Raw genomic sequence first — 112870 nt, forward strand, 5'->3', positions numbered from 1 at the left:
CACCGGCGTGATGCCGGAGGTCGGCACCGTGCAGGACTTCGAGGAGTTCCTGGTCCAGGCGCACGCGCGCGGCATCCGGGTGATCGTCGACTTCGTCATGAACCACACCTCGGACCAGCACCCCTGGTTCAAGGCGTCGCGGGAGGACCCGACCGGCCCGTTCGGCGACTTCTACGTCTGGTCCGACACCGACGACAAGTACGCCGACGCGCGCATCATCTTCGTCGACACCGAGCAGTCGAACTGGACCTGGGACCCGGTCCGCGGCCAGTACTTCTGGCACCGGTTCTACTCCAACCAGCCGGACCTGAACTTCGAGAACCCCGCCGTCGGCGACGCGATCGTCGACGCGCTGAAGTTCTGGCTGGACCGCGGCGTGGACGGTTTCCGGCTGGACGCGGTCCCGTACCTGTTCGAGACCGACGGCACCAACTGCGAGAACCTCCCCCGGACCCACGAGTTCCTGAAGCGGATCCGCAAGGAGGTGGACGCGAACTACGAGGACCGCGTCCTGCTCTGCGAGGCGAACCAGTGGCCCGCCGACGTGGTCGAGTACTTCGGCGACCGCGACTCCGGCGGCGACGAGTGCCAGATGGCGTTCCACTTCCCGGTGATGCCGCGCATCTTCATGGGTGTACGGCGGGAGTCGCGGTTCCCGATCTCGGAGATCCTGGCCCAGACGCCGGAGATCCCGGACACCTGCCAATGGGGCATCTTCCTGCGCAACCACGACGAGCTCACGCTCGAGATGGTGACCGACGAGGACCGCGACTACATGTGGTCGGAGTACGCGCAGGACCCGCGGATGAAGGCGAACATCGGCATCCGCCGCCGGCTCGCACCGCTGCTGGACAACGACACCAACAAGATGGAGTTGTTCACCGCGCTGCTGCTGAGCCTGCCCGGCTCCCCGATCCTGTACTACGGCGACGAGATCGGCATGGGCGACAACATCTGGCTGGGCGACCGCGACGGCGTTCGGACGCCGATGCAGTGGTCCCCCGACCGCAACGCCTCGTTCTCCACCGCGACACCCGGCAAGCTGGGCCTGCCGGTGATCATGGACCCGGTCTACGGCTTCCAGGCGGTGAACGTCGAGGCCGAGATGGAGAACGCCTCGTCGCTGCTGCACTGGACCCGGCGGATGATCCAGACCCGTAAGCAGCATCCCTGTTTCGGGATGGGTACTTTTACGGATCTGGGCGGTTCCAACCCGAGCGTGCTGTCCTACGTTCGCGAGTTCGGCGACGACATCGTGCTGTGCGTGAACAACCTGTCCCGGTTCCCGCAGCCGATCGAGCTGGACCTGCGGCAGTGGCAAGGAGTGGAGCCGATCGAGTTGCTGGGCGGTGTGCACTTCCCGACGATCGGGGAGTTGCCCTACCTTCTGACGCTGGGCGCCCACGGTTTCTACTGGTTCCGGCTGGCGAAGCCGGCTGACCACGAGGAGAGCATGTAGTGAATTCGCATCTGGACCAGGTCCAGTCCTTCTGCGCGAGCCAGCGGTGGTTCGGGGAGAAGGGACACGACGTCCGCGTCGAAGCGATGGCCACCTCGGTGTGGCTGTCGGACGAGGGCGCCTGGCCGGCGGTCCGGATCGGGTTCGTCTACTGTGCGGGTCCGCCTGGGGTGGAGATCCCGATCCGGGTGTACCAGCTCCCGCTCAGCTACCACCGCGCGCCGGTCGACAACCTCGGCCATGCGCTGATCGGTGAGTGGGCGGAGCCGGATCTCGGCGACGCCGACGTCTGGGTGTACGACGCCTTGCACGACAAGGGAGCAACGCCGTACTGGCTGGACGGGCTGACGCACGGACGGCAGCTGGACGGGCTGGAGTTCCATCCCGTCCAGGCTCCGGACCGGACCATCGAAGTACCGGAGGACGCGCAGTCGCTGGTCCTCACCGTCGAGCAGAGCAACACGTCGCTGGTGTTCGGCGACGTCGCGCTGCTGAAGGTGTTCCGCCGGCTCGAGCCCGGGTCCAATCCGGGGGTCGAGATCGAGTCGGCGCTCACCGAGTCCGGGTCCGAGCTGGTCCCGGAGGTGCTGGGGTCTGCGCGCGGCAGGTGGCCGCGCGCCGGCGGCGGCACCGACAGCGGTGAGCTGGCGATGATGACCGCGTTCCAGAAGAGCGCGACCGACGGCTGGTCGTTCGCGACCTCGTCGGTGCGCGACCTGTACGCCGAGGCCGACCTGCACGCCGAGGAGGTCGGCGGTGACTTCGCCGCCGAGTCGCACCGGCTCGGCGCGAGCACCGCGCAGGTGCACTCCGAGCTGGCGAAGGCGCTCGGCACCGACATCTGGGAGCCGGCCAAGCTGGTCGAGCACGCGAACGCGATGCGTCGCCGGCTCGACATCGCGGCGTCCGCGATCCCGGAGCTCGCGCCGTACGCCGACGGTCTGGCGCACGCGTTCGACGCGCTGGCGACGTACGACCAGCCGGTCACGGTGCAGCGGATCCACGGCGACTTCCATCTCGGCCAGGTACTGCGGACGATCGACGGCTGGAAGCTGATCGACTTCGAGGGCGAGCCGGCCAAGTCCCTGATCGAGCGGCGCGCGCTGGACACCCCGGTGAAGGACATCGCCGGGATGCTGCGCTCGTTCGACTACGCGGCCCGGTCGCTGCTGCAGGACCACGAGGGCGACCAGCAGATCGCGTACCGCGCGGCCGAGTGGGCGACGCGCAACCAGCAGGCCTTCTGCGACGGGTACGCCGAGGTGGCGGGCGCGGATCCGCGGGAGCAGACCGTGCTGCTGAACTCGTTCCTCGCCGACAAGGTGATCTACGAGGTGCTGTACGAGGCCCGGAACCGGCCGACCTGGCTGCGGATCCCGCTGTCCGCAGCGGCGCAGCTGGCCGAACAGTAGTACCCCAAATCTCTGCCAAGTAATCCCACTCCGGCTGAGAATTACAGAGCGTGGGTGGCCGACCACTGTAATACTTGCGGGTATGCCTCCCGAGCCGCTGCTAGAGGTCCGTGTTCTCGGCCCTCTGGCGGTCGGGCTCGACGGCATCCCGCTCTCGGTCGACCGCCCGCTGGAACGGGCCTTGCTGGTCCGGCTCGCACTGGCCGGCGGCATGGCTGTCCCGGACAACCGGCTCGCGGCCGACCTCTGGGGTGACGTCGACCTGGCCCGACCGACCGAGCGGCTCCGAGTGCTCGCGTCCCGGCTCCGCGGCGCGATCGATCAGCCTGATCTGCTCACCCGCGTCAACGGCGGGTACGCGCTGGCGGCCCGCGTCACCGACCTCACCGAGGCCCGGGCCGCAGTCGAGCAGATGCACGCAGCCGTCCGCTCCGGCGACCACCAGCGCGTCCGTACGGCGGCACGCGACGCGCTGTCCCACTGGCGCGGCCCGTCACTCGCCGACCTCCGCACAGTCCCGTACGCCGTAGCCGAAGGCGAGCAGCTCGACGCGTGGCGCCTGACCCTCCAGGTCGAGCTCCTGGACGCCGAGCTGGCCCTGGGCCACGCAGCCGAAGCCGCCCGCGAGCTGGAGGCGCTGGCAACCGAAAACCCTTTACATGAACGCCTCTGGTGCCTGCTGGCCCTGGCCCTCTATCGCACCGGCCGCCAAGCAGACGCCCTGTCCCGCCTGTCCAAACTACGCACTCGCCTAGCCGACGAACTAGGCGTAGACCCAGCCCCCGACACCGCGGCCATGGAGCTACGTCTACTCCGCCAAGACCCCACCCTCCTCCTCAAACCTCCCGCAGTCCCGACTCCCCCACCGGTCGAGCTGCCAGCTGCTCTCACCAGCTTTGTCGGACGTGGCGAGGAGCTCGCCGCGCTTCGCCGACGGCTACAGGAGCCCGGGCTGGTCACGCTGACGGGCGGGCCTGGGAGTGGGAAGTCTCGGCTGGCCGTGGAAGCCGCGCGCGGGGTGGGGCGGGCCGTACGGCTGGTCGAGTTGGCGCCGTTGCAGCGCGAGAGCGCCGTACTGGAAGCGATTGCGGGTGATGACGCCGGCGGGAGCGATCCGATTGCTGCAGCTGCGGCAAACCTGGACGGGTCCGTGCTGGTGCTCGACAACGCGGAGCACGTGATCGAGCAGACTGCAGAGATCGTCGCCGCGCTCGTCCGGCAAGCGCCCGCCCTGACCGTCCTCGTCACCTCGCAGCGACCACTGCAGCTGGCAGCCGAGGAAGTCCGGCCGATGCACCCGCTGGACGCCCTCGACGCGGCCAGGTTGTTCACCGAGCGCTGCGCCGCCGACGCCCACGGAGCCGACCCGGAGAAGATCGCCGCGATCTGTACGGCGGTCGACCGCTACCCGCTCGGCATCGAACTGGCCGCCGGTCTCACCCGCACCCTGACCGTCCCGCAGCTGGCACAGCGACTGGCCGACCGGATGCGCCTACTCGTCGCCGGCTCCCGCGACGCGCAAGTCAGACACACCAGCCTCGTCGCCGCCCTCGACTGGAGCCACCAACTCCTGGGCGACCGAGAGCGCGCCGTACTGCGCCGCATAGCCGTGTTCGCCGGCGGCTTCACGCTGGAGGCCGCCGAACAGATCGCCGACGACCCGCGCGACGTAGCGCCGGCCCTCACCGAGCTGGCGGACCGGTCGCTCCTCACAGTCGAGGCGATCAACGGCCGCCGCTTCCGCCTCCTGGAGACCGTCCGCGACTACGCCCTGGCAAAACTCGACGAAGCCGGCGAAACCGACCCGACCCGGGCCGCACAGCTCGACTGGGCCCTCACCTTCGTCGAGACCGCCGGTGGCGACGACGATTTCGCATCGGCCGAGTCCATCACCGAAGTCTTCGCCGAGTGGCCGAACCTGCTGGACATCCTCGACCGCGCCCCCAACACCGACCGCGCGGTAAAGGGCCTCCGACTAGCACTCGCCCTCCACACCCCGTGGCTCATCCGAGGCTGGTACGCCGAAGCCGCCCGCCACTTCGGCGCCCTGGCCGACGCTCCGAACGCGACCACAGCCGAGCGAGTCACCGCCCTGAGCAACCACGGCTTCGTCCTCACCATGCGCGGCCGCTTCGACCAAGCTGCAGCATCCCTGACCGAAGCCGAAGTACTGGCCAGGACCCAGGACGACGACACGCTCACCCTGACAGCGCTCTACTACCGCAGCATCGTCGAGATCGAGCGCGGCCACCTCCTGGACGCGTTCACTCCGCTGCTGGCCGGTCAAGCTCTTGCCCGCACCTCACCGCAGCACGAACGCCGGCTCTCGGCCTGCACCGACGCGCTGGGCACCCTCTACGTCTACACCGGCCAGCCCGCCAAGGCCCTCGAGTGCTACGAGACCTGCATCGTCGCGGACCGCGAGTACGGCGACGAGCACGGCCTGTCCCGGGGCCTCAGCAATCTCGCCGGCGCACTCGTAAGTCTCGACCGGTACGACGAGGCACTGAAGGCAGCCGCCGAATCCGACCACTACGCACGCCGCCTCGACGACCGCCAGATCCTCCCGCTCAACGAGGTGATCCGCGGCGTGGTCGCGATCGCCCGCGGTGACCTCGACGCCGCCGAGAAGTACCTGCGTGCCGCGGTCGAGTACGCCGTCGCCGACGACAGCGGCGTCACCCACGCCTACATCGACCTGGCCGATCTCCTCGTCCTGCAAGGCGAAGTCGACGAAGCCGCCGCCCTCCTCGACGCTGTCTTCGCCGAAACCCCCGACCACAGCACGTCCTGGCTGGCCGCCCGCGCCGTGGCCACCGCTCTCGCACTGGCCCAGGGCGACCGCGAACAAGCCACCACCCTGCTGGCCGAAACCACCTCAGCCCACACCAGAACCGGCTTCGCCTGGCCCCGCTACACCACCCGCCTCAACACCGTACGGGCCGCGTTAGGGCAATAGCTCGAATGCTTCGGTGTGCAGCGGTCGGACGACGCTGAAATGTCTACGATCCAGGGTCGCGACCTGCTTGATGTCGAGACGTTCAGCCGCCGTCACGACGGACGCATCTGCAGTACCCAACGGCAGGTCACGATAGACGGAAGTGAGCTCCGCGATCCGTAGCCAATCTCGCGGCACCACCGGCTCCGCGACCAGGTTGCCGTTCGCGAGGTCGCCGAGGAAGCGCACCTCGGGCACTGGTCCGAGCCGACTCGCCAGCAGGTAGGTGACTTCCGTGATCACGAGCATCGGCACCAGCAACGGACCTGGGTGCGTCGCCAGAAGCTCGAGGCATTCCTCATGATGCCTGTCGTCCGCATCGACGTAGGCGTAGAGCGGACCGGCATCCACGATCAGTGCGATCTGTCGACCTCCGCGGCGAGGATCTCTTCGATCCGCTCCGACACATCAGCGCGACCGCTACGCCCAGCCCCGGCCGCCAACAGCCGACGTCGCCGTCCGCGACCGGCGGCCAGGTGTGTCTCGACCGCTTCCCGAGTCAGCTCTGAGATAGTCATCCCGCGACGCGCGGCCTCGTGCCGCAACTGGGCGTCGAGCTCGTCCGGCAGTTTGACCGTGGTTCTCCTCATGGTATGCCAGCATACCACCTTGTGTACGTCGGGACTCGGCGGGTACGGGGTGCAGTGAAGACGGAGTTGATCGGGCAGGATGGGATTCATGGGAGAGCGCGAAGCTTTTGAGGAGCCTGTGGTGGCGGTCGAGGAGCCTGTGGTGACAGCGGTTCGGGTCGATCGGACCGAGCTGGAGAGACTCGTTGCCGGCACGTACCACGATCCTCACCAGGTGCTCGGCCCGCACCTCGGCGAGCACGGTGTGACCGTGCGCGCGCTGCGGCCGTTCGCGAAGAGCGTGACCGTGCTGTACGGCGATCACCTCGGCGACCACCGGCTCGACCTGCGGCACGAGCACGACGGGATCTGGGTCGGCGTCCTCGACGTCGACAAGGTCCCGGACTACCGCCTCGAGGTGACCTACACCGACGGTCCCGCGACCGTGGTCGACGACCCGTACCGCTATCTCCCGTCGCTCGGCGAGGTCGACCTGCACCTGATCGGCGAGGGCCGGCACGAGCAGCTGTGGACCGTGCTCGGCGCCCACGTCCGCCGCTACGACGGCCCGACCGGGACCGTCACCGGTACGTCGTTCGCCGTCTGGGCCCCGAACGCGCAGGGGATCCGGCTGACCGCGGACTTCAACTTCTGGGACGGCCGCGCCCATCCGATGCGCTCACTCGGTTCGTCCGGCGTCTGGGAGCTGTTCGTGCCCGGCGTCGGCGCGGGGACGCGGTACAAGTTCGACATCTGCGGCCGCGACGGTGTCTGGCGGCAGAAGGCCGACCCGATGGCCAACCTGGCCGAGACTCCCCCGGCGAACGCGTCGGTCGTCACCGAGTCGTCGTACGAGTGGAGCGACGCCGCGTGGCTCGAGCGGCGCGCGCAGGCGGAGGCGTACGCCGAGCCGATGAGCGTGTACGAAGTACACCTCGGTTCGTGGCGCAAGGGCCGCAGCTACGCGCAACTGGCCGACGAACTCGTTGCCTACGTCAACGACATGGGGTTCACCCATGTCGAGCTGATGCCGGTGATGGAGCACCCGTTCGGCGGATCGTGGGGCTACCAGGTCACGTCGTACTTCGCCCCGACCTCGCGTTTCGGCGACCCGGACGACTTCCGGCTGCTCGTCGACAAGCTGCACCAGGCCGGGATCGGCGTCATCGTCGACTGGGTGCCCGCACACTTCCCGAAGGACGCCTGGGCCCTGGCCCGCTTCGACGGTACGCCGCTGTACGAGCACCCGGATCCGCGCCGCGGCGAGCAGCCGGACTGGGGCACGCTGGTCTTCGACTTCGGCCGGCCCCAGGTGCGGAACTTCCTGGTGGCGAACGCGATCTACTGGGCCGAGGAGTTCCACATCGACGGTCTGCGCGTGGACGCGGTCGCCTCGATGCTCTACCTGGACTACTCCCGCCAGGACGGCCAGTGGGTCCCGAACCAGTACGGCGGCCGCGAGAACCTCGAAGCCGTGTCGTTCCTGCAGGAGATGAACGCGACCCTCTACAAGCGGGTCCCGGGCGTCATCACCGTGGCCGAGGAGTCGACGTCCTGGCCGGGTGTCACCCGGGCAACGCATCTCGGCGGGCTCGGGTTCGGCTTCAAGTGGAACATGGGCTGGATGAACGACTCGCTCCGCTACCTGGAGCACGAGCCGATCCACCGGCAGTACCACCACCACGAGCTGACCTTCTCGATGATGTACGCGTACTCCGAGAACTTCGTCCTCCCGCTCTCCCACGACGAGGTCGTGCACGGCAAGGGATCGCTGCTGCGCAAGATGCCCGGCGACCGCTGGCAGCAGCTGGCCAACCTGCGTGCGTACCTGGCGATGATGTGGGCGCATCCGGGCAAGCAGCTGCTGTTCATGGGCTGCGAGTTCGGCCAGGAGTCGGAGTGGTCGGAGAAGGGCGAGCTGGACTGGTGGCTGCTGGACCACAGCGACCACCAGGGCCTGCAGCAGCTGGTCCGCGATCTCAACCGGGTCTACAAGGACACTCCGGCGTTCTGGCGGACCGACCACGACGCCGAGAAGTTCAGCTGGATCGATGCGAACGACGCCAGCAACAACATCTTCTCCTTCGTCCGGTACGGCGACGAGGGCGAGCCAACTGTGGCGTGTATCGCGAACTTCTCCGCGATCCCGCACCACGGCTACCGCCTCGGTCTCCCGTACGCCGGCCGCTGGGAGGAGGTCGTCAACACCGACGCCAACACGTACGGCGGTTCCGGGGTCGGCAACTTCGGCGCGGTCGAGGCCGACGGACCGGAGTGGCACGGGATGACGACCAGCACCGAGCTGTCCGTCCCACCCCTGGCAACGGTGTACCTACGCTTCACGGGGTAGCGTTCACGGCGTGACCGCCGTAGATCCGCTGTCCGATGGTGACCTGACACTGCACCCTTCGCCGCCGAACGGGCAGGTGACGACGTTCACCGTCGAGCACATCCGGCCGGACGACACGGGTGAGCCGGGCGACGTCCTGGGGACCGTCGAGGTGCGGCGGACCACACCGGGCGTTGCCCTGGTGGTCTGGTCGCTCGACGGCGGCCCCGGACCGGCGCAGCAGGCGCTCCGGCTCGTGACGGAGTACGCGTTCGCTGAGCTCGGGCTGGACCGGCTGCAGGTTGAGGTTGACCCCGAGCTGCACTCGTCGGCGCGGGTCGCGATCCGGTCCGGTTTCCGGCGCGAGGGGGTACTGCGTGGCGCCGCACTCGTGGACGGTGAGCGCCGTGACATCGCGATCTACGGCATGCGCGTCGACGACCCTCGGCCGGACACAGTGACCGGCTGGACCGCACTGATGGACTCGACGCTGCCGAAGAAGCGCGTGATCGCCCACGTCGTCGTACGCGACACGGCAGGCCGGGTCCTGCTGTGCCAGGTCAGCTACAAGAAGGACCTGGAGCTGCCCGGCGGTGTGGTCGAGCCCGACGAGGACCCGGCGACCGGTGCGTCCCGCGAGATGCAGGAGGAGATGGGTACGGCGCTGCCGCTGCTCGGCGTACTGGCCATCGACTGGCTGCCGCGCTGGGAGGGCTGGGGCGACGCCGTCGAGATCCTGTACGACGGGGGCGTGCACGACCCGTCGCTGATCGACGAGCTCCAGCCGGACGGGTTCGAGATCCGGGGACTGTCGTGGCACGCGCCCGAGGAGCTGGCGGGCCTGGTCTCACCGCTGAACGCCCGCCGCCTCCCGATGCTCCTGGCCGCGCCGGATCAGCTGCACAACCTACGAGCCGGCGTACCGATCACTTCGTGAGCTGGTTGACACACCAGAGGTAGTGCCCGTCACCGGCGTTCTCGTCGTAGATGGTCGCGGTGATGATCGCGTACGCCTGCCGGTACAGCCGCATCCGCTCCCGGTCGTGCCCGAGCCCCGCAAACCGGTCCAGCAACAGGTCGTCGAGCCGCCGTGCGTCCGGCCCGTACATATCGAAGAACCCAGCCGCCAGCGACGCCTCGAACGTGGTGTCCCCGGCAGTCGACAGGAACCCCCAGTCCAGCACCGCCGCAACCTCTGAGCCGTGCATCAGCACATTGGGCGGACAGACGTCCCCATGGACGACGCTCAGCTCGACCTCAGGCAGGGCGCTGAGCTCCTCGATCACTGTGTCCAGCAGCGCGGGGAAGTCGGGCACGTCCCGTTCGAGATGAACCTTCGAGGCTGCGGCACGACGGCGTACGACAGCCGCGAGACTCTCGCCCCAGGACCGGCCCCAGAACGGCTCGCCTATCACCGGGAGCGCGCGGCTCGCCGGACCCGGGCGCGCAGTACGGAGTGCCTCGACAACCAGGACGAACGCATCCAGCGCCTGCGACTCGGGCAACCCCGCCTGATGCAGCGGCAGGCCGGTCAGCTTGTCCTCGACGCTGACCGCGAGCCCGTTCTCCCCGGCGCTCACCTCGCGGATCCGCGGCGTACGAAACGGCAGCTCCGGCAGCTCGTCGAGGAACGCCTTCAGCGGCAGCACATCCTCCGGCCGCCGGTCGAACCAGACCTTCCGCACGGACCCGTCCCCGAGGTCGTAGACCGCGCCTTCCATTCCCTGGCCGATGAGCTCCACCGGCCCGACCCTAGCGGACGAACCGGATGGTCAGGGGGTAGCGGTACTCCTGGCCGCTCGATGCCGCGATCGTCGCCAGCACGATGAACACGACCGCCGCGACCGCGCCGATCACGATCAGCGGCACGATGATCAGCACCCCGAGACCGAACGTGATCAGCACCAGCACCACCGCGATCGCGGTGTAGATCAGCAGCGAGATCTGGAAGTTCAGCGACTCGACCGCGTTCTTGCGGACGAACTCGGACCGGCCGCGGAACAACAGCCAGATGATCAGCGGACACAGGAACCCCATCGCTAACCAGGCCGCGACGAACACCCCCACATGGGCGAGCATCGCCCAGGTGCGTTCTTCCGAGGCCGACAACGCCGGCCCTGAGCCCGAAGTGCTCATGCTCCCAGTGAAGCACGCCGATTCCTTTCTGCACCCGTGCCGGTCAGTACCGATAACGACCAGCAACCGAAAGGATTCACGATGGCGAGCAAGGAGTCCGAAGCGGTACGTCGGCACTGGATCAGGTCGCGTGTGTCCGCCGAGCGGGACACCCCCGACGGCGACCAGGAGCTGGGCGACCACCGCTGGGCCGAGCTCACAACTGAGCCCTCGGACGTGGACTACCTGTCCGTCGACGGCCGGCAGGCGATCTGGATCGTCCCGCACCACGCCGCCACCGACCGGGTCCTGCTGTGCTTCCACGGCGGCGGCTACATCGGCGGATCGCGCTACTCACACCGGAAGATGTTCGCTCACCTGGCCAAGGCGGTCGGCGCCCGGGCGCTCGTCTTCGACTACCCGCTGGCGCCCGAGCACACGCATCCCGCTCAGCTCGACCACGCCGTCGACACCTACCGCTGGCTGCTGGACCAGGGCATCTCCCCCGAACACATCCTGTTCGCCGGCGATTCGGTCGGAGGCGGGATGGCCGTCACCACGCAGCTCTGCGCCCGCTCGATCGGCCTGCCGCTGCCGGCCGGCGCGCTGCCGTTCTCCCCGGCCGTCGACTTCGCGGCGACCGGAGCGTCGTACGACACCAACCGGAATCGGGACGAGTTCTTCCACCGCGACCTGGTCCGCGGACTCGCCTACCTGTTCCTCGGACCGGACGGCTCACCGCAGGATCCGTTCGTGAACCCGCTGTACGGCGACCTGACCGGGCTCGGACCGATCTACATCCAGGTCGGCGGCGACGAGGTACTGCTGGACGACGCTCGCACGTTGGCCGAGGGAGCGGAGAAGGCCGGGGTCGACGTACGGCTCGATGTCTTCCCGGAGATGCAGCACACGTTCCAGATGGCGGCCGGTCGCGCGCCGGAAGCCGACGATGCCATCCAGCGGATGGCACGCTGGGCACGACCGGTGCTGGGCCTGTGACGACAGAAGAGGTAGTGGTGAGCGATTTCGACAGCCGGACCGAGCCGTTCCGCAAGGAGCTCCTCGCGCACTGCTACCGCATGCTCGCGTCGATCCACGAGGCCGAGGACGCGGTCCAGGAGACGTACCTGCGGGCGTGGCGGGCGTGGTCCGGGTTCGAGGAGCGCTCGTCGGTGCGGGTCTGGCTGTACCGGATCGCGACCAACGTCTGCCTAACCGCCCTCGAACAGCGCGGCCGTCGCGCGCTGCCGTCCGGGCTGGCGGCTCCGGCTACGGACCTGTCCCCCGGCGTACCTCCCGAAGACCCGTCCGTGCTCTTCGTAGAGCCGATCGCGGAGTCGTTGGTACATGACCCGGCGACAATCGTCACCACGCGCGAGAGCCTGCGGCTGGCGCTCATCGCGGCGCTGCAGTACCTGCCGGCCAAGCAGCGCGCCGTACTGATCCTGCGCGAGGTCCTGGCGTTCCCTGCGGCCGAGGTCGCGACGATGCTGGACACGTCCGTCGCGGCAGTGAAGAGCACGCTGCAACGAGCGCGCGCCCGCCTGGACGAGAATCCGACCGAGCCTGTGGTCGAGCCGGACGACCCCAAGGCCCAGGCTCTGCTGGCCGATTACATCAGCGGCTTCGAGAACGCCGACATGGCCGCGCTGGAGCGGGCGTTGCGCGCGGACGCAGCGATCGAGATGGTCGGTACGACGGCGTGGTTCAACGGCCGCGTGATGTGCCTGCAGCTGCTGGCCTCGGCGGTCGGCGAGCCGGGCGACTGGCGGATGCTGCCGATCGTCGCGAACGGTCAGCCCGCGGTCGGCGCCTACTTCAAGGGCGAGGCGTACGGCATCGCCGTACTCACCCCGACGGCCACCGGGCTCACCGGCATCCACGTCTTCAGCACGCCCAGCCTCGTCCCGTACTTCGGACTGCCGCTCACACCGCCTGCACCGTAAGGAGCGCGCGCCGACTCGTACTCACCAAAGCCAACGCCAGTACGACGAGTCCCGTCGCGATGATCGGCCACCAGACCAGATGCGCGGCGTCGACGAACGCCTCCGGATCGGTCGTCGCCTTGGCACCGACGATCGATCCGGCGATCGCGACCCCGAGCGACGTACCGGTCTGCCGGCCGACCGACGCAAGCGACGCCGCGAGACCGGTCATCGACGCGGGCATCCCGGACACCGCCGAGTTCGCGATCGGCGGGTTGATCGTGCCCAGGAACACGCCGAAGAGCAGGAAGATCGCGAGGATGACGGGCAGCGGGGTGTCGATGCCGATCGTCATCGACGCGGCGGCGCCGAGCGTGAGCGCCGTACTCGCGACGACCAGCGGCAAGCGCGGGCCCAGCGAACCGACCACGCGGCCGGTGAGCGGCGACAGCACGCAGATCAGCAGACCGACTGGCAGCAGGGACAGGCCGGCGTCGAGCGCTGACAGGTTGCGGACGCTCTGCAGGTAGAGGGTCGTGACGAACAGGAACGCCCCGAAGCCGCTGTAGGCGAACAGCGCGATCAGTACAGCGGAGCTGAACGGCACACTGCGGAACAGGCGAAGCTCGAGCAGCGGCTCCTCGCGCCGCCGTTCGTACCCGATCAGGGCGACCGCCGACACGGCCGCGACCACCAGCAGCCCGACGATGAACGGCGAACCCCAACCGTGCTTCTCGGACTCGATGATCGCCGACACGACGCCGCCGAGAACCAGGATCACCAGGAGCTGGCCGACCGGGTCGAACCGGCGGCCGTGGGCGGCCCGCGACTCGGGCACGAACAGGCTGGTGAAGACCACCGCGAGTACGACGATCGGCAGGTTCACCCAGAAGATCGACCGCCAGCCGAGGCCGTCGACGAGCGCACCGCCGAGGATCGGCCCGAGCACGAGCGACAGGCCGGCCGTCGCGCCGAAGATCCCGATCGCCCGCGCCCGCTCGGCCCGGTCGGGGAACACGGTCACGACGATCGCCATCGCGACCGGGTTGAGCATCGTCCCGCCGACCGCCTGCACCGCACGCGCGGCGATCAGCCAGCCGATCCCGGGCGCCAGGCTGCACAGCAGCGAACCGACCCCGAACACGATCAGCCCGAGCCGGAACATCCGGCGGCGACCGAACCGGTCGGCGGTCGAGCCGGCCAGCAACAGGAAGCTCGCGAGCACGAGCGTGTAGGCGTCGACGGTCCACTGCAGTCCGGCCGTCGAGGCGCCGAGCCCGTCCCGGATCGCGGGCAGGGCGACGTTGACGATCGAGATGTCCATCACCGAGATCAGCAGGCTGGCGCAGCAGATCACCAGCACGGCGTACCTGCGGGCACTGGTGAGACCAGTCTCGTGGGGCGTTGTGAGGCTCATAGGACCACGTTAGGATTTAGAGCGTGCTCGAAGTCAATGAACGCGGGATCAGTATTGCCGAAGCCGCCGAACGCACCGGCGTCAGCGTCCACACCCTGCGGTACTACGAGCGCGCCGGCCTGGTCGTCACCACCGTCGACCGCACCGCCGGCGGGCGCCGTCGGTACCGCAAGATCGACCTGGACTGGATCAAGATCTGCACCAGGTTCCGCGCCACCGGGATGCCGATCCGGACCATCCGGGCGTACGCCGAGCTCGTCCTGGCCGGGCGCGGCAACGAGAAGGACCGGCTCGAGCTGCTCGAGGCGCACCGCTCCGACGTACTCACCCAGCTCGCCGAGCTGCAGGAGAGTCTGGAGCTGATCGACCACAAGATCGACGTGTACCGCGGCCGGATGGAAGCCGGCGACGCCGATCAGCTCTGGGCGCCACGGGCCTGACTCCGCGCCTGGCTGGGCGCCTGAAGTCGCGCGGTCAGGAAGCGGCGCTCGGTCTCGTTGGCGGTGAGCTCGATCGCCTGCCGGTAGGCCTCGGCGGCCTCCTCCGTCCGGCCGAGCCGGGTCAGGACGTCGGCGCGGGTCGCGGGCAGATAGGCGTACGTCGCCAGCGCGGATTCCTTGCCCAAGACATCCAATTCGCCGAGCACCGCCTCCAGATCTGCGCCGGGGACGAGGCTGTGCGCGGCCGCCCGGTTGAGCGCGACGATCGGCGTCGGCCAGCTCACCATCATCGCGTCGTACATCCGGACCACCTGACCCCAGTTCGTCCTCGCCCACGACGGCGCGGTCACGTGCAGTCCGGCAACAGCTGCTTGCAACGCGAACCGGCCGTGGCCGCGCTCCAAGGCCACCGTGGCTCGCGAAACCCCCTCTGCAAGCAGCTGCGCGTCCCACCGGGAACGGTCCTGATCAGCGAGCAGCACCAGCTCGCCGTCAGCGCTCACTCGCGCGTCACCGCGCGCCTCGGTCATCAGCAGCAACCCGAGCAACGCCTGCGGTTCCGGCTCGTCCGGCATCAGCCGCTCGAGCATCCGTGCCAGCTCGATCGCGCGGCCGGTGAGATCGGTCCGCGTCAGCGCCGGCCCCGCCGCGACGTGCCCGGCCGTGTAGACCAGATGGACGACGGTCAGCACGACATCCAGCCGCTTGGGCAGTTCGTGATCCGGCGGGATCCGGTACGGGATGGCCGCCGCCGCGATCTTCTTCTTCGCCCGCGTGATCCGAGCGGCGGCGGTCGCCTCGCTGATCAACAGGACCGCGGCCACCTCCCGGGTCGTGAGTCCGCAGATCAGCCGCAGCGTCAGCGCGACCTGCGATTCGCGCGCGAGTGCCGGGTGGCAGCAGGTGAACACCAGCCGGAGCGGATCCGTCGGCTGCTCGACCTCGCCGGGCTCCTCCACCAGCAGCGGGAGCTTCCGCCGCAGATTCGTCTCCCGCCGCAGCCGGTCCAGGGCGAGGCGCCGCGCGACGGTGGTCAGCCAGCCGCCCGGGTTCACCGGGATGCCGTCCGGCCAGGTCCGCAACGCCTGCACGAACGCGTCCTGCGTGCAGTCCTCGGCCAGGTCGAGGTCCCGCGTCAGGCGCACGACCGACGCGAGCACGGTGGACCAGCTCTCACGATGAGCCCGGTCCACCACCCGGGTGACCTCTACCGCCTCAGTCATCACTCTCCCCCGCTCCGGGTACGCCGGCGGGACGGATCGCCGACGTACCCGGTGGTGGCATGTCAGCCCTGCGGCCCGGAGCCTGCCGAGGTGTCCATCACCGGACGCACCTCGACGTTGCCGGACGGGCAGATCTTGGCCAGCTCCAGCGCCTGGTCGAGATCGCGGGCGTCGATGACGTAGTAGCCGCCGAGCGCCTCCTTGGTCTCGATGAACGGGCCGTCGGTGACCAGCGGCTCGGCGCCCTCGCGCTGCTTCACGGTGCTCGCCGTCGTCGACCGCTCGAGCGCCTCCCCGCCGAGGATCCGCGCCCCGGCCTTCTCCACCGCCTCCGCGAAGGCCCCGTGCAGCTTCATCGCCTGCTGCCAGTCATCAGGCGTGACGTTGTCGTACCACTCTTCGCTGTCGTACAGCAGGAACATGTACTGCGCCATCTCAGGCTCTCCCTCGTGTAGGGCTTGTACTGAACATCTTGCTGACGATCGCCGCCACACGGAATCGACAACACCCGGGAAGAATCTTCATTACTGTTGAGTACTGTGACTTCGACGGAGCATCTTGACGTGCTGATCGTCGGCGCGGGCCTGTCCGGGATCGGCGCGGCGTACCGGCTCCAGACCCGCTGCCCGGACCGGACGTACGCCGTCCTCGAGGCCCGCGAGAGCCTCGGCGGCACGTGGGACCTGTTCCGGTATCCGGGGGTGCGGTCGGACTCGGACATGTTCACGCTCGGGTTCCCGTTCCACCCCTGGAAGGCCGCGAAGGCGATCGCGGACGGGCCGGCGATCCTCGACTACCTGCACGAGACTGCGTCGACGTACGGGATCGACAAGCACATCCGCTTCGGCCAGCGCGTCGTGCGCGCCTCGTGGTCGTCCGCCGACGCGCTGTGGACGGTCGAGACCGGCTCCGGCCAGGCCTACACCTGCTCGTTCCTGTACGTGTGCAGCGGGTACTACGACTACGACTCGGGCTATGTTGTCGACTTCCCCGGGCAGAGTTCGTTCGAGGGCCGGATCGTGCACCCGCAGCACTGGCCGGCCGACCTGGACTACACCGGGCAGCGAGTGGTCGTTGTGGGTAGCGGCGCCACCGCCGTGACGCTCGTGCCCGCCATGGCCGGTACGGCGGAGCACGTGACGATGCTGCAGCGCACGCCGAGCTACGTCGCCTCCCGGCCTGCCCGCGACGCGTTGTCGGACCGGCTCCGCGCCGTACTGCCGGAGAACCTCGCGCACCGGCTGATCCGCGGGAAGAACGTTGCCGTGAGCACCGCGCTGTACAGCGCGTTCCGGAAGTGGCCGGCGCATGCGGCGTGGTTGCTGAACGCCGGGGTGGCGCGGGAGTTGCCGGAGTCGATCCCGGTCGATCCGCATTTCACCCCGCAGTACAAGCCGTGGGACCAGCGGTTGTGTCTGGTGCCGGACGCCGACCTGTTCAAGGCGTTGCGGAACGGGTCGGCCTCTGTGGTGACCGACGAGATCTCGCGGTTCACTCCGGGCGGTCTGCTGCTCCGGTCGGGTCGTGAGGTGGAGGCGGATCTCGTGGTGACCGCGACGGGTCTGCGGATGGTTGCGCTGGGCAACATCCAGGTGACGGTCGACGGGCGGTCCGTGGCGCCGCACGACACCTTTGTCTACAAGGGGATGATGCTCAGCGGCGTACCGAACCTTGCCTGGTGCATCGGGTATACCAACAACTCGTGGACGCTGCGGTCCGACCTGACCTCGCAGTACGTCTGCCGGCTGCTCAACCACCTGACCGCGACCGGCACCCGGATCTGCCTCCCCGAGGTCGACCCGGCCGAATACGACGCTCCACCTCGGCCGGTGGTCGACCTGTCCTCGGGCTACATCCGGCGCGCGGCCGCGATCCTTCCGCGCCAGGGCAGTCAGGGGCCCTGGCGCCTCCGGCAGAACTATCCACGCGACCTGGTGACGCTGCGCTTCGGGCCCGTCGAGGACGGCGTCATGCAGTTCGTCGCCTAGTTGCCGTTGCCTAGTCGACGGGCGCGGGCGGTTGGGGGCCGACGTACGTGGCGATCGGGCGGATGATCTTCGGGTCCTCGGACTGTTCGAGGATGTTGGCGGACCAGCCGATGATCCGGCTGACGGCGAACGTCGGCGTGAACATCGCGCGCGGGATGCCGCACAGCTCCATCACGACCCCGGCGTAGAACTCGACGTTCGCGTAGAGGTTGCGGCCCGGCTTCAGCTCGGCGAGGACGTCGACGATGCGCTGCTCGACCGTCGTGGCGAAGTCGACCAGGTCGCCGCCGATGCCGCGGGCGATGTCGCGGAGCATCAGCGAACGCGGGTCCTCGGTCCGGTAGACCGCGTGGCCGAACCCCATGATCCGGTCGCCGGCGGACACCTTCGCGCGGACCCAGGCATCGATGCGGTCCGGCGTACCGATCTCGTCGAGGCTGGCGAGGGCACGATCCGGGGCGCCGCCGTGCAGCGGTCCGGAGAACGCGCCGATCGCTCCGGCAACGGCTGAGACCACGTCAGCGCCGGTGGAGGCGATCACCCGCGCGGTGAACGTAGAGGCGTTGAAGCCGTGGTCGAGCGTCGAGACGAGGTAGTGCTCGATCGCGGTCGCATGTACTGCGTTCGGCTCGGCGCCGGTGACCAGGTAGAGCCAGTTGGCTGCGGCCGAGAGGTCGGCGCGTGGCTGGAGCGGCTGCTGACCTTCGCGGAGGCGATACAGGGCGGCGAGGATGGTCGGGGTGACCGCGCAGACGAGCATCGCGTCGGCCTTCCGACGGGCCGGGTCGGCGTCCCAGAGCGGCGGAAGACCACGCACCGCCGCCAGGAGCGACAGGGCGGTGCGGAGGCCGGCGAGCGGGTTGAACTTCGCACCGGCGGCCGCGATCGCGGGGAGGACCGCGCTGACCTCGTCGGGCAGGACGCGCAGCGGTGCCAACTCGGCGATGAACCGGTCGCGCTCGGCGTCGGTCGGCAGGCGGCCCTCGAACATCAGGTACCAGACGTCTTCGAGCGTCTTCGACTTGGCGAGATCGATCGCCGAGTACTGGCGGTAGTGGTAGAACCCTTCGTCACCACGGACGTCGCCGAGGGTCGTCTCGGTGACGACGACGTTGCGCAGGCCGGGCGGAACATTGATCACTGTTGACATATCTTCAGAGTTGACAGCTAATCAACTATTGTCAATATTGATCCAGTCAATGTGAATCGGGATCGATCGCTGGAGGAGCGGGGATGACGGCCGAAGGTGACGAGAATTACCTGACCACCGCGGAGGTCGCACGCCGGCTGCAGGTCAAACCGGAGACGATCTACGCGTACGTCAGCCGAGGCCTTCTCACCAGCACCCGAGCCCGGGGCCGCCGCGGCAGCCTCTTCTCAGCCACCGAGGTAGAACGCCTGGCCAGCCGATCCGTCGACCACTCCGGCGTCGTCGAACGCATCGAATCCCAACTGACCCTCCTCAAGGACGACGAGCTCTACTACCGCGGTCACTCCGCCCGATTCCTCGCCACCAACTGGACAGTCGAACAAGTAGCCACCCTCCTGTGGATCGGCCAAACCCCTCAACCGTCCACGGTGGGGGCGGTGGGGGCGGCGGCTCGGACCCGGGCAGTGTTTGGGGTGGAGCGGGAGGGGGTGCAGCTTGCTCGGGCTGCGATGGAGGTGGCGCCGGAGGGGGCTCGGTTGACGGATCGGCTGCGGGTGGCGGTGGCTGTGCTGGGGGCTGCTGATCCGTTGCGGTTCGACCTGTCCGCACCGTCGGTGACTGCCGCTGCCGGGCGACTGATCGGGACCCTGGTGAGCGCGCTGCCTGGCGACTACGTGGACCCAGCCGCGACTCTCGGCGCCCGCCTATGGCCGAAGCTCTCCGACCAAGCACCCCGCCCCGAGGTGCTCGACGCCGCGCTGATCCTGCTGGCCGATCACGGGCTCGCCGTCTCGACGGTCGCCGCCCGCGTCGCCGCCAGCGCCCGCGCCAACCTGTACGCCGTCATCTCCGCCGGGCTCGGCGCCCTCGACGGCCAGTACCACGGCGCCGCACCGACCCTTGCATACGAGTTCCTCCGACGCGCACGGCAGGATCCGCTCAAGGCCTTGTCGGACCGGTTGCGTTCGGGCGAACCGATCCCCGGCTTCGGCCACCGGATCTACCAGCAGCGCGACCCGCGCGCCGACGTACTCCTCCGACTGCTCGGCGATCACCCGATCGTCGGCACGGTCGCCGCGATCGCCGAGCGCACCCCGACGTTCCCGAACAGCGACCTGGCCATCGCCGCGATCATGCACGCGTACGACTTCCGCCCGGACGCCGGTGACGCGCTGTTCGCGCTCGCCCGGATGATCGGCTGGACCGCGCACGCCCTGGAGGAGTACGCGGCCCCGGCCCTCCGCTTCCGCGCGATGGGCATCTACACCGGTCAGACCACCTGACTACTTCGCGCCCACCTTGATCAACATCGCCGCACCAGGAGCCAGCGGGACCTGGACCGGCCCGACCCGCTGGGACGCGTACTTCTGCATCGCCGGCTGGAACACCCCGACCGACCCGACCGTCTGCTCGTTCACCGCGACAACGGCCCGGGCCCGCGCACTGTGCGAACGGTTGGCAACCAGCACCCACCGATCACCCGACGCCGCATCCCGCGACCGGAAGGTGCCGACGACAACCGAATCCCCGGAGACCGCCGAAACCAGGTTCGTAGGCGTGAAACCGACGGCCCCGTTGGGCAACGGAGTCTCGTTCGCATGGACGACGGACTCCGACACCAACGGCTTCAGCTCGCGCCCGACCTGGTGCAACCACGTCGTGTTGATCTGCTTCGCGGCGTCGTACCGCGGTGTCCGTTTGCCGTCGACCGTGATCAACGCCGGCCCGAACCCCTCGCCGCGAGCGGCCTCCGGCGTCCAGTAGGTGAAGTACTGGATGCCCTTCGCGCCGTACGCAAGACTGATGTTGACCTGCCACAGCAGCTCCGCCGCGGTCGGTTCGCGATGGTTGTTGTAGGCAAGCGTCTGGATGAACACCCAGGCCGGGATGTCGCCGTGCAGCGCGGCGTCGCGGACGATGGCCCAGTTGTGGAAGTAGTTCGCGTCCTCGCGCCCCTCCGACAGCAGCGGATAGCGGTCGAACGAGATCAGCGACGGCTGCACCACGTCGACGAAGTTGCGATAGTACGTCGCATCGTCGGACGGCAGCAGGTTGATGTACGGCAGCAACTGCGGCGCCAGCTCACGCGAGATCGAGAGCGCTTTCGCCAAGGTGGCGAACCAGCCCGCGCCCGGTTCGTCGTAGAAGTTGAAGCCGGCCAGCGACGAGTACGGCCCGTACGCGTCGCGGGCGCGGATGTAGAGCGCACTCGCCTCGGCCGGGGTCACGCTGAGGAAGTCGGTGGTGGTGTCGGAGATCGAGAACCAGCGGGACATGTTGCGGATCTGGATGTCGTCCGAGATCAGCATCTTCAGGCCGGCGTCGCGGGCCAGGCCGAGCTGGTACTGGAAGATGTTGCCGTCTCCCGCGTAGTTGCCGGAGATGATGAAGTCGAAGCCGGCGTTCTTGATCTCCGCGAACCGTTGCGCGGTGCTCGCGTACGGATGCGGCGGCCAGAACAACCCGATCGGGAAGTCCGGCCCACCCGTCAACGGCAGCGTGTCCGGCGACGGCACGGCGGCCGGAGCAGTCGTCGCGCCGGTGGTCGAGGCGGCTGCGGTGGTTGTCGAAGCGGCGGTAGCGGCTGCCGCGGTCAAGGCGGTAGCGCCGGCGCCTAGGAGCAGGCTGCGGCGGCTGGGGCCGAGGATCTGGTGCGGACTCTGCATGGTTCTCCTTCGGAAGGCGGTCGAACGGAGCTTGCGGCAGAAGGCTTCTCAGGACATCTCAGGACTTCTGGCGGTGATCCGCGACGGCGTCGGCGGTCGCGTCGAAGGCCTGCTCGGCTTGTGGATAGTCGCGTTGGGCGACGCCGAGGTACAACGCGTCGAGCACGATCATCTGGGCGTGCCGGCCGGCCAGTCCCCCGGTCCGGAACGTGACGTCGCGGGCGGCGGTGACCAGCACGATGTCCGCCACCCGCGCCAGCGGCGACCGCGGATAGTTGGTGATGGCAACAGTCGTCGCCCCTTGCCGCCCGGCCCGGGTCACGGGTTCGAGAACCTCGAGCGTCTCGCCACTGTGCGAGATCCCGACCGCGACATCGCCGCTTGCGAGCAGAGCCGAGCTCGCCAGTGCAGTGTGTACGTCGCTCCACGTACTCGCGACCCGCCCGATCCGGTGCAGCCGCAACCGCAGGTCCTCGGCCACCGCGGCCGACCCCGCCACGGCGTACAGGTCGATCCGCCGGGCATCCGCGATCGCGCGAACAGCCCGGCCGAGCGCGTCGACGTCCAGCGACGCGACAGTGTCTTCAAGCGCCCGCGTGTCCGCGCGCAGCAACGTCCGGAGTACGTCGTCCAACGAGTCGTCCGGTCCGACCTCCGAACCGGTCCCGCGTTCCCAGCTGAGACTGGTCCGACCACTCTCGGCGGCGAGCGTGAGCCGCAGCTCGGCGTACCCGGACAGGCCGAGCGCCAGACAGAAGCGCGTGACGCTCGGCAGCGACGTACCGCAGCGGGCGGCCAGCTGGCCGATCGTCGATCCCGCGACCGCCGCCGGATCCCGCAGTACCTCGGCGGCGATCCGGGCCTGCGCCGGACTCAACGCCGGCAGCAGGCCGTGGATCCGCGCCTCGAGACTCGGCGGCGGTGACGCGACTGCACTCATGTGAAGAATTCTCAGAGCACTTCAGCACCAATTACAAGAATTCACACTGACCGATTCCGGCCAAGGTCCTCAGTACGCCGCCATCCGCCGGATAGTGAACTGGTCGGACCAGCCGCCGGCGATCAGCACATCGATCCGCCCGCTCAGCACATACGTCCCGTACGGCGTGATCGCGGCCGTCGTCGGACCGGAGACCGGCCACGGCTCGACCGACCGCACCTGGGCGGTCCGGTAGTTGTCACGGCTGCTCAGCACGGTCGCCTGCTCGACACCAGCCGCACCGAGCTTGTTCGTGATCGCGATCAGCCGGCCGTCCCGGGCGAGCGCCAAGCCGTCTCCCCCGACCAGTGCACTGGTCAGACCAGTCGTACTGAGTTCACCCCGCAGCGAGATCCGGAACAAGGTGCCCACGTCGTACCGGACCACCAGCAGATAGCCGCCCGGGTGCCAGACGATGCCGTTGGCCCCGATCGTGTCGCTCCGCAGCCGCTCGTCGCGGACGAGAACCGACGCCGCACCGCGAGGCGTGATCCGGTAGATCGCGTCACCCGCCGGGTCGGTGACGTAGGCGTTGCCCACGGCATCGATCGCCAGGTCGTTCACGCCGTGTCGACCGCCGGCCGGGTTCAGCTGCGGCGTGTTCAGATCGACCTTCCGCTCGAGCCGGCCGGTCCGCAGGTTGTAGATCGCGACCCCGGACTGCTTGTAGAGCGTCGCGTCCGACGACCGCTCGCCGTTGCCGATATCGGCGTACGTGACCAGCACCCGGTTGCGCACGGCATCGACATGCAGCCCGAACGTCGACACCCCGGGCGCGACCCCGAACGGATGCGGTACGCCGTCCCGGCCGACCACCGAGATCCGCCCGGTGGCCAGCGACCCGACCAGGAACGCCTGCCGGGTCGGATCCCAGGCGATCCCCTCCGGATACCTGTCAGCCGTCCGGCCGTCGAGCTGGACGGGAATCCCGTGCGAAGCAACGGCCGGCACGGGGACCGCGGCCGGCGACGCCGTCAAGGCGAGCAACGCCGCGACCAGCACTCGGAACTTCATCAAGAACCCTCCTCAAGATGGATACGAACACGGAGATTAATCAGAGCTCTGATAGTCGTCAATGCATATATCACCGACGCCGTTCGTAGGATGGTCCGCATGCGGATGTCCTTCGACGAGCGGCTCGGCAGTCACTTCAAGCGGGTCGAGCAGGAGTTGCAGGCGGCGAAGTCAGCGGCGGTGAAACCGGCCGGACTCACGGTTCCGCAGTACGCCGCTCTGTTCGTGCTGGACGAGCAGCCGGGGATCTCGGCCGCCGAGCTGGCCCGGCGCTGCGCCGTCACCCCGCAGACGATGACGACGATCCTGCGCAACCTGGAGGCCGGCGGCCTGATCGAGCGCACGCCGCACCCGCTGCACAAGCACGTGATCGAGACCCGTCCGACGCCGGCCGGACGCAAGGCTCTCGATCAGGCGGACAAGCGCGCCACCGCCGTCGAACGGCGGCTCGCGGCGGCTTTCAGCGAGGAGGAGGCGGAGACGCTCCGCACCCTCCTCGCCCGGGTCTCGGAGACCCTGACAACAGATCCGATCCTGAAGGGTTAGAACAGGGCGGACATCAGCCGGCGCCGGGCCTTGACCACCCGGTCGTCGTCGGCGCCGACCACCTCGAACAACTCCAGCAGGTGCAGCCGGACGGTGTTCCGCTCGTCGCCCGAGGTCGCCTGGACCGTGCTGATCAAGCGCGCGAAGGCGTCGTCGACGTGCCCGCCCATCAGATCGACATCGGCGACCAGCAGCTGCGCCTCGACGTCGGCCGGGTTGTCGGCGGCCCGCGTCCGTACGTCGGCCGGCACGTCCTGGGTCCGCTTCACCAGTTGCACCCGCGCCAGCCCGGACTTCGCCTCGGCGTCGGCCGGCGTCTCCTTCAGCAGCTCCTCGTACGCCGCGATCGCGCCGTCCAGATCGCCTGCGGCGACAGCGTTCTCCGCATTCTCGTACCGCGGGTTCGGCGGCGGCTCCTCAGCCGAGTCGGCGTCACCAGCAGGCGGCCCGACCGGCTCGGCGCGACCGGTGATGCCGTTCGCCACCGCCACCGTCAGCAGCTGGTCGAGGTACTGCCGGACCTCGGGCTCGCCCAGAGCGCCCTGGAACAACGGGACCGGCTGACCGCGCAGGATCGCGATCACCACGGGCACCGACTGGACGCCGAACGCCTGCGCCACCTGTGGGTTCGCGTCGACGTCGATCCGGGCCAGCAGGAACTTCCCGTCGTACTCGGTCGACAGCTGGGCCAGCACCGCGCCGAGGGCGTTGGAGCCCTGGGAGCGGGGCGACCACAGCTCGACCACGACCGGCGCCTGCAGGGAGCGCTCGATCACGTCGGCCTGGAAGTTCGCCTCGGTCACGTTCAGCACATAGGCGCCGGCGGCGGCACCGGCCGCACCAGCCGGGGCGCCGGGACCGCCCGGCGCTGCACCGGCCGGCTTGCGCAGGCCCGAGAGATCGATCGCCCCGGGACGGGAGAAGTTGGACTGGCTCACCACTGTCCTCGCATTCCGTGCGCACATACCCGATCTACGTTCACAGGTCCATCCTCTACGACGATGCCGAACTCTGCTGAGCCCGGGTCGCCATCAACAACCGTGCCAGCCCGCTGCGGGTCCCCGCCACCGCCAGCCGGTCCCCCGCCCGCAGCTCCCGCTCGACCGCCGGCACCCGCTCAACAGCCGGCGCCCGACCCGCCGCCGGCGCCCGCCCTGCCGACCTGGCCTCCCGCTCGGACGCCGCAGTACGACCACCGGCACGGGGCTCGGGGCCGGTCGGGCTCCAGTCCCAGGCTTCGCCCAGGTCCTGCCTCGCCAGCACTCGCAGTCCCCCGGCCTCGTCCAGCTGCCCCATCCGCTTCCCGACCGCGATCGACCCGGGCTCGACGGTGACCTCGGTCAGCAGCAGAACACGACGACCCGCCGGGACCGTCACCTGACTGCGCCGGTTCGCGACCGCTGCGGCCACGGCAGGCGCGACCAGCATGGACACCGACCGGCTGTGGCCGAGTCCGAGCCGCCGCTCGACCCGCTGCGCCAGGTCGTGGTCGAACATCCGCATCGTGATCCAGGCATCCGGATTGAGATCCCGCGCCATGATCGCGCATTCCAGGTTGGTGATGTCTCCGTCGGTGATGGCCAGCACCGACTGGCACCGCTGGACGCCGGCCAACCGCAGCGTCTCCTCGTTGCTGCTGTCCCCGACCACGACCGGGATCTTCAAGCGGTGCGCCGTCTGTACGCCGGGCGCCTCGTCGTCCTGGTCGACCCCCACCACCGCGACGCCCCGCTCGGTGAGGATCTCGAGCACCCGCGACCCGACCGTACCGAGCCCGCACACCACGACGTGATTGCGCGGCCGCCCGCGGACACCGCCGATCAGCCGCGACAACCGCGCACCGATCAGCGAGTCGACCACGACCGCGGTCAGCAGCGCCATCAACACGATCCCGGTCAGCTGCACCAGCACCGCGCTGACCTTCACCCACGGCTGCGCGTCGTTGAATTTGTCGTCGTCGATCCCGGCCGAGGTGACCACCCCGGCCGCGAGGTACAACGCCCGCCACCACTCGATCCCGCCGAAGTAGTGGATGACGCCCGTACCGGCCACGATCAGGAACGCCATCACCGCGGCGATCTTCCGCACCCGGCTGTCGAGGATGTCGCGGAGCGCCATGAACCAGCCGGCCGGGCGGACATCTCGACTCCCCCACAGCGCCCGTACGCCGGTCCCCAGCACGATGTCTCCGTCAGGGTCGGAGCTCGACAACGGCAGCAGCGTCGGCGTCGCGGACGAGGTCGTGTCCGCGAGCACTGTCAGATGCGGCTCCCGGATCAGGTCGGCCTGCCCGGCCACCAGCCGTCGGCCGCCGAGGTCGAGCCAGGTCAGCTCGTCGTCCTCCAGCGCGTCGGAGACGAACGCGGGCGCCGCGAGCGACGGCCCGTTGATCACCACGCAGTCCCCGAGCAGCCGGTTCATGTGCTTGCCCAGCCGCGGATTCACCATCTGTACGACGATCCGCAGCTCCGGATCCATGTCGCGCGCGGTCAGCGCCGTGTGCACGTTGTGGACGTCATTGTTGTCCAGCAACACCAGAGCGCGCGCTGTGGACGGCGCCCCGTCGTCGGCGGCGTCCACCCCGGCGCGCCGCAGCAGCGACTCGCTGATCACCCGGGCGCCCATCACGTTGGCGCCGAGCTCTTTGATCCGGTCGTAGTGACGCGAGTCCGGGTTCACGATCGCGGTCACCCGCTCACCCGAGCTCACCAGTTCCGTTGTCACTCGCAACATCGTGCGGTCCGACCCGCAGACCACCACGCGACGCCCGTCGGCCGGCCCGATCGCACTGGCCGTCGCGGCCGTCAGATCGGGCTGCGGCTGTTCCTCAGAATCGGGCGGGCTCTCGGTACTCGCCCCACTGTTCCCGAAGAACGTGACAGATTTCCCCCATCGTGGCCTCCGCACGCACTGCCTCCAGCATGGGCTCGATCAGGTTGCCAGTGCCGCTGGCCGCCTCCACCAGAGCCGTTAGCGTACGCCGTACCAGGTCCTCGTCACGGTGCGCCTTGCGCTCCGCGAGCACTCGGCACTGCTCGATCTCGACCTCGTGCGAGACCCGGAGGATCTCCAGGTCGCCGGACACGGTGTCGGTCAGCGTGTTCACGCCGACGATCTTCTTCTCGCCCTTCTCGAGCTTCTGCTGGTACTCGAACGCGGCGTCGGCGATCTCGGCCATGAACCAGCCGTCCTCGATCCCGCGCAGGATCCCGCCGGTCATCGTCTCGTCCGGGCTCATCTCCTTGATCCGGGCGAAGATCTGCTCGGCCTCGGCCTCGATCGCGTCGGTCAGCGCCTCGACGTACCAGGAGCCGCCGAGCGGGTCGGCCACGTTCGTGACCCCGACCTCTTCCATCAGCACCGACTGCGTGCGCAGGGCGATCTCGGCGGACTCCGCAGTCGGCAGCGCGAGTGTCTCGTCGAGCGCGTTGGTGTGCAGCGAGTTGGTCCCGCCGAGCACCGCGGCGAGCGCCTCGACGGCCGTCCGTACGACGTTGTTGACCGGCTGCTGCGCGGTCAGGGACACACCGGCGGTCTGGGTGTGGAAGCGCAGCGACTGGGCCTTCTCGGTCTTCGCGCCATACACGTCGCGCAGCCAGCGGGCCCAGATCCGGCGGGCCGCGCGGAACTTCGCGATCTCCTCGAAGAAGTCCAGGTGGCTGTCGAAGAAGAACGACAGGCCCGGCGCGAACACGTCGACGTCGAGGCCGCGCGACAGCCCGAGCTCGACGTACCCGAACCCGTCGGCGAGCGTGTACGCGAGCTCCTGCGCGGCGGTCGAGCCGGCCTCACGGATGTGGTACCCGGAGACGCTGAGCGGCTTGTACGCCGGGATCGTGGTCGCGCAGTACTCCATCAGGTCGCCGATCAGGCGCAGATGCGGCTCCGGCGGGAACAGCCACTCCTTCTGCGCGATGTACTCCTTGAAGATGTCGGTCTGCAGCGTCCCGTTGAGCTTGGTGATGTCCGCACCCTGCCGCTCGGCGGAGACGAGGTACATGCAGAAGGCCGGCACGGCCGGACCGGAGATCGTCATCGAGGTGGTGACGTCCTGCAGCGGGATGTCCTTGAACAGCCGGTCCATGTCCGCGGCCGAGTCGATCGCGACGCCGCAGTGCCCGACCTCGCCCAGCGACTTCGGGTCGTCGGAATCACGACCCATCAGCGTCGGCATGTCGAACGCGACCGACAGGCCGCCGCCACCGCCGTTCAGGATCATCCGGTACCGCTCGTTGGTCTGCTCGGCGTTGCCGAAGCCGGCGAACTGGCGGATCGTCCAGGTCCGGCCGCGGTAGCCGGTCGGATACAGCCCGCGGGTGAACGGGAACTCCCCCGGCCAGCCGATCCGCTCCATCCGCGGGTCCTCGACCCCCTCGGGCGGCCCGTAGACAGGCTCGACCTGGGTGCCGGAGAGCGTGGTGAAATCCGCCTCCCGCTTGCGCGCGGCGTCGTACCGCTGCTGCCACCGGCTCCGGCCGGCCGCGATCTGCTCGGCATCCATCAGTGAGACCTCCTAGGAAACTGGTCCCAAAATACTAGGACGTCCAACTATTTCCAACCGCGCGAAGGCTGCCAGTTCTGGTAACTGGGGGTCAGAAGTCGCCGGCGTTGTGGCGGAGCGGCTCGAGGACGGTCCAGAGCATCTTCAGCTGCTCGTCGGTGAGCCCGGAGACGGCGAAGTCGGCGGCGACCAGATCCGCGGTGGCGCGCTCGACCAGGTCCCGGCCCTCGGGGGTGATCTCGCACAGGATCGCGCGCCCGTCGTCCGGGTGCGGCGTCCGTGTCACCAGCCCGGCCGCCTCCAGCCGGCGCACGATCGAGGTCACCGAGGTCGGGTGGACCTGCAGCCGCTCGCCCATCTTGCCCAGCGGCAGCGAACCGCGCCGCGAGAACGTGAGCAGCACCAGCGCCTCGAACCGCGCGAACGTCAGCCCGTGCTTGCGGAGGATGTCGTCAAGCTCGTTGATCACGATCTGCTGCGCGCGCATCAGCGACGTGACGGCACGCATCTGCTCGACCGCGCCCCATCGCCGCCCCCACTGCCGCGACGCTTCGTCGATCGGGTCGAACGGCAACGCCCTCTTCCTCGCCATGGGCCGAAGATTAGCCCGACACTAGGCAGACCATGTCGAAACTCAGAGATTCGGACTTCCCCGCCCTCGGAACCGATACCCCCGCCGAGCAACTGATCAGCATCCGCTTCCGCTGGTACGCCACCCAGGCGCGCCGCGCCCGAATCTGGTACCGGGCGCTGGGCACCGTCCAGCTCATCGCCGCCCTGGTGATCGCCGTCTCGGTCGCGATCAACGCCCCCACCTGGCTGGCTCCGTCGCTGGGTGGCGTCATCGCCTTGGCCGAAGGAATCCGGACCCTGTTCGGCTTCAAGGATTCCTATCCCACCTACACCCGGACTGCGCAGGAACTACGCAACGAGGCCTGGCTCTACGCCCAGCGGGCCGGTCGCTACGCGGATGCCGATGAGCCGGTCAAGTTGCTGGCGCAGCGGGTGGTCGAGATCAGCCATTCCGAGACCGAGGACTGGGAGGCCGCCCTGAAGGCGCGGAGCCTCTGAAACTGTCCCCGGAATCTGGAAAGGTTCGGGCATGAGATTTCTCGAGCATGTCCGGGCCGAGAGTGCGCGGCTGGGTGAGGTGGCACGGATGGGGCTCGACGCGCCCGTGCCCAGCTGTCCGGGGTGGACCGTCGACGACGTGGTCCGCCATGTGGCGATGGTCTACGCGCACAAGGTCGAGGTGCTGAAGCTCGGCGCCCGCCCAGACCCGTGGCCGCCGGACTTCTCCGGCCGCGAGACCCTCGAGTGGTACGACGAGGCCCGCGCGGCGATCCTCGGCGCGCTGGAGGCAGCCGGGACCACGACGCAGACGTGGACGTTCAACCCGCGCGACACGACCTCCGCGTTCTGGCACCGGCGGATGGCGCACGAGAGCCTCATCCACCGGATCGACCTCGAGCAGGCCCACGACGTCGTCACACCGATCGACCCGGAGCTGGCGCTCGACGGCATCGACGAGCTGCTGTACCCGAACCTCGCCGGCCCCTGGTGGGAGGAGGGCGACACGGAGTATCCGATCGATGCGACGCTGCGGATCACCGCGACCGGCCGGTCCTGGACGATCACGGCCGACGCGACGAGCATCGACGTACAGCAGGGTGCGGAGGGCGACGCCGCGGCGGAGATCTTCGGCGACCCGACGCCGATCAACCTGTGGCTCTGGGGCCGGGTCGGCGAGGACGCCATCCAGACCGTCGGTGACCCGAATGTCATCCGGGCCTTCCGCGGCAGGATCTCGGAAGCCACGCAGTAGCCACGCAACAAACTGTCCTCTGCGGGTCTGCCTGTTCGTTCCTTTGACAAGAGACCACAGTGGTCTCAGCGAGAAGGAGGACTCCGATGGCGCAGTACCTTGCTTTGACCTACACCGCGGACGTGGACTGGTGGGCGCCCGAGCAGGCCGAGGAGCTGGCCGAGTACCGGAAGTTCGGCGTCGAGTTCGCCGAGCAGGTCAAGGCCAGCGCCGTGCTGCACCCGACCGCGACGGCGACGGTCGTCCGGGTGGAGGGCGCGCGCGGCGGCCCGGTGATCACCACCGACGGCCCGTACGCCGAGACCAAGGAAGCGCTGACCGGCTACTACCTGATCGAGGCCGAGGACCTCGAGGAGGCAGTCAGGATCGCGGCCGAGATCCCGGCTGCCTGGGGCGGCGCCGTCGAGGTACGTCCGGTGATCGTCGCCAGATGAGTCAGCGGGCCGACTTGAACGAGCGGTTCGGCGCTGTTGCCGACACGATCCGGATCGAGGGGACGCGGATCCTCGCCACCCTGATCCGGACGGTCGGCGACGTGCAGCTCGCCGAGGACGCCGTCCAGGAGGCCGCGCTGGCGGCTCTCGGCGCGTGGCCCGTCACCGGCGTACCGCCTGAGCCGCGCGCCTGGCTGACCGTGACCGCCCGGCGCAAGGCGATCGACATCATCCGCCGCGAACGCGCCCGCGCCGACAAGGAACGAGCCGGCGCCGAGCTGCAGGACCTCGGTCGCCGCGATCTCGACGCCCTGGATCCGGAGGGCGCACTCGACCCCGACGAGGTCGTCCAGGACGATCTCCTGCGGCTCATCTTCACCTGCTGCCATCCGTCGCTCTCACCGCCGACCCGGGTCGCGCTCGCCCTGCGGACGCTGTGTGGGCTCTCTCCCGCGCAGATCGCCGACGTGCTGCTGACCACCGAGGTCGCGACGACCAAGCGGCTGGTCCGGGCACGTCAGAAGATCGCCGCCGCTCGCATCCCGTACCGGGTCCCGCCCGAGGCCGAGCTCCCCGACCGGCTGCCTGCGGTCTGCGCGGTCATCCACAGCCTCTACACCGCGGGCCACGCTCCATCCGAGGGCGAGGCGGCGTACGACGTGGACGTCTGCGCGGAGGCGATGCGCCTGGCCGAGCTCCTGCACACCCTGCTGCCCGACCAGCCCACTCCGACCGCCGTCCTGGCGCTCCTGCTCCTGACCGAGGCCCGCCGACCGGCCCGTGTCGACGAGGCCGGCGAGGTAGTGACCCTCGATCTCCAGGACCGGACGCGCTGGGACCAGAGCCTGATCGCCCGCGGCGTCGTACTCCTGAACGAGTCGCTGGAGCGCTCCGACCGGCAGGCCGACGCATACCAACTCCAGGCCGCGATCGCCGCCGAGCACGCCCGCGTTCGGAGCTACATCGCCACGGACTGGCGCGAGATCGTCCGCCTGTACGACCTGCTGGTCGAGGTCTCCCCCAGCACCGCCGCCGAGCTGGCCAGGGTCGTCGCCATCGCCGAAACCGGCGACGTCGACGCGGCGCTCGAACTCCTGGAAGGCATCCCCCACAGCTCACGCCGGCACGCGATCCGCGGCGAACTCCTCGCCCGCCAGAACCGGTACGACGAAGCCGTCAAGGAACTGGACGAAGCCCTCGCCGCCGCATCGGCGAACGACCCCGAGCGCGCCCACCGCATACGCCGCCGAAACCACTTCCAGCACCTCGCCGCTACGGAACCGCGCGGCCGGCGGGACTAGTCGTCGTCCGACCAGTTGCCGCGTTCGCTGTTGAAGATCGACTTGGTCGCGGAGGGGGAGGACGAAGGGCGGGCCTGCGGTGCGGTGGTCGTGATCACCGGAGCAGTGGTGGTGACCTCCTGCGCGGAGTCCATCCCGATGGGACCGGTGCCGTCGTCGTCGGAGTCCTCGTCGCCCTGCAGTACGTCGACACTCGCCGACGCGCGCAGTCCGGTGCGCTGGATGACGCGCTGGATGGTCAGATCGCGGTCGTCGGGCCGGCTGACCCACCTGATCTCACGGAAGCCCTGGTCCTGCGCGGCCGACTCGAAGACGAAGTGGCCGTAGCCCAACATCCGGCCGATGATCGGCTTCTTCAGGGTGATGTCGAGGACCCGGGCGATCGGGGTGGTCGCGACGGTCTGGGAGAAGACGCCGCGGATTCGCATCACCCGCATGTTCGTGACTACGAAGCGGTCCCGATGGTGGGTGAGGAACTGCCAGAAGGCATGCGTCAGCAGCACCAGCACGATCGCCAGCAGCACCGGCTGCAGACCGATCGTTGTGGCGGCCATCGTCAGCAGCAACGCGGCCGCCAGCGCAACCTCGAGCATCGGCACCGAGTACACCACCCAGTGCTGGCGAACCTCGTCGATGACGACCTCGCCCTCGTCGGAGATCAGGTGGCGCCGGACCTTCGGGTCGAAGATCCGGAAGACGCCTATTCCGGCCATCCACTCACTCCCCTGGCGCGCTGTTGTCTGACCCCGTACAGCCAAGTGTCCCGCACGATCGCTCGCAACGGGACACTCCGACGGCAGATCAGCTGAACAGCGCGGTCAGGAAGGTGATGACGCTCCCGAACGCGTCGCCGACGGCCGAGAACGCACCTCCCACCGCGTTGGCGGCGTTCGCCGGCTGAGTGAACAGATAGAAGCCGGCAAAGGCGATGAGCGACCAGATCAACAGCTTCTTCGGCATGTCGCCACTCCTCGTTCCTAACCACTCGGTCGACTGTGTTGGAATTTGTATCACGGACCGTCACCAATTGTCACTGACTGAACACAGCCCACCGCACATGCTCACCAGCTACAAGTTCTATTCTGTAACGGATTCGGGGGCAAGGTAGCTACCGGCGCGCCGCCCTGAGACGCCGGCCCGCCCGGGCAGCGGAAATCCTGCGGCATTTGCCCGAATTCGGCACAACATCTGATGAACGGAAAGCAAAGACACATTGTGACACTGCGTGGTCGTCTGTTCCAGCTCACCCGATCACGAGACCGATATCACAAAGCCGCGATCAACTCGTCCGCCGCAGAATACGGGTCCGTGCCGCCGTCCGCGACCTTGGCCGCCAGGACGTCGAGCCGTGCGTCGCCGTGCAGGTGCGCGAACCGCGCCCGCAGCGCCGTCGTCGCGATCGCCTCGATCTCGTCCCGCGCCCGGGACTGCCGGCGCTCGGTGAGGACGCCGTTCCCGCGCATCCAGGTCAGCCGGTCCTCGATCGCCTGCACCACCTCGACGACGCCTTCATTGCGGGAGGCAACCGTCTTCAGGATCGGCGGCGTCCAGGCACCCTCGGCCCGCTCGGCCAGGGCCAGCATCGACCGCAGGTCCCGCGTCACCGACTGGACCCCGTCACGGTCGGCCTTGTTCACCACGTAGATGTGACCGACCTCGAGGATCCCGGCCTTGGCCGCCTGGATGCCGTCGCCCATCCCCGGCGCCAGCAGCACCAGCGTCGTGTCCGCCATCCCGGCGATCTCGACCTCGGACTGCCCGACCCCGACCGTCTCCACCAGCACCACGTCGAACCCGGCCGCGTCCAGCACCCGCAGCGCCTGCGGCGTCGACCACGACAGCCCGCCGAGATGCCCGCGCGACGCCATCGACCGGATGAACACGCCGCTGTCGGTCGCGTGATCCTGCATCCGCACCCGGTCCCCCAGCAGCGCGCCGCCGGAGAACGGCGACGACGGATCGACCGCGAGTACGCCGACCCGCTTGCCCGTCTCGCGGTACGCCGAGACCAGCGCCGATGTCGACGTGGACTTGCCGACGCCCGGCGAGCCCGTGATGCCGACGATGTGCGCGTGGCCGGCGTGCGGCGCCAGCGCGGCCATCACCTCGCGCAGCAGCGGGGACTCGTCCTCGACCAGCGAGATCAGCCGAGCGACCGCCCGCGAATCCCCTCCGCGGGCGCGCTCGACCAACTCGCCGACCGGCGGCGTACGTCGTGGCATCAGGTGGGTGTCAGCTCTCTGTCAGCTCTTGGCCGTCTCTGGGTCAGCTCCGGGCCGGCACCCGGACGATCAGCGCGTCGCCCTGACCGCCGCCACCGCAGAGCGCGGCCGCGCCGACGCCGCCGCCGCGGCGGTTCAGCTCCAGCGCCAGGTGCAGGACGAGGCGGGCGCCGGACATCCCGATCGGGTGGCCGAGCGCGATCGCGCCGCCGTTCACGTTGACCTTGTCCTCGCCGACGTTCAGCTCGCGTGCGGACGCGATGCCGACCGCGGCGAACGCCTCGTTGATCTCGATCAGGTCGAGGTCCGCGGGCTCGATGCCCTCCTTCTTGCAGGCCTTGGCGATCGCGTTGGCGGGCTGGCTCTGCAGCGTCGAGTCCGGCCCGGCGACCGAGCCGTGCGCGCCGATCTCGGCGATCCAGCTCAGCCCGAGCTCCTCGGCCTTCGCCTTGCTCATCACGACGACAGCGCAGCCGCCGTCGGAGATCTGCGACGCCGAGCCGGCCGTGATCGTGCCGTCCTTGCCGAAGGCCGGCCGGAGCTTGGCCAGCACCTCGACCGAGGTGTCGCCGCGAACGCCTTCGTCGGCGTCGACCACCAGCGGGTCACCCTTGCGCTGCGGGACCTCGACCGGCACGACCTCGTCGGCGAACACGCCGTTCTTCCAGGCCTCCGCGGCGCGCTGGTGCGAGCGGGCGCTGAACGCGTCCTGCTCCTCGCGGGTCAGCTTCTCGACCGCGTTGTTCTGCTGGTCGGTCAGCGCGCCCATGGCCTGATCGGTGAACGCGTCCCACAACCCGTCGTACGCCATCGAGTCGACCAGCGGCACGTCGCCGTACTTGAAGCCCTCGCGGGACTTCGGCAGCAGGTGCGGCGCGTTCGTCATCGACTCCATGCCGCCGGCGACGACGATCTCGTACTCGCCGGCGCGGATCAGCTGGTCGGCGAGCGCGATCGCGTTCAGCCCGGACAGGCAGACTTTGTTGATCGTGATGGCCGGGACGTCCATACCGATGCCGCCCTTGACCGCGGCCTGGCGGGCGGTGATCTGACCGCCGCCGGCCTGCAGCACCTGGCCCATGATCACGTACTCGACCTGGTCCGGCGCGACGCCGGCCTTGTCCAGCGCGCCCTTGATCGCGAAGCCGCCGAGCTCGGCGCCGGTGAAGCCTTTGAGTCCGCCCAGCAGCCGCCCGATCGGGGTCCGCGCGCCGGCGACGATAACGGTGGTGTTCCGCGTGTCAGACATATCGTCACGATACCTGCGGCGGCACTGGTACGCCGCTGCCCGGACGCGTCAGACGGGTCACACGGCACCGACGTGGTCGTGTGTCGGCTGGGCCACTTTCGATGGCCTCTGCGACCGGGTTTGCGCCACCCTGGCGGGATGGATCAGCTGTTCGACGCGATCGACCATGTCGGCATCGCGGTCGCCGACTTCGACGAGGCCGTGCGGTACTACGCGGACGTGTTCGGCATGACGGTGGCGCACGAGGAGATCAACGAGGAACAGGGCGTCCGCGAGGCGATGCTGTCGGTCGGCGACTCGGGTTCGTCGATCCAGCTGCTGGCGCCGTTGTCGGACGCGTCGCCGATCGCGAAGTTCCTCGACCAGCGCGGCCCCGGCATCCAGCAACTCGCCTACCGCGTCACCAACCTCGACGCGGTCTCCGAAGTACTCCGCGCCCGCGGCGCCCGCCTCCTGTACGACGAACCCCGCCGCGGCACCGCCGGCTCCCGAGTCAACTTCATCCACCCGAAGTCCGCCGGCGGCGTCCTCATCGAACTGGTCGAGCCGGCCTGACAGCAGTCCGGGGTTTCCGGACTTCCGGCGTACGCGCAGAGCGACTCGGATCAGTCAGCGGCCGCGGTAGGCGGCTGCGTCGGTACGGCGTTCTCCGGGACGCTCGCGGCCGGTAAGGCGATCTGCAACGGGAACTACCTGGTGCGGATGCAGACCAACGGGGACCTGGTTCTGCGGGTGATCTCGACGGGTACGGCGTGCTGGACCAGCGGGACCGCGGTCGCGCCCGGCGGTGACACTTCGGCGACCTTCCACGGCGGTCCGGTCGGGGCGCCGTTCGTCACCATCGACAGCGTCTCGCAGGGCCGTCTGAAGCAGATCAACGGCGCCCACACCTATCTCCACCTGGGGACGAACGCCAACGTGAACACCCGCGGCGAGTTCTGGATCGGCTACAAGAAGATCGCCTTCTGCAAGTAGGAGCCGGATGGCTCTCAGTGTTACGGGTCGCCGACAGGGTGTGACGGCGCGCGCTGAGAGCCTGCCCGGTTGGGCCGGGCGGATTACTCTGTTCAGGTGCTGAAGGACAGCGCCACCGACTCCTTGCACGGTGCGCCGGCCGGGTTCAAGCACGACGCTTTCGTCCACGGAACGGACGAAGAGTTCGTGCTGCGCGCGGCTGCGTTCGTACGCGAGGGGCTGGCGGCGGGGGAAAAGATCGTGGCCGTGCTACCACCGGCGCGGACCGCCGTACTGCGTGCCGCCCTGGACTCGCAGTACTCCGAGGTGACCGTCGTCGACGCGACCGTTGCCGGGGGCAACCCTGCGCGACTGATCCCGTTCTGGCGCGGCATTCTCGAGCAGCAGCCCGGCCGCCCGGTGCGCGGTCTCGGCGAGGCCGCGTACCCGGGCCGCAGCGCCGCGGAGTACGACGAGGTCCTGCTGCACGAGGCGTTGAGCGACATCGCTTTCGCGGCGGACCGTTCGTTCCGGCTCTGCTGCGCGTACGACGCGTCGGTCGGCATCGACCCGACCGCGACCCACTCGGGCCATTCCGGCACAGAAGCCCTTGCGGACAAGGCGTTCCGGACACCGTTGAGCGACGTACCGGATCGTGCCGAGCGGTGGGAGTTCGGTCCGGACGAGCTCGGCCAGGTGCGGCAATGGGTCGGCGGGCAGGCCTCGTCGCACGGAGTGTCGCGGGACCGGCTCGAGGACCTTTCGCTGGCGTTGCACGAGATCTGCACGAACAGCATCCGGTTCGGCGGCGGCCGCGGCACGCTGGCGGTGTGGATCGCGGACCGGGCCTTGATCTGCGACGTGACCGACCGCGGCCGGATCGACGACCTGCTCGTCGGGCGCGTGCTGCCGCCGCTCGACGGACTCGGCGGGCGGGGTGTCTGGCTGGCGAACCAGCTCTGCGACCTGGTCCAGCTGCGATCCGGCGACGACTTCACCCAGGTCCGGTTGGCCACCCGGCTGCGCTAACCGACGGGTAAGACCACTGACAACGGTGGACTGATGAAGTGACGGTGGTCTCAACCGTCGCTCGCTGTGTTACAGGGCACAGCCAGGCGTGCATACTCAGCGGTAAGTTCCGCTCACCTGGCCCCGCTCCCGGAGGTAGACGTGAAGCAGATCCTCGAAGCGATTCTGTCCGGTGACACCGCTGCCGTCGGGGGGCTCGACGTACCCGACCACTACCGCGGGATCACGGTCCACGCCGACGAGGCGGGCATGTTCGAGGGTCTGGAGAGCAAGGAGAAGGATCCGCGCAAGAGCCTGCACCTGGACGACGTACCGACGCCGGAGCTCGGGCCGGGTGAGGCGCTGGTCGCGGTGATGGCGAGCGCGATCAACTACAACACCGTGTGGACCTCGATCTTCGAGCCGGTGTCGACGTTCTCGTTCCTGAAGCGGTACGGGAAGCTGTCGCCGCTGACCGCCCGTCACGACCTGCCGTACCACGTGGTCGGCTCCGACCTGGCCGGCGTCGTACTGCGGACCGGGCCTGGCGTGAACGCGTGGAAGCCGGGCGACGAGGTGGTCGCGCACTGCCTGTCGGTCGAGCTGGAGTCGCCGGACGGGCACAACGACACGATGCTCGACTCCGAGCAACGGATCTGGGGATTCGAGACGAACTTCGGCGGTCTCGCCGAGCTCGCGCTGGTCAAGTCGAACCAGCTGATGCCGAAGCCGGCCCACCTCACCTGGGAGGAGGCTGCGTCGCCGGGGCTGGTGAACAGCACGGCGTACCGGCAGTTGGTGTCGGCCAACGGCGCCAACATGAAGCAGGGCGACGTCGTACTGATCTGGGGCGCGTCCGGCGGGCTCGGTTCGTATGCGACGCAGTTCGCGCTGAACGGCGGAGCGATCCCGGTCTGCGTGGTGTCGTCGCCGGAGAAGGCGGAGATCTGCCGCGCGATGGGGGCGTCGCTGATCATCGACCGGTCGGCCGAGGGGTACAAGTTCTGGTCGGATCCGGTGACGCAGGACCAGAAGGAATGGAAGCGGTTCGGGGCGCGGATCCGCGAGCTGACCGGCGGGGACGACCCGGACATCGTGTTCGAGCACCCTGGCCGGGAGACGTTCGGGGCGTCGGTGTTCGTCGCGCGCAAGGGCGGGACGATCGTGACGTGCGCGTCGACATCGGGATTCATGCACGAGTACGACAACCGGTACCTGTGGATGAACCTGAAGCGAATCATCGGCTCGCATTTCGCGAATTACCGCGAGGCCTGGGAGGCGAACCGGCTGATCGCCCGCGGGATGGTGCATCCGACGGTCAGCAAGGTCTACGCGCTCGAGGAGACCGCGCAGGCGGCGTACGACGTGCACCGCAACCTGCACCAGGGCAAGGTCGGCGTCCTCACCCTCGCTCCTTCCGAAGGCCTCGGCGTCCGTGATCCGGAGTTGCGGGAGCGGCACCTGGCTGGAATTAATCGCTTCCGTAACAGGTAGGGCGGGTCTCCCGCCCTAGGTTGTCCACAGGGCTCGATTGGCTGGTTTCGGGTGGGTTCTGACAGGCTTATGGTGGGGGATTCACGCTGAGCCGCCAGAAGGGAATCTCGGGAGATGCCTGACGAGTCGAGCCTGCCGTTCTTCGACCGCACGGCGACCGCGGCCGGGGGCTTCCCGGTCAGCCGTCGTGGGTACGACAAACAGGCGGTGGACGACTATGTCCGCGCGCTGGAGATGCAACTCGTCCAGGCGCGAAACCGCGCCGACGAGCTCCAGCAGAGTGTCGCGCCGATGCAGCACCAGCTCGAAGAGACGCGCCGCCAGCTGGAGGCCAGCGCCAACCCGTCGTACGCCGGGCTCGGCGACCGGGCCGCGCAGATCCTCCGGCTCGCGCAGGACCAGGCGTCCGAGGCGCTCGAGGAGTCCAAGCGCGAGGCCGAGGAGCTGCGGGCGAACGCCGCCAAGGAGGCTTCCGCGGCCCGGGCGACCGGAGACCGCGAGGCCGAGGACATCCGCACCGTCGCGCTCAACGAGGCCGACAGCATGCGACGGACGGCGGAGGGCGACGCGGCGGAGGTCCGGCGGACGGCCGAGACCGAGGCTGCCGAGGTGCTGGACGCCGCCCGCCGGAAGGCGGAGACGCTGCAGCTGACCGCGGAGTCGCAGGCGAGCACGCTGAAGAACGGCGCGCTGCATGAGGCGGAGAAGATCCGCACCGCGATCCAGCGCGAGTCGGCGGCGCTGCGGGCCCGGCTGGCGGACGAGCGCGAACAGCAGGCCAAGGAGCTCGCCGACAAGCACCAGCAGATCGCGGCCGACACCGACAGCCTCACCACCCAGATGAAGGAGGCCGCCGAGGCGTCCGAGCGCCGGGTGGCCGAGGCGACCGAGCAGGCCCGCAAGATCCGCTCCGAGGCCGAGGAGTCGGCCGAGCGGACCCTGTCCCGCGCCCGCCGCGAGGCCGAGCAGCTGCTCACCACCGCGCGGACCCGCGCCGAGGCCGAGCTGGCGAACGCGGCCGACGAGGCGGAGCGGTCCCGGACCGTCGTCGCCCGCGAGACCGAGCGGCTCGCGAAGCGCCGCGACGGCATCCTCACCCAGATCGCCGGGCTCAACGAGATCGCCAGCAACATCGCACGGCAGGCGGCCGAGCTCGACTCCGAGACCGCGGCACCGGCGTACGTCAACCCTTTCGCCCGTCCGAACACCGGCCCCACCACTGGTGGAGCCGGCACCACCGGTAGCGCGGACGACCTGCTGGCGAGCCCGTTCAGCCCGGCCCCGGGTTCGGCGACCGGCAGCCCCTTCGCGGCCACCGAGCCGTCGGACGCCTCGTACACCCCCAGCGCACCGGACCTGGGCGATGGCCCGTACAGCTCCGGCGCGAAGGACTCGTCCGGCGCCACGTCGACCGCGGGCGCTCAGGAGTCGGCGGGCAGCCCGTTCGCGGCTGGCACGTCGACGTCGGCGGACCGGACGGCAGAGGACGCGGCCGACGGTGCGGCAGACCGTGCGGACAGTGGTGCGGAAGATGGTGTGGCGGACGCCGCGGCGTATGCCGCCGCGGACGCCTGGCTCGACGAGGCGGCGCGGGACGGATCGGCCGGATCGACGAGCGACGACAACCCGTTCCCGGGCGCGACGCCCGCGGCCGGCGGGTACGCGGGTGCGTCGGCGGGCGACGACGAGGACGGACCGTTTACCGGATCCAGCCCATTCGTCGGGATCGGTGCCGGGGACGCGCGCGTCGACGAGACCCGCATCGACACCGCGCTGCGCGTCGACCCGAAGGACGCGTCGGACCTGGCCGACAAGACGAGCAAGACCGCCGGCGGTCCGGCCGACTCGCCTGCTTCTTCGTCCAACGGCTCCGCGGTTGCTGCGGCGTCCGACGAGAACGACGACGAGCCGAAGGATTCGACCAAGGTGGACGAGTTCCGGCTCGATGACCTCGCCGGCGGGGACACTCGTGGCCAGACGCGGCCGGCCGCCTCGGTGAAGTCCTCCGGGGGTACGTCGTCCGCCGACGACGACACGACCGATGCGGCCACCTCGAGCGCGCGATCCCCGAAGGACAAGATGTGACGCCAGCCGGCGACGACACCTCCACAGCGACCGACCCGGACCTCGCGGAAGCCACTCGGGAAGCGAAGTCCGCCGCCGCCCAGGCCGAGGCCGCCGCCGAGAAGGCCGACGACTCGGCCGACGAGGCGGAAGCCGCTGCTGGACAAGCCGCCGGCTCTGCACGCGCCGCCGACACCTCCGCCGACCAGGCTGACTCGTCAGCCGACCAGGCACAGGAGTCCGCCGACAGAGCCGACTCGTCAGCCAACAAGGCCGACTCCTCCGCCGACGAAGCAGAGGAGTCAGCCGACAAGGCTGATTCTTCGGCCGACAAGGCCGGCTCGTCTGCCGGCAAGGCGGAGGAGTCGGCCGACAAGGCGGAGGAGTCGGCCGGGGAAGCTGACGATGCTGCCGACAAAGCCGCGGCGTCCGCGCAGGAGGCGGAGGACGCCGACGGCGACATCGCCGACGAGCTGCTGATCGAGGAGCGGCACCCGTCCGTCGGGATGGGCGTCCCCGGTCCGCCGCTGCGGCGCGGCAACCCGTTCACGTTCGGGTTCTTCGCGGCGCTCGGCGTACTCGTCGCCTGGGGTCTGTGGAACGCGGCCGGCCAGGCCCGTTCGGTGCTGATCCTGCTGCTGGTCTCGATGTTCATCGCCGTCGGCCTGAACCCGCTGGTCGAGTGGTTCATGCGCCGCGGCCTGAAGCGCGGCCTGTCCGTCGGCGTGGTGTTCCTGCTGATGATCCTCGCGGTCGTCGGCGTCGGGTTCGCGATCGTGCCGGTAGTCACGGATCAGATCGACAGCCTGATCAAGAACGCGCCGGGCTACCTCGACCTGCTGCAGAAGTCGAAGACGCTCAACCAGCTGGACGACAAGTACCACTTCATCCAGAAGGCCCAGGACTACATCCAGGACCCGGCGCTGGCGCAGCGCGCGTTCGGCGGCATCCTCGGTGTCGGCAAGGTGGTCGCGAACGCGCTGTTCAACACGTTCACGATCCTGGTCCTGACCCTGTACTTCCTCGCGTCGCTGCCGTCGGTCAAGCGCGCGGCGTACAGCCTGGTCCCCCGCACCCGACGTCCCCGCGTCTCGATCCTCGGCGACGAGGTCCTCGGCCGCGTCGGCGGCTACGTCAGCGGCCAGTTCCTGGTCGCGTTGTGCGCCGGCGTCTCGATGTTCATCTTCCTGGAGATCATCGGCCTGCGCGACTACGCCGTGGCGCTGGCGATCGTGGTGATGTTCTGCGACTTCATCCCGATGGTCGGCGGCCTGATCGGCGTCGTCGTAGTCGCCCTCATCGGCTTCACCGGCGGCCTCTGGACCGGCCTCGGCTGCCTGATCTACGGCATCATCTACCAGCAGTTCGAGAACTACTTCGTAGCCCCCCGCATCATGCGCCGCGCCGTAGACATCCCCGGCGCCGTAACCGTCATAGCCGCCCTCCTCGGCGGCGCCCTCCTCGGCGTAGTAGGCGCCCTCCTAGCCATCCCCTCCGCCGCCGCCATCCTCCTAATAATCCGAGAAGTCTGGGTCCGCAAAGCCGACGCCTCCTAGTACCGCCAACAGCCCCGCGCGGCGCAGCTCGTCAGGGCTACCGAGCCGTTTCCGCCTGACGAGGTGAGCGGAGACGGCATCGGTCAGGTGCCGCGCGACCAGAGAAGTTGGTCAAGAACCAAACGGGAAATGCCAAGCTCGGACGCGGCAGCTTCGGCTGCGACCAGCAGCGCGTGCTCATCTCGGGGGACAAGAAACCCGAGCTTGACGAGCTCACGATGGACCCGCAGGTCCGGCTTGAGGGCATCCGCGCCACACCGCATTCGCAGGTACGCAAAGAGCGCGGGCCCGATCCCGCTGACCGAACCGACGTAAGACCCTCCGAACATCACGCCGGGCGGCTGGCCGCGGCAGTCTGCTTGGCTGCTCGAGCTCTGGAACCGGGAGCCTTCCGGCGCTGATGATCGCTTTCATGCGATGTCGGCGGTTGTGCCGCCACCTTCTTGGATCGCCGTCTCTTCGGTCCGGTTACCTCGACGATTCTGAGTGCTCGGCCGTCGGGGAGGTTGATGACTAGGTCGTGGGCGAACTCTTGCTGGGCCTTTTGTTTCGCGTTTGTCGAGTCGCCTGCAGCTGCCTGCACCAGTTGGGAGACGCGTTGGTGGGAGATGCCGAGGACGCTGCTGACGTCTCGCACCGGGACGCTTGCGTCGGTCAGCGTGGACGCGACTTCGCGGGTGAGTTCGCCGACCAGCGCCTCGAGGTCCTTCGCGCGGCGGCGGAGGCCGTCGACCAGGATCTTCGCCTGCAGTAAGTCCTGGCCGTCGGCCGCGATGCCGGAGACCTCGACCGCCACCCGCGAGAGCGGAACGTCGGTCGTCACCGCGATGTACTCGCGGGCCATCTGCTCTACCTCGTCCAGCCGACGGGCCTGGGTCAGTCCGTCGAGCTCAGGGATCGCCACCATCCACCAGCGGCCGTCCCGCTCAACCGTCACGTCGTAGGTCTTCACTGGCCTGTCCCCTCACATTCAGCGAGTGCCTTGCCGGCCTTGCGCACAACGCCCGGCGAGATCACCCGATGGCCGTCCGGCAACGCGAACGTGTGCTGACCACACGAGCACTCATACAGGCTCTGCGACCCTTCCGTCCTGACCTGCCGCCAACCAGCGTCCTTGAACGCCTTCACGACCTTCCGTGTCGGCTGCTCACTGACCATGCATCTTAGTCTAGGAAGCTAGACAGTTTCAAGGCAAATCACATAGACAGAACTCAGCTCGTGACGGCGAGGATGAAGTGTTGGGCGGGGGTTAGGCGTTTGTAGGTTTCGAGGCGGATGTAGGACTGCTGGTCGAGTTGCTGGGGTAGGTGGCGTTGGGTGTAGTAGGAGTGGAGGGCTCGGCGGGGGGATTGGGTTTGGTTGTGGGTGCCGCCGTGCCAGAGGTGGCTGTTGAAGATGACGACGGTGCCGGCTTTGCCGGTGAGTTGGATCTGGTCGGGGTGGGGGTCGGCCGGGTCGGGCATCTCGTCGGCGGGCAGGGTGCCGCGGCGGTGGGAGCCGGGGACCACGCGGGTGGCGCCGTTCTCGGGGGTGAAGTCGTCGAGGAGCCAGATCGAGTTGCAGACCTCGTACTCACCGGGCTGGACGGGATGCCCGGAGTCCGCGTGGAGCGCCTGGTGACCTTCGCCGGGTAGCGCGGCGCGGCTGTTGAGGGACGACAGTTTGAACTCCCCGAGCACGTGCTGCATCGCGGCCAGCACTCGCGGATGGCTGAAACAGACCTCGAACTTCTCGTCCTTGTTGACCAGGTCCGCGAGCCGGTCCGTGCCCTTCTCCTGATGTACTTCGAGGCCGGCGCGATCCCCCTCGGCCGCGGTCAGCTCCGCCAGCCGCTTGTTCAGCGCCGACACCTCCGCAACGGTCAGGATCCCCTCCAGCGGCAGGAATCCGTCCCGGTCGAGCTGGTCCTTCTCGGCCTGCGTGAGTACGTCGCCGGTCACGCCGAGATCCCGCAAAGCAGTCGTCATATCCATCACGGTCGTCCTTCCCAAGATGCACGAATCGATGCCAGCATCAGTCCGACGCCCCCAGGAAACAATGCAGAAGGCGACAGGGCTTATGCACAAATCGCTACGGCTCCTCGGCGCCGGCGTACACACCGCCGCGCCCGGCAAGGACTACCCGCTGCACGCACACACCTCGTGGGAGCTCGTGTACTACGTCCGCGGCCGCATCACCTGCCCCGTCGGCGAGGAGACGTACGCCGCGACGCCCGGCACCGTACTGCTGACTCCGCCGAGCACCTGGCATGCCGAACAGAGCCGCACCGGGTACGCCAACCGCTTCCTCCAGGTCGACGCCGCGGCGACCCACCCCTGGCCCCGCCTCTGCTACGACGACGCCGACCACACCCTCGGCCGGGTCTTCGACGCTCTCGTACGCGAGAACAACGAGGAGCTCCGCGCACTCCTCCTGTCCGAGCTGGACCTCCGCCTACGCCGCTCAGCCAGCGCCCCGCCGACAACCCCGGCCGAGCAACTGGTCATCGAAGCAGAACGCATCTTCGAAGAGCGTTTCGCCAGCGGGTTGAGGATCGCAACCGTCGCCGCCGACCTCGGCATCTCCCAGTCCGGCCTCCGCGCCGCGTTCACCCGCCTCCGCGGTACCAGCCCTCAAGCCGCGCTCCAAGCGGTCCGCCTACGCCACGCCCTCGCGCACATCCGCAACTCGACACTCCCGCTGCAAGCGATCGCGGACCTCACCGGGTACCACTCCGTCAGCCACCTGACCCGCCACATCAAGGCGGCGACCGGCTCGCCGCCGGGTGCGCTACGCAGTACCGAGTTCGTCCTTGAGCAGTGAGCCGATCCACGCGTCGACGCGTTCCCCGCGATGCACCAGCCGCCGGCGCAACTGCCCCTCCATCACGAAGCCGGCCTTCTCGGCGACGCGACGAGAGGCGTGATTGCCGATCTCCGCGCGCCACTCGATGAGCTCCAGGCCCTTCGTCTCGAAGGCCCATCGGCAGACCGCTCGCACGGCCGCCGGCGCAACACCCCGGCCCCGAGCGGCCGGGGCAGTCCAGTAGCCGACCTCCGCCGTACCGTCTCCGCGGAAGCCGAGCCCGACGCGCGCGAGCCGCTCGCCGGCCTCCTCGACCACGAACTCGGCGCGCTGGTCGTTCCCGATGGCGAGATGCTCCACGAAATACTGCGCATGCTCCATCAGGTACGGCGAGGGCACGCCGACGTACTGCTGCAGCGTGGCGTCCTGCGACACCTCGTACACCCACGAGACGTCCGCCATCGTGAACGGCCGCAGCAGCAGCCGGCCTGCCCTGATCACGAGAAGCTGCTCACGAGAACGCGGCGCTGACCGTCGTGAGCTCGATGCCGCGTTCCTCGATCGCCTTGCGGATCTCGGGATCCGTGACGAGCTCCTGGTCGGACAGCCGGTACTCCTCGGCCCAGCGATACGTGTACGACCCGGGCTTGTGCAGCGCTCCGAGCTCAGGCTCCGCAGCCGCGCAGTGCGTGACCAGCAGATGCACACCCGGCGTCAGCTTGTCGAGGTACTCGAGCAGCCAAGCCCGCTTCACGTCCGCGTCCCGATCGCTCAACGTCTCGATCGACGCGAACCGCTGCGACTCGGCCTCGCTGTAGATGAACGGCTTCCCGGCTGCCTTCGACACCTCGTCGTACGCCGCGGGCGTCGCCGACTGACCCATGTGTACGTCGAGGTACTCGATCTCCAGCCCCTCCGCCGCGAACTTCGCGACCTGTGCCGTCAGCTCACGCACCGCGTCCTCAGGAGTCACCGACGCCTGCGCCTCGGCCACCGATCGCAGGAACGTCCCATCCTCTCCCACCAACGACGCCCCGTCCGTCAACGGCCGCCAGCGCAGGAAGTCCCACTCGCATGTCAACGTCTGATGCACCCCCAACGGAATCCCGAACTCCCGCGCCAACGCCGCCGCCTCGGTGAACCAAGGACAAGCCGCCATCGTCGACACCTGCGTCAGAATCCCGTCCCGGAACGCCGCCACGGTCCCCACATTGACCGCATGACACATCCCGAAGTCGTCCCCCTGCACAACCAACCGAACCTCAGCCACGCCTACTCCCACCATCAGCCGACAGAACCACTACGACCGTACTTCCTGCAGGAAGTCACCACCGACGGTCTCGCATGTCGCCCACAGGGCAAGACCGGCGGCGACCACGTCCGAGAGCGATCACGGCGGGTCGCCACAGTCCAGCCGGTCAAAGGAAGAAAGACTCTGAACTGCGTTTTCGAAGATCCGAGGCTCATTGGTGTTGGTGGCGGGTGGATGCTTCTAGCTTGCGTAGGCCACCGTGTGCGGCCCGGCTGCTCTGGGGGCAGAAGCGACAGTGGGGCGTAACGATCCCTCGGCACCCGTCGATGATCTCGGTATGACAACGAGGCCGAAGCTAGACGAGGCCGAGGCGACGCGTGACCTTGTCAGGATCTTGGACGACGTCGTTGAGGTCCAGAAAATACTCGACGACATGGAATCGAGACAATTCGATGTGCAGCATCGCAGCTCTCTCGCTGCAGACGACGCAAAGGCCGATCCGTACCAGGTATCGCATGCACTGACCCAACAGATCGGGGTGGCAGTCGACCACATGCATGCCATTCATGCTCTGGTGCGCGACGCGGGCGCTCTCCACAACGGGGCGCCGTTTTCCCTCGCCCGCCCGGCGTTGGAGGCAACGGCAACCGCGATCTGGATGCTCGCACCGGCGTCACGGTCAACCAGAGTCACGCGCAGGCTCTCGCTGGCCGCCAAGGACGCACGGGATGGCGACACCATGGCAAGCGAGGTAGGCGCACACGCTGCGACTCCACTCGCAGATCGACTAGCGAAGATGCAGCGGATATCAGTCGCGGCAGGTGGTCCGCCGACGCTTCCTCCTTTTATCATCACCGAGGTCGTCAAAGAGGCTTCCAAGGTCGCCGACAACCGGTTCCTACCCCTGGCCGCTTGGCGTAGTTGCGCGGGCTTCGCGCATGGTCGGTCATGGGCAGCGCTCGCTTTCCTGGAGAAGGAAGAATTTCCGACCCATGATCCCGAAGTAGTGCGGCTTAGGCTAACGAACACACTCATGAAGGTGTGGTGGGTCACCAAGGCGTGCCATGTTCTCTTGACCAAAGCGGTGGAGCTTTACAAGCAACGCCGTACCAGCCAATTGGATCATTGATTCGAACGGCGACCTGAATGTTCACTTCCTGACGCAGCAGCTTGCTGGAGCAGTTGCGCCTGCTGTCTGCGCGGTTCCCGGTGGGGACGAGGGAGCCGTCGACCAACTCGGTGGTCTCGTCGCAATCGAGACCGCCTGACACGCTGCGTCGCGAAGTCAAACACGCGGCCGACCGGAGAGGCCAGCCACCACTCTGAATCTTTTCTCCGCTTTCTCTCAATCTCTTCCCTGAAGCCTCATCGGAGACTTCTAAATAGCCCTCCTTCTTTCCTTCCCTTTCCTCCCTCCTTCTTTCCTTCCCTTTCCTCCCTCCTTCCCTTTCCTCCCCTTTCCCTTCTCCTTCCCTTTCTCTCTCTTCCCGTTCTTCCCTTTCCCTTCCTTTCCCAGTTCTTAGTTCTACGGGCCGGCGAGTTTGGTGATCTCGGGGGTCTGGTTGGTGTGGAAGGCGCAGGCTCGGGGGTAGGAGGCCAGGCAGCCTCGGGTGGTCATGAGGGCGGTGTAGTAGTCGATATAGCGGAAGCCGTAGGTTTCGCCGCGGGCGAAGGCCTGGTGGCGGATGGCGGAGACCCAGCGGTAGAAGGCCTCGTCGGGGATGGGGACGTAGAGGGACGGGGTGAAGCCCTCCATGTCCTCCCAGTTCTCGGCGTGCAGGAAGCTGCGGACGCCGTGCCGCGGGAGGTCGGCGAGCTTGGCGACCAGCTCCGGGTACGGCGTGGCGAAGTCGTCGGTCGGGTCGATCGGCAGGCCCGCCAGGAAGCGGGCGCGCTCGGCCAGGAGTGCGGCGTTCTCGTGGTCGCTGTGGATCGAGTGTTTCCAGTGGGCGATGATCGTGTCCGGCTGCTTCTCACGGATGATCCGGGCCAGCTCCAGCGCCACGTCGTCGCTCGCGGACAGGAACCCGTCGCTCTGGTCGAAGACCACGAAATCCGCGCCGATCGCGTCCGCGAACGCTGTACCCTCGGCGATCTTCTGCTTCTTGTACTCCGTCGGGGTCAGCCGCGGGTGACCGCGTTCGCCCGGCGTCAGCGCGACGATCGTGGCCGACGCGCCCTCCAGGACCAGCTTGGCCAGTGTCGGCCCGGCGGTCAGGTCCATGTCGCCGATGTGCGCCCCGATGGCGAGCACGTTTCTGTTCACAAGGATCTCCTCACTTCAGGCCACTCAGTACGACACCGCGCACGTAGTACTTCTGGAACAGCAGGAACACGACCAGCACCGGCAGCGTGCTGATCACCAGGCCGGCCATCACGATCGGCATCGTGCGGTCCGGGTCGAGGAAGCTCTGCAGCAGCTGGATGCCGACCGGCAGGGTCTGCAGGTCGGGGTCCGAGGACGAGATCAGCAGCGTCCAGATGTATTCGTTCCAGGTGCCGATGAACGTGATCAGCCCGAGCGTGATCGCCACCGGCTTGGTCTGCGGCAGCACGATCAGCCGCCAGGTCTGCCACTGGTTCGCGCCGTCGATCTTGGCCGCCTCGAGCATCTCGTCCGGCAGCGACACCATGAACTGCCGCATCAGGAAGATGCCGAAACCGCTGACCGCGAACGGCAGGATCAGCGCGACCAGGCTCGTCGTCAGCCCGCCGTCGCCGCCGCGGCCGAGGATGTCGTTGCCACCGGCCAGCGGCCAGTTCAGCATGATCAGGAACGTCGGGATCAGCAGCAGGAACGGCGGCAGCATCATCGTCGCGAGGATGAACCGGAAGATCACCGCGCGCCCGCGGAACCGCAGCTTCGCCAGCGCGTACCCGGCCATCGACGACGTCACCAGCACCGAGACCGTCACCGACACCGTGACGATCACGCTGTTGCGGAACAGCCGACCGAGCTCCAGCTGCGAGAACGCGTCGCGGTAGTTGTCGAAGTTGAACGACTCGGGCAGCAGCTTGTACGGGATCACGCCGTACTCCCCCGGGCCCTTGAACGAGCTCATCACCATGTCGAGGAACGGCATCACCATCGCCACCCCGCCGAGGATCACCACCAGGTAAGCGAACCAGGGGAACTTTCCGCGCCGCTTCACGAGGTCTCCTCTCCGCGCCGCCGGGCGATCCACAACTGCAGCAGCGTGATCGCGAGGATGATCACGAACAGCACCATCGCCATCGCGCTCGCCGTTCCCCACGCGCCGAACTTGAACGCCCGCTGGTACATCTCGAACGCCGCGACGTTGGTCGCGTTCACCGGCCCGCCGTCACCGGTCATCACGATGATCAGCGCGAACGACTGCAACCCGCCGATGAACTGCGTGATCAGCACGAACAGCAACGCCGGCCGCAGCAGCGGCAACGTGATCGACCAGAACGTGTGCCACGAATTCGCCCCGTCCACCTCGGCGGCCTCGTAGTACATCTCGGGGATGGCCTTCAGGCCGGCGGTCAGGATCAGTACGGCGCCGCCGATCGAGGCCCACGCATGCACGACGGTCACCGACGGCAGCGCGTACGACGAATCGGACAGGAACCCGACGCTGTTCACGCCGAGCTTGTTCAGGACCGCGTTGATCAGGCCGGCCGGCTGGTACATCATCTTCCACACGTTGCCGATCGCAACGACCGTGGCGACGACCGGCAGGAAGTACAGCACCCGCCAGAAGCCCTGGAACGACAGCCTGTCGATGCAGTAGGCAACCAGCACCGAGCCGAACGTTGCCAGGAACACCGATCCGAACGCGAACAGCAACGTGTTGACGAGGATCGGCTTGACGAACGTCCCGTGGAAGCTCAGCACGTCGCCGAAGTTCGAGAAGCCCGCCCACTTCAGCGTGCCGAGGTCGAACCCGCCCCAGTCCGAGAACGCCAGCACGATCGCGAAGCCGAACGGCAGGATCAGGAACACGCAGAAGAACAGCAACGCCGGCGACAGGAACAGGTACGCCGCCATTCCCTCGCGATGCAGCTTGCCGACCCGGCGGGCCGACGACGCCGCCAGGCGATCGTCGCCGACCCTGCCGACCGCGGTCGTCATTGCGGCTTGACGGCCTTCGCCGCCTGCGCCAGCGCATCGTCCGGATTCTTGCCGTCGGCAAGCACCGTCATGATCGCGTTGTGCAGCGCGGTCTTCGCCTCGTACGCCCCCGGCTGGTTCGGCTCGGCCATCGCGTACGTCGCCGCGTCGTAGATCGGCGCCAGGTTCGGGTCGGACAACGACTTCTTGTACTCCGCCTGGTCCGCCGTCCGCGGCGGGATCAGGCCCTGGTCGGCGAGCCACTTACCGGTCTCGGTGACATTGCTGCCGCCCTCGGCCTTGTGCTCGTTCATCCAGGTCAAGAACTTCCAGGCCTCGTCCGCGTGCTTGCTGCGCTGGTTCACGCCCATGAAGAACCCGTACGCCAGCGAGCCCTTGCTGCCCGGCGTCGGTCCGGGGATCGCGGTCACGCCGACGTCCGAGGCGTACTTGTCCTTCATCTGGGTCTTGAGGCTGCCGATCCACCAGCCGGCCTGGATCGCCATCGCGACGCCGCCGCTGCGGAACTGCTTGGTCGGCGAGATCGAGGTGTTCGACGCCTTCGCGGCCGCCAGATCGCCCTCGAACTTCAGCGCGGCCTTGCCCTGGTCGTTGTCGAACTGCGGGGTGCCGTCCGCGCCGAGGAACTTGCCGCCGGCCGAGTCGAGCAGCGACAGGAACGGGTGCACCGACTTGTTGTCGCCGTCCTGGATCAGGCTCAGGCCCTCGACCTGGATGTTGCCCTTGGCATCCCGCTTCACCGTCTTCTTCGCGTCGTCGGCGAGCTCGGCCCAGGTGGTCGGCGGCTTGGTGATGCCGGCCGCGGCGAGGATCTTCTTGTTGTAGAACAGCACGTAGGTGTTCAGCTCGGTCGGGTAGCCGAGGAGCGTGTCGCCGGTGGTCACGGCGCCCAGCGCGGCCGGGCTGTACTCCGCCTTGATCTTGGTCGCGATGTCGTCCGGCACCTTCGCCACGACGTTCGCCTTCATCAGCTGGCCGCCCCACAGGCCGTACGCGCTGACGATGTCGGCGCCGCGGCCGCCGGTCTGCCGGACCGTCATCGTGGTGAGCAGGTCGTCGAACTTGACCACCTGCGCCTTCACCTGGATCTTCGGGTTGTCCTTGTTCCACTGGGCGATCATCTTGTCCAGCCCGTCCTTCGACGGGCCGTCGCTGTAGTGGCTGAGCAGCGTCAGTTCGACCTTGCCGCCCGAGTTGCCACCGCCCGAGTCGCCGCTGCCGCCACAGGCAGCGGCCGAGGCCAGCAGCCCGGCGACGACCGCGAGTCGCAGTCCCTTCGAGATACGCATCTGTGTTCCTTAAGCGTCGGACCGGGCCAGAGGCGCCCGGAGGATGGTGAACGTGCGGGTGATCTCGAAACCCGTCTTCAGGTACAGCTGCCCGGCCGCGGACTTCTCGCCGGTCCACAGGAACCAGGCCGAGTGGGCGCCGGCGGCAACCATCCGCTCCAGCGTCAGGTGCAGCAGCACCTTCCCGAGTCCGGTGCCGCGCGAGGCCGGCAGGACGCCGAACGGCCCGAAGCGGTCGATCACCCCTTCGTACGTGCCGTGCATCGCCCAGCCGAGGATCGCCCGGCTCGACGGTGTTGGACCAGGACGGCGTGCCACGACGATGCGATCGAGCGGCAGACCGGACACGACGCCCTCGCGGATCGCGCGGGCCCAGTCCGGGTTGAACTCCGCGCCGGCGATCGTGATCAGCGCGGTCAGCTCGTCGTCGGTTGGTATACCAAAGCTGTAGCCCTCGGCCGTCAGCGCGTCGATCCGCTTGCGGACCTCGTCCGGAATGGCATACCCGACCAGACCGCGGTCCATCGCGACCGCGTCGTACTGGCGCTCGAAGCCGAGGCCGGCCAGCAGCCGCGCGGCGGACGGATAGCGGGCGCTGTCGAGGCCGGGGAGGAAATAGTTCGGCGTGTACGACGAGAAGAAGACCTCGGACCGGCCGTGCGACCGCAGCCAGTCCATTGCCGTCGACAACAACGATCGGCCGATCCCGCGACCGCGGTACTCCGCATGCACGAAGAAGAACGGGATCCAGCCGGCCGTGGGCTCGACATCGTCCGCGTCGACCGCGATCAGCCGCCGGACCGCGTACGCCGCGCCGACGATCTGACCGTCGATCACCGCCACCTGCAGACCGGCGGCGTCGAAGTTGCGGTCGAGCAGGAACAGGTCACGCAGGCGCTGGTACGAGATCGGGTCGGCCGGCGCGGCGGCGGTCCAGCCGTCGGCGATCGCCGGTCCGTCGCCGACCTGGAACGAGCGGATCGTCACGTCCGGGGTCGTCATCGCGCCATCCCTTCGTAGAGCCCTTCGTAGAGCAGCACGTCAGGTCGCACCCAACCCGCCGGTGTGGTTGCTGCAGGCAAGAGATCGAGCGGGTCGTCGCCGGCCTCGAGCGCCTTGCGCAGCGAGTCCGAGCCCCACAGCCGGTCGAGCGACGGCAGCATCCCGAAGTCGTCCGGATACAGCTCGTTCAGCACCCGGAGCATCACCAGCGCGGTCCGCACCGGCTCGAACGCGTCGCGATCGACGACATGAAGCTGTACTCCGGACACCGCCTGGCCGGCGTATTTGCTGAACACCGGCTCGAACCAGGTCCGCCGGAAGATCACGCCGGGCAGCCCGCACGCCGACAACGCCGGCACCAGCCGGTCGTCGACGTACGGCGCTCCGATCGTCTCGAACGGCCGCGTCGTACCGCGGCCCTCGCTGAGGTTCGTCCCCTCGAACAGGCCGGTGCCGGGGTATACCAAGGCTGTGTCCGGCGTCGGCATGTTCGGCGACGGCGGCACCCACGGCAGACCGGTTGGCATACCGGTTGGCATCCCGGTCCCCGCCGAGTCACGCGTCCACCCGTCCATCGGGACGACCGTTGCCGCACCCAACTGCCGGGCGAGCTCGCCGACGGTCAGCCCGTGCCGCAAGGGAATCGGCGCCCGCCCGACGAAGCTCTCGAACCCCGGCTGCAGCAGCGGTCCTTCGACCCGGACACCGCCGAGCGGGTTCGGCCGGTCGAGGACGACAAATGGCATACCAAGCCGCGCCGCCGCCTGCTGGCAGTCGTACATCGTCCAGACGTAGGTGTAGAACCGCGTCCCGATGTCCTGGATGTCGAACAGCAGTACGTCGACTCCGGAGAACAGCTCGTCGAGTTCGCGCCCTTGCCGCAAGTAGGTGTCGAAGACCGGGAGCCCGGTGTCGGGATCGACGCCCTCGCCTTCACTCGCACCCGCTTGTGCCGTACCGCGGAGGCCGTGCTCGGGACCGAACAACGCAGTCAACGGCAGACCGGCCGCACGCAACGCGACCGAAGTCGGCGTGAGGTCCGGCAGCACGCCGGTGAAGTTCGTGATCAGTCCCAGGCGCCCGTCGGGCACCAGCCCCCGGTCCTCGGCCAGACGCTGTGCGCCGGTCCGGACCACCATCGCCGCCACCACCAACCCCAGATCATGGATCCTGCAGGAACTGGGTTGAAAACTTACCGAGGTTGGCAGGCGGAGGTCAATGGATTACGGACAAACGTTTACCAAGGTCATCCGAGGAACGGTGTGAGCGCGGCGAGGAAGTCGTCGAGGCGCTCGGCGTGGACCCAGTGCCCGGCCTCCGGAACCTCGGCGTACTCCACGTGCGGGAAGTAACCGGCGATCGTCGCGCGATGGTCCTGCTGCACGTAGTCGGACTTCCCGCCGAAGATGAACAGCGTCGGCCCGTCGTACCGCAGGCCGGCGGCCTCCGCGGGCCAACCGGAGATGGCCGGCAGCGCGGCCTCGATCACCGGGAGATTCGGCCGCCACCGAGCACCGTCGGCATCGAGGATCAGGTTCTGCAGCAGAAACGCACGGGTCCCGGGCGTGGGTACGGCGTCGACCAGTTGCGCGTCCACCTCCGCACGACGGGTGACCGAGGACAGGTCGGCGTTCCGCATCGCCTGCGCGTACTCGACGAAGGCGGGCGGGTACTCGACCGGCGCGGCATCGACGACGACGAGGCGCTCGACGACCTGCGGGTACTGCAGCGCGGTCAGCATCGCGGTCTTGCCGCCCATGGAGTGCCCGACCAGCGCGACCGGCCCGACCCCGAGCGACTCGATCGTCTCGCGGACGTCGGCGGCCATCTCCGGGTAGCTCATCGTGTCGACGTGCGGCGAGGTCCCGTGGTTGCGCAGGTCGAACGCGAACACCCGGTGCTTGTCGGCCAGCCGGCGGGCGGCGGTCATCCAGTTCCGCCCGGAGCCGAACAGACCGTGCATCACCACGACCGTCGTACCGCTCTCGCCGTACGACGTGACCGGCAGCTTCATACACACACCTTTCAACGGCTCCGTTGCCAGCAAGCGGTGTGCCAGTGGCGCCGCTCGTCGAGCGACTGCCCGCCGCCGATCGCGCCGAGCAGGCTCGGGTTGTCCGGCCAGACCACGACATGCGGCGTGACGGGCGGGATCAGCTGGTCGCAGCCCGGGCAACGGTACGACTTCGCGGACGCGGACCCGGACACCCGCCGGACGTTCCACTCACCGTCGGCCTTCACCTCACGCGACTGGGTACCACCGAGCAGCGGCCGGTCACTGACCGGCCGCTGCCATTTGGAAGGCCTTCTGCGCGACATAGCCCCTCAAGGCTAGCCGTATGACCTAGGTCACGAGCTGCGGGCGACGGCGTACGCCGCACACCCGATCAGTTCCATCGAGACCTGGAGCCGCTCGAGGCTGACGTTCTTCGCGATCGTGTCCTCGGGCGAGTGGTACGGCGGTTCGAGGTACGACGGCGCGAGCTCGCCCCGCCAGGAGAAGTTGGCCGCGGCGATCCCGACCTCCTGGAAGGATTGGTGATCGGATGCGCCGCGCTCGACCGGTCCGACCAGTTGCGCGTCGTACCCGAGCCGCTGGCCGGCCGCCCGCACCGCATCGGTCGCGGTATTCGCGAGCCCGGTGAACGACAGCAGCCAGTACGTGACAGCCGGATCCCAGCTCGTCGCGACCATGTCGTTCTGGAAGACGGCCCGGTACCGGTCGCGCTGGGGCTGCGGCAACTGCGCGACGTGGTACCGCGAACCGATCAGCCCCTGCTCCTCCGAACCCCAGAGCGCGAACCGCAGCGTCGCATCGGTGGGGATCCGGCTGAACACCCGCGCCAGCTCCATGGTCAGCACCGTGCCCGAGCCGTCGTCGTTCACACCCGGAGCGCCGATCACCGAGTCGTAATGACCGCTCACCATCACGATCGGCCCGTCAACGCCCGACTTCCCACGCCGTTCGCCGACCACGTTGTTCGAGATCAACCCGCGGTACGCCGCCGTGCTGATCCGAAGCGGCAACGCAGTAACGACAGCAAGCGCCTCGCGGATCAGCCGCTTCTGCACCTGCGCAACACCGATCACCGGAATCGGCGCGTTGGTCAGACCGCTCGGCGAGAACGCCGACGCCCGCCGCGGGAACACCTGATCGGCAGGCAGCAGGATCACACCGACCGCACCACGGGCAACAGCCTCCGCGACGAACGCCGGCCGAGCCGCCGCGGTGTCGTCCGCGATGACGATCGCCCCCGCGACGTCGGTCGGCCAGACCGGTGCACCAGCAGGACCGACGTCCCGCACCGGGCCTTCGACAGTGACGTCCAGCTTGCCGCCCGGTGCGGCGCCGGCCTGCCAGCACAGGTCGTCCGGCAGCATCCCACGGACATCGATGATCTGGGCAAGGAATTTGTCGGCTACCGGGAACGGCTCGAGCCTGGTCCGGTAGCCGAACTTGTCCAGCTGTCCGGCGATGTAGTCGGCCGCGCGCTTCTCGCTCGGCGTACCTCCGACGCGTGGCCCGATGTGCTCCGACAACACCTGTAGGTGCTGCAGTGCGTGGTCGGAGGAAAGGCCCGACACGATCTGCCGGTCGTACTTGTCCAGCTTCGGCCGGGTCACCGCCCCCGGCCGAAGCTCGTCTGCACCCCACGCGGGGGCAACCGGAACGGCGGTTGCGGCGGCGACGCCGGCAATCAGCAAACCTCGGCGACTCAGACCGGACTTATCGGTCATGAATGGTCTCCTCACGAAGGTGGGCGGCCCCGAGAAGCCAGACCGTAACCCACCTGCGACCGAGTCGCCTAGGACCCGTCAAGCATTGGCACGAAGTTGCTCGCCGACCTCGTGCATATGGCGCAACCCCATTCGGTACGAATCGATCAAACCCGTTGAAATATAGGGCATTCCGATGCGTTCGCAGTACGCCCGCACGATCGGCTGAGCGAACCGGAGGTTGGCTCGCGGCATGCTCGGGAAGAGGTGGTGCTCGATCTGGTAGTTGAGTCCGCCCATCATCCAGTCGGTGACCAGACCGCCGTTGACGTTGCGGGACGTCAGTACCTGCTTCTCGAGGTGGCCCCAGTTGCTGTCGTCGTCGGGCATCTCCATGCCCTTGTGGTTCGGCGCGAAGACGCTGCCGAGGTGCAGCCCGAACACCATGTGATGCACCAGCGCGAACACCAGCGCCTGCGCCGGCGACATGATCAGGAACAGCACGGTCAGGTACAGCACCACGTGCGCGGCCATCAGGCCGAGTTCGAGCCGATGCGTCCGGCGGCGCGCGAGCAGGAAGCGGATGCTCGACACCTTGAGGTTGAAGCCTTCGAGCGTGAGCAGCGGAAAGAAGACCCGCGCCTGGTTGCGGGTCAGCCAGCCCTCCAGGCCCTTGCGGCCCTCGGCCTGCTGCAGCGTCCAGACGAACACGCCCTCGCCGACGTCCGGGTCCTTGTCGGTGTGGTTCGGGTTGGCGTGGTGGCGGTTGTGCTTGTCGTTCCACCAGGCGTAGCTCATCCCGAGTACGACGTTGCCGTGCAGCATCCCGATCCAGTCGTGCAGCTTGCGCGAGCTGGCGATCTGCTGGTGGCCGGCGTCGTGCCCGAAGAAGGCCGCCCGGGTGGTCAGGATCCCCAGCGGGAGCGCGAGCAGCACCACCCACCACGAGGCGCCGACCGCGGCGATCGCGGCCCAGGTCAACGCCATCAGCGCCACGTTGATCCCGATCGCCATCGCGTACGCCGCCGTACGGCGCTCCAGCAGGCCGGCTGCCTTGATCTCCCTCAGCAGCGGAGAGAAATCACTACCTTTGGTCCCTGGTGGGGTCACAGTCGCTGTCATGCAGTCCAGCCTCATCCTCGGCACCGCGGAAAACATGAGCGCTACTACCCAGATGCCGGGGGGTGGCAGCCCTCCGGCCAGAGGGGAGTTAACTCCACCGCGCCTGAGCGGACGCTGAGCCATGATGGAGGCATGAGCACCGTCGTGACCACCGAAGCACCGCCGATGCGGTATCCCAAGCTGGCCCAGCCCTGGATCGCGTTGTTCCTGGCGATCCTGGCCGAGCTCGGGATCGCGCTGTTCGTGCTCAGCGTGGTGTCGGTCCCGCTGATCGCGGTCTGGGTCGGGATCCCGCTGCTGCTGGTGGTCGTGCCGGCCGCCCGCTGGTTCGCGAACTGCCACCGCACGATCCTGGCCGGCTTCCTAGGCGAGCGGATCCCGCGCCCGTACAAGCAGCCCCCGATGCCGGGCATGCTGATGCGGCTGCGGACGATCCTCACCGACCCGCAGACCTGGCGGGACATCATCTGGCTCCTGGTGAACGCCGTGCTCGGGTTCACGCTGTGCCTGCTGAGCGCCGTGCTGTTCCTGGCGATGCTCTTCTATCTGGTCTACCCGCTGCTGGTCGGCGTGACGCCGGAGGGCGTGTTCACCGAGCCGTTCGGCGGGCTGCTGACCGTGAACTTCTGGACCAGCTTCCTGCTGATGCCGGTCGCGCTGATCGCGTTCCTGATCTGGCAGGCCGCCGGCGAGCGGCTGCTGAAGGCGAATGCGTTCCTGGCCCGCTCGCTGCTCGGCCCGACCGAGAGCGCCAAGCTGGCGATGCGGGTCCGCGAGCTGGCCGAGTCCCGCGCCGAGACTGTCGACACCCAGGCGGCCGAGCTGCGCCGGATCGAGCGCGACCTGCACGACGGCGCCCAGGCCCGGCTGGCCGCCCTGAGCATGAACCTCGGTATGGCGGAGGAGATGGTGGCCCGTGACCCGGCCCAGGCGGCCGCCCTGCTCACCGAGGCCCGGCTGTCGGCGAGTACGGCGCTGTCCGAGCTGCGCGACCTGGTTCGCGGGATCCACCCGCCGGTGCTGGCCGACCGCGGTCTCGAAGGCGCGGTCAAGGCGCTGGCGATGTCCTGCCCGTTCAAGGTCGACGTCACGTTCGACGTACCGGGCCGGCCGCCCGCGCCGGTCGAGTCCGCGGCGTACTTCGCGGTCGCCGAATGCCTCGCCAACACGGTCAAGTACTCGGCCGCGACCACCGCGTGGATCCAGATCACCCACGAGGACGAGAAGCTGCACATGATCGTCGGTGACGACGGTGTCGGCGGTGCCGTGATCAGGCCCGGTGGCGGTCTGTACGGTATCGAAAGGCGGCTGGCCGCCTTCGACGGTACGTTGACCGTGGTGAGCCCGAGCGCCGGGCCGACCACCGTGATCATGGAGCTGCCTTGCGAGTCCTCATCGCTGAAGACCACGCCCTCCTCCGGGACGGCCTGATCCGCCTGCTGGAGGCGCACGACTTCGAGGTGGTGGAGGCGGTCGACAACGGGCCCCGGCTGGTGCCCGCCCTGGTGGAGCACCGGCCGGACGTCGCTGTGGTCGACGTCCGGCTGCCGCCGACGTTCACCGACGAGGGCCTGAAGGCAGCGATCGAGGCCCGCAGCCAGGTCCCCGGTCTGCCGATCCTGGTGCTCTCGCAGTACGTCGAGCAGCTGTACGCGCGCGAGCTCCTCACCGGCGGTAGCGGCGGCGTCGGGTACCTGCTGAAGGACCGGGTGTCGAACGTTGCCGAGTTCCTCGACGCGGTCCGCCGGGTCGCGGCCGGCGGTACGGCGATGGACCCGGACGTGATCGGTCAGCTGCTGGCCCGCAACACCCGCGACGAACCGATCGGCCGGCTCACGCCGCGCGAGTCCGAGGTCCTCGGCCTGATGGCCGAGGGACGCTCGAACGCCGCGATCGCGGCCGCGCTGTTCGTCACCGAGAAGGCGGTCAGCAAGCACACCAACAACATCTTCGCGAAGCTCGACCTGCCGCCGTCCGAGGACGACAACCGGCGCGTGATCGCCGTCCTCACTTACCTGTCGTCGCGCTGACCCGGCGAGGGCGGGCCGTCCGCAGCACGCGGTAGGCCCCGCCCGCGGTCCAGTTCTGCCCGGGCGGCGTACGCCGTACCTCAGGACGCTTCATGCCGCGCCGATCTGGGCCATGATCGCGGCCATGTCGAGCCAGACGTTCTCCCGGCTCATCAGGCCGTCGCGGAACTCGCACACGTGCAGGATCCGGTAGCTGACGACCGTGCCGCGCGCCTGCGGACCGAAGTCGTCGTTGGCGATCAGCTGTGTCGCCATCACCTCGTCGACGACGAAGTTCTCGCCGTGGTAGCGGCGCAGCGGTTCGTACTTCTCCTCGTCGGCCTGCGCGAACAGCATCCGGTACCGCTCGGCGATCGCTTCGTGCCCGACCAGGACGCCCTGGCCGACCACATCGTGCTCGGCGTCCGGCGTCAGCGTCGCCAGCAGGCTCTCCAGGTCGTGTGCCGCCTCTGCGGCGAAGTGCAGGTCCAGTACGTGATCCATCTCGGCCGGTGTCATGGTTCCCCCAAGTCGTTTCGTAAGATGACTCTATCGTTATGAGAAAATCTTCTCACGTCAAGTAGGATTCTCGTCATGACTGGTCGTGAACGGCAAAAGCAGCGCACCCGCCAGCTGCTGGTCGACGCCTACAACGAGTTGGTCCGCGGCGGGCAGTCGCCGAGTGTGGCGCAGGTGGCCGAGGCGGCGGAGGTGTCGGTGGCGACGGCGTACCGCTACTTCCCCAACCCGGAGTCGCTGCGCGCGGACGCGGCGGTCGCGGCGACGGCGACCGCGCCGGACTTCGAGGCCGTGCTGGCCGACGCCGGCGACGATCCGGTGGTGCGCATCGAGGCGCTGGTCCGCGCGATCGCGACCTGGCAGCTGAACGACGAGCCGGTCTGGCGCGGTGTCCTGCGTGCCACGCTCGAGCGCTGGTTCGCGCAGTACGACGGAGGCGGCGTACGCGGCGCCGAGGTACCGATCCCGGTCCGCTCCAACGCCCGAGCCGAAGTCGTCCGCCTCGCCCTCCGCCCGCTCGAGTCCGAACTCTCCCCCGCCGAATTCCGCCGCCTCGTCAACACCGTCATGCTCACCTGCGGCGTCGAGGCCCTAATAGCCACCCGCGACGCCGCCGCCCTCAATCCGGACGAGGCGCGGGAAACGATGGTCGCGGCCGCCCGGACGCTGGTGCTGGCTGCCCGCAAGAACTAGGTACGGATGCGGCGGAGGAACTCTTGGGTTCTCGGCTCAACGGGATTTTGCAGTACCTGGCTGGGTGGACCCACTTCGAGGGGGCGGCCGTGGTGGAGGAAGCAGACGCGGTCGGCGACGTCGCGGGCGAAGGCCATCTCGTGGGTGCAGACGAGCATCGTCATGCCCTCGGACTTGAGTTCGCGGAGCAGGTCCAGGACCTCGCCGACGAGCTCCGGGTCCAGCGCCGACGTGACCTCGTCGAGCAGCATCAGCTGGGGTGAGTTCACCATCGCGCGGGCGATCGCCGCGCGTTGTTGCTGGCCGCCGGACAGCTCGTCCGGCTTGGCAGTTGCCTTGTCTGCCAGCCCGACTCGCTCCAGCATCTCCAGCGCACGTGCCCGCGCGGCATCCCGCCGTACGCCGTGCACGCGGATCGGCGCCAGAGTGATGTTGTCGAGCACGCTGAGATGCGGGAACAGGTTGTACGACTGGAACACGATCCCGATCCCCGACCGCACCTTGTCGGCGTCGACGCGCGGATCCGTGATGTCCACGCCGGCCAACTCGACCACGCCGTCGTCGACCGTCTCGAGCAGGTTCACGCACCGCAACAACGTCGACTTCCCGGACCCGGAGGCGCCGATCAGTACGACGCACTCCCCCGCATCGACCTCCAGATCGAACCCGTCCAGGACGACGTTCTCGCCGTACACCTTCCGTACTCCGCGCAAGGACAGCAGGCTCACACCAGACCACCTCCCCCGCCGTACCAGCCTTGGCGGCGGGCGACATAGTCGGTCAGGCGGGTCAGCGGGATCGTCAGCGCGACGAACAGCAGCCCAGCCACGACGTACGGCGTGAAGTTGAAGTCCTCCGCCGTCTCCAGCTGCGCGGCCCGGATCGCGTCGATGACGCCGAGTACGGCGATCAGCCCGGAGTCCTTCTGCAGGCTGACAAAGTCGTTCAGCAACGGCGGCATCACCCGGCGGACGGCCTGCGGGAGGACGACGAAGCGCAGCGTCTGGCGGTACGTCAGCCCGAGCGAACGCGCCGCCGCCCGTTGCGACGGATGCACCGATTCGATACCCGCGCGGAACACCTCGGCGACGTACGACGAGTAGGTCAGCACGAGCGCCGCCCCACCCCAGATCACCGCCTGGTTCGGCAGGCCGCGCAACTGCAGCGCCGGTACGCCGAAGCCGAGCAGGAAGATCACCAGCAGCAACGGGAGGCCGCGGAACACGTCCGTGTAGGCGGCCGCGAACACGCGCAGCGGGAAGAAGATCGGCCCGCGCAACGTGCGCATGATCGCCAGCGTCATACCGAAGATCACGATCAGTACGGCGCAGATCAGCATCACGCGGATGTTCAGCCAGAGGCCCTGAGCAACGATCGGAAGTGCTTCCCAGCCGCGGTGGAAGTCGAAGAACGTTGCCCGGACCCGCGGCCAGCCCGGTGTGGAACTGATGCCGACGGCAACCAGCACGAGCAGCACGACCGAGCTGACGACCGCGATCAGCGTCGATCGCCGGGCCCGGCCGCGCCGATACGCGATCCGCTCGCGCTGCAACTCCGACGGTTGCCAGCTCACGAGAGCTCGGGAGCGCCTGACTCGGTCAGGTACTGCTTCTGCAGGTTCGCCAGCGTGCCGTCGGTCTTGAGCGCGTCGACCGCCTGGGTGACGCAGCCGGTCAGCTTCGAGCCCTTCTCGAGCACGAACCCGAACTGCTCAGTGGTCCCGGTGGACGGCAGCTGCCCGACGATCTTGCCGTCGTCGAGCTGCGCGCCGGTCATGTAGAACGCGGTCGGCAGGTCCACCACAATGCCGTCGATCTGCTTGTTCTTCAGTGCCTGCACGGCCAGGTCGTTCGTGTCGAACACGGCCGGCGTCTGCTTCGGCTTCACCTGGTCGCGCAGCGCAGTGTAACTCGTCGTACCGACCTGGGCGCCGAGCTTGGCATCGACCAGTTCGGCGACCGACTTGGCGTTCGCGATCTTGCTGCCCGCGGTCGTGATCACGGTCTGCCGAACGTCGTAGTACCCGGACGAGAAGTCGACCGCCTTGCGCCGGTCCTCGGAGATCGACACCTGGTTGACGTCCAGGTCGAATGCCTTCGTCCCGGGGGCGAACGCGGTGTTGAACTGGACCGTCTGCCACTTGACCTCGGCCTGCTCGAACCCGAGCTTCTTCGCCACCGCATAGGTGACGGCCGACTCGTAGCCCTTGCCGTTGCTCGGGTCGTTGTCGCTGAACCACGGCTCGTACGCCGGCTTGTCGGTGCCGACCGTCAGCGTGCCGGCCGTCTTCACCGCCAGCTTGTCCTTCGCACAGGCGTCCGCCCCGGACGGCGTCGACGAACCCGACGCCGAGTTGTCCTCCGGTGCACACGCGCCCAATCCCACGGCGGCCAGAACCGCCAGCCCCACCACAGCCTTTCTCATGCGCAGAACTCTAGGGGGTGAGGGGTGATTTCGCGCCGTAGCGAGCAGGTGCTCGGTGCGGTGCATCGGCGTGCGGGGGCGAAGGGGTCGATGCGGAGCATCGTTCCCTTTGCACCCGTGCGGCGAGGTGCCGTGCCGAGTGCCGCGCAGTAGGCGGGAAATCACCCCTCACCCCCTCAACTTCTTGCGGTAGGTCGATGGACTTGATCCGGTATGTAAGCGGAAGCGTGTCGAGAAGTAGAGCGGGTCGGCGTACCCGACCTCGGCCGCGATCGCGGCGACCGGGCGGCTGGTGAGCTCCAGGAGGCGGGCCGCCGCGTCGAGGCGGCGGCGTTCGACGAACTGCTGCGGGCCGACGCCGAGCTGGTCGCGGAACAGGTGCGCGAACCGGGAGACCGACAGGTTGACCGCTCGCGCCAGCCGCGGGATGTCGAGGTTGGCGGTCAGGTCCTGGTCGATCAGCTCGATCGCGCGGAGCAGCCGATCGTCGATCTGGACGGCCTTCGGGTTCTGGGTGTCGCACCACAGCAGCGCGGCCTCCAGCGAGTTGGCGCTCAGCTGCTCGGCCTGCGGCAGCACGCTGCGTTGATGCCGTACGGCGTCGCGCAGGTGGTCGGCGATCCGGTCGAAGGCCGGACCGGCGGGTTCGAGCTGAACGATGCCGGGAGCAACTTCCGGCCAGTCGAGCAACGGCAGCCAGTCGGGCTTCGGGTTCACGTGCGCGTACAGGAAATGCCAGCGGTCGCCGACCGTGGCGTAGTCGTGCAAGGTGGCCGGGCGGACCAGCGTGACGCTGCCGGGCTCGGCCGGGACATGACCGAATCGTCCCTGGCCGTCGAGCGTCTGCACCAGCAGCCAGTCCGTCGTCCCATGCCGCCGGTACGTCGCGTAATCGGGGCCTTCGTCGAACTCACCGGTCGCCAGCCGACGAACCAGCGGGATCGGCGAGTCAGCAGGATCTCGAAGGTTCACAGCTCAATAGCGTATCGTCGGCAAGCGCTCACCGCCGCACCCTTGAAGCATGACAGTCGTGGACATCTACCAGCGGGACGGCGTCGTCCAGGTCCCGCAGTTGCTCGATTCCGCTGAGGTCGAGCGGATCAGGACCGTGTTCATGGAGCAGGTCGCGGTCGACCATTCGCTCGCGATCGACGACGGCGTACCCGAGGGCGACCCGCTGGCGAAGTACCCGCGGTTCGTCCATCCGCACCGGCGGACCGACCTGGAGGCCGGGCGGCTCTCGCTCGAGCTGATGCTGGACAGCCGGATCGTCGATGTCGTGCAGGCGCTGATCGGACCCGCGCTCGCCGCCCAGTCGATGTTCTACTTCAAGCCGCCGGGCGCGCGCGGGCAGGCACTGCACCAGGACAACACGTTCCTGCGCGCCGATCCGGAGACCTGCCTGGCAGCCTGGATCGCGATCGACGACGTGGACGAGGACAACGGCGGACTCGCCGTCGTGCCGGGGTCGCACAAGACCGAACTCGTCTGCCCCGAGCCCACCGACCTGACCGAGTCCTTCACCAGCGTCGAGGTCCCGATCCCGGCCGGGCTCAGCAAGGTGCAGACGAAGATGAAGGCCGGCGACGTGCTGTTCTTCCACGGCAGCGTGGTGCACGGATCCCGTCCGAACGGCACCGACGACCGCTTCCGCCGGTCGCTGATCTTCCACTACATCCCCGAGGACAGCGTCGAGATCGCCGCCTTCTACAACCCGCTGGTCCAGCTCGACCGCCGCGAGACCGTCCTCCCCGAGGCGATCGGCGGCGGCCCGTGCGGCGACTACGCCCAGGCCGAGCCGTAAACCGATCCCGTAAACCGAGCTGTAGCGCTCAGCTCGCGTAGTCGCGGAAGCCTCGGCCGGTTTTGCGGCCGAGGTAGCCGGCGGTGACGAGGTGTTCGAGCAGCGGCGCCGGTGCGAAACCGGGCTCGCGGAACTCCAGGTACAGGGTCCGCTGGATCGCGAGCGCGACGTCGAGACCGACCACGTCGAGGAGCGCGAACGGACCCATCGGGAGCCGGCAGCCGAGCTTCATCGCGGCGTCGATGTCGTCGACGCCGGCGTAGTGGGCCTCGAGCATCCGGACCGCGTCGTTCAGGTACGGGAACAGCAGGGCGTTGACGATGAAGCCGGCGCGATCGCCGCAGCGGACCGGGTGCTTGCCGGCGGCAACCGCTACGGCGGCCACCGTGTCGGCGACCTCGTGCGCGGTGCTGACCGTGCTGACGACCTCGACCAGCTGCATCACCGGCGCCGGGTTGAAGAAGTGCAGGCCGACCACGTCGGCCGGCCGCTTGGTCGCCATCGCGAGGTCGATCACCGGCAGCGAGGACGTCGTGGTCGCCAGGATCGCGCCCGGCTTGCAGATCTCGTCGAACGTCTCGAACAGCGCCTGCTTGACGCTGAGCTCCTCGACCACGGCCTCGACCACCAGGTCGACCGTGGCCAGGTCGTCGAGCTTCGCCGTACCGGTCACCCGGCGCAGCGCGGCGTCGCGCTCCTCCGAGGACAGCTTGCCGCGCTGGACGCCCTTCTCCAGCGAGCGTTCCAGCGTCGCACGGACCCGGTCGACCTTTTCGGTGCCGCGGGCAACGTACAGGACGTCGTACCCGGCCTTGGCGCACACCTCGACGATGCCGACCGCCATCGTCCCGGAGCCGACCACGCCGACCTGCTTGATCGGGCGGACCGCCGGCCCGTCGGCCGAAACCGAAGGGGTGCTTTCGTCGTCGACCACGACCGGCGAGTCCGGCCCTTCGTAGGTGTAGAAGCCGCGCCCGGTCTTCCGGCCGAGCAGGCCGGCGGTGACCATCTGCTTGAGGATCGGGGCCGGCGCGTGCAGCCGGTTGCGGCCCTGCTTGTACATCGTGTCGAGGATCTCGTACGCCGTGTCGAGCCCGATCAGGTCGAGCAGCGCCAGCGGACCCATCGGGTACCCGCAGCCGAGCCGCATCGCCGCGTCGACGTCCTCACGCGTGGCGTAGCGCGACTCGACCATCGAGACCGCGTGGTTCAGGTAGCCGAACAGCAGCGCGTTGGCGATGAAGCCGGCCCGGTCGGCCGCGACCACCGGCACCTTGTCGAGGCGGCGGGCCAGGGCCTGTACGTCGTCGACCACGTCCGGCTCGGTGACGACGGTCTTGATCACCTCGACGAACTCCTGCACCGGCGCCGGGTTGAAGAAGTGCATGCCGACGACGCGGCGCGGGCGCTGGGTGGCGACCGAGATCTCGGTGACCGACAACGACGAGGTGTTGGTGGCGAGGATCGCGTCCTCGCCGACGATCTTGTCCAGCGCCGCGAAGATCTCGCGCTTCAACTCCAGTCGCTCGACGACGGCCTCGATCACCAGGTCGCAGTCGGCCAGCGCCTCCATCGAGGTGGCGAACGTGACCCGGTCGAACAGCGCCTGCTGGTCCTCGACGGACAGCTTGCCGCGCTTCACGGCCCGGTCGGTCGAGTGCTGGATGTGGCCGCGGCCGCGCTCGGCGGCCTCCTCGTCACGCTCGACGCCGACCACCGTCAGCCCGTTGCGCGCGAACACCTCGGCGATCCCGGCGCCCATCGTGCCGAGACCCACCACACCCACAGTCGTCAATTCCCGAGCCATGCTCTGCACTATGCCAGTCACGATAGTGGTCCGCCCATGAGTTGCATCACCGGCGAGGCCAAGCTCACACCGCTCTACCTCGGCTCGTCGTACACGACCGGAGTCTCCATCCAGCCGTCCAGCAACCAGAGCGGATCCGGCGCGGCCAGGAGCGCCGCCGCGATCGGGCGTGGCCGGACGTCGCGCTCGCCGAGCTCGGCCAGCGACAGCCACACCGCGCGGTAGCTGCCGCTCTCAGACTCAGCCGGGCTCGTCATCTCCGGTCCGTCGCCGGTGCCGAAGTCGCCGCCGATGACGTCCGCGCAGAAGTAGTGCTGCGTGCTGTCGCCGAAGTGCACGACCGCGACGACACTGCGGATCTTCACCAGCAGCCCGAGCTCCTCGTAGATCTCGCGCCGCGCGGTCTCGGCCGGGGACTCGCCTTCTTCGACCTGACCGCCGGGCAGAACGTAGTACGTCCGCCCGTCCCGCACGCGCTCGATCGCGGCGATCCCGTCGTCGGTCAGCAGTACGACGCCCGCCCGGATCATGCGCGCGTCGCCAGCACGTAGAACCACATCCCGAACTTGCCCTCGCCGCGGTCCAGCCGCTGCACTTCCCAGCCGGTGCTCTTCAGCAGCTCACGCAACGCGTCTTCCTGCCACATGACGAAATGCCGGGGCAGGTCCAGGTGCCGGTCGGACCATTCCTCGCCCTTGCCCTCCCGGGTCGCGAACGCCAGGACACCCGCTGCCCGCGCGGCCTTCCGCAGTACCTGGGCCAGGTCGGGGCGGTCGAAGTGCAGGAACACAGCGTCCGCGAAGACCGCGTCGTACGGCCCGCCGAAATCGTCGGTCAGCGCGTTCAACCGGTCGACGGCGTACCCGTCGGCGCGCATCATGTCGATGAACGCCTGCGTCGCGTCGGTCCGGCGTACGACGAAGCCGCGGCGTTCCAGCTCGAGCGCGTCGCGGCCGGTCCCGCTGCCGATCTCCAGGACGCGCGCGCCGGGGCCGATCCGCTCGGCGAGCAGGTCGATCAGCGTGTCGTTGGCCGCCGTCGGGATCGACTCGCGGAACTTGTCGGCGGCCTGCTCGTACGCCGACAGCGTCACCTCGTTGTCGGTCGCCAGCCGCGTCCAGCCGTCGCCGGTGTGCTCGACGACGGCCGGAAGCTTCAAGCCGAGATCCACGCCGAGCACGACGACGGTCTCGCCGCGATGCAGGTCCGCGATCGACTGCAGCTCCTCGTCCGGGCGCCGGGTCAGCTCCGGTACGACGGTCAGCCGTACGCCGAGCCGGTCCGCCAGCCGGGACCCGGCCGCCGCCTCGAACGTTCCGGCGTACACCTGGGCGACCCGCTCGCCGACCGCCGCTTCCTGGACATCACCGGGCAACAGCACGATCCGCGCCGGACACATGAGATTCATTTGGCCTGGCCGCTCGAACCCGACGCTTCTGCCGGCAGGATCCGCGGCTGCCTCCCTTCGAGGATCAAGGATTGTCGGTAGCACATGATTGGGTCGTAAGCATGTCCAGGTTCCGGATGTATCCGACGCGGGAGCAAGAGACCGCGTTGCTGGAACAGTGTCGACACGCGCGGTCGGTGTGGAACCTGGCGCTGGAGCAATGGGCGATGTGGACCCGCGACAAACAGGCGACGCCGGCCTACATCGAGCAAGCACGGCAACTCACTGAAGCGCGGGCAGCGTTCGATTGGCTGCGCGCCGGATCGCAGACTGTGCAACAGCAAGCGTTGCGAGACTTCGACCAGGCAATCAAGAACTTCTACGCAGGCACGCACCGTCGCCCGACGTGGCGTAAGGCTGGGCAGCACGAGGGTTTCCGCATTGTCGGCTCCCAGGCTTCCCGGATCGTCAAGCTGAATCGGAAGTGGGCGCGGGTACTCATTCCGAAGGTCGGCTGGGTGCAGTTCCGGCTGTCCCGCGCCGTACCCAACGCGAAGTCGTACCGGGTCACTCGCGATCGGGCCGGACGCTGGCATCTTGCGTTCGCTGTCATCCCAGAACCGATTCCAGCGCCCGGCACCGGACAGGTCGTCGGCGTCGACCGCGGCGTCAGCGTGTCGGCGGCCCGCCAGCGAATAACAGTCGCGATTGCCAGGCTGTTCGCTAGAGCTGGCGATCGCTGCAGGGACTGGGTCGAGAAGACCAGCACCGATCTCGCGCAACGATTCGACGTCATACGCGTCGAGGACCTGCGGATTGCTCAGATGAGCAGGCGCCCTAGGCCCAGACCCGACCCAGAGCGACCGGGTAGCTTCCTGCCGAACCGCCGCCGCGCCAAAGCCGGTCTGAACCGCGGCATCTTGGGTAACGGCTGGGGAGCACTGGCGAGACGTCTTGAGCAAAAGGCGACAGGACGGTTCGAGAAAGTCAACCCCGCATTCACGTCCCAGACCTGCAGCGTCTGCAAGCACCGCGCCCCGGAGAACCGCGAGAACCAAGCGGTGTTCCACTGCGTCGCCTGCGGGCACTCGGCTCACGCGGACGTCAACGCGGCTGTCAACATCGCGGCCGGACGGGCCGTCAGCGCACGCCGAGAGACGCCACCGCGGGTCTCGCCGAAGCGTGAACCTCAACTCGCTACCTCCGCGTAGTAGTTGGAATCCTCGTCTTCCAAGACGAGGAGGACGTCAACGGCCGACGTACTCCAATGCCTCGGCGGCGTACTCCGGCCAGACCTCCGACTGGGCCAGCGGGATCATGACCCACTCCTTCATCGGCCGGCCCATCCCGGGGTCGAACGGTTCGGCGCCGGGCAGCGCGAGCGCCTTCTCGCGCGGTTCCGGCGGAAGTTTGAACGTCATGGCGTCGCCGAACATCCCCGCGAGCACCTTCTTACCGACCTTGAGACAGGGCATACCGAACATGCTGCCCCGAACCACTCCGGCCGACTCCAGCTCGGCGGCCACCACGTCGTACGCGGCGACTGCCTGATCGCTCACCTTCGGCATCATGCTCACCACCCTCCCACTCCTGACGGCCGGTGCACTACGGTGCTTTCTCGTGCGCTTGGTGATTGCTACTTGTTCTGTCGACTACTCGGGGCGGCTGACGGCTCATCTGCCGATGGCGCCGCGGCTGCTGATGGTGAAGGCGGACGGATCCGTGCTGATCCACGCCGACGGCGGGTCGTACAAACCGCTGAACTGGATGTCGCCGCCGTGCAAGCTGACCGAGGAAGAGGGGGTCTGGAGCGTCACCAACAAGGCTGGTGAGGAGCTCCGGATCACGCTCGAGGAGGTGCACAGCGACACGTCGTACGAGCTCGGGACCGACCCCGGCCTGATCAAGGACGGCGTCGAGGCGCACCTGCAGGAGCTGCTCGCCGAGCACGTCCAGACCTTCGGCGAGGGCTGGACGCTGGTACGCCGCGAGTACCCGACCGCGATCGGCCCGGTCGACCTGCTCTGCCGCGACGCCGACGGCAAGCACGTCGCGGTCGAGATCAAACGCCGCGGCGAGATCGACGGCGTCGAACAACTCACCCGCTACGTCGAACTCCTCAACCGCGACCCCCTGCTCGCCCCGGTCCGCGGCATCTTCGCCGCCCAGCTGATCAAGCCCCAGGCCCAGTTCCTGGCCACCGACCGCGGCCTCGAATGCGTCACCGTCGACTACGACGCCCTCCGCGGCATGGAATCCGACGTACTCCGGCTCTTCTAGATCCTGACAAAGCAGTAAATTTGCCCGATTTCGGGCAGAAGGTTTGCAGTGACCTCTAAAACACTGCATGGTGGTCGGGTGATCAGTGAGGCGGCGGCTGTGGAGCCGGTGGACGAGCTGGCCGATCAGGTCAGCCGGACGACCGGACTGTCGGCGGATGTCGCGCGGCGCGTGGTCGCCGACGTACTGGCCTATTTCACCGAGACGACCGAGGACTACGTCCGGCGACGGCACCGTGAGTTGCAGACCTACGGCGCCCGCAACGACGAGATCTTCGCGCGTCTCGGCGCCGAGCTCCAGCACTGGCCGGTCCGCTCACCCGAACTCTCCGCCCGGCAGCTCAGACGGATCGTCTACGGCTGACGGCGGGACCAAACCCATACGAAAGGCACCCACTACATGTGCGGAATCGTCGGGTACGTCGGCACCAAGCCGGCCGCGCCCATCCTGGTGGACGGACTGGCCCGGCTCGAGTACCGGGGCTACGACTCGGCGGGTGTCGCCGTACTGGGGTCCAGCGAGCTGAAGGTACACAAGGACGCCGGCCGCGTCCGTGAGCTGGAGGCGTCGCTGCCGAAGCGGTTCGGCGGCAAGCTCGGCATCGGCCACACCCGGTGGGCGACCCACGGCGGTCCGAGCAAGGACAACGCGCACCCGCATGCCAGCGGCAACGAGCGGATCGCCGTCGTACACAACGGCATCTTCGACAACGCCGGCGTGCTGCGTACCCAGCTCGAGGACGCGGGCGTCAAGCTGCGCTCCGAGACCGACACCGAGGTTCTCGCGCACCTGATCGAGCAGTCCGAGGGCGCGACGCTCGAGGACAAGGTGATGGCCGCGCTGCGCCGGATCGAGGGCACCTACGGCATCGCCGTCATCGACCTCGACTTCCCGGACCGGATCGTGGTCGCCCGCAACGGCAGCCCGCTGATCCTCGGCATCGGCGACGGCGAGATGCACGTCGCCTCCGACGCGGCCGCGCTGATCCGCTACACCCGCCAGGTCGTGTACCTGGACGACGGCGAGATGGCGACCGTCCGCGCCGACGGGTACCGCACGTTCACGCAGGACGCCGCGCCGACCACCAAGACCGCGAAGACGGTCGAGTGGGAGGCCGACGAGTACGAGCGCGGCCTGCACGAGCACTTCATGATGAAGGAGATCCACGAGCAGCCGGACGCGGTCGGCAGGGCCATCCGCGGCCGCCTCGACGAGCGTTTCCACACCGTGCACCTCGGCGGTCTGAACATGGACGCCCGCGAGGCGCGCGAGATCAAGCGGGTCAAGATCCTCGGCTGCGGTTCGGCGTACTACGCGGGCCAGATGGGCGCGCAGTTCATCGAGGAGGTCGCGCGGATCCCCGCCGACGCCGAGCCCGCGTCGGAGTTCCGCTACCGCAACCCGGTCGTCGAGCGGGACACGCTGTACATCGCGGTCTCGCAGTCCGGTGAAACGCTGGACACGCTGGTCGCGGTGCAGGAGCTGAAGCGCAAAGGCGGTCGCGTGATCGGCCTGGTGAACGCGGTCGGTTCGAGCATCGCCCGCGAGGTCGACGGCGGCGTGTACCTGCACGCCGGCCCGGAGGTCTCGGTCGCGTCGACGAAGGCGCTGACGAACATGGCGGTCGCGTTCGCGATGCTCGGCATCCACCTCGGCCGGATCCGCGACGTCTCCCCCGCCGACGGCCGCCGGCTGATCGACGGCCTGAAGAAGCTGCCGTCGGATATCGCCGAGATCGTCGCTCAGGAGGAGGAGCTGGCGAAGATCGCCGGCCGGCTCGCGCAGCACGAGTCGCTCTTCTTCGTCGGCCGGACCCGCGGGTACCCGGTCGCGCGCGAGGGCGCGCAGAAGCTGAAGGAGATCTCGTACCGGCACGCGGAGGCGTACCAGACGTCCGAGCTGAAGCACGGTCCGCTCGCGCTGATCTCCCCGGACGTGCCGAGCGTCGCGATCGTCCCCGACGACGAGCTGCTCGACCGCAACATCGGCGCGCTGCACGAGATCGGGGCCCGGTCGGGTCCGCTGTACGTCGTCACGCACCCCGGCGTCGACGTACCGGACGGGGTGGCGGCGAAGATCGTCGTACCGAAGAACGAGGCCGAACTCGACCCGATCCTGCTGACGATCCCGCTCCAGATCATCGCGTACTACGCAGCCGTAGCCCTCGGCCACGACGTCGACAAGCCCCGCAACCTCGCCAAGTCCGTCACCGTCGAGTAGACGAAGCCGGCAAGCTCACGGCCCCCGCCACACCGAGTGTGGCGGGGGCCGCTTTGTCAGAGTTGGTGGGCTGGTTGGGTGGGGTGGCGGGTTGGGACTGCTCCTGTGCGCTCGGCGTTCTGCGTCGCGGATGTGGCGGGAGCGGCGGTTCCTGGTCTGGCTAGGCCGGCCAGGGCGCGGTCTGCGGCGCTTGCGGCTTCGGCTCGCCTGTCCGCCTCGTTGAGGGCACCGGCCAACTGCCGTCCGGTGCCTCCGAGGTCGCGGTACGGATGCAGGCCGAACTCGTTCACGAATCGCTTGCAAACCTCGACGCCGCGGACCGAGTTGCCAGTCGGGTCCAGCCGCGGCGAGTACGTCACCACAGCCAGCCCCTTCGACGGCACCACCATCATGAGGTTGCCGGACACCCCGCTCTTCGCCGGCAACCCGACCTGGTCGGAGAACTCCCCGGAGCCGTCGTACATCCCGCTATGCCCCATCACGGCCAGCACGCGCCCTGCGGTCTCCGGCGAGAACACGCGTACGCCGCTCGGCGCGACCCCGCCGTTCGCGAGCGTGGCGCCGGCTTTCGCCAACTGCTCGGCGTCCATGGTGAGCGAGCAGACCATCGTGTAGAACTCGACCGCGTCTTCCGGAGCACGCCGATCGGTCGGGCGGGCACCTCTCAGCTTGTTCGTCTGCATGAGCCCGTTCGCGAACCGCACGTTCCCGAATCCGGTGTCGCGCTCGGCCAGGAACGTCGCACCGTGCAACTGCGGTCGTTTGCCCGTCATGGCGGCCCAGGTGTCCCGGACCGTGGTGAACCGGTCCGACTGGTCCTTCCCGGTGTCGACCAGCGCGAGCGTACCGATCGCCCCGGCATTGATCATCGGGTTCCGCGGCCTGCCGTCCCGACCCAGCGAAAGCGCGGGATCGTTGAACGGACCGCCACTCTGCTCCTGGCCGACCCAGCGATGCACTTCCTCCGGCCCGAGCTGTTCCAGCGCGATCGCATAGTTGAACGGCTTCGAGGTCGACTGCACGCTGAACTCGTCCGCGGTGTCGCCGATCGAGAACGTCTGCCCGTCCGCCGTACAGATCGCGATCCCGAACCGCTCCGGATCGGCGTCGCGCAGCGTGGGGATGTAGTCGGCGACCTCGCCATCGCGGTTCGGCAGCAGGTCGGCGTACATCGCCTCGATGCCGCGCACGTACTCGCGGAACTCGTCCGTCGGGACGGCCAGCTCGCCGGCCAGCGCCCGGTATACCAAACCGTCGCCGTACTGCGCGATCCCGGCGAACTCCCGGAGGCTCATCTCCACCGGCTGCGCGTCGACCCTGATGCCGGCCCGGGCGCCGGCGATACGGCCGTCTGCCCCGGGCACGGCGGCGAGTGCCGCACGGACCCGCGGATCTTCCGGCTGTATCCCCGTCTGCCCGAGCTTCGCGAGCAGCTCCCACGCCCAGATCCGGCCGTTGTCGTCGGTGTCCACCGACGTGAACGTCCGCACCAGTTCGGACTCCGACACATCCATCGTGACTTCCTTCCCCAGGCAGATGTGGTCACGCGACGACGCTGTCGGCGAGTGAGCAGCCTGTCCGACTTGTGTTTCCGCGTGGGTCACCTGGTGTTACGGAGACGTCAATCGGCGCTCTTGTTGGACAAGTTGATGACTTGTACGATCACTGGCCATGGATCGCATCCGTCAGGTCAGGCTCTCGTCCGTGGTTCTTCCGCTCGACCAGCCGATCAGCGATGCGAAGGTGCTGACCGGTCGGCAGCGGCCGATGACCGAGATCGTGTTCCTGTTCGCGGAGATCGCGACCGAGCAGGAGCAGCACGGGATCGGTTTCAGCTACTCCAAACGCGCCGGCGGTCCGGCGCAGTACGCACATGCGAAGGAGATCGCTGCCGGGCTGATCGGCGAGGACCCGTCGGACATCGGCAAGGTGTACGACAAGTTGCTGTGGGCCGGTGCGTCGGTCGGCCGGTCCGGGGTCGCGACGCAGGCGATCGCGGCGATCGACATCGCGCTCTGGGACCTCAAGGCGAAGCGGGCAGGCCTGCCGCTGGCCAAGCTGCTCGGTGCGCATCGGGACTCGGTCCGCGCGTACAACACCTCCGGCGGCTTCTTGCACGCGCCGATCTCTGAGGTCAAGGAGCGCGCGTCGAAATCGCTGGCCGACGGCATCGGCGGGATCAAGATCAAGGTCGGGCAGCCGGACACGCGAATCGACCTCGAGCGGGTGCGTGCTGTCCGGGAGCACCTCGGCGACGACGCGCCGCTGATGGTCGATGCGAACCAGCAGTGGGATCGGCCGACCGCGTTGCGCTTCGGCCGGGTGTTGGAGCAGTTCAACCTGGTGTGGATCGAGGAGCCGCTCGACGCGTACGACGCGGTCGGCCACGCGGAGCTTGCCGCGGCGCTGGACACCCCGATCGCGACGGGCGAGATGCTGTCGAGCGTCGGTGAACATGTCCGGCTGATCGAGGCGCGGGCCGCCGACATCATCCAGCCGGACGCGCCACGGATCGGCGGCATCACGCCGTTCCTGAAGCTGGCGACGCTTGCCGATCACAACGGTCTTCAGCTGGCTCCGCACTTCGCGATGGAGATCCACCTGCATCTTGCGGCCGCCTATCCGCGCGAACCGTGGGTCGAGCATTTCGAGTGGCTGAATCCGTTGTTCAACGAACGTCTGGAGACGGTCGACGGCCGGATGCTCGTACCGGACCGACCCGGCCTCGGCTTCACGACCAGCGAGCAGTGCGCGCGGTGGACGGTCGACAGCTGCGAGTTCCGCCCATGACCGAGCGCGGACAACACAGCGCTCGTGCCTCGTCGGCGCCCGGAGCGGAGCGTGGACGCCGATGAGTAATTTGGCATACCAAATCGTTGAGGAGCTCAAGCAACAAATCCTGAGCGGTGAGATCGCACCAGGCAGTCGGTTGCCGGGCGAGAAAAGTCTGGTCGAGGAGTTCGGCGTCAGCCGGACCGTGGTACGCGAGGCGGTCTCCCGGTTGCAGGCGGCCGGGCTCGTGGAGACGTTCCAGGGCCGCGGCTCCTTCGTGCTCGAGGTTCCGGAGCGTACGTCGGGACTCCGCGAGGTGCGATCGCACCAGGACGTGCTGGAGCTGATGGACTTCCGGATCGGCGTGGAGACCGAAGCGGCCGGGCTGGCGGCGAGCCGACGGACGGTATACCAGCTCAAAGGAATCGAGCGCGCCCTGGACGAGTACCGCCGGATCGGGGCCGATCCGGCCCGGTCCGTGGAGGCCGACTTCACCTTCCACCTCAAGGTAGCGGTTGCTTCAGGCAACCACTTCTACTCCGACCTGATCGCCGACCTAGGGCCGATGATGATCATGCTCCCGCGAACCCGCCTCGATCCGGCCTACGAAATGTCCGATCCGGACCACCTGACGCGAGTAATCCACGAACACGAAAACATCCACGCAGCGATAACCCACACCGACCCCGACGCCGCCCGAGCCGCAATGCGCGTCCACCTCTCCAACACCCGCCACCGCCTCCAATCCCACCAACCCACCTAGCCCCTTCGTCAACCGGGCAGCACCCTGGACCGGGTTACCAGCGGGCGGTGTTGGGGGTGAAGGTTGAGGTGAAGGTGCGCATGTACCTGGTGTCGTCGCGTTTGTGGAGGCCGGAGTGTAGGTACTGCTCGTGCAACTCCGCCAGGGCGGCTTCGTCCAGCTCGACGCCGAGGCCGGGTGCGGTTGGTACGCGGACGCTGCCGGAGTTGAAGGGCAGTGCGCCGGGCTTGATGACGTCCTCGGTTTTCCAGGGGTAGTGGGTGTCGCAGGCGTAGGTGAGGTTGGGCGTTGCCGCGGCGAGGTGTGTCATCGCGGCGAGGCTGATGCCTAGGTGTGAATTGGAATGCATGGACAGTCCCAGGCCGAACGTGTCGCAGATCCCGCCGAGGAGCTGCGACCGTCTCAGTCCACCCCAGTAGTGATGGTCCGACAGCACGACCTGTACGGCGTCGGCGCGGACGGCCGGCCTGAGGTGGGCGAACGCGACGACGCACATGTTCGTCGCCAGCGGGATCTCGGTCTGCCGCGCGACCTCCGCCATGCCGTCGAGCCCCGGCGTCGGATCCTCGAGGTATTCCAGAATCCCGGACAGCTCGCGCGCGAGCCGGATCGAGGTGTCCACGGTCCACGCGCAGTTCGGATCGATCCGCAGCTTCTGCTCGGGAACGCCGCCGCCAGCGCCCGGACCGCCTCTGCCTCCTCTTCGGGAGGGAACACACCGCCCTTGAGCTTGATCGCCGTGAAGCCGTACTGCTCGATCATCGTTCGCGCCTGCCGCACGATCCCGTCCGGATCGAGCGCCTCGCCCCACGAGTCCGGCTCCTGCCCGGGATGCGCAGCCCACTTGTAGAACAGGTACGCGCTGAACGGAACCTCGTCCCGCACCGCGCCGCCGAGCAGGTCCGCCACCGGCCGCCCCAACTGCTTGCCCTGGGCATCGAGCAGCGCAACCTCGAACGGCGACATCACCACATCGACGGGGTCCTGGGGATTTGGTATACCACCGGTCGCGAGCACGGAGCTGACCCGCCGACGGAGCCCGTTCAGGTCGAACACGTCCAGCCCGGCCAGTACGTCGGCGACCGCCCGCAACCGCGCCAGGTGCTCGTCGGACGCGTACGTCTCACCCAGCCCGACCAGCCCGTCGTCGGTCCACACCTGCACGATCGTCCGCAGCGCGAACGGTTCGTGCACCCCCGATACGTTGAGCAGCGGCGGATCCGCGAACGCGACCGGCGTGAGTTCGATCCGCGCAACCTTGCTCATCGAACGAGCGTAGGAACGCTGATCATGCGTGTCCAAGGCCGATACGGCATCGAGTGATACCTTTCGGGAATCATGTTCTCGCTCGATCAACTGAGCGCCTTCGTCGCCGTCGCCGAGGAACTGCACTTCGGCCGGGCCGCGGAACGGCTGAACATGACTCAACCGCCGCTGAGCCGGCAGGTGCAGAAGCTCGAACGCGCCGTCGGGGCGCGATTGCTCGAACGCGACAACCGCAAGGTCGAGCTCACCGAGGCCGGCCAGGCGTTCCTGGTCGAGGCTCGCCGGCTGCTCGCGCTGGTCGAGACCGCGGGCGACCTCGCGCGACGCGTCGACCAGGGTGCGGCGGGCACGCTGCGACTCGGCTTTACCGCAACCTCGGCCATTCGTACGCTCGGTCCGCTCCTGCGCCGGATGTCCGAGGAACTGCCGGATGTCGACGTGATCCTGCACGAGCGTGTGACGCCCGCACAACTCGACGGCCTGCTGCGTGGTGAGCTCGATCTCGGTCTGGGGCGGCCGCCGTTCGACACCGACGTACTGGACTCGCGGGTGGTATACCGGGAGCCGCTGTGCGCTGTTGTCCCCGGCAACCATCGGTTGGCGGCGCTCGAGCGGCCGTTGTCTGCGGGCGACTTCGTCGGCGAACAGGTGATCAGCTATTCGCCGACGCAGGCGCGGTACTTCCATGAACTGACGGTCCGGTTCCTCTCCGAGTCGCATCCGCGGATCGAACAGCGGGTGCAGCAGATCCTGACCGTGATCCTGCTCGTCGCGGCCGGCCGTGGCGTCGCGCTCGTCCCGGCGTCGGCCCGCAGCCTCGGTGTGGAGGGCGTCGCGTACTGCGACCTCGAGGGTGCCGGCGACCCGGTCGAGCTGCATGCGATCTGGCGGCGGGACGCGACCAGTCCAGTCCTGCGACGGGTGCTCACGATGCTCCCAGAGCATCACTAGATCCAAAATCGATCTTGGACAGGTATCCACGCCTGTTCCTACGCTGACAAGCGTGACCCAAACTTCCTCGCGCTACTCCCCCGGCGAACTCGCCGCGCAACTGAAGACCGGGCTGCTCTCGTTCCCCGTGACACATTTCCACCCGGATCTGAGCTTCAACGAGGCCGCGTACCGCGAGCACCTGTCGTGGCTGAGCCAGTACGACGTCGCGGGTCTGTTCGCCGCGGGCGGTACCGGTGAGGGCTTCTCGCTGACCACCGCCGAGATCGACGCCGTCGTACGAGCGGCTGTGTCCGAGGTCAACGGCCGGGTTCCGGTGATCGCGCCGGCCACTGGCGGTACGGCGAGTGCGATCGCGGGCGCGCAGGCGGCCGAGGCGGCTGGGGCGGACGGGATCCTGCTGCTGCCGCCGTACCTGACCGAGGCGGGGCAGCGCGGTCTGATCGAGCATGTGTCGGCGGTATGCCAAAACACCAGCCTCGGCGTAACCGTGTACAGCCGGGCGAATGCGATCCTCAACGACGCGTCGGTGGCCGCGCTCGCCGAGCGGAATCCGAATCTGGTCTGCCTCAAGGACGGGGTCGGCAATATCGAGATGATGACGCGGACGTACGCGCGGGTGGGTGAACGGCTCACCTACATCGGCGGCCTGCCCACGGCCGAGACGTTCGCGCTGCCGCTGCTGCAGCTCGGGTACAGCACGTACTCGTCGGCGATCTTCAACTTCGTGCCCGAGTTCGCGCTCGGGTTCTATGCGGACGTCGTCTCGCAGGACCGCACTTCGGTATACCAAAAGCTCAACGAGTTCGTGCTGCCGTACCTGGACATCCGTGACCGGACGAAAGGGTATGCCGTTTCGATCGTGAAGGCCGGTGTGAACGCGATCGGGCGGTCGGCGGGCCCGGTGCGGCCGCCGTTGCAGGATCTGACCGATGACGAGCTCGCGCAGCTGACCGAGTTGATCGGGAAGGTCAAATGACTCCGACGGTTGTGTCGATCGAGGTCGTGCCGGTGGCCGGCCACGACAGCATGCTGCTCAACCTGAGCGGCGCCCACGGACCGTTCTTCACACGCAACGTCGTGATCGTGACCGACAGCTCGGGCAACACGGGTCTGGGCGAGGTGCCCGGTAGCGAGAAGATCGCGTCCACGATCCGCGACGCGGCGCCGCTGCTGGTCGGCCACCAACTCAGCCACCATCGAAGCCTGCTCCGCTCGATCTCCACCACGTTCGCGGATCGGGACAGCGGTGGCCGCGGACCGCAGACCTTCGACCTGCGTACGACGGTTCACGCGGTCACCGGGCTCGAGTCTGCGCTGTTGGATCTGCTCGGCCAGCATCTTGGTATACCAATCGCAGAACTGCTCGGCGACGGTCAACAACGCACAGCGGTGCCAGTGCTCGGCTATCTGTTCTACGTCGGGGATGCGGCGCAGACAGACCTGCCGTACCGGACGGATGACGCCGGCTCGGACGGTGCAGGCAGCACAACCGGGGCAGACCCGGCAAGCGCGGCAAGCGCGGCAAGCCCGGCAAGCGCGGCAAGCGCGGCAAGCGCGGCAAGCGCGGCAAGCGCGGCAAGCGACGAGCGCGACGGCAGGGGCGGCAACCGGTGGTTGCAGCTGAGGCGGCGGCCCGCGTTGACCGCTGACGCGGTTGTCGCGCTGGCGGAGGCTGCTCAGGAGCGGTACGGGTTCGCGGACTTCAAGTTGAAGGGCGGCGTGTTCGACGCGCAGGTCGAGATCGACGCAGTACGCGCCCTGCACGAACGGTTCCCGGCGGCGCGGATCACGATTGACCCGAACGGCGCGTGGTCGCTTCGCGAAGCCGTCGCGGTCTGCTCGGGACTGGACGACGTACTCGCGTATGTCGAGGACCCGTGCGGCGCCGAGCCCGGGTTCTCCGGGCGCGAGACGATGGCCGAGTTCAAGCGGTATACCGGACTGCGCACGGCGACCAACATGATCGCGACGGACTGGCGCGAACTGGCGCACGCGATCCGGATGGACGCGGTCGACATCCCGCTGGCCGACCCGCACTTCTGGACGATGGCCGGATCGGTGCGGGTCGCGCAGCTCTGCAACGACTTCGGGCTGACCTGGGGTTCGCATTCGAACAACCACTTCGACATCTCGCTCGCGATGTTCACGCAGGTCGGCGCGGCCGCGCCCGGCGACATCACCGCGCTCGACACCCACTGGATCTGGCAGGACGGCCAGGCCCTCACCAAGGAGCCGTTGCGGATCGCCGGCGGCGAGATCGCCGTACCCACGCGTCCCGGTCTGGGCGTCGAGCTCGACCGCGAGGCGCTGGACGCGGCGCACGAGCTGTACCTGGAGCACGGCCTCGGCGCACGCAACGACGCGATCGCGATGCAGTACCTCGTCAACGACTGGACCTTCGACCCGAAACGGCCCTGTATGGTGCGCTAACCTCGCGAGGATGAGGATCTTCTTGTCAACGGACATGGAGGGTACGGCGGGCGTCGTCGACTGGAGCCAGTGTCGCGGCCCGGGTCAGGAGTACGAGTACTACCGGGGTCAGCTCCAGGCGGAGGTCAACGCCGCGATCGACGGCGCGATGGCCGCGGGCGGTACGGATTTCCTGGTCAACGACTCGCATTCGACCATGCAGAACCTGCGTCCCGACGAGCTGCACGGTCGCGCGAGCTACCTGTCCGGGAAGCACAAGCCGCTCTACATGATGGAGGGCCTCGACGAGTCGTACGACGCGGCGTTCTTCATCTCGTACCACGGGTCGGCCGGGTCGACGGGTTCCGTCCTGCACCACACGTACAACCCGCGCGCGATCGCCGAAGTACGCCTGAACGGCTCGATCACCGGCGAGGCCGGGATCAACGCACTGGTGGCGCTCGCGCACGGCGTACCCGTCGTACTGATCTCCGGCGACCGGGTGACGATCGACGAGGCGCAGCCGTTCTGCCCCGACATCGAGTCGGTCGTGGTCAAGGACTCGATCTCGCACAACGCCGCCAAGTCTGTGCATCCTGAGGTCGCCCGCGAGCTGATCCACCACGGCGCCCGGCGCGCGCTGGCGCGGCTGAGCGACATCAGGCCGCCGAGCATCACGCTGCCGGCCGAGCTGACCGTCCGGTTCCACAGCCGGGCGTTCGCCGAGCTCGCCTGCGCACTGCGGAACGTCGAACGCCGCGAGGACAAGGTCGTTGCTTTGCGCAACGATGATCCGCTGCAGCTGTACCGGACCTTCATCGCGACCGTGCTGCTGAGCCGCGGAGTGAGTGAGTAACCGCGCGTTCAACTGCTGTTGCGCAGGATAGGTTTTGATCGCAGCTGTCGTCCCGACCGAGGAGCCCGGAATGCGTTGGCACAAGCCGCTTGCCGCAGCAGTTGTCCTGACCGCTCTGACCACCACGCTCACGGCGTCGGCCACGGGCCCCAACCACGGCGGTGGCGGGAGCGGCGGTGCGTGCTCGCCGGACGCGAGTCTCCTCGGGTTCAGCGACGCGCTGGACAAGACGACGTTCGACGGGCAGCCGGTCGCCGGCCTGTCCGCGCTCAACGTGACCGGACCGCACAGCGCGATCGCGCTGGTCGACAACGTCGGGACCACGCCGGCCCGCGTGTTCGACCTCAAGGTCAACAGCAAGCCGACCTCGGTGCGCGTCGACGGGATGACGATCCTCAAACGCCCGGACGGTACGCCGTACAACGGCGGCGACTTCGACGGCGAGGGCCTCGTCGTCGAGCGCGGCAATCGGACCATCCTCGCGACCTCGGAGCGTGAGCCGTCGATCCGCCGCTTCCGGCTGTCGGACGGCAAGGAGATCGCGTCTCTGCCAGTGCCGAGCCGGTTCCAGGTCGCGCCGGCCGGCGAGGCGACCAGCAACGCGACGTTCGAGTCGCTCGCCGTCAGCCGCGACGGCCTGTCACTGTTCGCCGGCATGGAGGGTCCGCTCGCGCCGGACGGCACCGACGCGAACAACCGCACCCGGAACCGCATCATCCGGTACGCCGGTCTGCCCGGACACGCGTACCGCCCGATCGCCCAGTACGCGTACAAGCCGGACCCGGGCCTCGCGCTGGTCGAGCTCGCGTGGGTGAGCCCGACGGAGCTGGTGTCGATGGAGCGGACGTTCACCGCGGGTGTCGGGAACACGATTCGTGTGTTCACCGTGTCGTTGCGGCGCGCGACCGACGTGACCAAGGTGGCGTCACTCGCGGATGCGCCGGAGCAGGTCTTCCTGCAGAAGAAGCAGCTGTTCGACCTGGTGAACTGCCCGCCGTCCGGCGCAGTCGCCAAGCAGCCGCAGCCGAACCCGCTGTTGGACAACGTCGAGGCGCTCGCGCTGGGCGGATACCTCCCGGGCGGGCGGCGTCAGCTGTACCTGATGTCCGACGACAACAACGGCGCCACCCAGATCACCCGCTTCTACTCGCTGGCCGTCAACCTCCACTGACCAAGGCGGATCCCCAGCCCATCACAATCCGCTCCACGACTCGTCCCACCGCGGAGCAAGTAGGGCGTGCGGCGGTTCACCGCGGGTTGATGAGTGGTGGCGGTCCGCTGCCCCCGCACGCATCGGGTGACGGCGGCGGTGGCGTGATCGGGCCGGGCGGGTGACAATCTGTGAATGCGCGTGATCGTGGTCGGGGCGGGCGTGATCGGGCTGAGCTGTGCCATCCGGCTCGCCGAGGGCGGGTACGACGTGGCCGTGTTCGCCCGGGACCTGCCGCTGGAGACGACGTCGTCGGTGGCAGCTGCGATCTGGTACCCGTACCTGTCGGCGCCCGAGGACCGGGTGGCGGGCTGGTCGCGGGCGTCGTACGAGGAGTTCGCGAAGCTGGCGGAGATCGAGCCGTCGGTGCGGCTGCGGCACGGGCGCGAGTTCCTGACCAGCCGTACGCAGGATCCGCGGTGGGCCGACGTTCTGCCTGACCTGGCCCGGGTGGGGTCGCCGCCGGAGGGGTTCGTGGACGGATGGTCGTTCACGGCGCCGGTGATCGACATGCCGGCGTACCTGCCGGCGTTGGTGAAGCGGCTCGAGCAGGCGGGCGGGACGTTGACGCGGGCGGCGCTGTCCGCGTTGCCGACCGGGGCCGATCTCGTCGTGAACTGCACCGGGCTCGGTGCGCGACTGATCGCGGGCGATCCGACGGTGACACCGGTGCGCGGCCAGGTGATGACGGTCGAGCCGTGCGGGCTGACCGAGTGGCTGCTGGCGGATCGATCGCCGTCCGAGCTGACGTACGTGGTCCCGCGGGAGCACGACGTGGTCGTTGGTGGGACCAGCGAGCCGGGTGACTGGAATCTGGCCGTGGAGCCTGCGATCAGCTCGGCGATTCTCGAGCGGGCCGCGGAGCTCGTTCCTCAACTTCGCAAGGCGAAGATCATCCGGCAGCGGGTCGGGCTGCGTCCGGCACGGCCGAAGATTCGGTGCGAGCTCGTGCGCACGCGGCCCGGCGCGCCGGTGATCCACTGCTACGGGCACGGCGGGTCCGGCGTGACGCTGTCGTGGGGTTGCGCGGACGAGGTCTTCGAACTTGTCCAAGGCCTCTGACGGTTTGATCATCCTCGACGGCGGCCTGTCGAACGCGCTCGAGGACCGCGGGCACGACCTGTCCGACGCGCTGTGGTCCGCGCGGCTGTTGAGGGACGATCCGGCCGAGATCGCGGCGGTTCATCGCGCGTACTACGAGGCCGGGGCGATGGTCGCGACGACGGCGAGTTATCAGGCGAGTGTGGTCGGGTTCGAGCGGGCCGGCGTCGGGCGGGACGAGGCGGAGCGGCTGATCGCGAGCAGTGTGCGGATCGCGCGGGAGGTGCGCGAGGAGTTTCCCGGGCGGCTCGTGGCAGCGTCGGTCGGTCCGTACGGCGCGATGCTCGCGGACGGCTCGGAGTACCGCGGGAGGTACGGCGTTTCCGCTGAGGTCCTGCGGGAGTTCCACGGGCCGCGACTCGAGCTATTGATGAATGCGGGCCCCGACCTGCTGGCCGTCGAAACAATCCCGGACACCCAGGAAGCCGAGGTCCTGGTCGGGCTGCTGGTCGAGCTCGACTTCCCCGCCTGGTTCTCCTACTCGATCGCCGGCACCCATACCCGAGCCGGCCAACCACTCACCGAAGCGTTCACCATCCCCGACATCGGCCAGGTGGTTGCTGTAGGCATCAACTGTTGCCGGCCGGACGACGTGCAACAGGCCGTGGAGACGGCTGTCGCGGTCACGGGGAAGCCGGCGATCGCGTACCCGAACAGCGGTGAGTCCTGGGACGCCGCCAACCACCGATGGACCACCACCCCGACAGCCCCGCGAGACCTCGCCGCGCTCGCTGCCGACTGGATGCAGGCGGGAGCGGCCTACCTGGGCGGCTGTTGCCGAGTGGGTCCGGTGGAGATCCGCGCCTTGGCCGATGCGATCATCCGACGCTAGTCGACGTCGGCCGGCCGGTTCTCGGCGTACACGATCAACTGGTTGCCATCCGGGTCGGCGAGGCGGACATCGTCATACTCCAAGTACCTGGCAGAGGAGGTCCAGGGCGCCGGGGTAGGCGTGGTCGGGTGGGGTGCCGTAGCCGACTATTACTGCTTGGCGGGTGGCGGGGGTCGGGTTGAAGTGGTACGTGGAGAGGCTGGCCAGGCCGAGGCCCTGGCGGGCGGCTCGGGTGACCATGTCTTCGGCGTCGCCGGGGACGTCGAGGAGGACGTGGAGGCCGGCGGAGATGCCGGCTACCTGGACGTTGGGGGCGCGGACGGCCAGCAGTTCGACCAGGCGGTCGCGGCGGCGGCGGTAGTGCAGGCGGGAGCGGCGTACGTGGCGGTCATAGTGGCCGGAGGCAATGAATTCGGCGAGGATCAGCTGGTCGAGTGTCGCGGTCTGGTAGTCGGCGGTGCGCTTCGCGGCGACGACCGGCTCGATCAGGCGTTGCGGCAGCACCATCCACGCCAGTCGCAGGCCCGGCGCGAGGCTCTTGCTCGCCGTACCCGTGTAGACGACCCGCTCCGGATCGAGCGCCTGCAACGCCCCCACCGCCTGCCGGTCGTAGCGGAACTCGCCGTCGTAGTCGTCCTCGATCAGCACCGCCCCGCTCTCCCGCGCCCACTCGACAGCAGCGGTACGGCGCTCCGGCGCGAGCGGCACCCCCGTGGGCATCTGGTGCGCCGGCGTCAGCAACACCCCCTGCCCGGTGAGCTGTGACGTCTGCGCACCCAGCTCGTCCACCGGCACCGCCACCGCGGCGAGCCCACGCGCCCGGATCACGTCCCGGTGCAGCCCGTACCCGAACTCCTCGACCGCGATCGTCGTACCGCCGAGGTTCTTGATCGCCTCGCCCAGCAGGCTCACCGCCTGCACGTACCCCGAGCAGATCAGGATCCGGTCCGGATCCGCCCGTACGCCGCGAGCCCGCGCGAGGTAGTCCGCGAGCACCCGCCGCAGCTCGATCCGGCCGCGCGGATCCCCGAGCCCGAACGCCTCGTTCGGCGCCGAGGTCAACGCCTTCCGGGCCGCCGCCAGCCACTCCGTCCGCGGGAACGTCGCCACATCCGGCGCGCCGGGCGTCAGGTCGTAGCGATACGACCGCTCCTCCGGCAGCACCACAGCCGGCATCGACGGTACGGCGGCCCGGTTGGCGACCACCGTCCCGGACCCCTGCCGCGCGGTCAGCCAGCCTTCGGCCACCAGCTGCCCGTACGCGTCCGCGACCGTGTTCCGCGCGATCCCGAGATCCTTCGCCAGCGACCGCGACGACGGCAACCGTGTCCCGGCCGGCAGTCGGCCGGTCCGGATCGACTCGTGCAAGGCATGGACGAGCTCGTTGCGGCCCCGCGCCGCGGCCAGATCCAGGTGCAGATCCGCACCGGCGGCGCTGCCGTCGCTCCCCCGCTCCCCCGAGGTCTCCATGAGACCGGACCTTACCGAACCACCGGAGGTCAGCCGATGGTGATCGCCACCTTCCCGCGCACCTCGCCCGCGACGAGCTGCCGCATCGCATCCGGAGCCTGGTCCAGCAGATATGCCCGATCCAGACTGGGTACGACGCTTCCCGCCTCGATGAGGCCGGTGAGCCGCTCAAGATCCTTGCCGCTCTCCTTGCTGAGGAAGAACGGGAACCGCTGCCGCACGAACAGCGACAGGATCAGCGCCCGGAACTGCCGATTCATTCCACCGGTCGGCCCGCGCCCGCCCTCACCACCGGTGATGACGACCGTCCCGTTGGGCGTCAGCGCCCGCCGCAACCGGGCCAACGTGGGATTGCCCGCAATGTCGATGATCACGTCGTAGCGATCCGGGCCGTCGGCAAAGTCCTCGTTGGTGTAGTCGACGACATGATCCGCACCGAGCGACCGCACCAGATCCAGCTTGGACTTGCCGGCCACTCCGGTGACCTCAGCCCCGAAGGCCTTGGCCAGTTGTACGGCGTAGCTGCCGACGCCGCCGGACGCTCCGATGATCAGCACGCGCTGGCCCGATCTGACCTTGGCGGCGCTCAACGCCTGGAGCGCGGTGAGTCCCGAGATCGGGACAATGGCCGCTTCCTCGAAGGACAGGCCCGCGGGCTTCCGCGACAGCTTGCCGGCGCGGCCCACGGCGTACTCCGCGAACGAGCCCGGTGCGACGCCGTACACCTCGTCTCCGACCGAGAACGTCGTCACCGCCGAACCGACGGCGGCGACGATGCCCGCGACGTCTCGCCCCAGGACCGGGTTCCGCGGCCGGCGGAGCCCGATGGCGAGGCGGACCGCGGACGGCGTACCCGTCATCAAATGCCATGTGCCCCGGTCGAGGCCGGCCGCTCGCACCCGGACCAGGACCTCGTCGGCGCCCGGCTCCGGCCGGTCGATCTCCGCCTGGCGGAGCACGTCGACCGGACCGTAGCCGTCCTGAACGATCGCTCGCATCATCAACCCCCCTGCTTTCGTACTAAGTACGAAGACCGTAACGTACTTAGTACGAAACTGCTATGGTCCGACGATGGACGACGAGAAGCCGAGCGAACGCCGACGCCTCAGCCGCGAGCGGGTACTGCGCGCCGCGGTCGAGGTGGCCGATACCGGCGGGCTCGGCGGTCTGACGATCCGCTCGCTCGCCCGCGCGCTCGACGCGAAGCCGATGTCGGTCTACTACCACGTGGCGAACAAGGACGAGATCCTCGACAGCATCGTCGACTTCGTCTTCAGCCAGATCGAACTGCCGTCGGCGGACGGCGACTGGCGCGCCGAGATGCGCCGGCGCGCGACCTCGGCGCGGAACGTACTGCGACGGCATCGCTGGGCGATCGGGCTGATGGAATCGCGGACCACCCCCGGCCCGGCGACGTTGCAGCATCACGACGCGGTCATCGCGACCCTGCGCGCCGCCGGCTTCTCGCAGGAGCTGACCGCGCACGCGTACGCACTGATCGACAGCTACACCTACGGCTTCGCGCTCCAGGAGGCCGCGCTGCCCTTCGAGGGTCCCGAGACGGTTGCCGATGTCGCCGTACCGATCATGGAGCATTTTGCCGCCGGCAACTATCCGCACCTGGTCGGGATGGCCACCGACTACTACCTGAAGCCCGGCTACGACTTCGGTGACGAGTTCGACTTCGGACTCGAGCTGATCCTCGACGGACTGGCCCGGTTGCTCACCTCGACCAGCTGAAGTGGCCCCCGAATTCTCCAGGGAAGTGGACCACGTTCCTGGGCCGATTCGGATCTAGGTTGGAGACATGAGCACATCGACGACGCGGCGAGTGAAGCTCGCCAACCTGACGCCCGACTTCTACAAGGCCCTGATCGAGCTGGACAAGGTGTCCGACACCGGGCTGGACCCGAAGCTCGCGCACCTGGTCCGGATCCGCGCCTCGCAGATCAACGGCTGCGCCTACTGCACCGACATGCACTCGCTCGACCTGATGGAGTTCGGCGCGGACCAGCAGCAGCGGATCACGCTGCTCCCGGTCTGGCGGGAGGCGCAGAAGTTCTACACCGAGCAGGAGAAGGCGGCGCTGCAGCTGACCGAGGCGATCACGCTGATCAGCGTCGACCACGTGCCGGACGACGTCTACGAGATCGCGGCTGCCGCCTTCGACGAGAAGGACCTGGCCCAGTTGATCGCGCTGATCATCACGATCAACATGTGGACCCGGGTCGGCGTCACCGGGAAGATGGAGCCCGGCCACTACAAGCCGTGAAGGTGCGCCCATGACTGCGGAACTGTTCAGAGCGATGCACCATGGGGGCGCTCCCCTCATCCTCCCGAACGCGTGGGATCCGGTGAGCGCCCGGCTGATCGCCGAGGCCGGCTTCCCCGCTGTTGCGACCAGCAGCGGGGCGGTCGCCCGCGTCCTCGGGTACGACGACGGGCAGCTGACCCCGGCGGCGACCATGTTCGACGCGGTCGCCAAGATCGTCCGCGCGGTCGACGTACCCGTCACGGCGGACATGGAGGCCGGATACGGGCTGCCGGCGAAGGAGTTCGCGGAGAGGTTGCTCGAGACCGGGGCGGTCGGTTGCAACCTCGAGGACTCGCTCGACGGCAGACTCGTCGAGGCGGCGAAACAGGCCGACTACTTGGCCGAGGTCCGCGTCGCCGCGGGGGCCGAGCTGGTGATCAACGCGCGGGTGGACACGTTCGTGCGGCCGGTCGACGATCCGGTCGCCGAAGCGGTACGCCGGGGGCGTGAGTACCGCCGCGCCGGTGCCGACTGCGTCTACCCGATCCTCGCGCCGGTATACCAATTGGCCGAGGTGGTCGAGGGCGTCGGCGGACCGATCAACGCGCACGCTTCGCCCGGCGGGCCGACGCCTGCCGAGCTCGCGGCAGTCGGTGCGACGCGGATCTCCTACGGGACGAGCGTGCACACGTACCTGATGACCAAGCTGCAGGAACTGCTACCGACGTTGGGCTAGCTGTCCAGCGTGCGCGGTAGACCGAAATACGGCGCGACTGTGGTCTCGAAGTGGACGATCTCGTGGATCCGGTCGCCGGCGATGCCGATCACGACCACCCCGATCAGGTGGAGGCCGCCGGTGACCGGATCACGGATGTACTCGCCCCAGGCCGGCTGACCGTTCGCGCCGACCGGCACCATCGCCGCGATCAGGCGCCGGTGCGCGACGAGTGCGGTGAAGAAGCGGTGCGCGGCCTCGGTGCCGTGGTACTCGAACGGCAGCGGCGGCATCCGCACCCACGCGTCGCTGGTCAGCAGTGCGACCAGCGCATCGACGTCCTGCGCGGTGAACGCCTCGACGAAGCGGTCGGCCAACTCGCGCTCCTCCGCACCTCCCAAGCTGGGCGGCCGGTCGGCGGTGTCCATCGTCGATCGCGCGCGGGCGAGCGCGCTGTTGACGGCCGCCTCGGTGAGACCGAGCAGCTCCGCGGTCTCGCTGGCTCGATAACCCAGTACGTCGCGCAGCAACAACACCGCGCGCTGGTTCGGCGGGAGCAGCTGTACTGCGGTGACGAAGGCGAGCGAGATCGCCTCGCGCGACTCGTACCGCGCTTCCGGGCCGGGCAGCTGATCTGGTATGCCATCCAGCAGGACATCGGGATAGGGCTGCAGCCACAACACCTCGCCCGACCGGTAGGGCTCCGGCGCCGGGACCGGGAGCGGTGCCGTCGGCAACGGTCGGCGTGACGACGACCGCAGTACGTTCAGGCATCGGTTGGTCGCGATCCGGTAGAGCCAGGTGCGGACCGATGACCGCCCCTCGAACCCGCTCAGCCCGATCCATGCCGAGAGCAACGTCTCCTGCAGCGCGTCCTCGGCGTCCTGCAGCGATCCGAGCATCCGGTAGCAGTGCAGCTGCAGCTCCCGGCGATGCGGCTCGACCAGCGCCGCGAACGCCTCCCGGTCACCCTCCCGCGCACGCTGGAGCAGGTCGTCCGGCATGGTTCACCTCCGTCGTCGTCAATCCTCGCACTCGTTCTGACACCAGCACGGGCCGGAACTGATCGGTCCCGGAGCGGGCAGTTCCGCTCGTCCGTGCTGTCTGTCTCCTGTGCAACCCCTGTCATGACGAACGGAGACAACACCATGTCGATCGAGAACCGCACTGTCCTGATCACCGGCGCCAACCGCGGCATCGGACGCGCCCTGGTCGAGGAAGCCCTGCGCCTCGGCGCCAAGCGCGTGTACGGCGGAACGCGGGTCGCGCTCACGCATCCGGATGAACGGGTGACGTACCTGAGCCTGGACGTCACCGACCAGGCCCAGATCGAAGCCGCGGCGAAGGCCGTCGAATCGCTCGACGTCCTGGTCAACAACGCCGGCCTGGCGGCGTACGACAATCTGTCGGACCGCGCTCTGCTGGAGCAGCACCTTGCCGTCAACCTCTTCGGGCCGCATGCCATGGCCTCGGCGTTCCTGCCGCAGCTCATCGAGTCGCGGGGCGCGATCGTCAACGTGTTGTCGGTGGCCGCGCTCGCGTCGCTGCCGATGATCCCGGCGTACTCGATCTCGAAGGCGGCGGCGTTCTCGCTGACGCAGTCGCAGCGTGCGTTGCTGGCGCCGCAAGGGGTCCGCGTGCATGCCGTGCTGACCGGGCCGACGGATACCGAGATGTCGCGGGATCTCGACGTGCCGAAGGCGTCACCGGAGTCGGTCGCGCGGGCGATCTTCGACGGGGTGGCGGCCGGGGACGAGGAGATCTTCCCGGATCCGTTGTCGGCGATGCTTGCTCCGAGCTGGGCCGAGGGCTCGGTGAAGGCACTCGAGCGTCAGAACGCGTCGCTCCTCAGCTGAGCAGCCGCAGTGCGTAGACCAGGGCCCAGTCCTGGTCGTTGGCGAGGGGATCGGCGATGTGCGCAGGCTGGCCGTTGACGCAGCTCGGATACACGAACGCGCAGGTCGCCGATCCGTCCGCGTTGAAGCTGAACAGGTTCGCGTGCAGGATCGCGTCCTCGGCGGCGTCGAGCCAGGCGGCCTGCTCGGGCGTCACGAGGTCGCGCGGCCAGGCGGCGTACACGACCGCGCTCAGCGCCGACCAGTAGTGCGGGAAGACGTCGCCCCACAACCGCAGCCGGCCGAACCAGTAGCCGTCCCAGTGCCGGATCGGAACATGCCGCAGCCGTACGTCGGGTTGGTCGGCGGCGAACGCGGTCAGCCAGGGCAGGCGGCGGGTCAGCTCGGCGCCGTCGATCTCGTCCGGCGCGATTTGGTATGCCGAAACGAGAAGCTCGAGGAGCGGGGCAACCATCGACTGCTCGTAGTTCACCTCGTGCGGCGGCAGCTCGTCGCCGTACCCGATGAAGGTTTTGGTATGCCGGATCAGGTGCTCGCGGAGACCCAGCTCGCTGAGCAGCGGGCCGAGGTCGAACGCGAGGAAGTGGTCGCCGCCGAGTTCGTAGTACCGGTTGAGGATGCGGGTCGCGCCGTCGCGGTCGCCCTGGCCGAGCAGGAAGCGCGCGAACCATGGGAAGTTGTAGAGGCGTATGGCGCTGTGATGGACGCTGTCGTCCTGGATCGTGCCGGCGTCGTCGAGCAGGTACTCGCGGACGAACTGCTCGTACCCGCTGAGTGCCTCGTCCAACTCGGCCCGGTCGCCCCAGCCGCGGTCGCGAACCTCCTGCAGGAGCAGGGCCATCCCGACGCGTTCGCGCGCGTCCGACCAGTCTCGCCAGGCGCTGGACAGGACAGTGAGGCCACTGTCGTTGTCGTACGGGACGAAGGCGTACTTGCGGCTGCCTTCCAGCTCGGGGCGGCGTTGGTGGTCGAGGATGAAGCGGACGCGGCGTTCGGCGAGTTGCTGGAGCGGTTCGTGGAAGAGGACGGCGATCCGGGACCTGCCGTCGAGTGACTCGACGTACTGCAGGCCGGGTTCGGTGGCGGTGATCTCGCGGCCGTCGTGGAGGCGGATCGGCTCGGTGATCTCGGCAGCCAGGCGGTCGGCCCCGATGAGGGGTTGACGGTCCGCGTGGAAGGCGGACAGATCGGTATACCAACCGAGCTGCCAGGTCCACCGGTACGAGGCGCCGGGCTCGAGCGTGATGGCCGGCTGGCCTCCCATGGCGTGAGGGGCGCGGGCCTGGTCGGTGACGTGGAGGTAGATGTGGCCGCGAATGTTGCTGCTGGTGCCGGGCTCGCGGGACTCGACGGAGTACGCCCAGAGCTCGCCTTCCTTCAGTTGTAGACCGAGCCCCGGTCCGCTGCCGTCCATCGGCGTTGCCCAGACCCACGCATCAGCGCCGCCGGTCCAGACGTGCGCGTGGACTGCGCCGGTGAGGCTCTCGCGACTGGACGTGTAGACGTCGCGGTACGGCGTACTGATCGCGAGCGAGCCGATCTCGACGGGCTCGCTGCTCGTGTTGCGGAGCTCGTAGGTCTCGGTCCAGTGCTCGCCGAACCGGCGGCCGACGCGGAGCTCCAGCTCACCGAACCGGTACATCAGGTCGATGCCGCTGCTGCGCCACCGGGTGAACGCGGGGCTGTCGAAACGGTATGCCGAACGGTCCGTGATCACGAACCCCTTGCCCCAGGCATGCAGGCTGTCGTGGACCGCGCCCTCGCCGAGCAGCACGGCGCGGCCGTCGGGATGCACGACCTGCGCCACTGCGCCGTCGTCGAAAAGCTGGACGCGTCCGCGACCGAAGTCAAAACTTTCCACGATTCGCCAACCTATCGATGTCGAGAACCGCCCGACGGCTCCGTCCCCCTGATGAGAACACGCTCAACCGAAAGGCCGACTCCCATGAACAAGCAGCAGATCGCCGAGATCCTCGCCAAGCCGTACGCCCAGCAGCTCCTCAACGGCCCCGAGCCGGCGCGTTTCGCGTACGACGGGCTGGACGGCGACCCGCGCGTCATCCCGATCGGCTTCTGGGTCGAGGGCGAGCAGATCCTGATCGCCACCGTGCCCAAGTCCGCGAAGGTCGCGGCGCTCCGCAAGAACCCGAAGGTCGCGCTCACCATCGATACCGGCGCGTTCCCGCCCAAAGTCCTGCTGATCCGCGGCACCGCCTCGCTGGAGCTGGTCCCGGGCGTCCCCGAGGGCTACCTGACCGCCGGCCACAAGGTGATGACCGACGAGCAGTACCCCGACTGGGAGGCCGGCGTGAAGGGCCTTTACGACGAGATGGTCGTTATCACCGTCACGCCGACCTGGGCCAAGCTGCTCGACTTCGAGACCACGATCCCGAAGGCCGTCGAGGACCTGATCAAGGAGAAGAGCGCCGGCTGATCACGGCCGGTGACGTACGCTGTCGGTGGGGTACGGCATGCTGGGGCAATGGTATACCAAACCCAGGAGAAGCCGATGAACGACAGTCGAGAGTCCGAGACCGAGCGGGTCACGCGGCTGCTGCGGGACGACATCCTCGACGGCGTCCGGCCACCCGGCGAGCGGCTGGTCGAGCGCGAGCTGGCGACCGCACTCGATGTTAGCCGGGTGCCCGTCCGGGAGGCGCTGAAGGCCCTGGTCAGCGAAGGACTGGTGACGCCCCGGCCGCGGACCTGGTCGGTCGTCCGCAGGTTCACCGATTCCGACATCGCCGATCTGACCGAGGTCCGGACCGCCTTCGAGCCGCTGACGTTCCGGCTGGCGGCCGAGCGCCGGACCCGCGAGGGGCTCGACCGGCTCAGAAAGACCTTGGACGAACAACTTGTGGCGGCGCGCGCGAAGGACGCCGTGGTCGCCCGGCGGAAGGCCGCCGACTTCCATGAGATCGTCACCGAACTCGCCTCGAACGAGCTCCTGATCGAGATCGAGCGCCCGCTGCGCAGCCGGATGCGCTGGCTGCTGACCCAGCACGACGACCTGATCGCGGTCGCCGGTCAGCACCTGGAGCTGTACACCGCGATCGCGAACCGCGACGTCGACCTGGCCGAGCGGCTGGCGAGCGACCATCTGGCCCAGTCGCAGGTGCTGTTCCGGTTCAGCCGCGGCATGGACTGAGGGCCGGCCGGGCGCTCGTCCGGCCGTCGGCGGCGAGGTCAATTTGGTATACCATTCTTGTCATGACCTCCTTTCTGCTTGCTGACGTGCGCCCGTGGGGCGGTGACCCGGTCGACCTCGTGATCACCGACGGTGTGATCACGGACATCACCGCGACCGGATCCCAGGCAGCGGCAGATCACCGGGCAGATCACCGGGCAGATCAGCAGCAGGTCGTCGACGGTCGGGGTCTGCTCGCACTCCCGGGCTTCGTCAACGCGCACGCCCACGTGGACAAGAGCTGGTGGGGCCAGCCGTGGGTCTCGTACGGCGGTGAGCCGACGACCCAGGGCCGGATCGCCCACGAGCGTGCCGAGCGCGGCAAGTACGGGATCCCGAGCGTCGCGGGCGCGACCGCAGTACTGCGTGAGTTCCTGCGCCACGGCACGACGGCCACCCGCACCCATGTCGACGTGGATCTCGGCGTCGGGCTGCAGGGGATCGCGAACGTGCACGAGGCGGTCGACGCGCTCGGCGGCGCGGTCGAGGTGGAGATCGTCGCGTTCCCCCAGGACGGCGTACTGCGGCGTCCCGGCGTGCTCGAGCTGCTGGACAAGGCCGCGGCCGAGGGTGCCACCAGCATCGGCGGACTCGACCCGGCGTCGATCGACCGCGACCCGGTCGGCCAGCTCGACGCGCTGTTCGAGATCGCGGCGCGGCGTGAGGTCGGGATCGACATCCACCTGCACGACCGCGGTGACCTCGGCGCGTTCCAGTACGAGCTCATCATCGAGCGCACCCGGCAGGCCGGCCTCACCGGCAAGGTCAACGTGTCGCACGGATTCGCCCTCGGCGAGCTGGCCCCGGCTCGACGGGCCGAAATGGTAGATCAACTCGGCGAGGCCGGGATCTCGTGGACGACGGTCGCGCCGATCAACTCGGCGCCGCTGCCCTGGCGCGAGATGCGTACGGCCGGCGTTGCGATCGGCCTCGGCACCGACGGCATCCGCGACCTGTGGTCGCCGTACGGCGACGGCGACCTGCTGCAGGTCGCTCGCCAGTTCGCGCGGCTGCATGGGCTACGCACCGACGAGGACCTCACGTACGCGATCGAGCTCGCGACGACGTACGGCGCGCCGTTCGTGCATCGCGAGAACTACGGGCTCAAGCCGGGAGCGCGCGCGGACGTCGTACTGCTCGATGCGGAGAACGTGCCAGATGTGCTCGTTCGGGCGCCGCGGCGTGAGCTGGTCGTTGCCGGCGGGCAGGTCGTCGTCCGCGACGGCGAACTCCAGGTGTGAGTACCGACTCTGTCGTCGGGCGGACGCTTGGCTCGCTGCGGGACAACCGGGCGTTTCGGCTGTTCTGGTTGTCGAATCTGTTCTTCTTCGGCGGCGTGTGGACGCAGACATTGGTCCTCGGCTGGCTCGCGTACGAGACCACGCACTCAGACTTTCTCGTCGCGGTGTTCGGGGCCGTGCGGCTGGCTCCGTTGCTGCTCGGGCCGTTCGCGGGCGCGTTCGCGGATCGGCACAACCGGGTCCGGCTGCTGATCATCGCGGCGTCGTGGGCGCTGGTCGCGGTCAGTGCCGTTGCCACGCTGGCGTCGCTCGGGCGGGCGACGTACTGGGTGCTGGTGCTCGGCGGGTTCGCGATCGGGCTCGCGCAGTCGCCGTCGCAACCGGCGCGGGCCTCGCTGGTGCTCGACCTGGTCGGGCGTCAGAACCTCAGCAACGCCAACGCGCTGAACTCGATGGCGCTGAACATGACGCAGGTGATCGGACCGGCGATCGGCGGGCTCATGATCACCGGGATCGGTGCGCCGGCCGCGCTGTGGGTCTCGACATTTTGGTATGCCATTTCTCTCGTCACGCTGCTGCCGCTGCGGCAGTACGGCCAAGTGGTCGGCGGGCATGCCGAATCGGCCGTCCGGATGGTGACGAGCGGCCTGCGCGAGATCGCGCGGAACCGGCTCGCGTCCACCGTCCTGCTGATCACCTTGGCCGCGAACACGCTGCTGTGGCCGGTCGCGCAGTCGTTCATGCCGGTCTTCGCGCAAGAGTCACTCGGCCTCGATGCCGCGGGCCTCGGCTGGCTGCTGACCTGCGCCGGCGTCGGCGGTCTGGCGGGCTCGCTGGTGATCGCCTGGCTGGGCGACTTCCGCTTCAAGGGCGGCATGTTCGTCGTCGGCACGGCTACGTGGGGCACGCTTTGGGCGTTGTTCGGTCTCTCCCACAGCGTGATCGCGTCGTTCGTCCTGATGACGGCGATCGGTGTGATGAGCGCGGCGTTCGGCGTACTGCAGACCACCCTGCTCCTGATGACGACGCCCGAGTCCCTTCACGGTCGCGCGTTGGGCGTCCAGGAGCTTGCCATCGGCATCATGCCTGCGGCGTCGCTGGTTCTCGGTGCTTTCGCCGAGCGATACGGCGTCGACATCACCACGTTCGTCAGCGCCGTTCTGCTGGTCCTGGCGGTCGCCGTCCTCGGCATCTGGACGCCGCGACTCCTGCGCTACAGCGGCGATCACAGCACCGAACGAACTACCGTGACACAGTGAGCTTCCTCTGAAGGAGGGCTGATGGCGGTAAGGGTTCGGCGGGTCTACGACCCGGTGGAGGACGACGGCGGACAGCGGGTGCTGGTCGACCGGCTGTGGCCGCGTGGGCTCAGCCGGTCGAAGGCGCGGATCGACGACTGGTGCAAGGACGTTGCCCCGTCCACCGAACTGCGCGAGTGGTACGGTCACGACCCGGCGCGGTACGACGAGTTCGCCAGCCGCTACCGCAGCGAGCTCGACGATCCCGTCCGCGCCGCCGCCCTCACCCACCTACGCCAACTAGCCGACACCGGCACCCTGACCCTCCTCACGGCAACCAAGGACTTCGCCATCAGCCAAGCCGCCGTCCTCGCCACCCTCCTCGACAACTAGCTCCGTCGAAAGGCAGCTCGGTCGGAAGGCAGCTCGGTCGGAAGGCAGCCCAGCCGGACGGCAGCTCGGTAGGCAGCTCGCCCGGTAGGCAGCTCGCCCGGTAGGCAGCTCGCCCGGTAGGTGGCTCGCCCGGTAGGCAGCTCGCCCGGTAGGCGGCTCGGCCGGAAGTAGCTCAGCCGCGCAGTACGACGCTGGACTCCGACGTCAGAGCGAGGAACGTCAGCGACTCCTGCAGGTACAGCTGGACGGTGTCGGCGTCGTGGGACAGGTAGCCGATCGACAGGTCCTGGCCGAGGTGGAGCTCGTAGTCACCGCCGCGCGTCGACACCAGCAGGGCGCCTTCGAGAGCCGGCGCCCAGATGATCTCGCCGTCGCCGATGAGCCGGGCGAGGTGATCGCGGATCGGGTAGCCGTGGTCGGTCGTCTCGGCGACCGCCGTGTACAGATCGGCGGACAGCAGCAAGCTGTACGGCCCGTCCACCCCGGCAAGTCGCAGTGCGCGCAGCGCCTGGGCTACGGAGTCGGGCAAGTCGCGAGCCTCGGACGGCAACGTGAGTACGTCGTTCGAGCTGCTCGGCGCGAGTCCCTCGATTCCGGCAGCGCCGGAGCCGTGGAAGACCAGGTGGTCCTCGGCGTACGCGATCTGCTTGGCGGCGTCCTTGACCGGCTGCCAGTCGGAGTCCTTCGCGCCGCGCTCGACGTCGTCGACCGCCTGCCGGGTCACGGTGAACGGGACGCGCAGCTCGATGATCGGCTGGGACAGCCGCCGGTGCGCGATCACTCCGTCGCCCGGCGCCTCGACCGTCTCGAGGTGGCCGGTGCCGACCGAGGACAGCTCCGGCCCGGACGGGCCGACCAGGTCGACCACCCGGCGCCCGGCGATGTCGCGGGTGAAGGTACGGCGAGCCTCCTCCTCGATCTCGCCCCAGGCGGCGTCCGAGACCGGGGCCAGCTCGCGGTGCAGGTTGTTCGTCATGTGCGACTCCTTCTGAGGCTGCCGATTCCGAGCGATCCGTCCGCAGGATCTCCCACGGTCCTGGCGGGTGTGGTCGGTGTGGTCGCGGCGGACGCCGGCGACGGGTCTTCGAGGAACTCCGCGGTCGGCACGAAGAACAGACTGCCGGTGACCGCGGTCGAGAAGTCAAGGATCCGGTCGTGGTTCCCCGGCGGTTCACCGACGAACATCCGGTGCAGCATCCGTTCGATCACGTCCGGCGTGGCGGCGTACCCGATGAAGTACGTGCCGAACTCGGCCGCTCCGGGTGAGCCGAAGGCCATGTTCTCGCGGACGATCTGCCGCTCGGTGCCGTCCGGGTCCACAATCGTGGTGGCGGCGACGTGGGAGTTGGCCGGCTGGTCGGCGTCGGACAGCTCGACGTCGCTGATCTTCTCCCGGCCGATCACGCGCTCCTGCTCGGCGACCGGCAGCGCCTGCCAGGCGTCGAGGTCGTGCAGGTACTTCTGGACCACGACGTAGCTGCCGCCGGCGTACGCCGGGTCCTCGTCGCCGACGGTGATCGCGGCGACGGCCTTCGGGCCGGTCGGGTTCTCGGTGCCGTCGACGAACCCGAGCAGGTCGCGCTCGTCGAAGTACTTGAAGCCCTGGACCTCGTCGAGCACCTTCACGTGACCGGCCAGCCGCGCCATCACCTGGCGGGCGAGCTCGAAACACAGGTCGAGGCGGCGGGCGCGGAGGTGGAACAGCAGATCTCCGTGCGTCGCCGGGGCGGAATGCCGAGCGCCGGCGAGCGCCCGGAAAGGATGCAACGAGCGCGGAGCCGGCGCACGGTAGAGCCGGCTCCACGCGGACGCGCCGACGCCGACGACGCAGCTCAGCTGGTCGTCCGGCGCGCGGAACCCGACGGCACGCGTGAGTCCGGCGACGTCCTCCAGCAGCCCCCGCGCGATGTCCTCGGATCCGGGACGTACGGCGAGCACCAGGAAGATCGCCGCCTTCGCGGGCTCCCGCAGTACCTCCTGAATCAGGACCACCACTTCCCGCTGCTGGACAGGGCGTCCGCGGTGCGGTGCGTGGTGTCGAGGGCGTCGAGGTCGGCCATCGCGGCGTCGTCGAGCTCGAAGTCGAAGACGTTGAAGTTCTCGACGATGCGGTTCTGGTGGACGGACTTCGGGATGACCGAGAGCCCCTTCTGGATCGCCCAACGGATCAGGACCTGCGCCGGGGTGTGGCCGGTGGCCGCCGCGATCCGGGCGACGGCCGGGTCGTCGAGGTGGCGACCGGTGCCGAGCGGGCTGTACGCCTGCGAGACGATGCCTGCCTCGTCACCGGCGGCGACGAGCGCGGCGCGGTAGTCGAACGGGCTGAACAGGACCTGGTTGACGGCCGGCTGGATCGTCGCGACCTTCGACAGCTCCTGGATCTCGTCGGCGCCGAAGTTCGAGATGCCGATGCCCTTGGTCAGCCCGGCCTCGACAGCGGCCTCCATCCCCGGCCAGGCCCACGTCGGGCCGCCCTGCGGCCAGTGGATCAGGTACAGGTCGAGGTACTCCGTGCCGAGCCGCTCGAGGCTCTTCTCCGCCTCGACCCGCGCGTCCTTGCCGCCCGGGTAGAACTTCGTGGTCAGGAAGATCTCTTCCCGCGGCACACCGCTCTCGCGGATCGCCTTCCCGACACTGGCCTCGTTCCGGTACGCCTGCGCGGTGTCGATCAGCCGGTACCCGGCCTCGAGCGCCCAGGTGACGGCCCGCTCACACTGCGCACCGTCGTCAACCTGCCAGACCCCCAGCCCCAGCACCGGGATCTCAGTTCCATTCGAGAGCTTACGAGTCTTCACGGTCATGTACTTCTTCTACCACGCGCGACCTACAGCTTGTTGGCGTGGCGGATTACCTGGACTACGTCGGCCATCATGCCGGTGAGGTCGTAGTCCTTCGGGGTGTAGATGGCGGCTACGCCGGCGGTGCGGAGGGACTTGGCGTCGGTGTCGGGGACGATGCCGCCGACTACTACGGGAACGTCCTCCAGACCTGCCTCGCGGAGGCCGGCGACGACCTGTGGGACCAGCTCCATGTGGGAGCCGGAGAGGATGGACAGGCCCACGCAGTGGACGTCCTCGGCGACCGCGGCGGCGACGATCTGCTCGGGGGTCAGGCGGATGCCTTGGTAGATGACTTCGAAGCCGACGTCCCGAGCTCGGACGGCGACCTGTTCGGCGCCGTTCGAGTGGCCGTCGAGGCCAGGCTTGCCGACGAGTAGGCGGAGACGGCCGCCGAGTTCCTCCGAGGTGGCGGCGACCTTCGCGCGTACGGCGGCGATCTCGGCACCTCCCGCGGAGACACCGACCGAGCCGGAGACACCGGTCGGCGCGCGGTACTCGCCGTACATCTCGCGGAGAACGCCGGCCCACTCCCCCGTCGTCACACCGGCGCGGGCGCACTCGAGGGTGACAGGCATCAGGTTGTCGGTGGTCTTCGCGACCGTGCGCAGTTTGCCCAACGCAGCCTCGACAGCGGACGCGTCGCGGGAGGCGCGCCAGTCCTCCAGTGACTTCAGCGCGGCGGACTCGGCCGCCGGGTCGACGGTCTGGATCGCGGTGTCGAGGTCGGCGGTCAGCGGAGATGGCTCGGTGTTCTCGAAGCGGTTCACCCCGACCACGACCTGCTCGCCGGACTCGATCCGCTGGCGACGTTCGGCATGCGAGGCGACGAGGGCCTGCTTCAGGTAGCCGCTCTCGACGGCCGCGACCGCACCGCCCATCGCCTGCACCCGGTCGATCTCCTCGCGCGCGCCCTCGACCAGCGATGCCACCTTCGCCTCGATCACATGCGATCCGTCGAAGATGTCGTCGTACTCGAGCAAGTCGCTCTCATAGGCCAGCACCTGCTGCATCCGCAGCGACCACTGCTGGTCCCACGGCCGCGGCAGCCCGAGCGCCTCGTTCCACGCCGGCAGCTGGACGGCCCGCGCCCGCGCGTTCTTCGACAGCGTGACGCCGAGCATCTCGAGCACGATCCGCTGCACGTTGTTCTCCGGCTGCGCTTCGGTCAGCCCGAGCGAGTTCACCTGTACGCCGTACCGCAAGCGCCGCGCCTTCGGGTCCGTGACGCCGTACCGCTGGAGCGTCAGCTCGTCCCACAGCTGCACGAACGCGCGCATCTTGCAGGTCTCCTCGATGAACCGCACGCCGGCGTTCACGAAGAACGAGATCCGCTGGACGACGTCCCCGAACCGCTCCGGCGGCACCTGCCCGCCGTCACGGACCCGATCGAGTACGGCGATCGCTGTCGACAGCGCGAACGCCAGCTCCTGCACCGGCGTCGCACCCGCCTCCTGCAGGTGGTAGCTGCAGATGTTGATCGGGTTCCACTTCGGCATCTGCGCGACCGTGTACGCGATCACGTCGGTCGTCAGCCGCAGCGACGCGTCCGGCGGGAACGCGTACGTGCCACGCGACAGGTACTCCTTCACGATGTCGTTCTGCGTCGTACCGGTCAGCTCGGACGGCAGCGCGCCCTGCTCCTGGGCCGCGACCTGGTACAGCGCGAGCAGCCACATCGCGGTCGCGTTGATCGTCATCGACGTGTTCATCTGCGCGAGCGGGATCTGGTCGAACAACGCCCGCACGTCGCCGAGATGCGCGACCGGTACGCCGACCTTCCCGACCTCGCCCTTCGCCAGCGGATGGTCCGCGTCGTACCCGGTCTGCGTGGGCAGGTCGAACGCGACCGACAGCCCGGTCTGGCCCTTCGCGAGGTTCCGGCGGAACAACGCGTTGGACTCGGCCGCGGACGAGTGGCCCGCGTACGTGCGCATCACCCAGGGTCGATCCGAGGTCGCCATGTACCCGAGAGTAGGACTGTGTGCCCTTGTGAGTCTGCCTCTCGTGACTGGTGTCACCAGGGGCGTGGATCACACTCAAGCACTGAGCGGCAGGGGTGTTCGCTCGACCTTGAGGACGCGGTGCAGCCGGGTGACGGCGAGGATTCGGACGACCGACGGCAGCGGGTGCCAGAGCACGAGCTGGCGGCCGAGGGACTGGGTGCGGCGGTGGGTCGCGACCAGGAGGCCGAGGCCGGTGGCGTCGACCGCATCGACCTCCTCCAGGTCGACGATCACATCGCCGTCGCAGGTGTCGATCAGATGATTGAGCGTCTGCCGGACGTCGCCCACCGAGCGCACGTCCAGGATGCCGGTCAGGTGAACCACGTTGTCAGGCTTGAGGTTGTCAGGCGTGATCTGGGTCGGTGCGAGCATGTCCGTGCCCTCCCGCTCTTCCGGCGGCCCCCGAGTGATCGGCCGCGTGGCAGCGTCGTGCCGGGTCTTGATGGTAAAGACTCCCCGGAGACACGGAAGGTTGCCAAGGCCTCACGATCTTTTGTTTCGCGAGACAATGGTGTCTGTGTTCGCCGAGGATTACTTCCTGTTCCCGGTGGTGGCCATCGCCCTGGCCGGCGTGATGGTGCTGCTGTGCCGCTGGGCCTTCTCCAAGGCCAAGGGCGGCTCGCTGGTGCGGCGCGTCGACCACCGCCCGGCCGAGCGGGACGCGTTCGGCCTGCTCACCGACATCCGGACGGTGGCGAACTACAACGAGGCCCGCGTGCTGGTGTCGCGGCTCAAGGACTTCGGCATCAAGGCGACCGCGGCGCACACCAAGGACGGCTGGACCATCTACGTCTGGCCGCGGGACGAGGCTGCCGCGCGCGGACTGCTCGACCACTCCTGATCCGGCTCCGCCGATCCCCTCCGGTTGTCATCCGGAGAGCGCTCTCGTGCGTCCTCTAGTGCGCACGGGGGTCGCGAGAAGGGGCCTGGGGACATCGGACAAGAACAGAGTGAGCCCACGAGGAGGACCATGACGCCCGAGGTGGCCCTCGCGGCCGTCGCGCTGCCCGGCCATGGGCAGCGCGCTGTACGCCGGGACGCCGTGCCCGCGGACGACGACGGGTGGGAGCTCGAGGCGTCGGTCCAGGAGCCGGACCGGTTCGCAGCGATCTTCGACCGGTACTTCGGCCAGGTGCACTCCTACGTCGCCCGCCGTCTCGGGAGCGATGTCGCCGACGACCTGGCCGCTGAGACGTTCCTGATCGCGTTCCGGCAGCGGGCGCGGTTCGACCGGCGCAACGGCGTGGTCCGGGCGTGGCTGTACGGCATCGCGACCAATCTGATCCGCCGGCACCGTCGCGACGAGGTGCGGGCGTGGCGTGCAACGGCAAAGCTTCCGCTCCCGGTCCCGGCGGCGACACATGAGGACCGGGTGGCCGCACAGGTCACTGCGGAGGGAGCCTCACCTGCGCTGGCGGCCGCGCTGGCGAGGCTGAACGCGAAGGACCGGGAGGTGCTGCTGCTCGTGGCACTCGGACAGCTGACGTACGACGAGGTGGCGGCGGCGCTGGGGATCGCGTACGGGACGGTGTGCTCGCGGCTCTCGCGGGCGCGTCGGGTCGTCCGAGCAGCCGTGACGAACCCCGCGGAGGATCCGGCATGAACGAGTTCGACGTACTGCGGAAGGCGTTCCCGGAGACGGACGGTCCGACGCCGGAGACGACAGAGGCCGCCCGGCGCCAGGTGGAGGAGCTGATCCACCAGGCCAAGCCGGCCAGATCCTTCACAAGCTTTGTGCGGGCGGGGTGGCTCGGGACCGCTGTTACAGCTGCAACTGCTCTGGTGGCAGTAGCAGGGCTGGGCGGCGCACTGGTCGTGGGGCGCAGCAAAGGTGGCGGGTCCCTGCCGAGTGGGCCGACGACTACTACAGCGCCCCGGCTGACCGCAGCGGCAGAGGTGCTGATCGCAGCAGCGGTGCACCAGGAGAAGGACGAGAAGGTGTCCGGGAAGTACTTCCGGGTGCGCAGTCTCCAGCTGAACCCGACCACCCGGGTCGGCAACCCGAAGTACACGCTGGAGCGGCGGTCGATCACCGAGAGCTGGATGCCGATGAAGCCGGGGGTGGAGTCCTGGTTCGGCTGGGTGAACCTCGGCTATCGGCTCGTCAGCCCGGCCGATACCGCGAAGTGGCGTGCGCAGGGGTCGCCGACGTCGTGGCAGCTGCCGTACGAGCGCACTCCGATCAGCATGTCGGACGGCGAACCTGTGGTGAATGAGATGTCGTTCCGCGACGTCCCGCCCGGGTACTACCTGACCGGTGACAAACCGCTCAGCGCCGAGCAGATCGCGTCCCTGCCTACCAAGCCGGTTCAGCTCTACCAGTACCTCGCCAACACCGCCGGCCGGCAGGTGTCGGGAGCCGACCGCGAGTACGCCGTTTTCGCTGCGGCCGGCAGGCTCCTGTTCGAGATGCCAGCTCCGCCGAAGCTCCGTGGCGCAGCACTGCGGGTGCTTGCCGGACTGGATGGCACACGCGTCCGCACCGGCGTCAAGGATCCACTGGGCCGCGTGGGCACCGAGGTCAGCATCACCGCCGCTCTGAGCAAGCCCAGCAGCAACCGGACCAGCCTGTTCTGGAGCGGAGCGACGTACATCATCGACCCGGCCACCGGTCGGCTGCTGAGCTCCACACTGGGCGGGCCGAAGCCCGGCTCGACCGTCGTCCTGGAGTCCGGCTGGACCGACGACAGGCCGGCTCCTCCCTCTGCTGCCGTCCGTTGACCGGTTGGTTCCAGGGCCTAAGGTCGGTGTATGGGGACTCTCCTTGAACTGGATCTGACCCGTGGTGTTCTCGAGACGCCGCCTGCCTCTCCGGTGGCGGCCTTTCGGGCCCGTCATCTGCCGACGCTGCGTGAGCTGGTGTCTGCCCTGCGGAAGGGCGCGCGGGACGACTCTGTCGTCGGCGTGGTCGCCCATCTGGGCGGTCATCGACTGTCGCTGGCGCAGGTCCAGGAGCTGCGCGAGGCAGTGACCGACTTCCGTACGTCGGGGAAGCCCGCGGTCGCCTGGACCGAGTCGTTCGGGGAGTCCGGTCAGGGAACGGTGCCCTACTACCTGGCGACGGCGTTCGACGAGATCTGGCTGCAGCCGTCGGGTGACCTGGCGATCACCGGTGTGACGGTGCAGGCCGTGTTCATCCGCGGTGCGCTGGACAAGGCGGGCGTGATCCCGCAGTTCGGCAAGCGGCGTGAGTACAAGACGGCGGCGGACACGTTCACCGAGAAGGAGATGACCGAGCCGGGCCGCGAGATGGCGTCCCGGCTCGCGGAGTCGGCGTACGAGCAGATCGTCGAGGGCATCGCCGTACGGCGGCGTCTGGACACCACCCGGGTCCGGGAGCTCGTCGACACCGCGCCACTGCCCGCACAGGACGGTCTGGAGGCCGGACTGGTCGATCGACTCGGCTACCGGTCCGACGTGTACGACGAGCTCGAGAAGCAGCTCCAGTACGACGACCGGCTGCTGGCCGAGCGGTACATCCGGCGTGGTCCACGCAGTCTCGAGGACCTGCGCAAGACACTCCCCTTCCCGCAGAAGCCACTCGTAGCAGTCGTCCGTGTGACCGGCGGCATCTCGGTCGGCCGCAACTCCAACAGTCCCATGGGCGGCCCGGGGTCCGGCTCGGACACCGTCGGCGCCGCACTGCGTGCCGTAGCGGCCAACGAGCATGTGAAGGCCGTTGTACTGCGAGTGGACAGCCCCGGCGGCTCGTACGTCGCATCCGACGCGATTCGCAACGAGGTACTGCGGCTCCGCTCGACCGGACGACCTGTGATCGCGTCGATGGGCAGTGTGGCCGCATCAGGCGGGTACTTCGTGGCCATGCCGGCCGACGTGATCGTGGCGCAGCCCGGCACGATCACCGGGTCGATCGGCGTACTGACCGGGAAGGGCGTCGTACGCGATGCACTTGGCCGGATCGGGATCTCCCGGGACGCTGTGTCCGAGGGCGCCAACGCGCAGATGTACTCGGCACAGGAGGAGTTCACCGACGAGCAGTGGGCACGGCTGGAGGAGACACTCGACCGCATCTACAAAGACTTCGTCGCCAAGGCCGCTCAGGACCGCGGACTGCCCGAGGAGCGGCTGGAGGCACTTGCACGCGGACGGGTGTGGACGGGAGCCGATGCGCACGGCCACAAGCTCGTGGACGAGCTGGGCGGCTTCCAGCACGCGCTGACGCTGGCCTGCAACCGCGCTGGTCTGGACCGCGACGAGATCGGCGTGACCGCAGTACCGCACCGCAATCTGCTCAGCCAGCTGCGTGCGCCGACCACAACCGATGATCTGGCCGTCAGTGCGGCGCCGTTGACGCTCGACGGCCTGGCCACCGGTCTCTACAGCGCACTGGGTCTCCCGCCGGCCGGAGTACTCCGGATGCCGTTCAGCTGGGAGATCAGCTAGTCGCGTTCGCCGCCCGGGACCCAGAGGACGTCGCCGCCGGAGGACAGGTTGGCGACGCGGCCGAGGATGAACAGCAGGTCGGACAGGCGGTTCAGGTATGTGATCGCCAGCAGGCTGACCGACGGGCCGTGCGCCTCGACGGCAGCCCAGCCGGCCCGCTCGGCCCGGCGTACGACGGTGCGCGCGACGTTCAGGTAGGCCGCGCCCTCGGTCCCGCCGGGCAGGATGAACGAGCGGAGCTTGGTCAAACGACCGTTGTAGTCGTCGCACCAGCCTTCCAGGCGGTCGATGTAGTCCTGCGTGATGCGCAGCGGCGGGTACTCCGGATCCGGCGCGATCGGATTGCACAGGTCCGCGCCGACGTCGAAGAGGTCGTTCTGGATCCGGGTCAGCAGGACCACGATCGCGCTGTTCAGGTGACCGGCCGCGATGGCCACACCGATGGCGGAGTTCGCCTCGTCGACCTCGCCGTACGCCGCCAGGCGCGGATCCGTCTTCGAGGTGGTGGAATTGTCGCCCAGGCGGGTCTCGCCGGCGTCACCGGTGCGCGTGTAGATCCGCGTCAAGTTCACTGCCATGCCAGGACTCTACGCAAAGGCGGATCCGGTCAAACGCTACAGTCGACCGGTGGAACGGTTTCGGATCGCGGGTGAGGCACGGCTCGACGGCACTGTCGAGGTGGCCGGGGCGAAGAACAGTGTGCTCAAGCTGATGGCGGCTGCGCTGCTGGCGGAGGGTACGACGACGCTGCGGCAGGTGCCGGGGATCCTGGACGTCACGTTCATGGCCCAACTGCTGGACACGCTCGGGTGCTCGGTGAAGGTCGATCCGGACGGGCAGCTCGCGACGATCGCGGTGCCGGCCACGGTCAAGCACCAGTGCGACTACGACCTGGTGCGCAAGCTGCGCGCGTCGATCTCGGTGCTCGGCCCGCTGCTGGCCCGCTGCGGTCAGGCGGAGGTCGCGCTGCCGGGCGGCGACAACATCGGCTCCCGCGGGCTGAACATGCACGTCGCCGGCCTGGAGTCGATGGGCGCGAAAGTCCATATCGAGCACGGTTTCGTGATCGCCGAGGCGCCGCAGGGGCTGCACGGCGCCGAGGTGTGGCTGGACTTCCCGAGCGTCGGCGCGACCGAGACGATCATGATGGCGGCGGTGCTCGCGAAGGGCACGACGATCATCGAGAACGCCGCCCGCGAGCCCGAGATCCAGGACATCGCCCAGATGCTGGTCGAGATGGGCGCCCAGATCGACGGCGCCGGCTCGCCGCGGATCGAGATCACCGGCGTGGACGGGCTGCTCAACCCGGTCGACCACGTCGTCGTGCCGGATCGGATCGTGTCCGGGAGCTGGGCGTTCGCGGCCGCCATCACCAAGGGTGACATCACGATCGCGAACGGCCACGCAGAGCACCTGGAACTGCCGCTCGACAAGCTGCACAAGGCCGGTGCCGAGATCACCGTGCTGAACCCGGGCTTCCGGGTCCGGATGCACGACCGGCCGAAGCCGGTGGACGTGGTGACGCTGCCGTACCCCGGGTTCGCCACGGATCTGCAGGCGTTCGTGATCGCGCTGAACGCGCTCAGCGACGGCGCGGCGATGGTGACCGAGAACCTGTTCGAGGGCCGGTTCACGTTCGCGCAGGAGCTGACCCGGCTGGGTGCGCAGATCCAGACGGACGGGCATCACGCGGTCGTTCGCGGCGTACCGCGGCTGTCCGGTGCGCCGGTGGTCGCCTCCGACATCCGCGCCGGCGCCGCGCTCGTCCTGGCCGGTCTCGCCGCCGAGGGCGAGACCCTGGTCTCGGCCGCCCACCACGTGCACCGCGGCTACACCGACTTCGCCGGCAACCTCCGCCGCCTCGGCGCCGACGTGATCGTCGAGCCCGACGACGCGGAAATGTACTGGAACTGAACCGGACTTCTTCCGGCACTCTTCCAGAACTTTCGGCTGGTGGGCCGATCCGGCGGGTTAGGGTCATCGGCATGAGTGAGCGAGTGATCAAGCCCGTCGGCCGCGGTTTTCTGTTCCTGGACTCGCATCCGGCCGGATGCGCCCGGATCGTCCGGGATCTGGCCGCGGAGGTCGAGTCCCGAACGCCGGACCGGCGGACGGCGCTGGTGATCGGGTCGAGCTCCGGCTACGGGCTGGCGACGACGATCGCCGGTCTCGCGCGGTACGGCGTGGACGGGATCGGGGTGTCGTTCGAGAAGGCGCCCACGGCCCGGCGTACGGCGACCGCGGGGTGGTACCGCACGGCGGAGACGGCCGCGCTGGCCGAGGAGCTCGGGCGGTCGTGGAGCTTCGTGAATGCGGATGCGTTCTCGGACGACACGAAGAACGACGTGCTCGACAAGGTCGCGGAGCTCGGCGGCATCGACCACCTGATCTACAGCGTGGCCGCGCCGCGGCGGGTCGACCCGCGCAACGGCGAGACCTACCAGTCCGCGCTCAAGACGATCGGTACGCCGTATTCGACCAAGAGCCTCGCGTACGAGGACGGCGAGCCGGTGTTGCAGGAGGTCGGGATCGACGTCGCGACCGACGACGAACTGGCGCAGACCGTGAAGGTGATGGGCGGCGAGGACTGGGCCCGGTGGATCACCGCGCTCCAGGAGCGTGACCTGCTGAAGCTCGGGTTCAACACCGTTGCGCTGACCTACATCGGCTCCGAGCTGACCGGGCCGATCTACCGCCAGGGCTCGATCGGCGCGGCGAAGGCCGACCTCGAGCAGACCGCGCTGAACCTCGCGAAGGACGGCGTCACCGCCATGACCTCGGTGAACGGCGCCGCCGTCACGCAGGCATCGTCCGCGATCCCCGGCATCGGCCTCTACGTCAGCATCCTGCACAAGGTCCACGGCCTGCAGACTCCTGTCCAGCAGTCGATCTCGCTCTGGGACCAGCTCATCGGCGAGGCCCCGCTCGACCTCGACGACGAGGGCCGCATCCGCCTCGACCGCTGGGAGCTCGCCGACGACGTCCAGTCCGCGATCCGCACCCAGTGGGAGTCGGCCACCGCAACCAACATCCGCGAGGTCGCCGACACCGAGTGGTTCCACGCCGAAGTCCGTCGCCTCTACGGCTTCGACGTACCGGGCGTGAACTACGAAGCCGAAACCGAGGTCGACGTGGAGTGGCCTACAAAGGCTTGAACGAGGCGAGTTCCAGGACCAGGTCGCCGGCTTCGTCGGAGGCGGTGAGGTCGACGGAGGCGCTGATGCGCCAGTCGTGGTGGCCTTCGGGGTCGTCGATGATCTGCTGGACCTCCCAGTAGCCGGGGTGTTCCTCGACCAGGAACAGCGCGGGGCCGCGGGCGGCAGGGCCGGTGTTGACCACGTCGTGTTCGGCGTAGTACGCCGTGCCGGCCTCGGCCCAGCGGGCGGCATCCCAGCCGGCGTCGGCGTCCAACTGGCCCAGCTCGGCCCAGCGGTGCAGGGCGAGCAGTTCGACGCGGCGGAACATCGCGTTGCGGACCAGGACCCGGAAAGCCCTTGTGTTCAAGGTGATCCGGCGCGGACCGGTCGGCGCGACCTCGGCCTCCGGCTCGTCGGCGGGGTTGGTCAGCTCCTCCCACTCGTCGAGCAGGCTGGAGTCGGTCTGCCGGACGACCTCGCCGAGCCACTCGATCAGGTCGGTCAGGTCCTCGTTCACCTTGTCGGGCGGCACGGTCTGCTTGAGCGCCTTGTACGCGTCGCTCAGATACCGCAGTACGACACCCTCGGAGCGCGCCAGCCCGTAGAACCCGATGAACTCCCCGAACGTCATCGCTCGCTCGAACATGTCGCGGACGACGGCCTTCGGCGACAGCCCGGTGTCCGCGATCCACGGATGCGTCTGCCGGTACATCTCGAACGTTGCCTCGAGCAACTCGTTGAGCGGCTTCGGCCAGGTCACGTCCTCGAGCAGCTCCATCCGCTCCTCGTACTCGATGCCCTCGGCCTTCATCGCGTTCACCGCCTCGCCGCGGGCATAGTGCTCCTGGGCCCACAGCACCGCTCGCGGATCCTCGAGCGTCGCCTCGACCACCGACACCACGTCGAGCGCGTACGACGGGTCCTCCGGGTCGAGCAGGTCCAGCGCCGCCAGCGCGAACGTCGACAGCGGCTGGTTGAGGCTGAAGTCCTTCTGCAGATCCACGGTCAGCCGCAACGACCGGCCGTTCTCGTCGGGCTCGTCCAGCCGCTCGACGACGCCCGCGGTGAGCAGCGTCCGGTAGATCTGGATCGCCCGCCGGATCAACCGGACCTGGACGCGCGCATCCTCGTGGTTGTCGCGGAGCAGGTGCCGCATGCTCGCGAACGCGTCACCGTCACGGGCGATGACGTTCAGCAGCATCGCGTGGCTGACCCGCATCCGCGACTGCAGCGCCTCGGGCTCGGCCGCGACGAGCCGGTCGAACGTGTCCTCGCCCCAGGTGACGAACCCCTCCGGCGGCTTCTTCCGCTGCACCTTGCGCTGCTTCTTCGGGTCGTCGCCGGCCTTCGCCAGCGCCTTCACGTTCTCGACCACGTGATCCGGCGCCTGGACGACGACCGTGCCGGACGTGTCGTACCCGGCCCGGCCGGCCCGCCCCGCGATCTGGTGGAATTCGCGCGCCTTCAGGATCCGTTGCCGGCGTCCGTCGTACTTGCTCAAGGCGGTGAGTACGACGGTCCGGATCGGGACGTTGATGCCGACGCCGAGCGTGTCCGTACCGCAGATCACCTTGAGCAGCCCGGCCTGCGCCAGCTGCTCGACCAGCCGGCGGTACTTCGGCAGCATGCCGGCGTGGTGAACGCCGATGCCGTGCTTCACGAGCCGCTGCAGCGTCCGGCCGAACCCCTTGCTGAACCGGAAGTTGCCGATCAGCTCATTGATCTTCTCCTTCTCCTCCTTCGAGGAGACGTTGATGCTCATCAGCGCCTGCGCGCGTTCGAGCGCGGCCGCCTGGGTGAAGTGGACGACGTACACCGGTGCCTGATGCGTGGTGAGCAGCTCTTCGAGCGTCTCGTGCAGCGCGGTCGTCACGTACTTGTAAATCAGCGGCACCGGGCGTTCGCCGGACGCGACGATCGCGGTCGGGCGGCCGGTCCGGCGCGACAGGTCGATCTTGAACCGCTCGACGTCGCCGAGGGTCGCGGACATCAGGATGAACTGCGCCTTCGGCAGCTCGAGCAGCGGGACCTGCCAGGCCCAGCCGCGATCCGGCTCGGAGTAGAAGTGGAACTCGTCCATCACCACCTGGCCGACGTCCGCGTCCGATCCTTCGCGCAGGGCGATGTTGGCCAGGACTTCCGCCGTACAGCAGATGATCGGGGCGCCGGCGTTGACGGATGCGTCGCCGGTCAGCATGCCGACCTTGTCCGCGCCGAACACGTCGCACAGCGCGAAGAACTTCTCCGACACCAGCGCCTTGATCGGCGCCGTGTAGAACGTCCGCTGCCCGTGCGCGAGCGCCGCGAAGTGCGCGCCGGTGGCCACCAGGCTCTTCCCGGAGCCGGTCGGCGTCGACAGGATCACGTTCGACCCGGTCATCACCTCGATCAACGCCTCTTCCTGAGCCGGGTACAACGAGATCCCCTGCTCCCCCACCCAACGCGCGAACACGTCGTACAGGTCGTCAGGCTCGGTCGTCCCCGGCAGTTGCTCAGTCAGCGTCATCGTCACCCATTGTCCCTGACCCCTCCGAACCGCTGCCGTCGCACCTCCGGGAAGGTGCGACGGCAGCAGCGATCATGCGCGGATTACTTGCGGCCCTGGATGGCGAGGGCCTGTTCGTACTCGTGCCGGATGGCGTCGGCGCCGGACTTCCGGTAGTCCGCGACGGCCTCGTCCCAGGAGTCGAGGTCGGCGCGGCCCAGCTGGATGTCCTTGGTGATCG

The 112870-nt window shown here is 68.6% G+C and carries 112 protein-coding genes and 1 pseudogene (2 of these 113 running past the window's edge); 55 read left to right on the forward strand and 58 right to left on the reverse strand.

The window, feature by feature from the left end:
• The 3 genes from treS to ABT313_RS30250 all read left to right on the forward strand — a co-directional run.
• A protein-coding gene (treS, locus tag ABT313_RS30240; RefSeq protein WP_502884036.1) for a maltose alpha-D-glucosyltransferase crosses the window boundary here: on the forward strand, window positions 1-1459 show its 3' portion. It extends 257 nt beyond the left edge of the window; only the last 1459 of its 1716 coding nucleotides appear in the window; the start codon falls outside the window, past its left edge; its stop codon occupies window positions 1457-1459.
• Complete coding sequence (locus ABT313_RS30245; protein ID WP_350860830.1) at window positions 1459-2871, forward strand: maltokinase N-terminal cap-like domain-containing protein; 1413 nt, start codon at window positions 1459-1461, stop codon at window positions 2869-2871. Before treS ends, ABT313_RS30245 begins: the two co-directional genes overlap by 1 nt.
• A gap of 82 nt (window positions 2872-2953) precedes the next feature.
• Window positions 2954-5830: an ATP-binding protein gene (locus tag ABT313_RS30250; protein ID WP_350860832.1), complete on the forward strand. Its 2877-nt coding sequence runs from the start codon at window positions 2954-2956 to the stop codon at window positions 5828-5830.
• Here the strand turns inward: ABT313_RS30250 and ABT313_RS30255 are convergent.
• Window positions 5819-6220, reverse strand: a complete 402-nt coding sequence (locus tag ABT313_RS30255; RefSeq protein WP_350860834.1) for a type II toxin-antitoxin system VapC family toxin — start codon at window positions 6218-6220, stop codon at window positions 5819-5821. The two genes, ABT313_RS30250 and ABT313_RS30255, sit on opposite strands and share 12 nt — an antisense overlap.
• A gap of 2 nt (window positions 6221-6222) precedes the next feature.
• On the reverse strand, window positions 6223-6459 hold the full coding sequence (locus ABT313_RS30260) for a ribbon-helix-helix domain-containing protein (protein ID WP_350860836.1): 237 nt from the start codon (window positions 6457-6459) through the stop codon (window positions 6223-6225).
• 142 nt (window positions 6460-6601) lie between these two features.
• Between ABT313_RS30260 and glgB the strand changes: the two genes are divergently transcribed.
• Window positions 6602-8788, forward strand: a complete 2187-nt coding sequence (gene glgB, locus ABT313_RS30265; protein WP_350860838.1) for a 1,4-alpha-glucan branching protein GlgB — start codon at window positions 6602-6604, stop codon at window positions 8786-8788.
• A gap of 10 nt (window positions 8789-8798) precedes the next feature.
• A complete protein-coding gene (locus tag ABT313_RS30270; protein WP_350860840.1) occupies window positions 8799-9704 on the forward strand; it encodes an NUDIX hydrolase in 906 nt (301 codons plus the stop codon).
• Here the strand turns inward: ABT313_RS30270 and ABT313_RS30275 are convergent.
• Window positions 9694-10509 carry a phosphotransferase gene (locus ABT313_RS30275; RefSeq protein WP_350860842.1) on the reverse strand — a complete coding sequence of 272 codons (816 nt, stop codon included), beginning with the start codon at window positions 10507-10509 and terminating at the stop codon, window positions 9694-9696. The genes ABT313_RS30270 and ABT313_RS30275 overlap by 11 nt on opposite strands.
• A 10-nt stretch (window positions 10510-10519) precedes the next feature.
• The gene (locus ABT313_RS30280; RefSeq protein ID WP_350860844.1) at window positions 10520-10903 is read right to left on the reverse strand and encodes a DUF4870 domain-containing protein; all 384 of its coding nucleotides are present in this window, start codon (window positions 10901-10903) and stop codon (window positions 10520-10522) included.
• An 81-nt stretch (window positions 10904-10984) separates the two neighbouring features.
• On the opposite strand from ABT313_RS30280, the gene ABT313_RS30285 reads away from it, so the two are divergent.
• Both ABT313_RS30285 and ABT313_RS30290 read left to right on the forward strand, forming a co-directional pair.
• Window positions 10985-11881 (forward strand): alpha/beta hydrolase, encoded by an 897-nt coding sequence (locus ABT313_RS30285; protein WP_350860846.1) that lies wholly within the window; start codon window positions 10985-10987, stop codon window positions 11879-11881.
• Between the two features lie 17 nt (window positions 11882-11898).
• Window positions 11899-12828, forward strand: a complete 930-nt coding sequence (locus ABT313_RS30290; protein ID WP_350860848.1) for an RNA polymerase subunit sigma-70 — start codon at window positions 11899-11901, stop codon at window positions 12826-12828.
• Here ABT313_RS30290 and ABT313_RS30295 read toward each other — a convergent pair.
• Complete coding sequence (locus ABT313_RS30295) at window positions 12809-14224, reverse strand: MFS transporter (RefSeq protein ID WP_350860850.1); 1416 nt, start codon at window positions 14222-14224, stop codon at window positions 12809-12811. The genes ABT313_RS30290 and ABT313_RS30295 overlap by 20 nt on opposite strands.
• Window positions 14225-14247: 23 nt before the next feature.
• On the opposite strand from ABT313_RS30295, the gene ABT313_RS30300 reads away from it, so the two are divergent.
• On the forward strand, window positions 14248-14664 hold the full coding sequence (locus ABT313_RS30300) for a MerR family transcriptional regulator (RefSeq protein WP_350860852.1): 417 nt from the start codon (window positions 14248-14250) through the stop codon (window positions 14662-14664).
• On the opposite strand, the gene ABT313_RS30305 is transcribed toward ABT313_RS30300, so the two are convergent.
• On the reverse strand, window positions 14640-15887 hold the full coding sequence (locus ABT313_RS30305) for an RNA polymerase sigma factor (RefSeq protein WP_350860854.1): 1248 nt from the start codon (window positions 15885-15887) through the stop codon (window positions 14640-14642). The genes ABT313_RS30300 and ABT313_RS30305 overlap by 25 nt on opposite strands.
• A gap of 62 nt (window positions 15888-15949) precedes the next feature.
• Window positions 15950-16321, reverse strand: a complete 372-nt coding sequence (locus ABT313_RS30310; protein WP_350860856.1) for a YciI family protein — start codon at window positions 16319-16321, stop codon at window positions 15950-15952.
• A 105-nt stretch (window positions 16322-16426) separates the two neighbouring features.
• Here ABT313_RS30310 and ABT313_RS30315 point away from each other — a divergent pair, with 105 nt between their 5' ends.
• Window positions 16427-17875 (forward strand): flavin-containing monooxygenase, encoded by a 1449-nt coding sequence (locus tag ABT313_RS30315; protein WP_350860858.1) that lies wholly within the window; start codon window positions 16427-16429, stop codon window positions 17873-17875.
• A gap of 10 nt (window positions 17876-17885) precedes the next feature.
• On the opposite strand, the gene ABT313_RS30320 is transcribed toward ABT313_RS30315, so the two are convergent.
• Window positions 17886-19025 (reverse strand): citrate/2-methylcitrate synthase, encoded by a 1140-nt coding sequence (locus ABT313_RS30320; RefSeq protein WP_350860860.1) that lies wholly within the window; start codon window positions 19023-19025, stop codon window positions 17886-17888.
• Window positions 19026-19108: 83 nt separating this feature from the next.
• Here ABT313_RS30320 and ABT313_RS30325 point away from each other — a divergent pair, with 83 nt between their 5' ends.
• Window positions 19109-20308, forward strand: coding sequence for a citrate/2-methylcitrate synthase (locus ABT313_RS30325; protein WP_350860862.1), 1200 nt, complete (start codon window positions 19109-19111; stop codon window positions 20306-20308).
• Here ABT313_RS30325 and ABT313_RS30330 read toward each other — a convergent pair whose 3' ends face one another.
• The 3 genes from ABT313_RS30330 to ABT313_RS30340 form a co-directional block, all read right to left on the reverse strand.
• Window positions 20309-21691 carry a hypothetical protein gene (locus ABT313_RS30330; protein ID WP_350860864.1) on the reverse strand — a complete coding sequence of 461 codons (1383 nt, stop codon included), beginning with the start codon at window positions 21689-21691 and terminating at the stop codon, window positions 20309-20311.
• A gap of 58 nt (window positions 21692-21749) precedes the next feature.
• Window positions 21750-22631, reverse strand: coding sequence for a MurR/RpiR family transcriptional regulator (locus ABT313_RS30335; protein WP_350860866.1), 882 nt, complete (start codon window positions 22629-22631; stop codon window positions 21750-21752).
• A 69-nt stretch (window positions 22632-22700) separates the two neighbouring features.
• Window positions 22701-23684, reverse strand: coding sequence for a hypothetical protein (locus ABT313_RS30340; RefSeq protein WP_350860868.1), 984 nt, complete (start codon window positions 23682-23684; stop codon window positions 22701-22703).
• A gap of 99 nt (window positions 23685-23783) precedes the next feature.
• On the opposite strand from ABT313_RS30340, the gene ABT313_RS30345 reads away from it, so the two are divergent.
• Window positions 23784-24230 (forward strand): MarR family winged helix-turn-helix transcriptional regulator, encoded by a 447-nt coding sequence (locus tag ABT313_RS30345; protein WP_350860870.1) that lies wholly within the window; start codon window positions 23784-23786, stop codon window positions 24228-24230.
• On the opposite strand, the gene ABT313_RS30350 is transcribed toward ABT313_RS30345, so the two are convergent.
• From ABT313_RS30350 to ABT313_RS30365, 4 genes are all read right to left on the reverse strand, one after another.
• A complete protein-coding gene (locus ABT313_RS30350) occupies window positions 24227-25168 on the reverse strand; it encodes a tetratricopeptide repeat protein (protein ID WP_350860872.1) in 942 nt (313 codons plus the stop codon). The two genes, ABT313_RS30345 and ABT313_RS30350, sit on opposite strands and share 4 nt — an antisense overlap.
• A gap of 55 nt (window positions 25169-25223) precedes the next feature.
• Window positions 25224-27137, reverse strand: coding sequence for an NAD-binding protein (locus tag ABT313_RS30355; protein ID WP_350860874.1), 1914 nt, complete (start codon window positions 27135-27137; stop codon window positions 25224-25226).
• Entirely contained in the window at window positions 27058-28731 is a 1674-nt protein-coding gene (icmA, locus tag ABT313_RS30360; protein WP_350860876.1) for a coenzyme B12-dependent isobutyryl-CoA mutase large subunit, read from the reverse strand. The genes ABT313_RS30355 and icmA overlap by 80 nt, the downstream gene beginning before the upstream one ends.
• Before the next feature lie 91 nt (window positions 28732-28822).
• A complete protein-coding gene (locus ABT313_RS30365; RefSeq protein WP_137259421.1) occupies window positions 28823-29323 on the reverse strand; it encodes a MarR family winged helix-turn-helix transcriptional regulator in 501 nt (166 codons plus the stop codon).
• A 32-nt stretch (window positions 29324-29355) separates the two neighbouring features.
• On the opposite strand from ABT313_RS30365, the gene ABT313_RS30370 reads away from it, so the two are divergent.
• The 4 genes from ABT313_RS30370 (at window position 29356) to ABT313_RS30385 (ending at window position 32291) form a co-directional block, all read left to right on the forward strand.
• Window positions 29356-29802: a DUF4231 domain-containing protein gene (locus ABT313_RS30370; protein WP_350860877.1), complete on the forward strand. Its 447-nt coding sequence runs from the start codon at window positions 29356-29358 to the stop codon at window positions 29800-29802.
• Between the two features lie 31 nt (window positions 29803-29833).
• On the forward strand, window positions 29834-30556 hold the full coding sequence (locus ABT313_RS30375) for a maleylpyruvate isomerase family mycothiol-dependent enzyme (RefSeq protein ID WP_350860879.1): 723 nt from the start codon (window positions 29834-29836) through the stop codon (window positions 30554-30556).
• A gap of 86 nt (window positions 30557-30642) precedes the next feature.
• Window positions 30643-30990, forward strand: coding sequence for a YciI family protein (locus ABT313_RS30380; RefSeq protein WP_350860881.1), 348 nt, complete (start codon window positions 30643-30645; stop codon window positions 30988-30990).
• Window positions 30987-32291 (forward strand): RNA polymerase sigma factor, encoded by a 1305-nt coding sequence (locus tag ABT313_RS30385; RefSeq protein WP_350860883.1) that lies wholly within the window; start codon window positions 30987-30989, stop codon window positions 32289-32291. The genes ABT313_RS30380 and ABT313_RS30385 overlap by 4 nt, the downstream gene beginning before the upstream one ends.
• Here ABT313_RS30385 and ABT313_RS30390 read toward each other — a convergent pair.
• From ABT313_RS30390 to ABT313_RS30405, 4 genes are all read right to left on the reverse strand, one after another.
• Entirely contained in the window at window positions 32288-33004 is a 717-nt protein-coding gene (locus tag ABT313_RS30390; protein WP_350860885.1) for a PH domain-containing protein, read from the reverse strand. The genes ABT313_RS30385 and ABT313_RS30390 overlap by 4 nt on opposite strands.
• An 88-nt stretch (window positions 33005-33092) precedes the next feature.
• A complete protein-coding gene (locus ABT313_RS30395) occupies window positions 33093-33251 on the reverse strand; it encodes a hypothetical protein (RefSeq protein ID WP_166678426.1) in 159 nt (52 codons plus the stop codon).
• A 305-nt stretch (window positions 33252-33556) separates the two neighbouring features.
• Complete coding sequence (gene meaB / locus ABT313_RS30400) at window positions 33557-34513, reverse strand: methylmalonyl Co-A mutase-associated GTPase MeaB (protein ID WP_350860888.1); 957 nt, start codon at window positions 34511-34513, stop codon at window positions 33557-33559.
• A gap of 43 nt (window positions 34514-34556) precedes the next feature.
• Complete coding sequence (locus tag ABT313_RS30405; protein WP_350860890.1) at window positions 34557-35762, reverse strand: acetyl-CoA C-acetyltransferase; 1206 nt, start codon at window positions 35760-35762, stop codon at window positions 34557-34559.
• Window positions 35763-35900: 138 nt separating this feature from the next.
• Between ABT313_RS30405 and mce the strand changes: the two genes are divergently transcribed.
• From mce to ABT313_RS30435, 6 genes are all read left to right on the forward strand, one after another.
• Window positions 35901-36317 carry a methylmalonyl-CoA epimerase gene (mce, locus tag ABT313_RS30410; RefSeq protein ID WP_350860892.1) on the forward strand — a complete coding sequence of 139 codons (417 nt, stop codon included), beginning with the start codon at window positions 35901-35903 and terminating at the stop codon, window positions 36315-36317.
• Window positions 36318-36464: 147 nt separating this feature from the next.
• Complete coding sequence (locus tag ABT313_RS30415) at window positions 36465-36737, forward strand: hypothetical protein (protein ID WP_350860894.1); 273 nt, start codon at window positions 36465-36467, stop codon at window positions 36735-36737.
• Between the two features lie 96 nt (window positions 36738-36833).
• Window positions 36834-37745, forward strand: coding sequence for an anti-sigma factor RsbA family regulatory protein (locus tag ABT313_RS30420; RefSeq protein ID WP_350860896.1), 912 nt, complete (start codon window positions 36834-36836; stop codon window positions 37743-37745).
• 141 nt (window positions 37746-37886) lie between these two features.
• Window positions 37887-39218, forward strand: a complete 1332-nt coding sequence (gene ccrA, locus ABT313_RS30425; RefSeq protein WP_350860898.1) for a crotonyl-CoA carboxylase/reductase — start codon at window positions 37887-37889, stop codon at window positions 39216-39218.
• A 114-nt stretch (window positions 39219-39332) separates the two neighbouring features.
• A complete protein-coding gene (locus ABT313_RS30430; protein WP_350860900.1) occupies window positions 39333-41303 on the forward strand; it encodes a coiled-coil domain-containing protein in 1971 nt (656 codons plus the stop codon).
• Window positions 41300-42838: an AI-2E family transporter gene (locus ABT313_RS30435; RefSeq protein WP_350860902.1), complete on the forward strand. Its 1539-nt coding sequence runs from the start codon at window positions 41300-41302 to the stop codon at window positions 42836-42838. Before ABT313_RS30430 ends, ABT313_RS30435 begins: the two co-directional genes overlap by 4 nt.
• A 328-nt stretch (window positions 42839-43166) precedes the next feature.
• Here ABT313_RS30435 and ABT313_RS30440 read toward each other — a convergent pair whose 3' ends face one another.
• The 3 genes from ABT313_RS30440 to ABT313_RS30450 are packed head-to-tail and all read right to left on the reverse strand — an operon-like array spanning window position 43167 to window position 44805.
• The gene (locus tag ABT313_RS30440; RefSeq protein ID WP_350860904.1) at window positions 43167-43790 is read right to left on the reverse strand and encodes a type II toxin-antitoxin system HicB family antitoxin; all 624 of its coding nucleotides are present in this window, start codon (window positions 43788-43790) and stop codon (window positions 43167-43169) included.
• Window positions 43787-43996: a type II toxin-antitoxin system HicA family toxin gene (locus ABT313_RS30445; RefSeq protein ID WP_350860906.1), complete on the reverse strand. Its 210-nt coding sequence runs from the start codon at window positions 43994-43996 to the stop codon at window positions 43787-43789. The genes ABT313_RS30440 and ABT313_RS30445 overlap by 4 nt, the downstream gene beginning before the upstream one ends.
• A gap of 53 nt (window positions 43997-44049) precedes the next feature.
• Complete coding sequence (locus tag ABT313_RS30450; RefSeq protein WP_350860908.1) at window positions 44050-44805, reverse strand: phytanoyl-CoA dioxygenase family protein; 756 nt, start codon at window positions 44803-44805, stop codon at window positions 44050-44052.
• A gap of 91 nt (window positions 44806-44896) precedes the next feature.
• On the opposite strand from ABT313_RS30450, the gene ABT313_RS30455 reads away from it, so the two are divergent.
• A complete protein-coding gene (locus ABT313_RS30455; protein ID WP_350860910.1) occupies window positions 44897-45640 on the forward strand; it encodes a helix-turn-helix domain-containing protein in 744 nt (247 codons plus the stop codon).
• Here the strand turns inward: ABT313_RS30455 and ABT313_RS30460 are convergent.
• Both ABT313_RS30460 and ABT313_RS30465 read right to left on the reverse strand, forming a co-directional pair.
• Window positions 45608-46123 (reverse strand): GNAT family N-acetyltransferase, encoded by a 516-nt coding sequence (locus ABT313_RS30460; protein ID WP_350860912.1) that lies wholly within the window; start codon window positions 46121-46123, stop codon window positions 45608-45610. The genes ABT313_RS30455 and ABT313_RS30460 overlap by 33 nt on opposite strands.
• A 10-nt stretch (window positions 46124-46133) precedes the next feature.
• A complete protein-coding gene (locus ABT313_RS30465; protein WP_350860914.1) occupies window positions 46134-46892 on the reverse strand; it encodes a carbohydrate deacetylase in 759 nt (252 codons plus the stop codon).
• A 319-nt stretch (window positions 46893-47211) separates the two neighbouring features.
• On the opposite strand from ABT313_RS30465, the gene ABT313_RS30470 reads away from it, so the two are divergent.
• The gene (locus tag ABT313_RS30470) at window positions 47212-48003 is read left to right on the forward strand and encodes a hypothetical protein (protein WP_350860916.1); all 792 of its coding nucleotides are present in this window, start codon (window positions 47212-47214) and stop codon (window positions 48001-48003) included.
• 396 nt (window positions 48004-48399) lie between these two features.
• On the opposite strand, the gene ABT313_RS30475 is transcribed toward ABT313_RS30470, so the two are convergent.
• The 10 genes from ABT313_RS30475 to ABT313_RS30520 form a co-directional block, all read right to left on the reverse strand.
• On the reverse strand, window positions 48400-49140 hold the full coding sequence (locus tag ABT313_RS30475) for a PIG-L deacetylase family protein (RefSeq protein ID WP_350860918.1): 741 nt from the start codon (window positions 49138-49140) through the stop codon (window positions 48400-48402).
• A 10-nt stretch (window positions 49141-49150) separates the two neighbouring features.
• Entirely contained in the window at window positions 49151-50026 is an 876-nt protein-coding gene (locus ABT313_RS30480; RefSeq protein ID WP_350860920.1) for a carbohydrate ABC transporter permease, read from the reverse strand.
• Entirely contained in the window at window positions 50023-50970 is a 948-nt protein-coding gene (locus ABT313_RS30485; RefSeq protein WP_350860922.1) for a carbohydrate ABC transporter permease, read from the reverse strand. Before ABT313_RS30485 ends, ABT313_RS30480 begins: the two co-directional genes overlap by 4 nt.
• The gene (locus ABT313_RS30490) at window positions 50967-52259 is read right to left on the reverse strand and encodes an extracellular solute-binding protein (protein ID WP_350860925.1); all 1293 of its coding nucleotides are present in this window, start codon (window positions 52257-52259) and stop codon (window positions 50967-50969) included. The genes ABT313_RS30485 and ABT313_RS30490 overlap by 4 nt, the downstream gene beginning before the upstream one ends.
• A 9-nt stretch (window positions 52260-52268) precedes the next feature.
• Window positions 52269-53261, reverse strand: coding sequence for a GNAT family N-acetyltransferase (locus ABT313_RS30495; RefSeq protein ID WP_350860927.1), 993 nt, complete (start codon window positions 53259-53261; stop codon window positions 52269-52271).
• Window positions 53258-54400: an exo-beta-N-acetylmuramidase NamZ family protein gene (locus tag ABT313_RS30500; RefSeq protein WP_350860929.1), complete on the reverse strand. Its 1143-nt coding sequence runs from the start codon at window positions 54398-54400 to the stop codon at window positions 53258-53260. The genes ABT313_RS30495 and ABT313_RS30500 overlap by 4 nt, the downstream gene beginning before the upstream one ends.
• Before the next feature lie 107 nt (window positions 54401-54507).
• A complete protein-coding gene (locus ABT313_RS30505) occupies window positions 54508-55275 on the reverse strand; it encodes an alpha/beta fold hydrolase (protein WP_350860931.1) in 768 nt (255 codons plus the stop codon).
• A gap of 11 nt (window positions 55276-55286) precedes the next feature.
• On the reverse strand, window positions 55287-55580 hold the full coding sequence (locus tag ABT313_RS30510; RefSeq protein WP_350860933.1) for an Rv1322 family protein: 294 nt from the start codon (window positions 55578-55580) through the stop codon (window positions 55287-55289).
• A 30-nt stretch (window positions 55581-55610) separates the two neighbouring features.
• Window positions 55611-56999: a M28 family peptidase gene (locus ABT313_RS30515; protein WP_350860935.1), complete on the reverse strand. Its 1389-nt coding sequence runs from the start codon at window positions 56997-56999 to the stop codon at window positions 55611-55613.
• A 78-nt stretch (window positions 57000-57077) separates the two neighbouring features.
• Window positions 57078-58100: a fatty acid desaturase family protein gene (locus ABT313_RS30520; RefSeq protein ID WP_350860937.1), complete on the reverse strand. Its 1023-nt coding sequence runs from the start codon at window positions 58098-58100 to the stop codon at window positions 57078-57080.
• Window positions 58101-58232: 132 nt separating this feature from the next.
• Between ABT313_RS30520 and ABT313_RS30525 the strand changes: the two genes are divergently transcribed.
• Window positions 58233-59531 (forward strand): sensor histidine kinase, encoded by a 1299-nt coding sequence (locus tag ABT313_RS30525; RefSeq protein ID WP_350860939.1) that lies wholly within the window; start codon window positions 58233-58235, stop codon window positions 59529-59531.
• Window positions 59483-60130 carry a response regulator gene (locus tag ABT313_RS30530; protein WP_350860941.1) on the forward strand — a complete coding sequence of 216 codons (648 nt, stop codon included), beginning with the start codon at window positions 59483-59485 and terminating at the stop codon, window positions 60128-60130. The genes ABT313_RS30525 and ABT313_RS30530 overlap by 49 nt, the downstream gene beginning before the upstream one ends.
• A 90-nt stretch (window positions 60131-60220) precedes the next feature.
• On the opposite strand, the gene ABT313_RS30535 is transcribed toward ABT313_RS30530, so the two are convergent.
• Entirely contained in the window at window positions 60221-60613 is a 393-nt protein-coding gene (locus ABT313_RS30535; protein WP_350860943.1) for a nuclear transport factor 2 family protein, read from the reverse strand.
• A 90-nt stretch (window positions 60614-60703) separates the two neighbouring features.
• Here ABT313_RS30535 and ABT313_RS30540 point away from each other — a divergent pair, with 90 nt between their 5' ends.
• Window positions 60704-61321: a TetR/AcrR family transcriptional regulator gene (locus tag ABT313_RS30540; RefSeq protein ID WP_350860945.1), complete on the forward strand. Its 618-nt coding sequence runs from the start codon at window positions 60704-60706 to the stop codon at window positions 61319-61321.
• On the opposite strand, the gene ABT313_RS30545 is transcribed toward ABT313_RS30540, so the two are convergent.
• From ABT313_RS30545 to ABT313_RS30560, 4 genes are all read right to left on the reverse strand, one after another.
• A complete protein-coding gene (locus ABT313_RS30545; RefSeq protein WP_350860947.1) occupies window positions 61318-62049 on the reverse strand; it encodes an amino acid ABC transporter ATP-binding protein in 732 nt (243 codons plus the stop codon). The two genes, ABT313_RS30540 and ABT313_RS30545, sit on opposite strands and share 4 nt — an antisense overlap.
• Window positions 62046-62894 (reverse strand): amino acid ABC transporter permease, encoded by an 849-nt coding sequence (locus ABT313_RS30550; RefSeq protein ID WP_350860949.1) that lies wholly within the window; start codon window positions 62892-62894, stop codon window positions 62046-62048. Before ABT313_RS30550 ends, ABT313_RS30545 begins: the two co-directional genes overlap by 4 nt.
• Window positions 62891-63745 carry an ABC transporter substrate-binding protein gene (locus ABT313_RS30555; RefSeq protein ID WP_350860951.1) on the reverse strand — a complete coding sequence of 285 codons (855 nt, stop codon included), beginning with the start codon at window positions 63743-63745 and terminating at the stop codon, window positions 62891-62893. Before ABT313_RS30555 ends, ABT313_RS30550 begins: the two co-directional genes overlap by 4 nt.
• Before the next feature lie 168 nt (window positions 63746-63913).
• The gene (locus ABT313_RS30560; protein WP_350860953.1) at window positions 63914-64717 is read right to left on the reverse strand and encodes a helix-turn-helix domain-containing protein; all 804 of its coding nucleotides are present in this window, start codon (window positions 64715-64717) and stop codon (window positions 63914-63916) included.
• 49 nt (window positions 64718-64766) lie between these two features.
• Here ABT313_RS30560 and ABT313_RS30565 point away from each other — a divergent pair, with 49 nt between their 5' ends.
• On the forward strand, window positions 64767-65549 hold the full coding sequence (locus ABT313_RS30565) for a phytanoyl-CoA dioxygenase family protein (RefSeq protein WP_350860955.1): 783 nt from the start codon (window positions 64767-64769) through the stop codon (window positions 65547-65549).
• Between the two features lie 28 nt (window positions 65550-65577).
• On the opposite strand, the gene ABT313_RS30570 is transcribed toward ABT313_RS30565, so the two are convergent.
• The 3 genes from ABT313_RS30570 to ABT313_RS30580 form a co-directional block, all read right to left on the reverse strand.
• Entirely contained in the window at window positions 65578-67356 is a 1779-nt protein-coding gene (locus ABT313_RS30570) for a 3-hydroxyacyl-CoA dehydrogenase family protein (protein WP_350860957.1), read from the reverse strand.
• A gap of 74 nt (window positions 67357-67430) precedes the next feature.
• Window positions 67431-67913 carry an NUDIX hydrolase gene (locus ABT313_RS30575; protein ID WP_350860959.1) on the reverse strand — a complete coding sequence of 161 codons (483 nt, stop codon included), beginning with the start codon at window positions 67911-67913 and terminating at the stop codon, window positions 67431-67433.
• Entirely contained in the window at window positions 67883-68764 is an 882-nt protein-coding gene (locus ABT313_RS30580) for a class I SAM-dependent methyltransferase (protein ID WP_350860961.1), read from the reverse strand. Before ABT313_RS30580 ends, ABT313_RS30575 begins: the two co-directional genes overlap by 31 nt.
• Window positions 68765-68865: 101 nt before the next feature.
• On the opposite strand from ABT313_RS30580, the gene ABT313_RS30585 reads away from it, so the two are divergent.
• Window positions 68866-69954, forward strand: coding sequence for an RNA-guided endonuclease InsQ/TnpB family protein (locus ABT313_RS30585; RefSeq protein WP_350860964.1), 1089 nt, complete (start codon window positions 68866-68868; stop codon window positions 69952-69954).
• Window positions 69955-69990: 36 nt separating this feature from the next.
• Here ABT313_RS30585 and ABT313_RS30590 read toward each other — a convergent pair whose 3' ends face one another.
• A complete protein-coding gene (locus tag ABT313_RS30590; protein WP_350860966.1) occupies window positions 69991-70302 on the reverse strand; it encodes a hypothetical protein in 312 nt (103 codons plus the stop codon).
• A gap of 61 nt (window positions 70303-70363) precedes the next feature.
• Here ABT313_RS30590 and nucS point away from each other — a divergent pair, with 61 nt between their 5' ends.
• The 3 genes from nucS to glmS all read left to right on the forward strand — a co-directional run bounded on the left by nucS (window position 70364) and on the right by glmS (window position 73243).
• Window positions 70364-71023 carry an endonuclease NucS gene (gene nucS, locus ABT313_RS30595; protein ID WP_130448766.1) on the forward strand — a complete coding sequence of 220 codons (660 nt, stop codon included), beginning with the start codon at window positions 70364-70366 and terminating at the stop codon, window positions 71021-71023.
• 78 nt (window positions 71024-71101) lie between these two features.
• Window positions 71102-71386 carry a hypothetical protein gene (locus tag ABT313_RS30600; protein WP_502884037.1) on the forward strand — a complete coding sequence of 95 codons (285 nt, stop codon included), beginning with the start codon at window positions 71102-71104 and terminating at the stop codon, window positions 71384-71386.
• 36 nt (window positions 71387-71422) lie between these two features.
• On the forward strand, window positions 71423-73243 hold the full coding sequence (glmS, locus tag ABT313_RS30605) for a glutamine--fructose-6-phosphate transaminase (isomerizing) (protein ID WP_350860969.1): 1821 nt from the start codon (window positions 71423-71425) through the stop codon (window positions 73241-73243).
• A 56-nt stretch (window positions 73244-73299) separates the two neighbouring features.
• Here glmS and glsA read toward each other — a convergent pair whose 3' ends face one another.
• On the reverse strand, window positions 73300-74757 hold the full coding sequence (gene glsA / locus ABT313_RS30610) for a glutaminase A (RefSeq protein ID WP_350860971.1): 1458 nt from the start codon (window positions 74755-74757) through the stop codon (window positions 73300-73302).
• A gap of 157 nt (window positions 74758-74914) precedes the next feature.
• Here glsA and ABT313_RS30615 point away from each other — a divergent pair, with 157 nt between their 5' ends.
• Entirely contained in the window at window positions 74915-76033 is a 1119-nt protein-coding gene (locus tag ABT313_RS30615; RefSeq protein ID WP_350860973.1) for an L-talarate/galactarate dehydratase, read from the forward strand.
• 61 nt (window positions 76034-76094) lie between these two features.
• Window positions 76095-76778 (forward strand): FadR/GntR family transcriptional regulator, encoded by a 684-nt coding sequence (locus tag ABT313_RS30620; RefSeq protein WP_350860975.1) that lies wholly within the window; start codon window positions 76095-76097, stop codon window positions 76776-76778.
• A gap of 34 nt (window positions 76779-76812) precedes the next feature.
• On the opposite strand, the gene ABT313_RS30625 is transcribed toward ABT313_RS30620, so the two are convergent.
• Window positions 76813-77622: an enolase C-terminal domain-like protein gene (locus tag ABT313_RS30625; RefSeq protein WP_350861345.1), complete on the reverse strand. Its 810-nt coding sequence runs from the start codon at window positions 77620-77622 to the stop codon at window positions 76813-76815.
• A 107-nt stretch (window positions 77623-77729) separates the two neighbouring features.
• Window positions 77730-78044, reverse strand: a pseudogene (locus ABT313_RS30630) (glucarate dehydratase); the annotation flags it as partial.
• A 72-nt stretch (window positions 78045-78116) separates the two neighbouring features.
• Here ABT313_RS30630 and ABT313_RS30635 point away from each other — a divergent pair.
• The 7 genes from ABT313_RS30635 (at window position 78117) to mmuM (ending at window position 85406) form a co-directional block, all read left to right on the forward strand.
• Entirely contained in the window at window positions 78117-78995 is an 879-nt protein-coding gene (locus tag ABT313_RS30635; protein WP_350860977.1) for a LysR substrate-binding domain-containing protein, read from the forward strand.
• A gap of 52 nt (window positions 78996-79047) precedes the next feature.
• On the forward strand, window positions 79048-79974 hold the full coding sequence (gene kdgD, locus ABT313_RS30640; RefSeq protein WP_350860979.1) for a 5-dehydro-4-deoxyglucarate dehydratase: 927 nt from the start codon (window positions 79048-79050) through the stop codon (window positions 79972-79974).
• Window positions 79971-81428 (forward strand): enolase C-terminal domain-like protein, encoded by a 1458-nt coding sequence (locus ABT313_RS30645; RefSeq protein WP_350860981.1) that lies wholly within the window; start codon window positions 79971-79973, stop codon window positions 81426-81428. Before kdgD ends, ABT313_RS30645 begins: the two co-directional genes overlap by 4 nt.
• A 10-nt stretch (window positions 81429-81438) precedes the next feature.
• On the forward strand, window positions 81439-82263 hold the full coding sequence (locus ABT313_RS30650) for a M55 family metallopeptidase (protein WP_350860983.1): 825 nt from the start codon (window positions 81439-81441) through the stop codon (window positions 82261-82263).
• Window positions 82264-82333: 70 nt separating this feature from the next.
• Window positions 82334-83434 (forward strand): esterase-like activity of phytase family protein, encoded by a 1101-nt coding sequence (locus ABT313_RS30655; RefSeq protein ID WP_350860985.1) that lies wholly within the window; start codon window positions 82334-82336, stop codon window positions 83432-83434.
• 174 nt (window positions 83435-83608) lie between these two features.
• The gene (locus ABT313_RS30660; RefSeq protein ID WP_350860987.1) at window positions 83609-84535 is read left to right on the forward strand and encodes an FAD-dependent oxidoreductase; all 927 of its coding nucleotides are present in this window, start codon (window positions 83609-83611) and stop codon (window positions 84533-84535) included.
• The gene (mmuM, locus tag ABT313_RS30665; protein ID WP_350860989.1) at window positions 84519-85406 is read left to right on the forward strand and encodes a homocysteine S-methyltransferase; all 888 of its coding nucleotides are present in this window, start codon (window positions 84519-84521) and stop codon (window positions 85404-85406) included. Before ABT313_RS30660 ends, mmuM begins: the two co-directional genes overlap by 17 nt.
• A gap of 72 nt (window positions 85407-85478) precedes the next feature.
• Here the strand turns inward: mmuM and pdxR are convergent, their stop codons facing one another.
• Both pdxR and ABT313_RS30675 read right to left on the reverse strand, forming a co-directional pair.
• On the reverse strand, window positions 85479-86876 hold the full coding sequence (gene pdxR, locus ABT313_RS30670; RefSeq protein ID WP_350860991.1) for a MocR-like pyridoxine biosynthesis transcription factor PdxR: 1398 nt from the start codon (window positions 86874-86876) through the stop codon (window positions 85479-85481).
• Window positions 86877-86905: 29 nt separating this feature from the next.
• A complete protein-coding gene (locus ABT313_RS30675) occupies window positions 86906-87877 on the reverse strand; it encodes an NAD(P)-dependent alcohol dehydrogenase (protein WP_350860993.1) in 972 nt (323 codons plus the stop codon).
• Window positions 87878-87947: 70 nt separating this feature from the next.
• Between ABT313_RS30675 and ABT313_RS30680 the strand changes: the two genes are divergently transcribed.
• The 3 genes from ABT313_RS30680 to ABT313_RS30690 all read left to right on the forward strand — a co-directional run bounded on the left by ABT313_RS30680 (window position 87948) and on the right by ABT313_RS30690 (window position 89866).
• Window positions 87948-88616, forward strand: a complete 669-nt coding sequence (locus tag ABT313_RS30680) for a TetR/AcrR family transcriptional regulator C-terminal domain-containing protein (RefSeq protein WP_350860995.1) — start codon at window positions 87948-87950, stop codon at window positions 88614-88616.
• A gap of 67 nt (window positions 88617-88683) precedes the next feature.
• Window positions 88684-89148: a carboxymuconolactone decarboxylase family protein gene (locus tag ABT313_RS30685; protein ID WP_350860997.1), complete on the forward strand. Its 465-nt coding sequence runs from the start codon at window positions 88684-88686 to the stop codon at window positions 89146-89148.
• A 10-nt stretch (window positions 89149-89158) separates the two neighbouring features.
• Entirely contained in the window at window positions 89159-89866 is a 708-nt protein-coding gene (locus tag ABT313_RS30690) for an isocitrate lyase/PEP mutase family protein (RefSeq protein WP_350860998.1), read from the forward strand.
• Here ABT313_RS30690 and ABT313_RS30695 read toward each other — a convergent pair.
• Window positions 89863-90849 carry a sigma-70 family RNA polymerase sigma factor gene (locus tag ABT313_RS30695; protein ID WP_350861000.1) on the reverse strand — a complete coding sequence of 329 codons (987 nt, stop codon included), beginning with the start codon at window positions 90847-90849 and terminating at the stop codon, window positions 89863-89865. The genes ABT313_RS30690 and ABT313_RS30695 overlap by 4 nt on opposite strands.
• Before the next feature lie 123 nt (window positions 90850-90972).
• On the opposite strand from ABT313_RS30695, the gene ABT313_RS30700 reads away from it, so the two are divergent.
• Window positions 90973-91701: an SDR family NAD(P)-dependent oxidoreductase gene (locus ABT313_RS30700; RefSeq protein WP_350861002.1), complete on the forward strand. Its 729-nt coding sequence runs from the start codon at window positions 90973-90975 to the stop codon at window positions 91699-91701.
• Here the strand turns inward: ABT313_RS30700 and ABT313_RS30705 are convergent.
• On the reverse strand, window positions 91694-93562 hold the full coding sequence (locus tag ABT313_RS30705) for a hypothetical protein (protein WP_350861004.1): 1869 nt from the start codon (window positions 93560-93562) through the stop codon (window positions 91694-91696). The two genes, ABT313_RS30700 and ABT313_RS30705, sit on opposite strands and share 8 nt — an antisense overlap.
• A gap of 84 nt (window positions 93563-93646) precedes the next feature.
• Between ABT313_RS30705 and ABT313_RS30710 the strand changes: the two genes are divergently transcribed.
• The 5 genes from ABT313_RS30710 to ABT313_RS30730 all read left to right on the forward strand — a co-directional run bounded on the left by ABT313_RS30710 (window position 93647) and on the right by ABT313_RS30730 (window position 97760).
• Window positions 93647-94135 (forward strand): pyridoxamine 5'-phosphate oxidase family protein, encoded by a 489-nt coding sequence (locus ABT313_RS30710; RefSeq protein WP_350861006.1) that lies wholly within the window; start codon window positions 93647-93649, stop codon window positions 94133-94135.
• Between the two features lie 75 nt (window positions 94136-94210).
• Window positions 94211-94849, forward strand: coding sequence for a GntR family transcriptional regulator (locus tag ABT313_RS30715; protein ID WP_350861008.1), 639 nt, complete (start codon window positions 94211-94213; stop codon window positions 94847-94849).
• Window positions 94850-94911: 62 nt separating this feature from the next.
• On the forward strand, window positions 94912-96129 hold the full coding sequence (locus ABT313_RS30720; protein ID WP_350861009.1) for an amidohydrolase: 1218 nt from the start codon (window positions 94912-94914) through the stop codon (window positions 96127-96129).
• Window positions 96126-97388 (forward strand): MFS transporter, encoded by a 1263-nt coding sequence (locus ABT313_RS30725; RefSeq protein ID WP_350861011.1) that lies wholly within the window; start codon window positions 96126-96128, stop codon window positions 97386-97388. The genes ABT313_RS30720 and ABT313_RS30725 overlap by 4 nt, the downstream gene beginning before the upstream one ends.
• A gap of 21 nt (window positions 97389-97409) precedes the next feature.
• On the forward strand, window positions 97410-97760 hold the full coding sequence (locus ABT313_RS30730) for a DUF488 domain-containing protein (protein ID WP_350861013.1): 351 nt from the start codon (window positions 97410-97412) through the stop codon (window positions 97758-97760).
• Window positions 97761-97932: 172 nt separating this feature from the next.
• On the opposite strand, the gene ABT313_RS30735 is transcribed toward ABT313_RS30730, so the two are convergent.
• From ABT313_RS30735 to ABT313_RS30755, 5 genes are all read right to left on the reverse strand, one after another.
• Window positions 97933-98736: a family 1 encapsulin nanocompartment shell protein gene (locus tag ABT313_RS30735; RefSeq protein WP_350861015.1), complete on the reverse strand. Its 804-nt coding sequence runs from the start codon at window positions 98734-98736 to the stop codon at window positions 97933-97935.
• Window positions 98733-99755 carry a Dyp-type peroxidase gene (locus tag ABT313_RS30740; protein ID WP_350861017.1) on the reverse strand — a complete coding sequence of 341 codons (1023 nt, stop codon included), beginning with the start codon at window positions 99753-99755 and terminating at the stop codon, window positions 98733-98735. Before ABT313_RS30740 ends, ABT313_RS30735 begins: the two co-directional genes overlap by 4 nt.
• A complete protein-coding gene (locus ABT313_RS30745; RefSeq protein ID WP_350861019.1) occupies window positions 99743-100561 on the reverse strand; it encodes an aldo/keto reductase in 819 nt (272 codons plus the stop codon). The genes ABT313_RS30740 and ABT313_RS30745 overlap by 13 nt, the downstream gene beginning before the upstream one ends.
• Window positions 100562-100584: 23 nt before the next feature.
• Entirely contained in the window at window positions 100585-102561 is a 1977-nt protein-coding gene (locus tag ABT313_RS30750) for an ethylmalonyl-CoA mutase (RefSeq protein WP_350861021.1), read from the reverse strand.
• A 75-nt stretch (window positions 102562-102636) separates the two neighbouring features.
• Entirely contained in the window at window positions 102637-102975 is a 339-nt protein-coding gene (locus ABT313_RS30755; RefSeq protein ID WP_350861023.1) for an STAS domain-containing protein, read from the reverse strand.
• Window positions 102976-103111: 136 nt separating this feature from the next.
• Between ABT313_RS30755 and ABT313_RS30760 the strand changes: the two genes are divergently transcribed.
• The 4 genes from ABT313_RS30760 to sppA all read left to right on the forward strand — a co-directional run bounded on the left by ABT313_RS30760 (window position 103112) and on the right by sppA (window position 107007).
• Window positions 103112-103444, forward strand: coding sequence for a hypothetical protein (locus tag ABT313_RS30760; protein ID WP_350861025.1), 333 nt, complete (start codon window positions 103112-103114; stop codon window positions 103442-103444).
• Between the two features lie 129 nt (window positions 103445-103573).
• On the forward strand, window positions 103574-104206 hold the full coding sequence (locus ABT313_RS30765; protein WP_350861027.1) for an RNA polymerase sigma factor: 633 nt from the start codon (window positions 103574-103576) through the stop codon (window positions 104204-104206).
• A complete protein-coding gene (locus ABT313_RS30770; protein WP_350861029.1) occupies window positions 104203-105324 on the forward strand; it encodes a CU044_5270 family protein in 1122 nt (373 codons plus the stop codon). Before ABT313_RS30765 ends, ABT313_RS30770 begins: the two co-directional genes overlap by 4 nt.
• A gap of 30 nt (window positions 105325-105354) precedes the next feature.
• Window positions 105355-107007 (forward strand): signal peptide peptidase SppA, encoded by a 1653-nt coding sequence (gene sppA, locus ABT313_RS30775; protein WP_350861031.1) that lies wholly within the window; start codon window positions 105355-105357, stop codon window positions 107005-107007.
• Here sppA and ABT313_RS30780 read toward each other — a convergent pair.
• The gene (locus ABT313_RS30780) at window positions 107004-107585 is read right to left on the reverse strand and encodes a cob(I)yrinic acid a,c-diamide adenosyltransferase (protein WP_350861033.1); all 582 of its coding nucleotides are present in this window, start codon (window positions 107583-107585) and stop codon (window positions 107004-107006) included. The two genes, sppA and ABT313_RS30780, sit on opposite strands and share 4 nt — an antisense overlap.
• Window positions 107586-107634: 49 nt before the next feature.
• On the opposite strand from ABT313_RS30780, the gene murA reads away from it, so the two are divergent.
• Entirely contained in the window at window positions 107635-108921 is a 1287-nt protein-coding gene (murA, locus tag ABT313_RS30785; protein WP_350861035.1) for a UDP-N-acetylglucosamine 1-carboxyvinyltransferase, read from the forward strand.
• A 71-nt stretch (window positions 108922-108992) separates the two neighbouring features.
• The gene (gene fabV / locus ABT313_RS30790) at window positions 108993-110162 is read left to right on the forward strand and encodes an enoyl-[acyl-carrier-protein] reductase FabV (RefSeq protein ID WP_350861037.1); all 1170 of its coding nucleotides are present in this window, start codon (window positions 108993-108995) and stop codon (window positions 110160-110162) included.
• Here the strand turns inward: fabV and ABT313_RS30795 are convergent.
• Both ABT313_RS30795 and ABT313_RS30800 read right to left on the reverse strand, forming a co-directional pair.
• Complete coding sequence (locus ABT313_RS30795; protein WP_350861039.1) at window positions 110149-112650, reverse strand: DEAD/DEAH box helicase; 2502 nt, start codon at window positions 112648-112650, stop codon at window positions 110149-110151. The two genes, fabV and ABT313_RS30795, sit on opposite strands and share 14 nt — an antisense overlap.
• A gap of 83 nt (window positions 112651-112733) precedes the next feature.
• Window positions 112734-112870: the final stretch of an extracellular solute-binding protein gene (locus ABT313_RS30800; protein ID WP_350861041.1), read on the reverse strand. It continues 1474 nt past the right edge of the window; 137 of the gene's 1611 nt are visible here — the last part of the coding sequence; its start codon lies off the right edge, out of view; its stop codon occupies window positions 112734-112736.

Origin of the sequence: Kribbella sp. NPDC000426 (assembly GCF_040300265.1) — a bacterium.
GTDB lineage: Bacteria > Actinomycetota > Actinomycetes > Propionibacteriales > Kribbellaceae > Kribbella.

Coding starts and splice junctions, on each gene's coding strand:
- ABT313_RS30680 (WP_350860995.1), top strand. CDS start 87,948: ATGGACGACGAGAAGCCGAGCGAACGCCGACGCCTCAGCCGCGAGCGG.
- ABT313_RS30555 (WP_350860951.1), bottom strand. CDS start 63,745: ATGAGAAAGGCTGTGGTGGGGCTGGCGGTTCTGGCCGCCGTGGGATTG.
- ABT313_RS30385 (WP_350860883.1), top strand. CDS start 30,987: ATGAGTCAGCGGGCCGACTTGAACGAGCGGTTCGGCGCTGTTGCCGAC.
- ABT313_RS30525 (WP_350860939.1), top strand. CDS start 58,233: ATGAGCACCGTCGTGACCACCGAAGCACCGCCGATGCGGTATCCCAAG.
- ABT313_RS30380 (WP_350860881.1), top strand. CDS start 30,643: ATGGCGCAGTACCTTGCTTTGACCTACACCGCGGACGTGGACTGGTGG.
- ABT313_RS30485 (WP_350860922.1), bottom strand. CDS start 50,970: ATGACGACCGCGGTCGGCAGGGTCGGCGACGATCGCCTGGCGGCGTCG.
- ABT313_RS30715 (WP_350861008.1), top strand. CDS start 94,211: ATGAACGACAGTCGAGAGTCCGAGACCGAGCGGGTCACGCGGCTGCTG.
- ABT313_RS30495 (WP_350860927.1), bottom strand. CDS start 53,261: ATGACGACCCCGGACGTGACGATCCGCTCGTTCCAGGTCGGCGACGGA.
- ABT313_RS30615 (WP_350860973.1), top strand. CDS start 74,915: ATGGATCGCATCCGTCAGGTCAGGCTCTCGTCCGTGGTTCTTCCGCTC.
- ABT313_RS30585 (WP_350860964.1), top strand. CDS start 68,866: ATGTCCAGGTTCCGGATGTATCCGACGCGGGAGCAAGAGACCGCGTTG.
- ABT313_RS30700 (WP_350861002.1), top strand. CDS start 90,973: ATGACGAACGGAGACAACACCATGTCGATCGAGAACCGCACTGTCCTG.
- ABT313_RS30655 (WP_350860985.1), top strand. CDS start 82,334: ATGCGTTGGCACAAGCCGCTTGCCGCAGCAGTTGTCCTGACCGCTCTG.
- mce (WP_350860892.1), top strand. CDS start 35,901: ATGGATCAGCTGTTCGACGCGATCGACCATGTCGGCATCGCGGTCGCC.
- ABT313_RS30695 (WP_350861000.1), bottom strand. CDS start 90,849: ATGCCGGACGACCTGCTCCAGCGTGCGCGGGAGGGTGACCGGGAGGCG.
- ABT313_RS30295 (WP_350860850.1), bottom strand. CDS start 14,224: ATGAGCCTCACAACGCCCCACGAGACTGGTCTCACCAGTGCCCGCAGG.
- ABT313_RS30325 (WP_350860862.1), top strand. CDS start 19,109: ATGACGGCCGAAGGTGACGAGAATTACCTGACCACCGCGGAGGTCGCA.
- sppA (WP_350861031.1), top strand. CDS start 105,355: ATGGGGACTCTCCTTGAACTGGATCTGACCCGTGGTGTTCTCGAGACG.
- ABT313_RS30730 (WP_350861013.1), top strand. CDS start 97,410: ATGGCGGTAAGGGTTCGGCGGGTCTACGACCCGGTGGAGGACGACGGC.
- glsA (WP_350860971.1), bottom strand. CDS start 74,757: ATGGATGTGTCGGAGTCCGAACTGGTGCGGACGTTCACGTCGGTGGAC.
- ABT313_RS30450 (WP_350860908.1), bottom strand. CDS start 44,805: ATGACGACTGCTTTGCGGGATCTCGGCGTGACCGGCGACGTACTCACG.
- ABT313_RS30540 (WP_350860945.1), top strand. CDS start 60,704: ATGACTGGTCGTGAACGGCAAAAGCAGCGCACCCGCCAGCTGCTGGTC.
- ABT313_RS30320 (WP_350860860.1), bottom strand. CDS start 19,025: ATGTCAACAGTGATCAATGTTCCGCCCGGCCTGCGCAACGTCGTCGTC.
- ABT313_RS30760 (WP_350861025.1), top strand. CDS start 103,112: ATGGTGTCTGTGTTCGCCGAGGATTACTTCCTGTTCCCGGTGGTGGCC.
- ABT313_RS30770 (WP_350861029.1), top strand. CDS start 104,203: ATGAACGAGTTCGACGTACTGCGGAAGGCGTTCCCGGAGACGGACGGT.
- ABT313_RS30310 (WP_350860856.1), bottom strand. CDS start 16,321: ATGGCGCAGTACATGTTCCTGCTGTACGACAGCGAAGAGTGGTACGAC.
- ABT313_RS30795 (WP_350861039.1), bottom strand. CDS start 112,650: ATGACGCTGACTGAGCAACTGCCGGGGACGACCGAGCCTGACGACCTG.
- ABT313_RS30280 (WP_350860844.1), bottom strand. CDS start 10,903: ATGAGCACTTCGGGCTCAGGGCCGGCGTTGTCGGCCTCGGAAGAACGC.
- ABT313_RS30510 (WP_350860933.1), bottom strand. CDS start 55,580: ATGTCGCGCAGAAGGCCTTCCAAATGGCAGCGGCCGGTCAGTGACCGG.
- icmA (WP_350860876.1), bottom strand. CDS start 28,731: ATGGATGCCGAGCAGATCGCGGCCGGCCGGAGCCGGTGGCAGCAGCGG.
- ABT313_RS30500 (WP_350860929.1), bottom strand. CDS start 54,400: ATGGTGGTCCGGACCGGCGCACAGCGTCTGGCCGAGGACCGGGGGCTG.
- ABT313_RS30750 (WP_350861021.1), bottom strand. CDS start 102,561: ATGGCGACCTCGGATCGACCCTGGGTGATGCGCACGTACGCGGGCCAC.
- ABT313_RS30650 (WP_350860983.1), top strand. CDS start 81,439: ATGAGGATCTTCTTGTCAACGGACATGGAGGGTACGGCGGGCGTCGTC.
- ABT313_RS30260 (WP_350860836.1), bottom strand. CDS start 6,459: ATGAGGAGAACCACGGTCAAACTGCCGGACGAGCTCGACGCCCAGTTG.
- ABT313_RS30365 (WP_137259421.1), bottom strand. CDS start 29,323: ATGGCGAGGAAGAGGGCGTTGCCGTTCGACCCGATCGACGAAGCGTCG.
- ABT313_RS30690 (WP_350860998.1), top strand. CDS start 89,159: ATGACTGCGGAACTGTTCAGAGCGATGCACCATGGGGGCGCTCCCCTC.
- ABT313_RS30285 (WP_350860846.1), top strand. CDS start 10,985: ATGGCGAGCAAGGAGTCCGAAGCGGTACGTCGGCACTGGATCAGGTCG.
- ABT313_RS30635 (WP_350860977.1), top strand. CDS start 78,117: ATGTTCTCGCTCGATCAACTGAGCGCCTTCGTCGCCGTCGCCGAGGAA.
- ABT313_RS30390 (WP_350860885.1), bottom strand. CDS start 33,004: ATGGCCGGAATAGGCGTCTTCCGGATCTTCGACCCGAAGGTCCGGCGC.
- ABT313_RS30330 (WP_350860864.1), bottom strand. CDS start 21,691: ATGCAGAGTCCGCACCAGATCCTCGGCCCCAGCCGCCGCAGCCTGCTC.
- ABT313_RS30345 (WP_350860870.1), top strand. CDS start 23,784: ATGCGGATGTCCTTCGACGAGCGGCTCGGCAGTCACTTCAAGCGGGTC.
- ABT313_RS30305 (WP_350860854.1), bottom strand. CDS start 15,887: ATGACTGAGGCGGTAGAGGTCACCCGGGTGGTGGACCGGGCTCATCGT.
- ABT313_RS30675 (WP_350860993.1), bottom strand. CDS start 87,877: ATGATGCGAGCGATCGTTCAGGACGGCTACGGTCCGGTCGACGTGCTC.
- ABT313_RS30520 (WP_350860937.1), bottom strand. CDS start 58,100: ATGACAGCGACTGTGACCCCACCAGGGACCAAAGGTAGTGATTTCTCT.
- ABT313_RS30505 (WP_350860931.1), bottom strand. CDS start 55,275: ATGAAGCTGCCGGTCACGTCGTACGGCGAGAGCGGTACGACGGTCGTG.
- ABT313_RS30735 (WP_350861015.1), bottom strand. CDS start 98,736: ATGACGAACAACCTGCACCGCGAGCTGGCCCCGGTCTCGGACGCCGCC.
- ABT313_RS30710 (WP_350861006.1), top strand. CDS start 93,647: ATGAACAAGCAGCAGATCGCCGAGATCCTCGCCAAGCCGTACGCCCAG.
- ABT313_RS30405 (WP_350860890.1), bottom strand. CDS start 35,762: ATGTCTGACACGCGGAACACCACCGTTATCGTCGCCGGCGCGCGGACC.
- ABT313_RS30580 (WP_350860961.1), bottom strand. CDS start 68,764: ATGAATCTCATGTGTCCGGCGCGGATCGTGCTGTTGCCCGGTGATGTC.
- ABT313_RS30565 (WP_350860955.1), top strand. CDS start 64,767: ATGACAGTCGTGGACATCTACCAGCGGGACGGCGTCGTCCAGGTCCCG.
- ABT313_RS30395 (WP_166678426.1), bottom strand. CDS start 33,251: ATGCCGAAGAAGCTGTTGATCTGGTCGCTCATCGCCTTTGCCGGCTTC.
- ABT313_RS30720 (WP_350861009.1), top strand. CDS start 94,912: ATGACCTCCTTTCTGCTTGCTGACGTGCGCCCGTGGGGCGGTGACCCG.
- ABT313_RS30535 (WP_350860943.1), bottom strand. CDS start 60,613: ATGGATCACGTACTGGACCTGCACTTCGCCGCAGAGGCGGCACACGAC.
- ABT313_RS30415 (WP_350860894.1), top strand. CDS start 36,465: ATGCAGACCAACGGGGACCTGGTTCTGCGGGTGATCTCGACGGGTACG.
- ABT313_RS30490 (WP_350860925.1), bottom strand. CDS start 52,259: ATGCGTATCTCGAAGGGACTGCGACTCGCGGTCGTCGCCGGGCTGCTG.
- ABT313_RS30765 (WP_350861027.1), top strand. CDS start 103,574: ATGACGCCCGAGGTGGCCCTCGCGGCCGTCGCGCTGCCCGGCCATGGG.
- glmS (WP_350860969.1), top strand. CDS start 71,423: ATGTGCGGAATCGTCGGGTACGTCGGCACCAAGCCGGCCGCGCCCATC.
- ABT313_RS30620 (WP_350860975.1), top strand. CDS start 76,095: ATGAGTAATTTGGCATACCAAATCGTTGAGGAGCTCAAGCAACAAATC.
- ABT313_RS30455 (WP_350860910.1), top strand. CDS start 44,897: ATGCACAAATCGCTACGGCTCCTCGGCGCCGGCGTACACACCGCCGCG.
- ABT313_RS30430 (WP_350860900.1), top strand. CDS start 39,333: ATGCCTGACGAGTCGAGCCTGCCGTTCTTCGACCGCACGGCGACCGCG.
- ABT313_RS30780 (WP_350861033.1), bottom strand. CDS start 107,585: ATGGCAGTGAACTTGACGCGGATCTACACGCGCACCGGTGACGCCGGC.
- ABT313_RS30375 (WP_350860879.1), top strand. CDS start 29,834: ATGAGATTTCTCGAGCATGTCCGGGCCGAGAGTGCGCGGCTGGGTGAG.
- ABT313_RS30370 (WP_350860877.1), top strand. CDS start 29,356: ATGTCGAAACTCAGAGATTCGGACTTCCCCGCCCTCGGAACCGATACC.
- ABT313_RS30660 (WP_350860987.1), top strand. CDS start 83,609: ATGCGCGTGATCGTGGTCGGGGCGGGCGTGATCGGGCTGAGCTGTGCC.
- ABT313_RS30570 (WP_350860957.1), bottom strand. CDS start 67,356: ATGGCTCGGGAATTGACGACTGTGGGTGTGGTGGGTCTCGGCACGATG.
- ABT313_RS30250 (WP_350860832.1), top strand. CDS start 2,954: ATGCCTCCCGAGCCGCTGCTAGAGGTCCGTGTTCTCGGCCCTCTGGCG.
- ABT313_RS30745 (WP_350861019.1), bottom strand. CDS start 100,561: ATGACCGTGAAGACTCGTAAGCTCTCGAATGGAACTGAGATCCCGGTG.
- ABT313_RS30340 (WP_350860868.1), bottom strand. CDS start 23,684: ATGAAGTTCCGAGTGCTGGTCGCGGCGTTGCTCGCCTTGACGGCGTCG.
- ABT313_RS30470 (WP_350860916.1), top strand. CDS start 47,212: ATGACAACGAGGCCGAAGCTAGACGAGGCCGAGGCGACGCGTGACCTT.
- ABT313_RS30335 (WP_350860866.1), bottom strand. CDS start 22,631: ATGAGTGCAGTCGCGTCACCGCCGCCGAGTCTCGAGGCGCGGATCCAC.
- ABT313_RS30445 (WP_350860906.1), bottom strand. CDS start 43,996: ATGGTCAGTGAGCAGCCGACACGGAAGGTCGTGAAGGCGTTCAAGGAC.
- ABT313_RS30515 (WP_350860935.1), bottom strand. CDS start 56,999: ATGACCGATAAGTCCGGTCTGAGTCGCCGAGGTTTGCTGATTGCCGGC.
- ABT313_RS30645 (WP_350860981.1), top strand. CDS start 79,971: ATGACTCCGACGGTTGTGTCGATCGAGGTCGTGCCGGTGGCCGGCCAC.
- ABT313_RS30755 (WP_350861023.1), bottom strand. CDS start 102,975: ATGCTCGCACCGACCCAGATCACGCCTGACAACCTCAAGCCTGACAAC.
- ABT313_RS30685 (WP_350860997.1), top strand. CDS start 88,684: ATGAGCACATCGACGACGCGGCGAGTGAAGCTCGCCAACCTGACGCCC.
- pdxR (WP_350860991.1), bottom strand. CDS start 86,876: ATGGAGACCTCGGGGGAGCGGGGGAGCGACGGCAGCGCCGCCGGTGCG.
- meaB (WP_350860888.1), bottom strand. CDS start 34,513: ATGCCACGACGTACGCCGCCGGTCGGCGAGTTGGTCGAGCGCGCCCGC.
- fabV (WP_350861037.1), top strand. CDS start 108,993: ATGAGTGAGCGAGTGATCAAGCCCGTCGGCCGCGGTTTTCTGTTCCTG.